Source organism: Dyella terrae (assembly GCF_022394535.1).
Taxonomy (GTDB): domain Bacteria; phylum Pseudomonadota; class Gammaproteobacteria; order Xanthomonadales; family Rhodanobacteraceae; genus Dyella.
The window spans coordinates 2416203-2530983 of record NZ_CP089414.1; the positions used below are offsets into that span (position 1 = coordinate 2416203).

Sequence of the window (114781 nt, forward strand, 5' to 3'; positions counted from 1 at the left end):
AGTACGGTGCTCCCGTTGGACTATCGCCTGCTGGTCGATCAGATAATGGCCACGCATGATGACTCTCGCGATCAGTAATCTCCTCAGGTACCAGCCCGTCCGTTATGTCATCAACGGACTGGTGGCAACCTGCGTCAGCTATGCCGTTCTCAACGCCTGCATCCATCTGGCCCATGTGCCATCGGCGGGCGTCGCCAACTTCATCGCTGCCGTCATTGGCATCACCGTATCGTTCCTGGGAAGCCGTCATTTCGTGTTTCCCGGCACTAGCGAATCGGTCTGGCACCAGCTGGCGCGGTTCTGGGTGTTGTACGCGGTACTGGCTCTTTTGCAGGCCGCGGTGCTATTCGTCTGGACGGACGTCGCCAGGCTCGACTACCGCGTGGGCTTCCTGATTGGCACGTTCCTGCAGATGGTCTGCAGTTATTTCGGAGGAAAGCATTGGGTATTCAAGCGATAAAAATCGGCCGCATCGTCGCGATCACGGTGCTTTTCGTGATCGTGCTTCTGGCGACCTATGTCGTCCACTCGCTGTACCTGCGGGTAAACGTGGTCTTCTACAGCGCCATTCTCGACGGCGTCATTGCCACTGCCCTGTGCAGCGTATTGTTGTGGGCCGCACCCTGGTTCAAGATCCTTGGACCGGTGGAGAAACTGCAGCTGATGGTCATCTGGCTGTTGCTTGGCTACGGCTACGCCATCTCGGTACCCACCGTGCTCGATCGCTCGCTGTCCTTCTACATCTTGGAGAAGCTGGAACAGCGCGGCGGCGGCATCCGCGAGAATGCGTTCGAGGAAGTGTTCACGAAAGAATACGTCAAGGAGCACCATCTGGTGGACGTGCGCCTTACCGAACAACTGCAGTCAGGCACCATCGTCATCCGCAACGGTTGCGTGCTGCTGACCGATAAGGGACGTCGCCTGGCTTACGTCAGTCGCTTCTTCCGCAACAACCTATTGCCGAAACATCGACTGCTGATGGGAACGTATTCCGATGCGTTGACCGATCCGTTCCGCAACAGCACGACCGACGTCGACTACCGCTGCCAGTAGTTGATCGAGGTATCGCGATGAAGCGCTCACTCGTCATCGCGTTCCTCGCACAGGCTCGCGTGACCAGAGTGTCCCGCGAGCACTGCGCGCGAGGGTTGTCGCGGCCCATGGAGCCCGGCGCCGCTTTTCGCGTGGCCCCGGCCTACAGCCGGATCGGCAACGCAATGCTTACCCCTATTCATCCCAACGAGGCCGGGAACACGGCCCGCAGGTAATCGAACGATGAAAATCACCGTTGTAGGAACCGGATACGTGGGCCTGGTGACAGGCGCCTGCCTTGCCGAAATGGGCAACGACGTCCTTTGTCTGGACGTCAATCCCGAAAAAATCCGCATCCTGCAGGAAGGCGGTGTCCCCATTCATGAGCCGGGCCTGGACAAGGTGATCGCGTCCAACGTGGCGGCGGGTCGCCTTCACTTCACCACGGACGTCGACAAGGCTGTCGCCTTCGGTACCGCGCAGTTCATTGCCGTGGGCACGCCGCCTGACGAAGACGGTTCTGCCGACCTGCAATACGTCATCGAAGCGGCTAGGAGCATCGGCCGACGCATGACCGAGTACAAGGTGGTCATCGACAAGAGTACGGTGCCGGTTGGCACGGCAGACAAAGTGCGCGCTGCCATCGCGGAAGAGCTGTCCATCCGCGGTGCGGCCATCGGCTATTCGGTCGTATCCAACCCAGAGTTCCTCAAGGAGGGCTCTGCGGTGGAAGATTTCATGAAGCCAGACCGCATCGTTGTCGGTGCCGACGACGAGCGCGGCATCAACTTGATGAAATCGCTCTATGCGCCATTTCAGCGCAATCACGACAAGCTGGTGCTGATGGACGTGCGCTCAGCGGAGCTCACCAAGTATGCGGCGAACGCCATGCTGGCGACGCGCATTTCCTTCATGAACGAACTTGCGCTGCTCGCGGAAAAACTAGGTGCAGACATTGAGCTCGTGCGCCACGGCATCGGCTCCGATCCTCGTATCGGCTATCACTTTCTCTATGCCGGCTGCGGCTACGGTGGCTCGTGCTTTCCCAAGGACGTGAAGGCGCTGATCCATTCCGGCGAAGAAGCCGGGCAGACGTTGCGCGTACTCAAAGCGGTGGAAGATGCCAACGATGCGCAGAAGCGCGTCCTTGCCGAAAAGATCTGCGAGCGCTTTGGCGAGGATCTGACGGGCAAACGCTTCGCCGTCTGGGGGCTGGCGTTCAAACCCAATACCGACGATATGCGCGAAGCGACGAGCCGCGTCCTCATCAACGATCTGCTCGCCAAGGGTGCCACCGTTGCCGCCTATGACCCGGTGGCCCGCGAGGAGGCGCAGCGCGTCTTCGGCGACATGCCAGGCCTGACGCTCAGCCGCTCGCAGACGGAGGTGCTGCGCGACGCGGACGCGCTTGTGGTAGTTACCGAATGGAAGGAATTCCGCTGCCCCGATTTTGACGAGGTGAAGCAGTTGCTGCAGACGCCTGTCGTCTTTGACGGCCGCAATCTGTACGAGCCCAGGGAACTCAAGGCCCTCGGTTTCGAACACTATCCGATCGGCCGCTGATACGTCGCGCCCGCCCGGGCGCAGGTTGACCTCCTTTCGCCATGTCACGACGGAAGACATCATGATCTCCGACTATCAACGCCCACACTCCACCGATGCCGCAGGCTGGCGCCAGCTTCTTTGGCCGATCGGCCTGTTCATTCTTGGATTCGGGCTAATCATCCTGCACCAGTCGGACTACTTCCGCGCCACGCCGGGTGATCTTCTCGATGGCAGGTTCAACAACCTGATCCTCGAGCACCTGTATCGCTGGGTGACGGGAGCAGATCCGAAATTGTGGAGCCCGGGTTTCTTCTATCCGTACGAAGGCACGCTGGCGTTCAGCGACAACCACTTCGGTACCGGCCTGGTCTATATCGCGATGCGGGTGCTTGGTCTGACGCCCGAGCAAGCCTTCATCGGCTGGTTCACTGTTGCCCCGCTGCTCAACTTCGCGGCGTGCTACTACGTGCTGCGCGCGACGGGTGCAACAGCGCGAGGCAGTGCCGTCGGCGCGTTCATCTTCACGTTCTCGTTCCTGGTGAGTGCACAGGTGGGGCACGCCCAGCTGTCCTATAGGTTCGCGGTTCCGCTTGCGATGCTCGCATGGCAGCGATTCATCGAGCAGGGTCAAGGCAGGCACTTTGCGCTGGCCGCCATCTGGCTGACCGTGGAGTTCTACTGCTCGATCTACATCGGCTACTTCCTGCTATTGCTGATGGTCGGCTATTTCCTTGCGCAGGCCATGTTGCACAAGGAACAGGGGCATTGGCGCCCGCTTGGCCGCCTGATTCGCGATACGCGCAGGCTGATAACGGCGCAAACCGTCGGCAGTGTGGCAATTACGGTGGCCTGTGGCATTGCCCTGCTCGTACTGTTCTACCCGTATCTGCACTACTCGCGCCTGTTCGCGTTCCATCGCGACTATGGCGAAGTGATCACCATGCTGCCGCGGGTGGCCAGCTATGCGCTGAGCGACCAGTCGCTGCTGTGGGGCAGGTTCACCACCCATATCCGCAGTGTCCCGATGCGATGGGAACACCAGATGTTTTTCGGTGGTGCGGCTATCGCGCTGGCCGTGATCGCGATGGCTTGCCAACGCGGTCGCCGCAATCTCGCGATGTTCGGAGCCATCGCCTTCATCGCTGCGCTCACGCTGTGCATCCATGGTCACAGCCTTTACGCCTTCATCTATCACCTGCCTTTGGCAAATGCCGTGCGCGCCGTGACGCGCGTTGGCATGGTCTTCTTGTTCCCTGTGGCCGTCCTGGCGGCAAGCGGCTTTGACTGGCTTGCCTCATCGCCTGGCAAGCGCACACTTAAATCGGCAGTGGCGGCACTGCTCGTCGTTCTGATGGTCGTGGAGTACGCGGCCTACGACACGCACAAGGTTCCGCTTGCCGAATCCAGTCAACGGCTCGCTTCGCTGCTGGCGCGCACGCCATCCCCGCTGCCGGCGGATGCCATCCTGTTCGTTCCCATACGCGCTGACGAGCGCCCCTTCCTCACCGAGGATGACGGCATGCGTCTGGCTCAGGCCACCAATCGGGTAACCCTGAACGGCTATTCGGGCAATTGGCCAACGGGCTATGTGCAGCGCGATTCCGACCCCTGCGAGATGATCAATGATCGATTGATGGGGTACGCCGGTTTCGCCGGACTGGACTACTCGGCCTATGCGGCACTGGTGAAGCGGGTGGTGGTGATCGGCAGCGACGTGCACTGCGCGCCACTGCCCGCCCTGCTGGGCCGCACGGCGTTCACGGGCAAGCTGCCGGAAAGCCTAGTCAAGCGGCTCGTGCCGTCTATCGACCAAGTTTCACTGGAGAAAGGCAGGCTGCGCCTTCATGTGACCTTGCGAAACAACTCTAGCGAGCTGCTTCCGTCCGTATCTCAGGATGACCATCCGGTGCGTTTCTCCTGGCGATTCTCGCCAGTCAGTGCACCACTCCCCCCGAATGACGGTTGGGATACACGCAAAGACCTTGCTGGAGACGTCAAGCCTGGTCAGAGCCAGGAATTCGACTTCCTCGTCGATCCGCCATCCGCCACCGGCCAATACCGGCTCGAGGTGAACCTGGTTCAAGAAACCGTTGCCTGGTTCCATCCGCTGGGAATGCCGATCGCAACGGGTAGCCAGACCATTACGGTAGAGGCAGACGGGAGCATGCAGGTTACGCCCTGACCGTGGGCCGGACCGGACAACCAGCGTCACTGGACCGTGAATAAGGTGTGAATTATATTCCGATTTCGGAGTTTTCTTACGCACCCCTGACAAGAACGGATTCACAAGATCATGCAAATTCCTAATTCCGTGGCGAACCAGACCGGTCCCTGGTTCATGGATGAGGTTCAGATACCCGGGCGCCTAGCCGCGCTGGACTCTGAAATCCGCAAACATGCGGAGAACCTCATCAATAATGGTTTCACCATCATCAAGCAGTCCATGCCTCGGGAACGGTGCAAGGCGCTGATCGAGCACTTCAAGGCATTCGCCAGTGCCAATGCCGACAAGTTCCAGCAGTTTCTTGACGCAGATGGGCACTACCCGCGCATCGTGAACCTGCATGCAGCTATGCCGGAGCTATTCGAGCTCTTCGCCAAGAACACCGTCGCCTACAAAGTGCAGGAGGCGATGTTCGGTGCCAAGCCAAGCCTGTACACCTCACTATTTTATGAGCGCGGCTCGGCTCAACCCACGCACCGTGACACGCCGCTCTTTTCGACCAAGCCGGAATATTTTTACTTCGGTGTATGGGTGGCCCTGGAAGATGCCAATGAAGTTAACGGCGCCCTCCAGGTCTATCCAGGTGGCCACAAGATGCCCGAGCTGGACCGGGAAAGCATCGCCATCAAGCGGCTGGGCTCGCTCGACGACCTACCGGCCATGTCAAACGACCTTTGGCTCGACTATCAGGGCGAAGTAGTGCGCCAGTGCAAGGACGCCGGACTGAACCTTGAGCTGCTTTGTGTGGAAGCTGGCGACACGGTCATCTGGCATCCCCAGCTTCCGCATGGCGGCGGTTCCATCCAGGATATGAGCAAGAGCCGTTTCAGCTTCGTCATGCACACCACGCCTATCGGCGTCCCGGTTTACCACCAGGACAAGTTCTTCAATCCGCAGGCACCGGCGCCAATCGATGCACATTGGCAGTACGAAGAGGTGGATGGCGCATATCGCGTCGTGCAAGGTGAAGTCGATTTCGCGCACAAGCAAGCCTATCCAGCAAATGCTTTCGCCCCGGTCGCCGCACCAAAGCCGGTCGAACAGATTTCGACACCTCCTGCTGTGCCAAAGGGAATCTTCGGTTCGCTGCGAAAAGCCCTTGGCATGGCGTAACGGAACGCCCATCGCCCGCCAAGTGGGCGCGCGGGGCCATCGTTGAGCAGAGCCCCGTCTAATGAGGGGCTCAGCGTCTATATTGCTAAGTTACGGATCGACCCGCAATTGAAGCGGGCCGATCCGTAGCTTTACGATGCTTCGCGCGGGGTGAGGTAGATGTAGCGCTGAAGGGGATCCTGAAGCGACCGGTCGGTTGCCTTGATCTCCCAGTCGGGCGCAGCCTGTTTGAGCCACTCCAAGGTGAACGAAGTGTCACCATAGGTAACGTCACCGTCGACGGCTGCCCTATTGTGAGGACGAAAGGCAAAGCCCTTGTCCCTATGCGTCTTGACGAGAGCATCCTTTTCAGGCCCTTGGGCATGCACGTCGTGAGCCCAGTATTCCTCAGGCCTAATGGTAATGACCAGCAAGCCGTCACGAGCGATGACTTTGCGCAAAGCGGCAAGCGCTGTAAGCGTGGCGCGCTCGGACAAGTGCGTAAACACAGAGAATGCGTAGATCAGATTGAACGTCCGATCGTCCACCGGGAGCGACATCGGCAGATAATCCGATTGGCGGAAATTCTCCCCAAAGCCGTCCTCATGACAAATCTCAATGGACCGCTCCCAGGGATCGACGCCATAGAGGCCTGCTTCGCCGACAAAGGCATACATAAGGCGAGCGATACGCCCATAGCCGCACCCGTAATCAAGAATCCTTGCGTCGTCCAGCGAACGGCCAGTAATGCGGGTGTAGCTGTAGCTCATCGAACGGACGAAATTGAGCGTCTGCTTTAGCAACGGAAGACCGGAGTTGCCCGTCCAATCAAGCTGCACTTGGTCCGATGCCATTCTTGGCAGGATACCCGACAGGCGAGGAAATTCAGGATTGGGCAGGGATAGGAGAAATTCGCCGAAATCATCCAGCCCAAGAGCTCCCAGTCGCTGAAAAATCCGATCTCGGGATCCGAGGTCCGTGTCTGCTTCCATCGCAGAAATATGGTTCTTTACGTATGCCAGCATATTGCCCTCATTCGGATTCAGAACGGATTTGACGAAATATGCGAACCCGCGCGGCTTGATCTCCCCAAATGCGTTCCACGCGGCAAAAATACGTTTCCTCACGCCCACCAGCATTTCACCCGCTCCTGTTAACACGATGAATTTGACGAAATACGCGGCACGCGTGCTCGGTGCGCGTAGGCGCGCGCCGAGCACTAGCAAGCTAGCGTCAAAATATTGCGAATAGGAACATACCGGGTTTGGGAACCTGGGCACATACCCTGCCAGCTGACAGGCTCGGCAAACCGCTACTTAGCGGCAGCGAAACAAAGATCTGCCCCGTATCCCCAAGCCCCCTCCCCGACTGGTAAAGTATTGGGTTAGCCCCTTTCGGGCCGCACCGTAAGTATCGGTAGCTACAGGAATATTCGTGAAGTCGACGCTCATAAAACCCGGTGGGAACCGAGAACCCGCCAGCCCCGTAGCGATGATCCTGCATGCCTGGAAGAACCGGGCCCTCATTCTCACCCTGACCCGACGAGATATTGCGAGCCGCTATCGCGGCTCCGCTCTGGGCATGCTGTGGTCGATCCTCAATCCGTTGCTGATGCTGGCCATTTACACATTCGTATTCAGCCAGGTCTTTCGGATGCGGTGGGGCTCGGAGGCCGCCACCAGCCCGATGGATTTCGCGCTGATGCTCTTCGCCGGCATGCTTGGCTTCACCTTCTTCGCCGATAGCGTGAACCGCGCTCCGGGGCTCATCGTGTCGACGCCAAACCTGGTGAAGAAGATCGTCTTTCCGCTGGAAATCCAGGCCTTCGTGGTCATTGGCTCAGGGTTGTTCCAGGCACTCATCAGCTTCTTCGTGCTGTTGGTCGCCTACGTGCTCGCCAAGGGAACCGCTCCGCACTGGACGATCGTCCTTCTCCCGTTCACCTTCTTGCCACTATGTCTGCTGGTCCTCGGCATGGTCTGGATCCTTTCGTCGCTCGGCGTTTATCTGCGCGACATCGGCCAACTCGTCGGGCACCTGGTGACCATGACCATGTTCCTTTCCCCACTGTTCTATCCGGTCACGGCCATTCCGGAGTCATTTCGTCGGCTGTTCTACCTCAACCCGCTGACCTTCGTGATGGGCGAGACTCGAAAGGTGCTTATCATCGGCCAGCAGCCGGCATGGGGCGCGCTGACGCTATTCACGCTGTGCATGTTCCTGTTCGCCAGCGCAGGCTTCTGGTGGTTCCAACGCACTCGCCGGGGTTTTGCCGATGTCCTCTAATGTGTCGATCCGCGTCGACGGCGTCAGCAAGTGCTACAACGTCTATAGCAGCCCCATGGACCGACTGCTGCAGTCGCTCTACCCACGCGCGGCCCTCATGGCAGGCGGCGTCGGCGCGCATCGCGTTGCCAGCGCGCTGCGTGACCGCAGGAACTTCAGCGAATTCTGGGCACTACGCAACGTCAGCTTTGAAGTCCGGCGTGGCGAAACCGTTGGAATCGTGGGGCGCAATGGCTCAGGCAAGTCCACTTTGCTGCAGATGATCGCAGGCACGCTTACGCCAACCGAGGGGTCCATTTCCGTGCATGGCCGCGTCGCTGCGCTGCTGGAGCTTGGCTCGGGTTTCAATCCAGAGTTCACAGGCATGGAGAACGTCCATCTCAATGCTTCCGTGCTTGGCCTCACGGATGAAGAGATCGACCAGAGGATGGATTCGATCCTTGCCTTCGCAGACATCGGTGACTTCGCCAAGCGCCCGATCAAAACCTATTCCAGCGGCATGGTGGTGCGACTTGCTTTCGCCGTCCAGGCGCAGGTAGAGCCAGACGTACTCATCGTCGATGAGGCCTTGTCCGTCGGTGACGCCAAGTTCCAGGCGAAGTGTTTTGCGCGCCTTGAGTCGCTGAAGGAAGCGGGTACTTCGATCCTGTTCGTGTCTCATGCCACCGAACAGGTCATCAGTCATTGTGATCGCGCCATCCTGCTGCACGACGGTCTCGTGCAGCAGCAGGGCAAGCCTAAGGACGTCGTACACACATATCTAGACCTGCTTTTCGGTGGTTCACGCAAGCTCACGAAAAAGGCTAGTGCGACAGAAGCAGGAATGCTGGCACCGTCCGCCAATGCGAATGAATTGTCCGAGGGGTCCATTGCACTGGACATCCGGCCCGGCGCGTTCGAAGAGAGGGCGAACTACAGTCCTTACGAATACCGTTGGGGCGACGGTGCAGCCCAGATCCAGGACTTCCGCCTACTCGGGCCGCGCGGCGCGGAGCCCTCCGTCGTCGCTTCCGGCGATCGGCTGCGTCTTCTTCTGGGCGTTGCATTTAACGAAACTGTGTTTCGCCCAATCTTTGGCCTGACCATCAAGACCAAGGATGGCATCACGGTCTACGGCTCGAACTCCGAAATGGTGGAGGCATCGTTGCCAGAAAGCATCGGCCAAGCCGGCACGCACGCCGTCATAACGTTCGACTTCGATTGCACCCTTGGACCTGGCGACTATTTTCTGTCCATAGGTGTCGCAAGCCGGGACGGCGATGATGCCGTTCCCCACGATCGCCGCTATGACGCAATCCACATCAACGTAAACGACACGGGCTATTTCGGCCTAGTGAAGATCAACATGACCATGGACGCCAAGGAGGCCACGCCGTGACCGGCCCTCGCTCCCCTTTTGAAGATTTTCTTCGCGCGTCCGCCTACCGCCAGGATGAGAGCCATCGCATCTGGCACAAGGAAGACGAAAAGCCGTTCGCCTACTCCGATGGCGATGAGGTCGAACAGCGTATTGCCCATGCAATAGCCGACTCGAGTGATGTCTCGCAGTTCTCGCGCGAATTGCACCAGCACATGACCGACTGGGCGAGTACGTATCATCTCAGCCCCACCCGCGCAAACCTCCTGCGACCACTGACGGGTGCCCTAAAGGGCTCGAAGGTGCTTGAGATCGGCGCAGGTTGCGGTGCCATCACGCGATTCCTTGGCGAACAGGGCGCAAACGTTCTTGCTCTGGAAGGCAGCCGCCGTCGCGCCTCCATCGCCGCGTCCCGATGCCGCGATCTCGCCAATGTAACCGTGCTCAACGAGCAGTTTGGTGAGCTGCGGTCAACACAGCGGTTCGACATCGTCACCCTGATCGGCGTGCTTGAGTACGCCAGGATGTATACGACCGGCAATGATCCGGTGCTGGAAACGCTGAAGCTAGCACGCGAATTGCTGACCGACGACGGCATCCTCGTCGTCGCGATCGAGAACCAGCTTGGGCTCAAGTATTTTGCTGGCGTTGCGGAAGATCACCTCGACCGCGCCATGGCCGGCATCCAGGACCAGTACGACGAAGGCACCGTCGTCACGTTCGGCAAGGGCGAGCTTGAGTCCTATCTTCGCAAGGCGGGCTTCGAGTCAAGCGAGTGTGCGATACCGCTTCCTGACTACAAGCTTCCCCATTGCGTTGTGCTTCCAGAAGGTACCGCTGCGCGCGGTGAATTCAATGCCGCGTCCCTTGCAGGCCAGGCGTCGCGCTCGGACCGACAATTGGTCACGATGCCGCTGTTCTCCCTTGGTCGCGCATTCGACGTCGTGGGTCGTAACGGACTGCTCGCCGACCTGGCCAATTCGTTCCTCATGGTTGCGCGCAAATCCGAGCGCTCGCCATCCTTCTCCAGCGTACTGCCCAACGTGTTGGCGGAGCAGTATTCGTCCGGCCGCGACCCTGCTTTTGCCAAGTCCTCGCGCTTCGTCCGCAAAAACGGCGCCATCGTGGTCGAGCATCTGAAGCTCAGCCCTCAGTCGACACCGAACAGCAAGCTACTCATCCAATCCCTGGAGGAAGAGCCGTACTTCCAGGGCGAGCATTGGGGCGATGCTTTGGAGAGCATCGTCACCAAGCCAGATTGGACCATCGAGCAGGTCGCCAACTGGTTCGGCGTATGGAAAGATGCATTGGCCGGCCGTCTGCCGGGTTCGCCCTCATCGGTTGACCTGATGCTCGACACGCCAGTACCGGCGTCGATGGTGGATGCCGTCCCACGTAACCTCATACGCGACGCGAACGGACAAACCACATTCTTCGATCTCGAGTGGGCCTACAAGGTTCCGCTTACATTCGGCTACTTGGCATTCCGCGCGATCAAGCTTTCCTTCGGCTCTCTGACGGGCGTGACTAGGTCGGCCGACCCTCGACTGTTGCACGTGCCCACTCTCGTTCAGGCGATCCTCCGCGAGCACGGGCTGGTGATGACGTCCAGTCACATCCAGACTTACCTCGACCTTGAAGCGTCGCTTCGTGACGAAGCAATCGGCGACTACGGCGTGCCGCTGGAATTTGATGCCTACAAGAAGGACTACCTGGGCGTCCTCCCCGATGTGTCACGTCTGCTACGCGAGGGCAACCTGGCGCCAAACAGCCAGCACGCAGAGCTGGAGCGTAAGCATGCCGAACTGGAGCCTAAGCATGCAGAACTGGAGCGTAAGCATGCAGAACTGGAGCAGCAGTACGGGGAAACCCAAGACGCCTACGCCGCACTCGAAACGGAAATGGTCGAACTGCACGAAAGTATGGAGCATCTCACCGAGGTGGCGGCGCACCTGACCCAGGAGCTCGACATCACCGAGAGTGACAAGCGCACCGCAGGGGACAAGCTGCGAAAGCGGATCCGGGATCTAGAGACCCGCATGCTCGACCTCATCCATTACGAGCAGCTCGCCAAATCGCAGGCCGAAGAACTCGAACTCATCACCCATTCGCTGAGCTGGTCTCTGACCAAACCACTCCGCCATGGCAGCGCGGCCAGTCGTCGGATCAAGTTCGCCGTGCGTCGCCGCACCGCCCTGGCTGCCAAGAGTGCCTACCGGATGGTTCCGCTGTCACCCGGCGCAAAGAACCGCCTCAAGAGTGTGCTCTTCAATCATACCGGCTTCCTGTTCCGCCGCACGGGTGCCTATCAGCGCTGGCAGGCCTACGAGCGCACGCATGCGCCAAGCGACGGGGCAGCAAACGGGGGCGCCACGCCGGACTACTATGTCCAGTCACCCGACATGCCCGCGAACGTGCTCTGGCGTGCCGACGGCAAGCGCGAATGGGCCGATTACAGTGTGGTGCGCCAGCGCATCGATGCCACGCTGCGTGAGCAACAGCTGGCTCAGAATCCGCAAAAGTTCACCACGCGTGATTTCAGCAATCTCGACGTCGATACGGCCGCCAAGCGCATTCGCTTGCCAGAGCTGCCCTCGTCCCCTGAGGTCACCATCCTTGTGCCGGTGTACAACCACCTGACGACGACGCTGGAATGCCTGGCATCCATCGCCGATCACGCAGGATCCATAGGGCCGAGCTTCGAGGTGCTAATCGCCAACGACGCCTCGACCGACGAGAGCCATCGAGTGCTGAGCACGATCCCGCACCTACGGGTCGTCTCTCAGCCGAACAACCTGGGCTTCCTGCGCAACTGCAACGCAGCTGCGACACACGCCAACGGCCGTCACTTGGTACTGCTGAACAACGATGTCCAGGTTACCAAAGGTTGGCTGGAGGCCTTGATCGCTTGCCTCGACCGTTCTGCCGACATCGGCGCCGTTGGTCCCCGTATCGCGTATCCCACCGGCTGGCTGCAGGAGGCAGGCACGACACTGCACGCCGATGGTACGTCTGAAATGGTGGGACTGAACGACCTGCCCGACCAGCCTCGCTATGCCTTCGAGCGCGACGTTGACTACTGCAGCGGCGCCTGCCTGGCCATCCGCACGGAGGACTTCCGTCGCCTTGGCGGCTTCGATGAAATGTACGCACCCGCGTATTGTGAGGACTCCGATCTCTGCATGCGCCTGCGCGCCGAGGGGCGTCGCATCGTCTACTGCCCCGACGCTACGGTACTGCATCACTTGAGCCGCACGTCCGACGGCTTGACCAACGACTACAAGCTGCGCTGCATTTCCACGAATCTCGCGAAGTTCACGACGCGCTGGGGCAATGAACTAGAACGCATGGACGATGTGCGCACCATCGCGTTCTACCTACCGCAGTTCCACCCCTTTCCGGAAAACGATCTATGGTGGGGCCCTGGCTTCACCGAATGGACCAACGTCACCAAGGCGCGCCCCAACTACGTGGGCCACTATCAGCCGCGCGTACCCGCAGACCTGGGTTACTACGATCTGCGGGTGACCGAAACCATGGAGAAGCAGGCCGCCCTTGCTCAGCGCTACGGCCTCAGCGGCTTCTGCTACTACTACTACTGGTTCGCGGGACATCGTCTGCTCGAGCGCCCCATCGAGAACATGCTGCTCACGGGGCGCCCCGACTTTCCGTTCTGTCTGTGCTGGGCCAATGAGAATTGGACTCGTCGCTGGGACGGCCAGGAGCACGACGTGCTCATGGCGCAGAAGCACTCCGATGACGATGACGTGGCGGTCATCCGTGATCTCATCCGGTACTTCCGCAGCCCGAACTACATCCGCGTCAACGGCAAGCCGCTAATCCTCATTTATCGGGTCACGCTGTTTCCGGATTTTGCCCGCACAACGTCCATCTGGCGCGAGGTGTGCCGCGACGAAGGCATCGGCGAGATCTACATCGCGCAGGTGGAGTCGTTCGAACTGGTCTCGGCAGGCATTCCTCCCGGCCAGCTCGGCTGCGACGCCGCTGTAGAGTTCACCCCGCAGGGCCTGGCAGAGCCACGCCCTGTGACGGCGCCGCTGCTCAATCCGGAGTTCCAGGGTGCCGTGGCCGACTATCGCGACATCGCCGTACGCTACGCCACGCGTGAACTCCCGCCGTACAAGCGATTCATGGGGGGCCATGCCCGGCTGGGACAACACCGCCCGTCGCCAAAACAATAGCTATTCGTTCGAGAACGCCTCGCCGGGCGCCTTCCAGGCGTGGCTTGAAACGACCATCGCGCGCACCAAGCAGCAATACACTGGCGATGAACGCCTGATCTTCATCAATGCATGGAACGAATGGGCGGAGGGTGCTTATCTTGAGCCGGATCGCCGCTTTGGACACACCTACCTCGAGGCGCTCCAGAACGCCCGGGAGAGTGACCACCTCATTCGCAAAGCGCGCTATTCACTTGGGTAAATCACGACTATGACCACCCCTACTCCATGCCTGGTAGGACATCCGTTTGCCCCTATCGGGCGAGGCGAGGACGTGCGCTGCACGTTCCGCGCCTTGCGATCAGTGGCGGTACGCCCCACGGTGCTGGACCTCTATCGTGTCTATCGCCCGGATCCCGACGTGCAGGACGAGTTCCAGCCCTTCCTGGAAAATCGGCCCGGCAAGATCAACGTATTCCACCTCAACGGTGACGAAATCGAACAAGCACTGGGCACCTTGGGCAGCGCGCTACCCAGGGATTCGATCAACATCGTCTATCCCGCCTGGGAGCTGAGCAAATACCCCAGCACTTGGGCCGAGCAGCTCAATCGCTTCGACGAGGTCTGGGCACCCACCGGCTTCATCCTCGACGCGCTACGTCCCTCCATCAGCAAGCCAATGATCCACATGCCGCTGGCGTGTGAGGTGATCTTGTCCTCGTTCCGCTCCAGGCGGTACTTCGGCATTCCCGAATCCAGCTACGCGTTCCTTTTCTTCTTCGACTTCCGCTCATTCTCGGCACGCAAGAATCCCAAAGCCGTGATCCAGGCATTCGAAGCGTTTCGCCGCGCAAGACCCACTGCCGACGCCTGCCTGGTTATCAAGACGCATGGCAGTCAAGCGGCACCGGATGCGCTTGCGGAGCTGAAGGAAGCCATCGCACCCTTGCGCGATCGCGTGGTGCTGATTGACCACAGGCGATGACAGACAACGACACCAAGAACCTGGTGCGCTGCTGCGATGCATTCGTCTCATTGCATCGCTCGGAGGGTTTCGGGCGCGGACTGGCCGAAGCGATGTACCTGGGCAAGCCCGTCGTCGCCACGGCGTACTCAGGCAACATGGACTTTATGGACAGCGATACGGCGCACCTCGTGGGCTACGACCTGGTTCCTCTCAAGGCCGGCGATTACCCACACGGGGAGGGCCAGAAATGGGCAGACGCCCATGTCGACGAGGCCGCCGCACACATGATCACCCTCGTCGATCATCCTGAGGATGGCCGATCCATGGGTAAGCGTGCCGCACGCAGAATCCGAAACTTTTGCGGATACCGCGCTGCAGGCATCCGCTACCGGGACCGCATCGATGCACTGGCTGCAACCTTGTAGGTTGCAGCCACGGTTCTTCAGGACAACGCGGCCTCAAGCTCCGCCTTGAGGTCGGCGACATCTTCCACGCCCACGCTGAGACGAATCAGCGAGTCGCTGATGCCCAGTCGCTTGCGGTTGGCAGGAGGTACGGAAGCATGCGTCATGATTGCAGGCAGCTCGATCAGGCTTTCCACGCCACCCAACGATTCGGCAAGCGCGAACAGGCGGCAACGCTCCAATACGCGGCGTGCCCTCTTCAAGCCGCCCTTCACGTCCACACTGATGATGCCGCCAAAGCCGTCCATCTGCCTTTTGGCCAGCGTGTGCTGAGGATGGCTCTTCAAACCCGGATAGATCACCTTGTCGATGGCCGGGTGCTTATCGAGCCATTGCGCGAGCTCCATAGCTCCGGCGCAATGCGCGCGCATGCGCAGGTGCAAGGTTTTGAGTCCGCGCATCGCAAGGAACGCGTCGAACGGGCCGGCAACCGCGCCCACTGAGTTCTGCAGAAACGCCATTTGCTCGGCGAGGTCTGTGTCGTTGCCCGCAACCACGATGCCGCCGACCATGTCGGAATGGCCGTTGAGGTACTTCGTTGCTGAATGCAAGACTAGGTGCGCCCCATACTCCAACGGACGCTGCAGCATCGGCGAACAGAACGTGTTGTCGACGACAAGGATCAGGCCGTGCTTGCGCGCGAACTCGCCAACCTTGGCCAAATCCACCAGCTTGAGCATGGGATTGGTCGGCGTCTCGGCCCAGATCATGCGTGTATTTGGCTTTAGTGCTGCCTTCAGGGCTTTGGTGTCGTTGAGGTCGACGAAGGTGAAATCCAAGCCTGCCGAACGCCGACGCACCCGCTCGAACAACCGATACGTGCCGCCGTAGAGGTCATCCATCGCTATCACATGGCTACCGCTGTCCAGCAGATCGAGCACAGTGCTGGCAGCCGCCAGGCCCGAACCAAAGGCGTAGCCGGCCGTACCGCCTTCCAAGTCAGCAACACAGCGCTCATATGCCATGCGAGTCGGGTTCTGGGTGCGCGAGTACTCATAACCCAAATGCACGCCCGGACTGCTCTGGACATACGTGGATGTCGCGTAGATCGGCGTCATGATGGCGCCGGTGGAAGGATCGGGGTGCTGTCCCGCATGAATGGCTCGGGTACCAAGCCCGAGAAGAGCGCTGTTCTTTTTAGTCGCCATGACACCACTTTGAGGCCGGACCGAAGCCCGACCGAGCTGTTTGTCCCAGGGGGAAATATTGACCCCGTTATCTTAACCGGGAATCCGCGATATATCCCGATGTATGAACAAAGTTCTAACTTGGCTATGTAACCAAATGATAAAAAAGGGCTTTGAAATAACCGCCCCTCGTTTGCTCGCCCCTCAAAGCATGACAAAATAGTGCGACTAACTTTGCCCAGCCAGGACTTATGACGACATTGCTAATTACTGGTGGCGCCGGCTTCATTGGTGCCAACTTCGTACTTCAGGCCGTTGCCCAGGGATATAGGGTCATTAATCTGGACAAACTGACGTACGCAGGCAACCTCGATACGCTCGTCTCCCTGGAGGGCGATGATCGTCATGTGTTCGTAAAGGGCGATATCGGCAACCGCGCGCTGGTCGCTGCCCTGCTCAAGGACCATGCCGTTGATGCCGTTGTCAATTTTGCGGCCGAATCACACGTCGATCGCTCCATCGACGGCCCAGCCGCTTTCGTGGAGACCAATGTCGTAGGTACGCTGGGTCTGCTGGAAAGCACCCGCGACTATTGGCGCAGCCTGGATGGCGCTGCGCAGAAAGCGTTCCGCTTTCTGCATGTGTCCACTGACGAAGTGTACGGATCGCTCGGCGACGAGGGACAGTTCAAAGAAACCACTCCGTATGCACCCAACTCGCCGTATTCAGCATCGAAGGCAGCGTCCGATCATCTGGTCCGCGCGTTTCACCACACCTACGGTTTGCCGACGCTGACCACGAATTGCTCGAATAATTACGGCCCCTATCAGTTTCCCGAGAAGCTCATCCCCCTGATCATCCAGAAGGCGCTCGTCGGCGAGGCCCTACCGGTCTATGGCGATGGCCTCAACGTGCGCGACTGGTTGTACGTGGGCGACCACTGCACGGCCATCGCGCGAGTGTTGGAAGCCGGTCGCGTGGGCGAGACCTACAACGTGGGCGGAAACGCCGAGCGCGAGAACATCACTGTCGTGAAGGCGATCTGCGCGCTGCTCGATGAGCGACGCCCGCTTGCCGATGGTCGCAAGCGCGAATCGCTGATCACCTTTGTGAAGGATCGCCCCGGTCATGATCGCCGCTATGCGATCGATTCCAGCAAGCTCCAGACAGAACTTGGCTGGCAGCCGTCGCAAACTTTCGAGACGGGTATTGCGCATACGGTGGACTGGTACCTCAACAACGCGCCGTGGGTGACTCGCGTCCTCGATGGCAGTTATCTCATGGAGCGGCTCGGCGCATGAGTACACAAAAGGGCATCATCCTTGCTGGCGGCTCGGGGACACGGCTCTATCCGATCACGCAGGCGGTTAGCAAACAACTGCTGCCCGTCTACGACAAACCCATGGTTTTCTACCCGCTGGCAACGCTGATGCTCGCTGGCATCAGGAACGTACTGATGATCAACACGCCGCACGAGCAGACGCTTTTTCAGCGTTTGCTCGGCGATGGCTCGCAATGGGGCATCAACATCCAGTACGCCGTGCAGCCGTCTCCGGATGGGCTTGCGCAGGCGTTCGTCATCGGTCGCGATTTCGTGGGCGGAGAGTCAAGCTGCCTCGTACTTGGCGACAACATTTTTTACGGTGTGGGCCTGACCGAACGCCTGAAGCGGGCTGCTTCGCGCCAGCACGGCGCCAGCGTCTTCGGGTACTGGGTCAGCGATCCTGAGCGCTATGGCGTGGCCGAGTTTGACGCCGCAGGCAAGGTCGTCGGGCTGGAAGAGAAGCCGGCGCAGCCTCGCTCGAACTATGCCGTCACCGGCCTGTATTTCTACGATGGCCGTGCATGCGATTTCGCCGCAGATCTGAAGCCATCCGCGCGCGGCGAATTGGAGATCACCGACCTCAATCGGTGCTACCTCGATGATGGTTCGCTGCACCTCGAGCAGCTCGGTCGAGGCTATGCGTGGCTCGACACGGGCACGCATGAGTCGCTGATGGAGGCGGGCAATTTTATCCAGACGATCGAACACCGCCAGGGTCTCAAGGTGTGCTGTCCCGAAGAGATCGCCTACCTCAATGGCTGGATCGATGCGGAGCAAGTCATGCGACTTGCCCAACCCTTGTCCAAGACCGGGTATGGCAAGTACCTGAGCAACCTGACCAAGCAGGGATACGTGCGCTGATGAAAGTCATTGAAACATCCCTCCCTGGCGTGGTCATCATCGAACCTCAGGTGTTTGGCGATTCCCGCGGCTATTTCTACGAAAGCTACAACCAGGCCAAGTACGAGGAAGGAGGCATCAGTCGCACGTTCGTCCAGTCGAATGTTTCACGCTCTGCCAAGGGCGTATTGCGCGGCCTGCATTACCAGTGGCCCAATCCGCAAGGCAAGTTGGTGAGCGTTCTCGAGGGCGAAGTCTTCGATGTTGCCGTGGACATCCGACATGGCTCGCCCACGTTCGGCCAGTGGGCAGGCGTCATGCTCAGCGCTGAGAATAAGCGGCATTTCTGGATTCCCGAAGGCTTCGCGCATGGTTTCTGCGTTGTTTCTGATGACGCCACCTTCAGCTATCAATGCACAGCGCTGTACGACCGCGAAGCCGACGCCGGCGTGCGCTGGAATGACGCCAGTATCGGTATCGACTGGCCGGTGAGCCACCCGTTGCTGTCGGAGAAGGACGAGAAAGCGCCGCTGCTTCAGGATGTGGCCATCGCCCGCTTACCGGAATATCCCCGTTGAAGATCGTCCTGCTCGGCGCAAACGGCCAACTCGGCCAGACGTTCCTGCAAGATGGAAACCTCGCGACACTGGGCAACGTCATTCCGGTGACGCGCGATGGCAACGTCCTGGGCATCGGCTACGGCGAACCCGGAGACCTCTCGGATCAGCAGGCCATCGTCAACCTGCTCGAGCGCATCCAGCCGGATATCATCGTGAATGCCGCGGCCTATACGGCCGTCGACCGTGCCGAGCAGGAGGAGGTACTGGCCACCCGCATCAATGGTGACGCTGTTGATGTTGTCGGCGCGTGGGCGGCCAAGCACGATGCTCTCGTCGTTCACTATTCGACGGATTACGTGTTTGACGGCGCAAGTGCAATGCCTTACGCAGTAGACGCCGGCACTGGCCCGGTCGGCGCGTATGGGCGCAGCAAGCTGGCTGGCGAAAATGCTCTTCGCGCCAGCGGTGCACAGCACATGATGTTCCGCACGGCGTGGGTCTATGCCCCGCACGGTCAGAACTTTTTGCGCACGATGCTTCGCCTGGGTGCTGAGCGGGACGAATTGCGCGTTGTGGCAGACCAGCACGGCGCCCCTACATCCACGCAGCTGATTGTCGATGGCACGCTCGCCGCCCTGCGAAAGTGGAAACAAACACTGCCAGGGGATCGTACCGAACTGCAGGGCACGCACCATTTGGTCGCCAGCGGCCACACCACCTGGCACGGCTTTGCCGATGCGATCTTTGATGCTGCGCTACGCAAAGAGCTCATCGCACGCAAACCCCGGGTAACGGCTATCTCGACAGCCGAATTCCCCACGCTCGCTCAAAGACCAGTCTATTCGGTGCTGGACAACTCACGCTTCCAACAGATTTTTGCATTTACACTGCCAGATTGGCGTCACGGTTTGGACGACGTGATTGACGAACTATCCTCCGGTACACGCTGACCATCATGCTCATCCCACTCATTCTCAGTGGCGGATCCGGCACCCGGCTTTGGCCCGTGTCACGCAAGAATCTGCCAAAGCAGTTCCTCTCCCTGACGGGCCAGGGCACTCTGTTCCAGCAGACAGTGGGCCGGACGCAGCTTCTCCCCGATGTGGATGCACCCATCGTGGTGGCCAGCGAGGATCACCGTTTTCTTGCCGCCGAGCAATTGCTCGAATCCGGCATCGAAGGGGCTTCCATTATCCTCGAGCCAATGGGCCGGAACACCGCTCCGGCCATCGCGCTTGGCGCCTTACGTGCGCTGGAGCGCGATCCCGAAGCGCTGCTACTCGTGCTTCCTGCCGACCATCTGATCGGCGACGCGCACAGCTTCACACGTGGCGTCGAGCAGGCACTTCCCGCGGCGCAGGACGGCTGGCTGGTCACCTTCGGCATCCAGCCAGATCGACCGGAGACGGGGTTTGGCTACATCCAGCGTGGTGAACCCATTGGCGATGGCGCGTTCCGAGTGGCGCAGTTCGTGGAGAAGCCGGCGCTGCCGATTGCCGAATCCTACGTAGCCAGCGGTGGCTACGACTGGAACTCGGGCATGTTCCTGTTCAAGGCCTCGCGTTACCTTGAAGAGCTTGGCCTGCACGCGCCCGAGATACTCGACGCCGTACGTGCGGCCCACGCTTCTGCGAAAGCCGACCTGGACTTCGTGCGCATCCATCCGGAAGCCTTCTCCAAGGTCCCGGACAACTCCATCGACTATGCCGTGATGGAGAAAACCCAGCGTGCGGCAGTGATTCCTGTGAAGTGCGACTGGAGCGATATCGGTTCGTGGTCCGCCCTGTGGTTGGCCGGTGTGCGCGACGCGCAGGGTAATTTGCGCGAAGGGGACACCATCACCATCAACACGAACAACTCGCTACTGCGCTCGCATGATCGACATCTACTCGCCACCGTGGGCATCGATGACCTTATTGTCGTGACCACACCGGACGCTACGCTCGTAGCCCATCGCGACGCGGCACAGGACGTCAAACGTGTAGTTGACGAACTCAAGGCGGCGGGCCGCACCGAACATTCACTACATCGCGTCGTGCGACGCCCCTGGGGCAGCTACGATTCGCTCGAATCTGCCGATCGCTTCCAAGTGAAACGCATCGTGGTAAAACCAGGCGCGTCGCTGAGCCTGCAAAAGCACCACCATCGTGCGGAACATTGGATCGTAGTCTCGGGCACGGCGGAGGTCACCTGCGACGATCGCATCTTCCTGCTGGGCGAGAATCAGAGCACTTACATTCCGCTGGGCAGCGTCCATCGCTTGCGAAATCCAGGCAAAGTGCCGCTGGAAGTCATCGAAGTCCAGTCCGGCAGCTATCTGGGTGAGGACGATATCGTGCGCCTGGAAGACGTATACGGTCGTTCCTGAGCCATTGCCGAACGAGCAATCCTAGTCTCGCCGGCTGCGTACCACCTCATCTGAGCCGACGGTGATTCGTCGGCGAGTTACCTGCCCACTAAATTCAGACGGGCCGCCATAGGAATGGCGGCCCGTTTTCATGCATCTCGTGGGACGCATACAAAGCCTTCATTCTGAAAGCTCCCATCACTCCACGGTTACCGATTTGGCCAGATTGCGAGGCTGATCCACATCGGTGCCGCGCAGCACGGCCACGTGATAGGCAAGCAATTGCATCGGCACGGTGAACACGGCGGGAGCGATGAAATCGCCGCCGCCATCCATGCGAAGAGTGACGCCACGCGATGCGTTGCCATCCATGCTCGCTTCGCCATCGGCGAAGACCAGCAGCTCGCCGCCGCGTGCGCGCACTTCTTGCAAGTTGGACTTGAGCTTGTCGAGCAGCGGGCCATTCGGCGCCACGGCAATCACCGGCATGTCTTCATCGACCAGCGCCAGGGGACCGTGCTTGAGTTCGCCGGCCGCGTAGGCCTCGGCGTGAATGTAGGAGATCTCCTTGAGCTTGAGCGCTCCTTCCATCGCCACCGGGTACTGCACGCCACGGCCGAGGAACAGCGCATGCTGGCGATGGATCAGGTGCTCGGCGAGCTCGATGATCCGAGGCTCCAACTCCAGGGCTTTCTCAATCATCACCGGCATGCGCTGCAGCTGCGCGGTCAGATCCGCATAACGCGCGGCATCAAGGCCACGATGGTGCGCTAGCTGAAGCGACAGCAGACCCAACGCCGCGAGCTGCGTGGTGAAAGCCTTGGTGGATGCGACGCCGATTTCCGGGCCAGCACGCGTCATCAGTTTGAGATCGGCCTCGCGAACCACTGACGATTCGGGCACATTGCAGATCGCCAGCGTGCCGAGGTAACCACGACGACGCGATTCACGCATGGCAGCCAGGGTATCCGCCGTTTCACCGGATTGCGAAATGGCAACGAACAGAGTGCCGTCAGGCACCACGGCCTCGCGGTAGCGGTATTCGCTGGCCACTTCCACATTCACCGGAAGCCGGGCGTATTCCTCGATCCAGTACTTGGCCACGAGGCCGGCATGGTAGCTGGTGCCACAAGCAATAATATGCAGGCCCTTCACCTGGCTCAGCAGCTCGTCGCCACCCACACCGAAGATATTGGGCAGCACGCCGTTCGGACCGATGCGCGCCTCCAGCGTATCGGCGACGGCACGCGGCTGCTCGAAGATTTCCTTCTGCATGTAGTGGCGATACTCGCCACGCTCGACGGCATCGCTGGAGAGCTCACTTTCGTGCACGGAGCGAACGACCGGTTGGCCATCCCGCCCATAAACCTGCACGTTGTCGCGGGTGATTTCGACAACGTCATGCTCTTCCAGATAGATGATCTTGTTGGTGACCTGGATGAGCGCCTGCGCATCCGACCCCAGGAAGTTTTCGCCAATGCCCACGCCTACCAACAACGGCGCACCGCGACGCGCACCGACTACACGGCCCGGCTCATTTTCGCTCACCACGGCGATGGCATAAGCGCCTTCCAGTTCGTGCACCACAGAAGACACGGCATCAAGCAGCGTCTTGCCCGAAGACACGCGCTCACTGATCAGTGCCGCCATGACCTCGGTGTCGGTTTCCGAGGTGAAGACATGGCCCCGTGCTTCGAGATCGCCACGCAGCGAGGCATAGTTTTCGATGATGCCGTTGTGCACCAGCGCCACACCGCCCTGAACATGTGGGTGGGCGTTGACCGTGTTGGGCACGCCATGCGTGGCCCAGCGTGTGTGGGCGATACCGGTACCGCCAGGGAACGGGTGGGCCAGATAGAGGCCTTCCATTTCACGCACCTTGCCCTTGGCACGGACGCGGTGGATCTGGCCACCGTCGAGAACGGCAAGACCCGCCGAATCGTAGCCTCGGTATTCCAGGGCCTTCAGGCCGGCGATGAGCAGGGGGGGCCACGTCACGCTGGGCGGCGGCGGCAACGATTCCACACATGAGTTGTTACTCCTTGAAACAGGCGCGGCACACGGACGGTCGCGAGATCGCGACTTTGTCGACAACCGATTTCAACAAACTTTCACGACCGTGGATCGGGAGGCCTGATGGTCCCCCGTCCATGCTGAACGCCCCATCGACCGGGCTTCAATGCACCTTGCGACGTAGATAGTTCAGCAGATCGATCCGGGTGATCAGACCCAGGAACTGGTCGCCATCCACCACAATGGCCACGTGCCCCCGGTCGAACACGGGCAACAGAGATTCAATAGGCGAACGCACATCCAGCATCTGCAGGTTGGTGATCATGGCCGTGGCGACCGAGTCCCGGAACCGGCTTTCGTCCGCATGCACGTGCATGAGCACATCGGATTCATCCAGGATACCGACCAAGCGGCTCCCGTCCATGACCGGCAACTGGGATACGTCGTACAGCTTCATACGCGTATAGGCGGTCATCAACAGCTCGTTTGGCCCGATGACTACGGTGTCGCGCTGAGCGAACGGGCGTAGCAGCAGGTCGCGCAGGTCACCGTGCTGTTCGCGCTCGATGAAGCCGTTGTCGAGCATCCAATAGTCGTTGTACATCTTCGACAGGTACTTGTTGCCCGTGTCGCAGACCAGCGTCACCACCCGCTTGGGAGTCGTCTGTTCGCGGCAATAGCGCAACGCAGCGGCCAATAGCGTGCCGGTCGAGGAGCCACCAAGAATGCCCTCCTTCGCCAGCAGCTCACGAGCGACCAGGAAGCTCTCCTTGTCGGGAATCGCATAAGCCTTCTTCACGCGAGTGAAGTCGCTGATGGTCGGCAGGAAATCCTCGCCAATGCCTTCCACCATCCAGCTCGCCGACTTGGTCGAGAGCGTGCCCTCGTTGATGTACTGGGTGAGGATGGAGCCGACTGGGTCGGCCAGCACGAACTCGGTATCGGGCGAGTGCTCGGCGAAGAATTTGGATAGGCCGCTGAGCGTGCCGGACGAACCGCAGCCGACCACGATTGCGTCGACTTTGCCGTCCAGCTGCTCGAGGATTTCCGGACCCGTGGTGGCAATGTGCGCCGCCGGATTATCCGGGTTGCCGAACTGGTTGATGAAGTAGGCACCCGGCGTTTCACGCGCGATGCGCTCGGCCATGTCCTGGTAGTACTCCGGATGGCCTTTGGCCACGTCCGAACGGGTCAGCACCACCTCAGCGCCCATGGCCTTGAGGTTGAAGATCTTCTCGCGGCTCATCTTGTCGGGCACGACCAGGATCAGGCGGTAGCCCTTCTGCTGAGCCACCAGCGCCAGCCCAAGGCCCGTATTGCCTGCGGTGCCTTCGACCAAGGTGTCGCCCGGGCGGATCTTGCCGGCCTTTTCAGCACCTTCGATCATCGACAGACCAATACGGTCCTTGACGGAGCCGCCCGGGTTGGCGCTCTCCAACTTCAGGAAGAGTTCGCACGGTCCAACGTCCAGGCGCTGCGCGCGTACCATCGGGGTACGTCCGATCAGTTCAAGGACACTCTGGTGGACCGACATGGGAACTCCTTAACTAGGCTCCGGCCGCGTATTGGCGACCGCTTGGGACGCTGATAATACCCGAGCCACGGGAGACCCTTTCGCAAACGTCAGAAACGACGCGGCCCCGGAAGCCGTAAGGCGCCGGAGCCGCGTTCATGCGAAAACGTCGCAGATTCAGTTGATGCGGTGCGCTCGGGTGTCCCACATGCGCTGGAGTCGCTCCTTCGCGTGGAGCTTTTCCTTCTTCATGCCTGACAACGTCATGTCGTCGATGGGAAGCACGCCGATCTCGGCGTCGTGCACCTTGCTGTCGAGTTCCTTATGGTGCTGGTAGAGCCGACGAAACTCGGCGTCCGCCTTCATCAAAGCTTCGACATCATCACGCTGCTGGTTTTCAAACATGATCGAACCTCCTCTGGAGAGAACGGCAGGTACCTGGGAGGGGCACCTGCTGACATTGAATCAGGCGCAAGCACCCCCCGATCCATGCCGTGTGACCGGGCCATGGAGAACAAATGGAGGAGAAGGATGAGCGCATGATTCAGGTCGGTAACCCAAGGTGCGAAAATGCCCCCTGGGGATTTGACCCTACTCCCCGTTTCGGGGTCATGCAAGCGTCATATTGACCGTGCAAGTTGACGGAACTTTCCGAAAAAAGATTGTCAAAACAGTCTTTTGCGCGATGCAAACACCAGCATCGCGAAATTTGAACAGAGCCGGCGCCCAGGTCAGCGATCTCACCCAACTTCCAGACAAACGAAAGGCCGACGCACATAGCGTCGGCCTTTTCTCAGTCCGAACCGGATGTGGGTTATTTACCCTGATCCTTGCTGGTCGACGAACTGTCTCCCTGCATCTGCTGTCGCATGGCTCGGGCGGCCTGCGCGGCTAGGTCGGCCTGCTTCTTGGCGGCATTGGCCACCTTGGCCTGCGCTGCCGCCAGCTTTTTGGCTTGATCGGCCTGGGCCTGGGCCTGGGCAGCAGCTTCGGCACCGGCAGCAATCTGGCGGGCGGAATCTTCCTGGGCAGCCTGGTACTGCAGGCGCTGGCGCTCGAGCTCACGGCGCGCCATCTCCGTCTCGCGGCGGCTGCCGTCGAGTTGGATCTGGTCGTGCTCGCGGTCGAGCTTGGCGATCTGCTGCTGCGCGTCCTGCCATTGGGCCGTAGCACGCGCAAGGTCGACCCGCCGCTCGGCGATGTACAACGCATGCGCGCGATCGCGTGAACGGGCCTGCGAAAGCTGATTCACGGCGTCGTGGGCACGAGCCTGCTCGGCCTGTGCATACATACCAAGCGACGGATCGCCGGAAAGCTGGCTGAGGCTGTTGTTCAGGCGGGCCACGTCCATGTCGTCCTTGGAGGAGGCATGGGCGGCACCTGCGGCAGCCACGGCCACCAGCAGCATCGAAAGACGGAAGGTCAGTTTCACAGGTGGCCTCCTTGGTCAGTGCTCGACGGAGGCGCCGGCTGGTCGGGGTTCGGGTTCTGCGGATAAGTCTGAAAGCCCTGCCCCTGCGGGATGGGCTCGCCCAGCGACGAGCTCGGCGGAGCCGGCATGTCCTGGGTCTGCTGCTGCGGCGGCAGGCTGCTCGACTGGCTTTGGTCCTGCTGTTGCTGGTCGGCCAGTGACTGGTCGATCTGGTCGCGCAGTTGCTGGTTGGCGGCCGTCTTGCTCTGGATCTGGGCGCGGGCCGCCCCCAAGCGGGCCTTGGCACGTGCCAACTCAGCGCTTGCCCGGGCTTCGTCAGCCAGCTGGGCGGCCACGTCGTAGTCACGCTTGGCCATGGCGTTCTGGGCCTGCATGAATTTGTCCTGGGCGTTCCCGAGGTCAATCGGGTCATACACCTGGGCGTCGGCGTCGCGCGCCGCCTGCAGTTGCATCTGCGCCTGGTTCATGATTCCGTCCGGCGGCGGCGCGGAGGCGCAGCCAGCCAGCGCCAGCACCATGGCTAACGTCAGGGTCGAAACCGCCAGCCGGGCGATCTGGGATCGCGCCTTCGGCGGGAAAAAGATGTGCACCATCACTCAGTCCTCTCGGAGTGTCGCAGCGTATTGTGGGCGGGCATAATCGCTTTTAGCAATGCGCACGAACAGGGGATTCGAGTGGACATCGGTTATTTCCTCAAGCTAATGGTAGACAAGGGCGCGTCGGATATGTTCCTGACGACGGGCGCCCCTGTGAACATTAAGGTCGAGGGCAAGCTTTACCCATTGGGCAATACTGGCCTGCCTAGTGGCATGGTCAAGAAAATCGCCTACTCGCTGATGGACGAGGGCCAGGTACCCCAGTTCGAGCGCGACCTGGAGTTGAACATGGCGCTCGCCGTGAAGGAAGCCGGACGCTTCCGCATCAACGTGTTCAAGCAGCGCGGCGAAGTGGGCATGGTCATCCGTGCCATCAAGAGTGAAATTCCCAGCATCGATCAGTTGCAGCTGCCGACCATTTTCCGCGAACTCATCATGGAACCGCGCGGCCTGATCCTGGTGGTGGGTGCCACCGGCTCGGGCAAGTCGACCACGCTGGCCGCCATGATCGATCACCGCAATCAGAACTCATCGGGCCACATCCTCACCATCGAGGACCCGATCGAATACCTGCACCGGCACAAGAAGTCGATCGTCAACCAGCGCGAAGTCGGCCTGGATACGCACAGCTATCACGAAGCCCTGCGCAACGCGATGCGCGAGGCGCCTGACGTGATCATGATTGGCGAGATCCGCGACACGGACACGATGGAAGCCGCCATTTCATTTTCCGAAACCGGCCATCTCTGCCTTGCCACGCTGCATTCGAACAACGCTGACCAGACGTTGGAGCGAATCCTCAACTTCTTCCCGGAATCGGCCCACAAGAACGTGTTGATGAACCTCGCGCTCAATCTGCGTGCGGTGATCAGCCAGCGTCTCGTGGTCGGCAAGGACGGCCGCCGCCTGCCAGCGACGGAAGTGCTGCTGAACACGCCACTGATCCGCGACATGATCCGCCGCGGCCAGGTGCACGACGTCAAGGAAGCGATGGACCGCAGCCTGCAGGAAGGCATGCAGACCTTCGACCAGTCGCTGTACCGCCTCTACAAGGAAGGCCGCATCGAGCTGGACGAGGCACTCAACAAGGCCGACTCCCGCGATGGGTTGGCGCTCAAGATTCGCCTGTCCGACAGCGGCAACACCGAAAGCACCGAACTGGTCGGCAACGACCCCTACGGCCTGGGCTTCTGAGCCCGGCCGTCAGGCCGCGGGGCGCGTGCCGCCCCGCGCGCCTCGCACCCAGCCGAAACTGAGCACCCAACGCGAGCCTTGCTCGATCAGGGTCACGCTGTGCTCTTCCAGATCGGGTCGAAACAGCTTGATGCGCCGGCTCGCGTGGATCGGCCGGGCACAGACGAATTCGCCACCTCGGCGAGCCGGCCAGACGATGATATTCAACCGATAGTGCCGACCCTGTGCGACGCGATCGGTGTGAGGCGGCACTGACGATCCCTGCGGAAACTTCAGCAGATAGCAGTCACAGGGAAGCGGCCATAACGTGCCGCCGAGCAACAGTTTGTCGTAGCCGCTGCCCTGCCGCCCTCGCTGCCAGCGCCACAGCTGCTTCCAGAACGATGCCACGCGCTTAGCCCTGCGCGGCAGGTGCGTCCGGCTGCGCCTCGGGCGCGGCATGCTGGAAGGCCTCCAGCGACTGACAGGCATCGTGGATGCGTTGAATGGTCGGATACTCATCCAGCGGCAGCTTCCAGCGCACCGCGTTATAGACCTGCGGCACCAGGCAGGCGTCCGCCATGCTGGGCGCGTCGCCATGGCAGAAACGACCCGTGGCCACATTGCCCGCCAACATCGCCTCTATCGCCTGCAAGCCCTGCCCGATCCAGTGTCGCGACCACGCGCCCTTGGCCGCGTCGTCCGCGCCGAACTGGGCTGCCAAACGCTGAAGCACACGCAGGTTGCCAAGCGGATGCACATCGCAGCCAATGATCTGAGCCAATGCGCGCACCCTCGCCCGCCCAACAGGGTCGGCAGGCAGCAGCGACGGCGACGGATGCGTTTCGTCCAGGTATTCCATGATCGCCATGGACTGGGTAAATACACGCCCGTTATCGACCAGACAGGGCACCAGTTCCTGCGGGTTCAGTGCCTGGAAGTCGGGCAGGTGCTGCTCGCCGCCCTGGTTCACCAGATGCACCGCCTTCGACTCGTACGACAGGCCCTTCAGGTTCAACGCGATGCGCACCCGATAGGCGGCGCTGGAGCGCCAGTAGCCGTACAACACCAGATCCTGGCTCATACCCATGTCCTCATAGGGAAATATCAGCTGCCCAGGATACCTGCCGCGTGGTTTGCATCGCCGGGGACCGGGCGGGACAATACGCGATTCGCGCCTACAGGCGTCCGCATCCATGAATCCAAGCCAGGAGTTCCGCCGTGTCCGTTACCCGCATGAGCGATCTTGATCTGCGCGGCAAGCGCGTGCTTATCCGCGAAGACCTGAACGTGCCGATCGAGAACGGCCACATCACCTCCACCCAGCGCCTCGACGCTGCCCTGCCGACGATCAAGGCTGCCCGCGACGCCGGCGCCAAAGTCATGGTGCTGTCGCATCTGGGCCGTCCGAAGGAAGGCCAGTTCGACGCCGAATCCTCACTGGCGCCGGTCGCCAAGTGGATGAGCGACAAGCTGGGCCAGCCGGTTCGCCTGGTGGCCGACTATCTCGACGGCGTCGACGTCTCCGACGGCGAGGTGGTGGTGCTGGAGAATTGCCGCATGAACGTGGGCGAAGGCAAGGACGACGAAGCGCTCTCGAAGAAGTACGCCGCGCTGTGCGACGTGTTCGTCATGGACGCCTTCGGCACGGCACATCGCGCGCAGGCCTCCACGCACGGCGTGATCAAGTACGCCCCGATCGCCGCGGCCGGCCCGTTGCTGTCCGGCGAACTGGATGCGTTGGGCAAGGCGCTGGAACACCCTGCCCGCCCGCTGCTGGCGATCGTGGCAGGCTCCAAGGTCTCCACCAAGCTCACCCTGCTCGAGAACCTGATCGGCAAAGTCGACCAGTTGATCGTGGGCGGCGGCATCGCCAACACCTTCATCGCTGCCATGGGTTACCAGGTCGGCAATTCGCTGTACGAGCCGGACCTCATCCCTGCCGCCAAGAAAGTCATTGCCGACGCCAAGCGCCGCAACGGCGATGTGCCGCTGCCGGTCGACGTGGTCGTGGCACCGGAGTTCTCCGCCCACGCGCCCGCCACGGTGAAGCCGGTGGACCAGGTGAAGGAAGGCGAGATGATCTTGGACATCGGCCCCGAGACGGCGAAGCGCTACGCTGAAATGATCGCCAAGGCCGGCACGGTCGTGTGGAACGGCCCGGTGGGCGTGTTCGAATTCGACGCCTTCGGTCACGGCACCGAGACTTTGGCCCGCGCTGTCGCGGCCTCCTCGGCCTTCTCCATCGCCGGTGGTGGCGACACCCTTGCTGCGGTCGACAAGTACGGTATCGAGAAGGAGGTCTCGTACATCTCGACCGGCGGCGGCGCCTTCCTCGAATTCCTGGAAGGTAAGGAACTGCCGGCCGTGACCGCCCTCAAGGCACGAGCAGCCAAGTAATGCTCTGCCTGTTCGACCTTGACGGCACGCTGATCGATTCGGAGATCGGCATCCTGGGCTGCGTCCGCCACGCGCTGACGCAGCTGGGCGTGGCTCATCCCACGGAGATGCGCCACTGGATCGGCCCACCGCTGCGGCATAGTTTTGCGCCGCTGCTGGATCATGATCATGACCGCATCGAACTGGCGGTGGAGTATTACCACCAGCGCTTCCATGCCATCGGCTGGCGCGAGCACACGGTGTATCCAGGTATCGACGCGATGATCGACCGACTACAGTCGGCCGGTCATACGTTGGCCGTGGTCACCAGCAAACCCGAGCGGCATGCACGCCCAATCATCGAGCACTTGCCTTTCGGTGGTGCGTTCAACCGCCTGTATGGACCGGACCCGTCCAGCCCACATAGCGAGAAGGCATCGATGATCGCCGCCGCGCTTGCTGATTTCAGCACGTCGCCAGAGCAGACGGTGATGATCGGTGATCGCCATTTCGACATTGATGGCGCCGTCGCCAATCGCGTGCAGGGCATCGGCGTGCTGTGGGGTTTTGGCAGCCAAGCGGAGTTGGAAAAGGCCGGAGCGCATGCGCTGGCCCGCGATCCGGAGCATCTCGCCGAGTTGCTCGCCGCATAAGTTCGACCGCTGCAGGGGCGTACAAGCGCGCCCCTGCAGAAGCGTACCTGTCGTAATGGGCTCAAACGCTGGCGATAAGCGCCGATAGGTCCGTCACTCCTACATCGACGCCGGCTTGCGCCAAAAGTGTCGTCACCTGTCCGCGATGATGCGTCTGGTGATTGAAGAAATGCATGACCACGAAGAAATACGGCTTGCGGAATGCTTCGCCGCGCGTGTTCACGTATTCCAGCGCGTGGTCCAGGTCGTCCTCGGTTACCGCCTCCGCCCACGCCTCAATCATATCGTCGAGAAAAAGACGACTTTCGGTAAGCGCAGCGAGATCGCCAAACGGCTGCGCAGCCAGATCACGCTGGATCGGCAGCCCTCGCACTTTATCGAGCGCCGCATAGCGTGCCGGGTGATCGGCAAAACGCTGCAGCCAGATCATGTCAGCCACGGCGATATGGCTCAATGTTCCATGAATCGAACCGAAGAATGCGCCACGCTCCGCCATGACTTCCGTCGGCGGAAGTGTCGACGCAGCCGTGTAGACCTTGTCGTTCATCCAACGGTTGTAGGCAGCCATTTGCCGTAGGTGGTCGCGTCGCAATAGAGCAGTGATCGTCATGGTTCGAACCTGATTGTCGCAAGCGCGCAGCGTAGCGCCGATGACCAACGGCGTCGCCTGCCAGATAGAACGGCAGGCAAAGAAAAAGCCGCGGCTGGCCGCGGCTTTTTCTTTATACAGACAGTGACGGCTTAGCCGATCACACGCTTCACCGTATCGACCACATGGGTCACGGTGAAACCGAACTGCTCAAACAGCTGCACCGCCGGTGCGGAGGCACCGAAGGTGGTCATGCCAACGACATCGCCGTCCAGGCCGACATACTTGCGCCAGAAGTCGGACGTGGCCGCTTCCACTGCGACGCGCGCACGGCACCAGCCCGGCAAGATCGCTTCGCGGTACTCGATCGGCTGTGCATCGAACAGTTCCGTGCACGGCATCGACACCACCCGCACCGGAACGTTCTGCTGTGCCAGTGTGCGGGCCGCTTCCATCGCCAATTCCACTTCCGAACCGGTGGCGATCAGGATGGCCTTGAACTTGGTGTCCTGCGGATCAGACAGCACGTAAGCGCCGCGCGTGATGTCAGCGACCTGCTGCGCGGTGCGCTGCTGGTGCTTGAGGTTCTGGCGCGAGAACACCAGACACGCCGGGTTGCCCTTGCGCTCGATGGCGGCCTTCCACGACACCGCCGTCTCTACCGCGTCGCACGGACGCCACAGCTGGTTGTTCGGGATGTAGCGCAGCGAGGCCATATGCTCCACCGGCTGATGGGTCGGGCCGTCTTCGCCCAGACCAATCGAGTCGTGCGTGTACACGTGGATGGCGTGCGCCGGGATCAACGCACTCATGCGCACCGCGTTGCGCGCATAGTCGGAGAACACCAGGAAGGTGGCATCGTACGGGATGAAACCGCCATGCAACGCCAGACCATTGGCAATGGCTGTCATGCCGAACTCGCGCACGCCGTAGTAAACGTAGTTGCCCTTCGGGTTGTGCCCATTGCCGGCATCGACGCTACCCGACCATTTGGTGAGGTTGGAGCCAGCCAGATCTGCGGAACCGCCAATCAGTTCCGGCAGCAGCGGCGCAAACGCTTCGATGGCCATCTGCGAAGCCTTGCGCGAAGCGACCGTGGGACCATCGGCCTGCATCTTCTCGACATAGGCCTGCGACTTCTGCGCCCAATCGGACGGCAGGTCGCCGGACACGCGACGGTTGAATTCAGCCGCCAACTCTGGGAACGCCGAGGTGTACTTGGCGACCGCATCGTGCCACTTCTCCTCGCGCTCAGCACCGGCCTTCTTGTGATCCCAACCAGCGTAGATCTCGGCGGGAATCTCAAACGGGGCGTAACGCCAGTCCAGCTCGTCACGCGCTGCGGCGACTTCGTCCTTGCCCAGCGCGGCGCCGTGACTTTCTTCCTTGCCCTGCTTGTGCGGCGCGCCGAAACCGATGATGGTGCGCGCGCAGATCAGCGTGGGCTTCTCCGATTGGCTGGTAGCCGCGGTGATGGCCTTCTTGATGGCCTCGGCGTCATGACCGTCCACGCCGCGGATCACATTCCAACCGTAGGCCTCGAAACGCTCCGGGGTGTTGTCGGTGAACCAGCCGTGCACTTCGCCGTCGATAGAGATGCCGTTGTCGTCATAGACGGCGACCAGCTTACCGAGCTTCCACGTACCCGCCAGCGAAGCGACTTCGTGCGAGATGCCTTCCATCAGGCAGCCGTCACCCAGGAACACATAGGTGTGGTGGTTGATGATCTCGTGGCCCGGTCGGTTGAAGTGATCCGCCAGCACCTTCTCCGCCAACGCGAAACCCACGGCATTGGCCAGACCCTGGCCCAGCGGGCCGGTGGTGGTTTCCACGCCTGGGGTTTCACTGGCTTCCGGATGGCCGGCCGTCTTGGAATGCAGCTGGCGGAAGCGCTTGAGCTGATCCATCGGCAGGTCGTAGCCGGTCAGGTGCAGCAGCGCGTACTGCAGCATCGATCCATGGCCATTGGAGAGCACGAAACGGTCGCGGTTGAACCACTTCGGATTGGTCGGGTTGTGCTGAAGGAAGTCGTTCCACAGCACCTCGGCGATATCCGCCATGCCCATGGGCATGCCCGGGTGGCCGGAATTGGCCTGCTCCACGGCGTCCATGGCGAGGGCGCGCACGGCGTTGGCGAGTTCGCGACGGGTTGTCATCTAAGGGGGTCTCCGGGGAAAGGCGGCCATAAAAGTCGCCATTGTCGCCGATCCCACGCCCGCCTGTCGCCATCAGTACTGCCCCAGAATTGCCCTAAGGATTAACACAACCTTAATAGTGGACTAACCGGTATTGAAACTAAGGGCCCTCTTACCCATCTAAGGAACAGCACCGTCGGCACGAGGTGCCCAGCCGCGCAACACCGAACCCCCGGAGACGCGGACTGGCCCAATAAGACAAAGAGGAGTACCCCCATGAAGAACACCATTCTTGCCCTCGCCCTGGCTACGGCCGGTCTCGCCACTGTCCCGGCGGCTTTCGCCCAGGACGCTGGTAACGCCCAGCAGGGCTGGTATGTCGGCGCCAACGCCGGTTACGGCCAGACCCAGAAGGGTCCCTACGACAACGGCAGCTTCGCCGGCGGCGTGAAGGGTGGTTACCGCTTTGCCATCAACCCCGATACCTCGGTGGGTGCTGAAGTGGGTTATGTCTACCTGGGCCGTTCTGACGCGCGTGGCGCGTACACCCAGAACTACGCCAACTACAACGGCAACAACGGCCAGTCCAAGCTGCAGGGCGCCACCGCCGGTCTGAACCTGCGCTACAGCTTCAGCCCGAACTGGTACGGCGAAGTCCGTGGCGGCGCTTTCTTCGCCAAGGGCTCGGGCCTGACCGATGACAAGTACAACCCGCAGACGGTTAACTTCAACAGCACCCGCTACTACGCTGGTCTGGGCGCTGGTTACAACATCAACAAGAACATCAGCGTTGGCCTGAACTGGGACTACTACGACGGCAGCCAGAGCGACAAGAACATCCACCTGCCGACCAACCTGTACAGCGTCAGCGCGGAATACCGCTTCTGATCCATCGGTTGGTATGAAACAAAAACGGGCGCCGCAAGGCGCCCGTTTTCTTTTGCCGCGGGAAAGCGGAAATCGCTTACTTGGCGTTCCACTGGCCCAGCGCGGCAAGACCGTTGTCCTTGGCGCGAGCCAGGACGGTCTTCTGCGCATCGGCGTAGTTGGCCTTCATGTCCTTGGACCACAGCTTCAGCGCAGCCTGCTGCATGGCGCGACCGTAGGAGAACGACAGCGGCCACGGATGCGGACCCATGCGGTTCATGGCGTTGAGGTGAGCGGTGGACTGCTCGTCCGTCTGGCCGCCCGAGAGGAACACGATGCCCGGCAGCGTGGCCGGCACGGTGGTCTTGAGCACACGCACGGTGGCTTCGGCGACTTCCTCGACCTCGGTCTGCTCGTCCGATTCCTTGCCCGGGATGACCATGCTGACCTTCAGAATGGTGCCTTCCAGCATCACGTTCTGCTCGTACAGCGCGTTGAACAGGCTACGCAGCACGGCTTCGTGCACTTCGTAGCTGACTTCGATGCTGTGGTCGCCGTCCATGATCACTTCCGGCTCAACCATCGGCACCAGACCAGCTTCCTGGCAAAGCGCGGCGTAACGGGCCAGCGCGTGGCAGTTCGCTTCGATGGCGGTGGAGGACGGATTGTCTTCGCTGATGTTGATGACCGCGCGCCACTTGGCGAACTGGGCACCCAGCTTCACGTATTCGGCGAGGCGCTCACGCAGGCCGTCGAGGCCTTCGGTCACCACGTCGCCCGGGAAACCGGCCAGCGGCACCGGGCCCTTGTCGACCTTGATACCCGGGATGATCCCGTTCTTCTTCATGATGGTGGTGAACGGCACACCGTCCTTGGTCGACTGACGGATGGTCTCATCGTACAGGATGGCACCCGAGATGTGCTCGCCGAGGGTCGGCGCGGTGAGCAGCAGCTCACGGTAGGCGCGACGGTTCTCTTCGGTGTTGTCGATGCCGACGGCCTCGAAACGCTTCTTGATGGTGTTGGTCGACTCATCGATGGCGATGATGCCCTTGCCGGGCGCGACCATAGCGAGGGCAACGCTTTCGAGATCTTCGATGCTCATGACAACTCCGGATACTTAGCGGTGTGGGCCGCACAAGGTGATGCCGCCCCGGTCAGGGCGGAGGCTGAAAGGCCGCGATTATAGGCCAAGCGGCCGCCCAGGGTCCGGAGAGGCCCTGAACGGCTCTGGGAAAGGGCCTGGAGCCTGCCTCAGGCCTGGTCGTATCCGGTCAACTTGCAAGCGTTGACGATGGACTGCCGCTGAGCGGGGTCAGCCGGCAAGTTGAACGGCACGATGAAATAGGTGTTGACCGGCTCGTGCGTGTTGTTCTTGAGGGCCGGGCCGTAGCGGAAATTCTTCACCACGCTCTTGGCCACGGCATCCAGGCCGCTCTGCGGCACCACCTTGCGCACTGTGACGTTCTGAGGAACGCCGTCCGAGCCGATCATGTAGCTCACCGCGACGCAACCGGGCTTGTCCATGTTGCTGCCGCTGTTGGGAATATCCGCGTCGACCTTGGTATTGAGCATGATCCAGTACGACTGGATCTGCTCGGGCCCGACCATGCGCTCATTCGACTGCGCAAGCAGGGGAGCCGCGCTCATTGCAGCCATTGCCAACACCAACGTCTGGGCCAGGCGACGTGACTTCGTGTTCATGGGAAACCTCCTGTTCGTGATCGGGGACGGTGCGGCGATTCTAGCGATACCGCGCCCCCGGCGATGACAGCGTGAAACGCGCCATCGTGCAGGAGAATGCCGTACAACGGAGCGCCATCGTCCGCCAACCCGGCCCACACCAGGTCAACGGACGATGGCGACTCAACGTAACTTGCTCAGAGGTCCCGCAAGCACTCCACCACACCCTCGGCGCCTACCGAGAGCAGCTTGAGTGTGTTGGTGCCACCGCCCTGGCCGATATGGTCGCCGTGAGTCAGCACGACACGATCGCCTTCGGCCAGCTTCCCTTCGATAAACAGCTGACGTACGGCGTCACGGGCCGAGCCGGCCGTGGTCTGCGATACGTGGGTGAACTTCACTGCTGTCACGTCGCGGAAGATGGACATACGACGACGCGCATCGGCGAACGGCGACAGCGCATAGATAGGCACCGCGCTGCGATAGCGTGAGAGCCACTGCGCAGTGGCGCCTGACTCGGTCAGCGCCACGATGGCACGCAGACCCAACTGGCTGGCCAACAACATAGCGGCCAGCGCGATGGCCTGATCGGTGCGATCCAGGTGGTGGCCCTGTGCGCCAGGATCTTCCTTCGGCTCGAACTGGCGCTCGGCTCCCAGGCAGATACGACGCAGTGCAGCCACGGCCTTGTCCGGGTGCGCGCCGGCAGCGGATTCCTCCGACAGCATCACCGCATCCGTACCGTCGATGACAGCATTAGCCACGTCCATCACTTCTGCGCGGGTCGGGATGGGTGAGCGCACCATCGACTGCAGCATCTGTGTGGCCGTGATGACGGCGCGATTGCGCTGCACCGACTCGCGGATGATTTTCTTCTGCAGGCCGGGCAGTTCGGCATCACCGATTTCCACGCCCAGGTCGCCGCGCGCCACCATCACTACGTCGGACGCGTCGATGATCTCGCCGAGCACCGGGATGGCATCGGCACGTTCGATCTTGGCCACCAGCGATGCCTTGCCACCGGCTTCTTCGAGCAGGCGACGGGCCAGATTCATGTCGGCGGCGGAACGCACGAAAGAGACTGCGAGGAAATCGCAGCCGATCTCCGCGGCCAACTTGATGTCTGCCTTGTCCTTGTCGGACAGCGCGTCCACCGAAAGGCCACCGCCCTGGCGGTTGAGGCCCTTGCGATCGGAGAGCTTGCCAGCGACCAGTACCGTGCAATGGATTTCCGCCCCGACCACCGAATCCACGGTGAGTGCGACGAGGCCGTCATCGAGCAGCAGTACGTCGCCAGCAGACACGTCCTTGGGCAGGTCGTGATAGCTGACGCCCACGCGCGTGGCGTCACCGAGCGGGGCATTCGGGCTGCAATCGAGCACAAAGCTGTCACCAACGCGAAGCTCCACCGGACCATTGGCGAATTTCTCGACGCGAATCTTGGGACCCTGCAGGTCGGCGAGCACGCCTACCTCACGGCCGAGCTTCAACGCGATATCGCGCACGGCAGTGGCGCGGGCGCGGTGATCGTCCGGCAGACCGTGGGAGAGGTTCAGACGAACCACATCCACGCCTTCGGCGATGATTTTTTCGAGCATGCCAGGCGCATCGGTAGCGGGACCGAGGGTGGCAACAATTTTTGTGCGGCGCAATGGATTTTCGGTAGTCATACTTCGAGACTAGCAAAACCACGCGCGCGGTCCAGAGGGTTTTTGCCGCCTTTTTCACCCCCGTTCGCATCACTAAAGTGGACTGCATGTGGCATGCGGACCAGCTGGACCGACTGGTATTACTAGTTCGGCGTGAATATTGAGTCTGCGCGAATCACTGGTCTGGTTATCGAGCCAACGGACGTCCAAACACTGGTGTCATGACCAGCCATCTTCAAATCCACTCGCGGCGTCTGCTCAAGCCGTAGACGCATGAGTCGAAATGGCCCGGACGAATGGGCCGATCGCAGCGAAACTTCATCGCTGCATTGCAACAAACACAGAGCAAAAGAATGGGCCAACCCAGGCAAGGCCGGCCCACGATGATGTGCGTTTCCACCCTCCCCGCACACAGGTGCGAGCAGGCTTGCGTCAGTGCGAGAGCGTCAGATTGAGCACTTCGGCCAACCGGCGACCCGCTTCGCGCAGGCGCAACTCAGCCACCGGCAGTTCCTTATCCACATAGGCCTGATCGATCTTGTGACCGTTGGGATAGATGTCGCGCGAGATCGCGCACGACTCTTCGGCCCACTGTGCATAGGCGTTGTCGTAGGGCGGGATCGGCTGCGGCAAGGTCACCGTGCCTTCGCTCTCCAGCTTGTCCGCGTACGCCTTGTAGTCGAGGCCGCTGGTCTTGAGCATGCCCGAGTCCCACACGCTATGCAGGTTGGTGCCCTTGTCGTTGAACTGCACCTGGTACTCGTTGCCGCCCTTGTCGTCACGCGAGCCCGCGTGCAGTGGCTGGTGTTCGTCGCCGATGAAGTGAACGACGAACTTCAACGCCTCCAGACGCGCCGCGTCCGGTTGGCTCTTGTCGCCCAGGATCTGCACGTAAAGATCGATCCCGGCAACCACGCAACGATCGCCTTTGCAGTCACGCGGCGGCGTGTAGTTGCAGTCACCCGAAATGAAATTGATGTAGTGCAGGCCGTTGGTCTGCTTCCACAGCGCGTCCTTGGTGGGATCGTTGCGGATCTCGTCCGGCCAGCTGGCGATATCGGCCAGGGACTTGGTGTGATCCGGCGCGAGCAGGCGCTCCACTTCCGCTTCCGCCGCCGGGCTCAAGTGGCGCTGCGCCAAGTCGGCCACGACGCTGTGGCCAAGCTGGCCCCATGCGTGCGCGGCGGGCGCCAAGGCGAAACAGATGAGAGCGGCGGCAACGGTTCGGCGCGGGAATGGCATGGTGCAGTGGTTCTTTGTAAGGAAACGATCGAGTTTGCCACAGCCTCATGACAGGTCCGCGCCGACAACCCTCAGCCTTCGCCTGGGATCGAAAGCTGCTTGCCGTCCCCATCGTGCACGCTCACATCCACCTTGATGCCCTGCCGCACGCTCTGCGTGACGATGCAGAAGTCTTCGAACTGGGCTAGCACGCGATCGAGATGCTCGTACACCTCTGCCTTGTCGGCCAGTTGCAGGTCCACACCGATATGGGTGATGCGCAAACGGCCCTGCTCATTACGCGTCAGGGTGAGCTTGGCCTTTGCGCCCATGGTGCCGGGCGCGTTCTTGTACTTGCGCAGCGCGAACAACAGGCTAGCGGCCAGGCAGTTGGCCACGGCCGTGGCCATCATCCGCGAGGGGTTGGGCCCCGCGTTGCCACCCAGTGGCGCGGTTTCGTCCGTGATGAGGTCGGGAATCGGGGTGTCGTCGAAGCGCACGCGGAACTCGTAATCCGACACCTGCTCGAGGGTGATGCCAAAGCTCTGTTCTGTCTCGCTCATGCCAAACTCCTGGTGGGCCGGGGCGCCCGAAAGAAAAGCCGATTCAAGCGCTTCCGGCGTCCGCTGAACAGCCCCATCCGGGTTAACTGGCCCTAGATGGGAGCCGCGGGCCGGTTCAGGCTAAAATGACGGTTTTACGGCGGTCCCACAGCCGCCATTTTCGTCATCTCACCGGAGGACGCTGTCCCATGGCAATTAAGGTCGCCATCAACGGTTACGGTCGCATTGGCCGCAACATTCTGCGCGCGCTGTACGAAGCCGGTCGCACCAACGAGATCCAAATCGTTGCGATCAATGACCTCGGCAATGCCGAGACCAATGCGCACCTGACCCAGTACGACACCGCGCACGGCAAGTTCCCGGGCACTGTGTCCGTGGAAGGCGGCGACCTGATCGTCAACGGCGACCGCATCAAGGTCTGCGCCGAGCGTGACCCCTCCAAGCTGCCGTGGGACGCCCTGGGCGTCGACGTGGTGCTGGAGTGCACCGGTCTGTTCACCTCCAAGGCTAAGGCCAGCGCGCATATCGCTGCCGGCGCCAAGAAGGTGATCATCTCCGCCCCTGGCGATAAGGACGTGGACGGCACCTTCGTCATCGGCGTGAACGACGACAAGCTCACCTCCAAGCTGGAAGTGATCTCCAACGCGTCGTGCACCACCAACTGCCTTGCTCCGCTGGCCAAGGTGCTGCACGAGAAGATCGGCATCCAGCGCGGCCTGATGACGACCATCCACGCCTATACCAACGACCAGGTGCTGACGGACGTCTATCACTCCGACCTGCGCCGCGCCCGTTCGGCCACGCACTCGCAGATCCCGACCAAGACCGGCGCTGCCGCTGCGGTCGGCCTGGTGCTGCCGGAACTCAACGGCAAGCTGGACGGTTTCGCCATGCGCGTGCCGACCATCAACGTGTCGGTCGTGGACCTTGTGTTCGACGCCGCCCGTCCGACCACCAAGGAAGAGGTTGACCAAGTCATCAGCGAAGCCGCCAACGGTCCGCTGAAGGGCATCCTGGCCGTCAACACTCAGCCGCTGGTGTCGATCGACTTCAACCACAACCCGGCTTCGTCCACCTATGACGCCACGCAGACGCGCGTCATGGAAGGCACCCTTGTGAAGGTGCTGTCGTGGTACGACAACGAGTGGGGCTTCTCCAACCGCATGCTCGATATGACCATCGCGCTGATGGCTGCCAAGTAAGCTACTCGCCAACGTAGTACACACAAAAGCCGGGCCATGCCCGGCTTTTGTTTTTCCTGTACTCCGTACGCGGCATGCGGTCGCACAACTCCACTACGCATCATCGACTTGATCCAGATCAGCGCAGCAGGCATGCGCTGGCGCAATCGTTCAGGCTTTTCCAACCACGCCCTTTCGGAGATACCCGATGATTCGCCAAGTCCTGGCCCTCGCCCTACTCGGCCTTTCCGCCACACCCCTGTGGGCCGCCGATTGCACTGCCACCATCGACGGCAACGATGCCATGCAGTACGACCTGAAGAGCATCACCGTGCCCAAGACCTGCAAGCAGTTCACCGTGACGCTCAAGCACACGGGCAAGCTGCCCAAGGCGTCGATGGGCCACAACTGGGTGCTGGGCACAGCGGCCGATGAGCCGGGCATCATTGCCGACGGCATGAAGGCCGGCGCAGACCAGAACTACATCAAGCCCGGCGACACACGCGTTATCGCCCACACCAAGCTGATCGGCGGCGGCGAGTCCGACAGCGCCACCTTCCTGGTATCCGAGCTCAAAGCGGGCGAAAGCTATGCTTACTTCTGCACCTTCCCGGGCCATGCCGCCCTGATGAAGGGCACGTTGACGCTTGCCCCGTAAAGCGGCCATCGCACAAAAAAGAAAAAGGCCGGTTTATCCGGCCTTTTCTTGTCAACGCGGTAAGCGATGCCGTGCGACGCTTAACCGAGCGCCGTCAGCGCCGCATCGTAGTTCGGCTCGTGAGCAATCTCGCCGACCATTTCGCTGTGCACGACATTGTTCTGGCCATCCAGCACGACTACGGCACGCGCCGCGAGGCCAGCCAGCGGACCGGATGCGATCGCCACACCGTAGTTCTTGAGGAAGTCATGGCCACGCAGTGTCGAGAGCGTGACGACGTTGCTCAATCCTTCCGCACCGCAGAAGCGTGCCTGCGCGAACGGCAGGTCAGCGGAGATGCACAGCACCACAGCGTTGTCGAGCTCACTCGCCTTCTCGTTGAAGCGGCGCACGGACGTGGCGCACGTCGGCGTGTCGACGCTGGGGAAAATGTTCAGCACCTTGCGCTTGCCATCAAAGCTGGCGAGCGTCACGTCGGCCAGATCCTTGCCGACCAGCGAGAACGCAGGCGCTGCATCACCCTTGGCGGGGAAATGACCGTCGACCTGGACCGGATTGCCTTTCAGCGTGACTTGGGACATGGGACACCTCGTTGGATGGGGTGCATAAGTAAACCATGGCTTTCGTCGAAAAGATGCGTGGAGCGGTCGCTCCATAGACTACCCAGCATTGGCAGCATCAACCGACAGGATTCAGGCGCGTACCGCCGCATCTTAAGGCAGACCTTGACGCGCATGAATGGCAAGAGTGCGACTGTCACTCTTGCACCGACTAGATCAGCATCTGCCCCTTCGTCGCGACGTGTCCAAATGTCGCGATGTGGCCTTACGCAATCAAAGTGGCTGCTTGCCAGTCCACTCCAATTGCAACCACAGTTTGGTGTCATCGCGCCCCCACTGGTCCGCACGATAGTCCGCCGCTTTCAGCAAAGCATTGAGCCCCGGCATCAGCACATAGGACAACGAGGCGTCCCATTCGCTGCCGTAACGCGCACTGCCCCGAACCGAGCGGAACTCGTGGTACGTGACCGTCCAGGCAAATCGACGTGCCACACCCGTGCGACCCAGTGGTCCGTTGAGTGTCACGTAGTAATCCTGCAAACCCGTCGCCGGAGTCACCGTGAACTGGTCGTCCCAACCGTTGAAGGCATGCATGCTGGCCAGTGGCGTTTGCAGTGCGGTGCAGCTATCGCCGCCAAGAAACTCCCAACCCAGCTTGCCCGTGATGCCCCATTGCGTCCATGACGGTTCTACCAGCCAGTACTTGTGCTCAAAACCCAAGGGATTATTGGCGTAGTCGTACTGACGCGCACCTTCTGCACTCCATCCAAAACCACCGTCTGCAGCCGGCTTGCCCGTCCAGCGGACGCCATAAGTGGCCGTGGACGCTGTGGCGACGTCCTTATCCTTGTGCAGATAGGCGTAGCCGACTACCTGTTGTCGCCCATGACCCCAGGCGACATGCAGCAAATGCGTGTTGAGATCGCGCTGACGAGCGAGCGGATTGATCGCATCCGGACCGGCCACACGATTCACGCGATCGATCCAGTCATAGCTGAAGGATCCAGTTCGCGGCGGGCTTCCATTGCAGGGCCACCGCATCGAAGGTCTGCTCGAACTGACGCCATGGTGCGGTACCGATCCAGCGCTGGTTGTCCAGCGTCATTTCCTGTCGCCCGACCTTGGCGCTCGCCGTGTCTACCTGCCAGGCAAGCCATGCCTGATTGAGAGCAGCCCCCTTGGGATCGGTGATGGAGGGGTACTGCGTTTGCCCGTTCGCCCCACTGTTGTAGTGATTGCCGGCACTCGCCGTGCCGACACCTTCAACGAAATAGCTCCAGCCGTAACCTATCTGGCTGCGTATGCCCAGCCGAAGACGCAGCGTATCGGCATAGGCGTGCGGCGAGTACGCGGCACTGTCCACCTGCTCATGGCGCAATCGCGCATTCCATTCCAACTGCACGCCGGTATCCGATGATTCCGACGACTGCGCAAGGGCCGCATCGGACAACCCAAGCAAGGCAAACGCAACGAAATACGTTTGAAAAGACGATGCACACTTCACGAACAACTCCTGTCGATGAACTACCGGGACGTGCCAGCAGTGTCGAAAAGAGCGGCTGTGAAAGCCCTGATCACCGTCAATCGTGCGACGTACCCACGTTCATTGTGACAGCGAGATTCGCAAGAACATACGACAACATGCCCACCAGATGAACGCGCCATTCACTATCTGCCACGCGCAGTGGCCCGCGAGCGTCTTGTTGACCGCTTGGACAGATTCGGAATCCACGCGACCGATCACGCTTGTTCGGGCCACGATATCGCCAACGTCAGGCAAGCATGCCGATGGCGCATCCAACCATGCCACCGACGCGTCACGACCGTCGATCATGCGGGGTAACCGTCATATCGTGCGAGAGTAACGCGGTGCATCCAACGCTCTGCTGAGGTAGGCGTCGAAGCACATCGCAACGTTGCGCAGCAGTAGCCGGCCACGCGGTGTGACGCGAATGACATTCGCATCCAGCTCGACGAGCCCATCGTCGACACACTGGTCCAGTCGCTCGAGTTCAGAGGCGAAAGCGTCGCCGAACCGAAAGCCCTTCCCTTCCATGAAACGCTGCATGTCGATCTGGCCGTGACACATCAGCTCCCCGATGACGGCCCGACGCAACTGATCGTCGTCGCTTAAGCGAATGCCGCGACTGACCGGTAGGCGCCCCGAAGCGAGCGCTGCTTCATAGCCCAGGAGATCACGTGCGTTCTGACTGTAGGTGTCGCCAACACGGCTGATCGCGCTCACGCCAAGACCCACGATGTCGCAGTCGCCATGGGTGGAGTAGCCCTGGAAGTTGCGCTGCAACGTGCCGGCCCGCTGTGCACGAACCAGTTCGTCATCGGCACGGGCGAAGTGATCCATGCCGACGTAGACGTAGCCGGCCTCGCACAGCATCCGGAAAGCGACGCCGAACAAAGCCAGGCGCGTCGATGAATCGGGTAGATCCTCGTCGTCGATCTGGTGCTGCGCTTTGAACAGATGCGGCAGATGGGCGTAGCCGTAGACCGCCACACGGTCTGGCGCCAACGCGATGACCTGCTCCAGCGTGCGCTGGAAACCATCGAGCGTCTGGCGCGGCAACCCATAGATCAGGTCCACGCTGACCGAGCCGTAGCCGGCGTCACGTGCCGCATCGATCACCTCGCGCGTCTGCTCTACGCTCTGGATGCGATTGACCGCCGCCTGCACGTCGGGATCGAAATCCTGGATACCTACCGACAGACGATTGAATCCAAGCGCGGCCAGATCACGCACATAGCGGCCATCCGCATAGCGCGGGTCGATCTCGATACCGTATTCCCGAATACCATCCCGGCGATAAGAGAAGTGTCCTTCGAGAGCAGCCACCAGCCGCGCCATGCGAGGCGCATCGAGGAAGTTCGGCGTACCACCGCCGAGATGAAGCTGCAGCAAGGGGCGTCCACGATCGAACAGCGAACCCGTGAGGGCGATCTCACGCCGCAGTACGTCGAGATAATGGTCAGCGCGGGTGACGTCGCGCGTGATAATGCGGGTGCAGCCACAGTAGAAGCACGGGCTGAAACAGAACGGCACATGCACGTAAAGCGACAACGGCTGCGGCGACGGTGTTTCGTTGGATGCGATGGCTGCCGCACGAAATGCGGCCTCATCAAAGCCCGTGTGGAACTGCGGCGCCGTCGGATAGCTTGTGTAACGAGGGCCGGGCACATCGTAACGGGCAACGAGTGCGGGATCGAATTCCGGAACGATGATGTTCGTGCGCATGCGCGGCAGTATCGCGGCGGCGGCGAACTACGGACCTGACGCCCATCAGGGCTCTGCGACAATTCGCACGCCACCGTGGGCACAGCCCACGGTGGCGCAGCGACGTCGTTTACTTCTTGAGCGGCGCGATGGTCTGCTCGATGGCGCCGAAGATGGACACGCCCGACGTATCGGTCACGTCGATGCGCAAGCTATTGCCAAACGACAGGAACGGCGTGGACGGCTTGCCGTCACGCAGGGTTTCTACCGTGCGCTGTTCGGCCAGGCACGAGGCGCCCTTGCTGGTGTCTTCGTTGGCGATGGTGCCCGAGCCAACAATGGTGCCGGCCGTCAACGGACGCGACTTGGCGGCATGCGCCACCAGTTGCGCGAAGTTGAACTGCATGTCCACGCCGCACTCGGCTTCACCGAACCACTGGCCGTTGAGCCAGGTGCGCATGGGCAAATGCAGCTTTTCATCCTGCCACGCATCGCCCAGTTCGTCCGGCGTCACAAACACCGGCGACAGTGCGGAGCGCGGCTTGGACTGCAGGAAGCCGAAACCCTTGGCGAGTTCGCCCGGAATCAGGTTACGCAGCGAGACGTCGTTGACCAGGCCAACCAGCTGGATGTGCGCAGCCGCCTGCGCCGGCGTCACCGCCATCGGCACGTCGTCGGTGATCACTACCACCTCGGCTTCCAGATCGATGCCGTAGTCCTCGCTCGGCACCACCACCGGATCACGGGGACCAAGGAAGCCGGCGCTGGTCGCCTGATACATCAGCGGATCGACATAAAAAGACTCCGGCACTTCCGCACCGCGCGCACGACGCACGCGCTCCACGTGCGGCAGGTAGGCGCTACCGTCGACGAATTCATAGGCGCGCGGCAGCGGCGCGGCCAGTGCGGTCATGTCGAGGGCGAACGCGCCATTCGCGGTGCCTGCGTTCAGTTCCTCGTACAGCGCGTTGAGACGCGGCGCCGCGCTCGACCAGTCGTCCAGCGCTGATTGCAGCGTCGGCGCAATGCCGGTGGCCTTGACCGCCTGCGTCAGCGCGCGATTGACGACAACCAAGGTGCCGTCGCGGCCGCCTTCCTTCAGTGAACCCAGTTTCATGCTTTGCTCCGTCGACCGTGCAGGGCACAGTCTGCCATCTTGTGTTGATCGTTAGTCCGATGCCGGACTTACTTGCCCGTGAAATGCTTGTGGATGCCCTGCCAGCACTCGTAGTAGTTACCCTGCAGCTCCGGCGAGGCCAGTGCCTGCTTGGTCGGCTGGATCACGCGGCGGGTTTCGAACATGAAGGCCATCGTGCCGGTAATGACGTCCGGCTGCGAAAGGTCGCGCGTGGACGCTTTCTCGTAAGTCGCCGCATCCGGGCCGTGGCCGCTCATGCAGTTGTGCAGCGAGGCGCCGCCCGGCGAGAAGCCCTCGGCCTTGGCGTCATACGCGCCGGTGATCAGCCCCATGAACTCGCTCGCGATATTGCGGTGGAACCACGGCGGGCGGAACGTATGCTGTGCCACCAGCCAGCGCGGCGGGAAGATCACGAAATCCATGTTGCTCACGCCGTCCGTATCACTCGGCGAATGCAGCACAAGGAAGATGCTCGGATCCGGGTGATCGAAGCTGATCGAGCCGATGGTGTTGAAGCGGCGCAGGTCGTACTTGTACGGCGCATAGTTGCCATGCCAGCCCACTACATCCAGCGGCGAGTGGTCGATGCCTGCGCGCCACAGGTTGCCACCAAACTTGGCGATCAACTCGAACTTACCTTCGACATCCTCGTAGGCGGCCACCGGCGTGAGGAAGTCACGCGGGTTCGCCAGACCGTTGCTGCCAATGGGGCCAAGGTCAGGCAGACGCAGCAGCGCACCGAAGTTCTCCGCGACATAGCCGCGCGCGGTGTCGTCGAGCAGCTCCACGCGGAAGCGCACGCCACGCGGGATCACGGCGATTTCCAGCGGCTCCAGCTCGATGACGCCCATCTCGGTGACCAGCTTCAGGCGCCCGTGCTGGGGCACGATCAGCAGCTCGCCGTCGGCGTTGTAGAAGAAGCGGCCCTTCATCGAGCGGTTGGCGGTGTAAACGTGGATGCCTACGCCGGTCTGGTCCGCCGCGCTGCCATTGCCGGCCACGGTGAACATACCGTCGATGAAGTCGGTGGGTTCGGCGGGCAGCGGGAACGGGCTCCAGCGCAACTGGTTCGGGTTGGCCGGAACCTCGTTGAAGCGGTTGTGGAAGCGGCCGTCCGGCATCGCCTCGAATGGGTGGTGCATGGCCGCCGGGCGGATGCGGTACAGCCAGCTGCGCCGGTTGCTGTGGCGCGGCGCGGTGAAGGCCGAGCCGGAGATCTGCTCGGCGTAGAGCCCATGGGCCGCCTGCTGCGGCGAGTTCTGCCCTTCGGGCAGCACCCCGGGCAGGGCCTCGGTGGCGAATTCGTTGGCGAAACCTGACTGATACTGCTGTTTGCTGGCTGACATGGAAGCTCCGCGATCTGCCCGAGTGCGGGGGCACCACACGCCCCTCGCGATCCTATTAATCTTGCCCTACAACCGTTGGCCGCCTCACCCCAAGGACGAGGCGTTGTTCGTCTATTGCAACAACATCACAAGGAACCCGCATGTCCGACTCGTATTCCTCGCTGGGCAATGCCCCTTCCAATCACTCTATCCAGGATCTGATCCAGCCCCTCGCTTCCGGCAAAGGTTGGATGAAGTTCCTGGGCATCGTGTTCATCATCGGCGGTGCCCTCTACGCCATCACCATCGTCGGCATCATCATCGCGTGGCTGCCGATCTGGATCGGCGTGCTGCTTCTGCAGTCCGCCGGCGCCCTTGAACGCGCCCAGGTCAGCGGTGACGTCGCCGCCATGAAGGAAGCCTTGACCAAGCTGCGCAGCTTCTTCGTGATCCAGGGCGTGATGATGATCGTCGGCATCGCCTTGTGGGTCCTGGCGTTGATCTTCTATGGCGCCGTGTTCGCCGCCATGCTGCACAACGGCGGGTCCTGGCGCTAAAACCCTCCGCTCAAAAAGGCCGCCCTTCCCGGGCGGCCTTTTTCTTTGCGGTTTACAGCACGCCGCGCTTCATCTGATCGCGTTCGATCGATTCGAACAGCGCCTGGAAGTTGCCTTCGCCGAAACCCTCGTTGCCCTTGCGCTGGATGATCTCGAAGAAGATCGGGCCGATGTTGTTCTGCGTGAAAATCTGCAGCAGCTTGCGCTGCTTGGTCTCCGGATCGGCATCGATCAGGATCTTGTTCTTCGCCAAGCGCGGCACGTCTTCGCCGTTGTTCGGAATGCGCATGTCGATCACGTCGAAATACGAGTCCGGCGTGTCGAGGAACTCCACACCCTTCTCGCGCATCGCTTCCACCGTGTCGTAGATGTTGTCGGTGAACAGGGCGATGTGCTGGATACCTTCGCCGTGGTACGCGTCGAGATACTCGTTGATCTGCGACTTCGGATCACTCGACTCGTTAAGCGGAATGCGCACGATGCCGTCCGGTGCGGTCATCGCCTTCGACACCAGACCCGTCTTGGCACCCTTGATGTCGAAGTAGCGGATCTCGCGGAAGTTGAACAAGCGCTCGTAGTAGTCGGACCACTTCTGCATGTTGCCGAAGTAGAGGTTGTGAGTGAGGTGATCGATGAAGGTGAGGCCAAAACCCTTCGGATTCTGGTCGGCGCCTGCGATCGGCTCGTAGTCGCCTTCGTAGATGCTGCCGTTGTCACCATAACGGTCGATCAGGTACAGCATGCAATCGCCGATGCCCTTCACCGCCGGCGCGTTCACTGCACGGCTGGCAAGCGCCTTTTCGCTCACGGCTTCACCGCCATTGCCGAGCACGACGCCATAGACGTCCTTCGCCGGCTTCTCGAAACGGATCGCGAAACCCGCTGCGCACGGGCCATGGGCCTCGGCGAATTCAGCCGCAAAGGAGTCGGGATCTTCGTTGACCAGCAGGTTCACACCGCCCTGGCGGTAGACCGTGATCGCGCGCGACTTGTGCTTGAGCACCGCGCTGAAGCCCATGCTCTTGAACAGGGTATGCAGCTCGTGGCTGCGACCGGCCGGGGCAGCGAATTCGACGAATTCGAATCCGTTGATGCCCATGGGGTTTTCGAAGGTGGTGACCTGCATGCCAAGATTGGGGTGCGCGCTCATGGGGCTCTCCTGATGGACCGGACTCGATGGCCTACGCCTGGGCATCCCAAGCGTGCGACCATCCTCATAATCCTCGCGTTATAGTTACATATGAAACCATTTGCAAGGAGCGTCGCAGCAGTGGCTGAAGAACACCATCCTGACCATGCCCCGCTGGAGCTGGAAAATTTCCTGCCTTACCGGCTGTCCATCCTCTCCAACGCGGTCAGCCAGGCGATTGCCGACGATTATCAACGCCGGTTTGACCTCAGCATGACGGAATGGCGCGTGATGGCCGTGCTGGCCCGCTTCGACGGTCTTTCCGCCCGTGAAGTGGCCGAGCGCACCCTGATGGACAAGGTGGCCGTGAGCCGCGCCCTGTCCAAGCTGGTGGAAACCGGCTGGGTGACCCGCGCCACGCACGACGGCGACAAGCGCCGCTCCGTGCTGGGCCTGAGCGAGGCCGGCTGGGCCATCCACGAGGTGGTGGCGCCCATGGCACGCGAGCACGAGCGCAACCTGATGTCCAAGCTGGACGAAGAGGAGCGCACCTGGCTGCTGCGCATCCTGGACAAGCTGCAGGCGATCGAGCCGAAGTAATCGCTGACACTGCCGCGCCCTCTAGCCCGTCATTCCCGCGAAAGCGCGAATGACGGGTAGATGGGGTCTCCTTACTTCACGCCATGCATCAGGCGGTTGATCAGCGGTGCGATCAGGAACAGCAAGGTGCCGGCGCCAGCCAGCAGCCAGAAGCTGAAAGTGAAGCCGCTGAGGGCCGAGGCCACCGTCATGCCGGTCTCGCCACTTACATGTCCGGCGAAGATGCCCGACAAGTTGTTGCCGATGCCGGTGGACAGAAACCAGCCACCCATCGCAAAGCCCACCAGCCGCACCGGCGCCAGCTTGGTCACCATCGACAAGCCGATCGGTGACAGGCACAGCTCGCCCAGGGTCTGCAGCACATAGACCAACACCAGCGGCCAGAACGGAATCAGGTGACGGCTGTCCACGAGGCTGGACAGCGCGTACATCAGCACAATGAAGGCCACCGCATTGCCCAGCAGGCCCAGGCCGAACTTGCGCGGGATCGACGGCTCGATGTTGCGCTTGTCGAGCCAGCCCCACGCCAGCGATACGAACGGCGCCAGCAGTACCAGCGCCAGCGGCGCGACAGACTGGAACCAGCCCACCGGGAATTCCCAGCCGCCGAACATCTCGCGGTCCACGATGTTCTGCGCCAGGAAGTTGAACGAGCTGCCGGCCTGTTCGTAGAACATCCAGAACAGTACGTTGAACACGAAGATGATCAGCATGGCGAACACACGGTCGCGCTGCACTTTGCCCTCGCGGAAGCCTTCCACCAGCAGCAGCAGCGACAAGCCCACGAACAGCGCGCTCAGCATCCACTGCAGCACGATGGCGCCGGCCTTGGCCATCACCAGATACACCAGCGGAATCGCCAGTACGCAGCCGATCAACACGTAGAGCACGCGCATGCGGTTCGCCTGGTCCGCGGTCGGGCGACCCACGCCCTTCAACTGACGGCGCCCGATCCAGAACCACACCAGGCTGATCAGCATGCCGATGCCCGAGGCCAGGAACACCAGCTTGTAGTTCTGCTCCATGGGCGTGTCGGTGAAGTGGCTGGCCAACCAGCCGGTCAACAGAGGCGAGAACAGCGCGCCCGCGTTGATGCCCATGTAGAACAGGGTGAGGCCGCGATCGCGACGCGCGTCGCTCACGCCGTAAAGCTGCCCCACCATGGACGAGATATTCGGTTTGAACAGGCCGTTACCCACGATCACGGTGGACAGGCCGAGTAGGAATATCTGCTCGTTCGGCAGCATGATCATGAACAGGCCAGCCGACATCACCACCGCGCCAACCAGGATCGAGCGCTGGTATCCAAGGACGCGATCCGCCACGTAGCCGCCAAACACCGCCGCCGCGTAGACCAGCGCCAGATAAGCGCCGTAGGTGCGACTGGCGAAGCCTTGGCCCGCGGCGTCGCCCTTGAAGAACTCCGCCACGATGTACAGCGTCAGCGCCCAGCGCATGCCGTAGAACGCAAAGCGCTCCCAGAACTCCGTCATGAAGAGCATCCACAACGGACGCGGATGCCCCATGGTCTGCGGGTAATCGGGCACCGACGGCGCGGTGGCAGTGTTGGTCTCGCTCATGCAAACCCCATGAAGACAGGAAGGGCACTCGCGTGCCGGTCGAAAGTTTTTGCGAACCGGGACATGTAACCGGCCACGCCCAGGCCCGTCAAATGCACCGCACCATTCCCTGGTCCCGCATCGGGCCGCTTCTTAGCGCACGCCATGCATCAAACGGTTGATCAGCGGTGAAATCAACAGCAGCAGTACACCTGCGCCCGCCAGCAACCAGAAGCTGAAGGTGAAGCCCGCCAGCGCGGACGCCGCCGTCATGCCGCTCTCTCCACTGATCTTTCCCGCCAGCAGGCCGGACAGATTGCCACCGACCGCCATCGACAGAAACCAGCCGCCCATGGCCACACCCACCACACGCGGCGGCGCCAGCTTGGTCACCATCGACAGGCCGATGGGCGACAGACACAGCTCGCCGACAGTCTGCAGCACGTAGCAAGCGGTCAGCGGCCAGAACGGGATCAGCCCATGGCTGTTGACCGAGTACGTCAGGGCATACATCAGCGCGGTAAAGCCGAGGCCGTTGAACACCAGCCCCAGGCCGAACTTACGTGGGATCGAGGGCTCCTGGTGGCGCTTGGCCAGCAGCGCCCACACCTGGGTCACCAAGGGCGCCAGCAGGATGATCGCCACGGGGCTCACCGACTGGAACCAGCCCACCGGGAACATCCAGCCACCGAACATCTCGCGGTCGACCATGTTCGCGGCAAGGAAGTTGAATGATGTACCCAGCTGGAAATACATCATCCAGAACAGGATGTTGAAGGCGAAGATGATCAGCATCGCGATCACTCGATCGAGCTGCACGCGATCGTGCCGCACCGCCTCCACCACCAGCATCGCGGCCACGCCAACAAACAACAGGCTCAACAGCCACTGCAGGCCGCTGGCGCCGATAAAGGCGAGCAGCAGATAGACCAGCGGCACCGCGACCACCACACCCAGCAGCACCCACACCACGCGCATGCGGCTCGCGGCCTCCGGCGCAGGCCGACCCACGTTCTTCAGGCCGCGGCGACCAAACCAGAACCAGAGCAGGCTCAACGCCATGCCGACACCGGCCGCTGCGAACACCACGCGATAGTTTTCCTGCGTCGGTGTATCTGTGAAATAACCCGCCAACCAGCCGGTCAGCAGCGGCGCGAGCAGCGCACCGCCATTGATGCCCATATAAAACAAGGTGAAACCGCGGTCGCGACGCTCATCCTTGGGGCCATACAACTGGCCGACCATCGTCGAAATGTTCGGCTTGAACAGGCCATTGCCCACCACGACCATCGCCAAGCCCAGCAGGAACAAATCCTTGCTCGGCAACATCACGACGAATAAGCCCAACGCCATCACCAGCGCGCCGATCAGGATCGAACGCTGGTAGCCAATGACCTTGTCCGCGACGAAACCACCAAAGATGCTGGTGGCATAGATCAGCGCGGTATAGGCGCCATAGATCTTGCTGGCCCAGGCTTCGCCTGCCGGATCGCCATGGAAGAAGTGCGCCACGATGTACAACGCCAGCGCCCAGCTCACGCTGTAGAACGCAAAGCGCTCCCAGAACTCGGTCATGAACAACATCCACAGCGGCCGTGGATGCCCCAGCATCTGCGGGAAATCAGGCGCGGACGCGGGTGCGGTCTCGGCGGTGTTGCTCATGCATGCCCCTTTGCAAGCAGAACGGCGCGCCAGGCGCCGTCACATCGTTGGGTTGGCGAAAGAAAGCGGGAGCCCGGCTCAGGCGCCCAGTTCGGTGCGCACGTCCAGCAGCTCCGGGAAAAACTCCAGGTCCAGCGCCTTCTTGAGGAACGACACGCCCGAGGAACCACCTGTGCCGCGCCGATGTCCGATGATCCGTTCCACGGTTTTCATATGGCGGAAACGCCACATCTGGAAACTCCCCTCCACATCCACCAGTTGCTCGCACATGTGGTACTCAGGCCAGAATGTCGTTCGGTTTTCGTAAATGCGCTTGAGCACGGGCAGCAGACCCTCATGCCGCTTATAAGGCTGCGACCAATCGCGCTGCGTCAACTCGCCAGGCACCGCATGCCCGCGGCGCGCGAGATAGCTCAGGAATTCGTCATACAGGCTCGGTGCGTCCAGCACCTCACGCAGCGCGGCCTGCGCCGCAGGATCGTACGCAAACACCTGCAACATCTGGGCATTCTTGTTGCCCAGCAAGAATTCGATCTGCCGATACTGCAACGATTGAAAGCCCGAGGACGTGCCCAGCACGCCACGGAATTCCAGGTATTCGGAGGGCGTCAGCGTTTCAAGCACCGCCCACTGCTCGAACAATTGGCGCTGCACATGCTTCACGCGAGCCAGGATCTTCAGGCATGGATCGATCTCATCGCGGCGCAGATGCGCCACGGCCGATTTCAGCTCGTGGATGACCAGTTTCATCCACAGTTCCGCCACCTGATGCTGCACGATAAAAAGCATTTCATCGTGATGCGGCGGATCGCTCAGCGGCTGCTGGGCCCCCAGCAACTGGTCCAGGCGCAGGTAGCCGCCATAGGTCAGTCGTCCGTTCAGGTCGAGTTCGATGCCGGCCTCAAGGTCGCGCTGGTTCTCGGTCATATCGATCCGGGGTGCGGAAAAGTTCGCATGTTACCCGGTGTGAAGACCAACGCCGTACCAGTGCGCATGCTGCACCGTGCCTTGCGGCGCAACATGCCCGCCTGTAACAATTTTGCTCTTGCTCAGGGCTTTACGTCCGCTGCTGGCCCCACTGGATGGGCCGCCGACGCCCCGGCACCCCAATCCCTACCATTACTCACTCCAGGAGCGAGTCGTGTCCATCGCCGCCAAGTTTGAAATCGAATACCTCCAGTATCTCGATGCTGAAGGTAAGCAGGTCCGTGACGATCTGCCTGAATTTGCCAAAGATCTCAACCACATGGTTGAGCTGTACAAGCTGATGCTATCGACCCGCGTGTTCGACGCGAAGTCGGTCGCCCTGCAGCGCACCGGCAAGCTCGGCACCTACGCCAGCTGCCTGGGCCACGAAGCCGCTCACGTCGGCATCGGCAGTGCCATGAAGCCCGAGGACGTGTTCGCACCGAGCTACCGCGAATACGGTGCACAGCTCTATCGCGGCGTGCAGCCGCGCGAGGTGTACATGTACTGGGGCGGCGACGAGCGCGGCAACGACTACCAGAAGGAACCGGCTCGCCACGACTTCGCGTGGTCGGTGCCGATCGCTACGCAGTGCCTGCATGCCGCCGGTTCCGCGTTGGCGTTCAAGATCCGCAACGAAAAGCGCGTGGCCGTGTGCACCATCGGTGACGGTGGTTCGTCCAAGGGCGACTTCTACGGCGCCATCAACATCACCGGCGCACAGAACCTGCCGATGGTCGCGGTGATCGTCAACAACCAGTGGGCCATCTCGGTGCCGCGCAAGATCCAGACGGGTGCGCCGACGCTGGCGCAGAAGGGTATTGCGGCGGGCCTGTTCTCCATCCAGGTGGACGGCAACGACATCATCGCCGTGCGCAAGGCGATGGAAGACGCGCTGGACCGTGCACGCAACGGCCAGGGTGGCAGCGTGCTGGAGCTGGTCACTTACCGCCTCTCCGACCACACCACTGCCGACGATGCACGCCGTTACCGCGGCGAGCAGGAAGTGAAGGACGCCTGGGCGAAGGAGCCAATGAAGCGCCTGCGCAACTGGCTGGTAGCCAAGGGTGTGTGGGACGACGCGAAGGAAGAAGCCTGGAAGGCCGAGTGCGACGACTGGATGGACAACGAGGTGAACGCCTACCTCGAGACCAAGACGCAGCCCGTCACGGCGATGTTCGACTACATCTTCGCCGAAGTCCCCGCCGATCTCGCCAAGCAGCGCGATCTCGCCATCCAGCTCGACAAGAAGGCCCATTAAGTCATGGCACAGATCACCCTTATCGAAGCCGTCACCCAGGCTCTCGCGTATGAAATGGCGCACGACGAAAGCGTCGTGGTGCTGGGCGAAGACGTTGGCGTCAACGGCGGCGTGTTCCGCGCCACCCAGGGCCTGCAAGAAAAGTTCGGCGAGCTGCGCGTGCTCGACACGCCGCTGGATGAAACCACCATTGCTGGCGTCACCGTGGGCCTCGCCGCCCAGGGTATGAAGCCGGTGGCTGAAGCGCAGTTCGAAGGCTTCATCTACCCGATGATGGAGCAGATCGCCTGCCACGCCGCGCGTATGCGCAACCGCACGCGCGGCCGCATCACCGTGCCGGCCGTGTGGCGCGCACCGTGGGGCGGCGGCATTCGCGCGCCGGAGCATCACTCGGAAGCGAACGAACATCTGTTCACCAACATCCCGGGCCTGCGCGTAGTGATGCCGTCGTCGCCGGCGCGTGCTTACGGCCTGCTGCTCGCCGCCATCCGTGATCCGGATCCGGTGATGTTCTTCGAGCCCAAGCGCATCTACCGTCAGTACAAGGAAGAAGTGCCCGATGATGGCGAGGCCTTGCCGCTCGACGTGTGCTTCGTGCTGCGCGACGGCACCGACGTCACCCTCGTCTCGTGGGGCGCGCAGGTGAAGGAAGCGCTGGAAGCGGCCGACGCACTCGCCGAAGAAGGCATCAGCGCGGAAGTCATCGACGTTGCCACGCTCACCCCGCTGGACTTCGACACGATTGCCGAATCGGTGCAGAAGACCGGTCGCTGCGTGATCGTGCACGAAGCCCCGAAAACCGCGGGTTTCGGCGCGGAAATCGCCGCACGCCTGGCCGAAGAATGCATGTACGACCTGCTCGCGCCAGTCGAACGCGTCAGTGGCTACGACACGCACATCCCGCTGTTCCGCCTGGAAATGAAGTACATGCCGAGCGCCGAACGCGTGGTGGATGCCGCCAAGCGCGCGCTGGCAGCCAGCTAAGAACCGCCTACGAAGCGTCATTCCGGCGAAAGCCGGAATCCAGTCAAAATACGTTGTGCGAAGCACACAAAACCTTCCGCGACGACCACGCATCTTCGCTACTGGATCCCGGCCTGCGCCGGGATGACGTTCAAAACCGAAACATCCAAGCCTGATTACCGGAACCAACTCATGGCCGACATCAAGACTTTCTACCTACCCGACCTCGGCGAAGGCCTGCCCGACGCCACTATCGTCGAGTGGCACGTGAAGGAAGGCGACACCATCAAGCTCGACGCACCGTTGTGCTCGATGGAAACCGCCAAGGCCGTCGTCGACGTGCCCTCCCCGTACACCGGCAAGGTGACCAAGCTGCACGGCGCCGCCGGCGACATTATCGAAACCGGTGCCGCGCTGGCCGAGTTCGAACCCGACCCGAACGCCAAGCAGCGTGCGGAAGCCGAATCGACTGGCCATCACCACGGCCCGAAGAAGGGCGCCGGCAGTGCCGCTGCCGAGCCGAAGAAGGTTGTTGCCTCCGATGAAGGCGGCGAGATCGACAACGGCACTAGCGATCGCGAAGACGAAGGCACCGTCGTCGGCGCCATGGTCTCCGGCAGCCACGTGCATGTGGAACAGGCAAGCAGCGTCGGCGGTGTGAAGGCCGTACCGGCCGTGCGTGCGCTCGCCAAGAAGCTCAAGGTCGACCTGACTCGCGTCAAGCCGACTGGCGCTGACGGCGTGGTCACCATGGCCGACGTCAAGAACGCCGCCGCCAACGGCAGCGCAGCGCTCGGTGCCGCACCGGCCCGCAGCGTGCCGGCATCCGCCGGTCGTCACCTTGCCCCGCAGTTGCCCGAGCCGGAGCCGTCCCGCACAGCCACCTCGCTCGCCGGCAAGCCGGTGCGCACGGCCCCGCCGAGCGTGCAGGCCAGCGGCCAGCCGGAACAGCTCAAGGGCGTTCGCCGCAACATGGCGCGCGTCATGGCCGACGCCCACGCCCAGGTGGTCCCGACCACGCTGGTGGACGACGCCGACCTGCACGCCTGGATCGGCAAGCAGGACATCACCGCCCGCCTGATCCGCTCCATCGTGGTTGCGTGCAAGACCGTGCCTGCGCTCAACGCATGGTTCGACGGCAAGAACCTCACCCGCACGCTGCATCCGCATGTGGACATCGGCATTGCCGTGGACACCGAGGAAGGCCTGTTCGTGCCGGCCCTGCGCAACGCCGACGTGCTCGACGGCGCTGGCATCCGCGCAGCCATCAAGCGCCTGCGCACGTCGGTGGAAGATCGCACCATTCCGGCGTCGGAGCTTTCGGGCTACACCATCAGCCTGTCGAACTTCGGCATGTTTGCTGGCCGCTACGCCACGCCGGTCGTCGTGCCGCCGTGCGTCGCCATCATCGGCGCCGGCAAGCTGAGCCATGACGTGGTAGCCGTGATGGGTGGCATCGAAGTGCATCGCCGCATGCCGATCTCGATCACCTTCGATCACCGCGCTGCCACCGGTGGCGAAGCTGCCCGCTTCCTCAAGGCGTTGCTGGACGATCTGTCCGCGCCGAACTGAGCGTTGGCACGTTGAACAAAAAAAGCCCCGGTCATACCGGGGTTTTTTTTGCGTCCGTCAACGTCGGACCTCCGAAATTCTCGAACATCGTCCACTTTCCTCACCGTCATTCCGGCGAAAGGGATAAACGGTGAGGGCTCTCAATACCGCTGCACGAAATAATTCATCGTGTGATCCAGCGCCTTGCGCCAGCGCTGTTCCAGTGCGAGGTCATACGCCGGATCGTGCTCGCGAATGGCCATGAGCAACGCCTCTGTCCAATACGGATACAACGCCGGCGGCACCGGCGCATGGCCACTTCGGCTATGCGCGCAGGTCATCTGTTCCATCGTGCGCTTGGTCAACGTGCTGCCACCCGCGTGCGCAATGGCTGCACTAATGCCCCGACGCAGCGCGATGTACTGCTTACTGAAGTCGGTGTCCTTGAACAGCTCCGGCACATCCGGATGGCTGGACATGAATATCTCGTAGAAACGAGCAATGAATTTCCCATGCTGCAAGCAACGGCCATAGCTCGTCTGCAGATCGTCGAACGTGTCGCTCATGCTTTTTCCGTGCGATACCTCAGCGCGGAAAACTAGCATCTGTCGCCATAGGTAACCTTGAGGCACATAGTCGCGACGATGTGGCCAGGAACGTCGCACCTGTGGCGCGCCGGCACTTCTACGTTCTGGTCATGCCGACTCGCTTGCGTTCGCGTTAACGCAATTTATTAGGCAGATACATCGTTCGGCAGATATACGCTCACCCCGCTCGTCTTCACACTGCTCTGACAAAACGATAAGTGGCGAAGGAAGGTTGCCCCTCTCCCTCCACCTTTGACGGACGTGTTCATGGATGAGCAACGATCGGTTGAGCACGCTCCTTTTCGGCCGTCCGATGCGACACCGGAAAATGCGACAGCCACAGGCAAGGTTGTCCACCTACTCGCTCAGGGTGAAGCCTTTCTTCTTCAGCGACGGTGGCAGGACGCCGAGCGATTGTTTCGACATGCACTCACCCAAGGGCATGCCGATGTATCCATCATCGCGCTGCTCGCCCGAACCCTTCTGGCGCAGGGCAAGCTGCGCGAAGCGCGCGAACTGATCAACAGTCAGTCCACTGCTACGGCGTTCACTTCACCCGCCATGCTGCTCCTGCGCGCGCAGATCCTTCTTGAGATGGGTGAGCGACAGGACGCCATCGTCGCTTTTCAGTACGCCATCGCCGCCGCACCCGACAATGGCAACGCGCATATCGGGCTTGCCGTCGCCTTGGGGCAGGATGGCCAGAGCCGGGCTGCCCATGCCTCGGCCACGATGGCCATCACCCACGGGGTGGACCATGCAGGGAGCCGATCCGTACTGGCGCGCTCGCTGTACGAAATGCATCGCTACGGCGACGCCGAAGCGGAGTACCGCCGCGCCCTGAAGCACTCCCCATGGAACATCGGCACGCACATATCGTTGGCGGAACTGATCTGGCTACGCACGCGTGATGTATCGGCAGCGCTGGTGGAAGTCGATCGCGCATTGCTGCAACTCCGCGATAGCCGCGCGATGGACCTTCGCTTGCTGCGAGCCCGCATGCTGTTCGCGGCAGGCGATCGTGAGAAAGCGCTGGAACAAATCGAGCAATGGATACCGTCGAACCCTAACCATCTGCCGCTGCGCATCCTTGCCATCAAGTTATGGATCACCATCGACCCCGCGCGAGCAGCGCAGCACGCAACGCATGCCATGCAACTGGCTCCCGGCCACACCGGCGTTATCGGGCTCTATGGGAATGCGATGCTCGCTGCCGGCCATCCGGAAACCGCCGCCCAGGTCGCGCAACGCCTGCTAGAAGGAAACCCGCATGACAATCACGCGATCGCCTTGCAGGCTGCGGCGTGGCGATTGCTCGGCGATCCACGTCATCTACCGTTCCATGACTACGCCTCGCTCGTACGAAGCTGCATGCTCGACATCCCGGACGGCTGGTCCAGCCTCCCGCACTATCTGGACACGTTGGCCGACGAACTGCGCCACGAGCACGAGTTGCTGGCCGAACCGCTGGAGCTAAGCGTTCGCGGCGAGACGCAGGTCGAACATCGCACCACGGAAACTGAGATGCCGGCCGTACGTGCGTTTCCCAAGGCGGTGAACGGCGCTCTGCGGCGCTACATAAGCGCGCTGGGAATCGGCGATACCGCTTGGCACCGTCGCTCAACGGGTCATTACCGTCTCGCGGGTCTCTGGTCCGTGCGCCTGAAGTCCCAAGGTCATCACGTCAGTCACTATCACGGCCAAGGCTGGCTCTCGTCGGCGTGCTACGTGCAGATGCCCAAGGCAGTGAACCAAGGCGGTGGACAAGGATGGCTGAAATTCGGCGAGCCTGGCCTTGCGACACGGCCTGCGCTGGGTGCCGATTACTACGTGCAACCCGTCCCCGGCATGATCGTGTTGTTTCCATCGTGGATGTGGCATGGCACCGTGCCATTCACCGGTGCCACCGACGAACATCGACTCACTATGGCGTTCGACGCCGTGCCGGCAACAATACCTTGAGCCCGTGGAAAGCCTCGGGCTGATCGCCGCGCCCTCCGGCGATCCATGCAGATTGACGGGGTATCGACCCTGCAGCCGCTATACGACAGTCTCGTGTCGCCATCGGAGTCGTTCATGCATCACAGCCGGCTATGCACCCTCGTGCTCGACTGCAAGACCGATGACCTCAGCAAGGCGGCCACGTTCTGGAGTCACGCTCTGGGTAAATCCATCGTCACCCTCGATCAGGATGGTGACGGCAAGTACGCCGAGCTCGCCACCGAGGACGACGAACCGATCATCCTGCTGCAGCGCGTGGATCATGAGAGCCGCGTGCATCTGGATATCGAAACGGACAACCTGGAAGCCGAAGTCGAGCGGTTGGAGAAACTCGGCGCCACGCGCGTCGCTTTCGTGCGCGATCGTTGGTGGGTGATGGAGGCGCCGAGCGGGCACCGCATTTGCGTGGTGCGTCCGCAGCGCGAACGCTTCGGACCACACCTCAATCGCTGGGAATGATGTGCGCCTTTCCGCGAAGCAGCATCAGTAGTCGCGGATATCCAGCGCGACAAACCCACGCACGCTGTAGCCCTGCTCACTCGCTTGCCACGGCAGCGATGCGAGCAACCGGTCGCCCGCAGGCCACGGGGCGTTGTCCAGCAGCGCCTCGGCACTAACCGTGCCGTCATCGCCACGACGATAGAACAGGCGCACCCAGTGCAGCTCAGGATTCAACGCTGCGTCCTGCAACGCGGCACGTAGCGCAGGCATGAGTTCCGAAGGCGGTTCAACGCCGTCCTTGCTCGACAACCAAGGCCCCACGAACACGTCCCAAGTGCGTATGCCGAAATCCCAGCCGTACAAGGTCATGCGACGGTCGTCGGTGACGTACCAGCATGCCGCCAGCAGCACGTGGAAGATGCCTTCCTCGAACGCGCGCAGCGCATCGAGGCAGCCTGCCTCGCCACCGCCGACGCCCGCAAAGCTCTCTTCGATATGGCGGTCTTCACTCAGCACCACATCGACGTCCAGACGCCCCGGCTCGCCGGCTGCGCCTTCAAACCAGCTTGCGCGCACGGCGGGGAAATCGCCGTCCGTCATCAGCCATTCTTCGTCCGGCTCCAGTTCGACGTCGTGACGCTCGAACAGACGCAGGAGGTATCGCTGGAGATCCGAATCTTGCATGACTGCTTCCGCCTTTAATGCGCCTGAGGGCGCCACACCAACTGACGCACGATCAGCGCCAGCACCAACACCACCACGCATGCCCCATAGCCATACAGCGCCGGCAGCACCTGCTGCCAGATGGCGCCGCTGGACGGGCCGTACTGGCCCACCGCAGGCACCGCTGCAGTATCGAACGCACTGCCTGCACACTCCACCGCCGCAAAGGCAGCGAGCAGCAGTGCAGCGACGTCAAACCAACGACGCAGGCGCGTGCGCGGCAAGCTCTTAGGATAGGCCCAGAAAGCCCACCCGAGAATCAGCAGCCAGGGCGCCAGCAACAGAATGGCCAGGTAACGCATGCGTCAGTTCACTCCCTGAAGGCCGTAGGCCCCTTATTCCTGCGCGGCAAGTTGGTCGAGCGCGCCGCGCAGGCGAACCAGTGCTTCGTCGCGCGCTTGCTCGCCGTCATAAGCGGGCGTAGCTCCAACTTCCTCGCCATCGATCTCCAGCACCAACGCCTGCGGTAGCACCTGCACTACAGCCGCTGTACTGCCCAGATCCTTGATGCGCTTCTGCATGGCACCGGCTGCCTTGGGATCGGCAAACGAGCGCGACAACAGCAGCTCCTCGCCTTCCGAGGAGAACAGGCGGAAACGGAAGCTACCATCCGCATCGCGGAAACTTGCAAGGCGCGGCGCTTTGCCGCCCTTCGCGGTGGCTGTCTTGGACGCAGTCGCCTGCGGCGCCACCGAGGAGCCCGAACGCAGGCCGATGGCATCACGCAGCTCGGCAACCTTCGGCCCCGCGATGGCGCGCGCCTTCTTGGCGCCTTCGTGCAGGATCTCCTCGATCACTGCCGGGCGCGCAATCAACGCGTCGTAGCTCTCGCGCATCGGCGCAATTTCCACTTCCAGACGCTCGAACAGCACCTGCTTCGCCTCGCCCCAGCCCAGCCCGTTGACGAGTGCCTCGCGGAACGCGGTGGACTCAGCCTCGCTGGCGAACGCGCGGAAGATGGTGAACAGCGAGGAGCTGTCCGGATCTTTCGCCTCGCCCGGCAGGCGCGAGTCGGTGACGATGCGCATGATCGCGTCGCGCAAATGCTTCTGACCACCCGCAAACAGCGGGATGGTGTTGTCGTAGCTCTTGGACATCTTGCGGCCATCCAGGCCCGGCAGCGTCGCTACCTGCTCCTCGATCACCACTTCCGGCAGCGCGAAGAACTCGCGGCCGTAGATGTGATTGAAGCGCTGTGCGATATCACGCGCCATTTCGATGTGCTGGATCTGATCGCGCCCCACCGGCACCTTATTCGCGTTGAACGCGAGGATGTCCGCCGCCATCAGCACCGGGTACATGTACAGGCCCGCGGTGACGCCGGCATCCGGGTCTTCGCCCGCTTCCGTGTTCTTGTCCACGGAAGCCTTGTACGCATGCGCGCGGTTAAGCAGACCCTTGGCGGTGACGCAGGTGAGGAACCAGGTCAGCTCCGGGATCTCCGGAATGTCCGACTGGCGATAGAAGGTGACCTTCTGCGGATCGAGCCCGGCGGCCAGCCACGTGGCGGCAATCTCAAGGCGCGAACGCTCGATGCGCTCCGGATTGTCGCTCTTGATCAGCGCGTGGTAGTCGGCCATGAAGTAAAACGCATCGACGTCGTCGCGCTTACTCGCGGCCACGGCCGGGCGGACGGCGCCGACGTAATTGCCAAGGTGCGGCGTGCCGGTGGTGGTGATGCCGGTAAGTACGCGGGTCTTCATGTTCTCTTCTTCGTATCGTTATTGTTTGTTGTTATCAGCGGATCAGCGTGGACTTGCCGAACAGCGATTCGACCAGATCCACTGCGAGGCGCGCGGTCTGGTTCTTCTTGTCGAAAGCGGGGTTGAGTTCGACGATGTCGAGCGAACCCACACGCCCCGTATCCGCAATCATCTCCATGCAGAGCTGCGCCTCGCGATAATTCGGGCCGCCACGCACCGTGGTGCCCACACCCGGCGCAATGCTCGGGTCGAGAAAATCCACGTCGAAGCTGATGTGCAGGTGCGTGTTCTCGTCGATGCCGGCCAGCGCTTCTTCCATCGTGCGCTTCATGCCCACTTCGTCGATATGGCGCATGTCGAAAATGCTCACCTGCGACTCGCGCACCAGGCGCTTCTCACCCTCGTCCACCGAGCGGATGCCGATCTGGCGGAACACCGCTGCCGAAGTAGCCGGCACATGGCCGCCCATTTCGATCAATTCCTTCGGCCCGTTGCCACACAGGCAGGCCACCGGCATGCCGTGGATATTGCCCGAGGGCGTGGCTTCCGCCGTGTTGAAGTCAGCATGCGCATCCAGCCACAGCACGCGCAGCGTCTTGCCTGTGTCGCGGCAATGGCGCGCCACGGCGCTGATGGAACCGATGGCAAGGCAATGGTCACCGCCCAGCATGATTGGCAGGCGGCCATCGGCCAGCTCCGCGTAGATCGCCTCATGCACGGCTTGGTTCCAGGCGACCACTTCCGGCAGATGGCGATAGCCATTTACCGGCGGCTGCCACGGGTTGAGCGGCCCCTGCAGATTGCCGCGGTCAACCACGTCCAGCCCACGCCGCGTGAGCCTCGCGGCCAGATTGGCCACCCGCAATGCTTCCGGACCCATGGAAGCGCCGCGATGCCCCGCACCGATGTCGGTGGGAACGCCGATCAGGGAAAGTGCCTTGTTGACCATGAAAACCTGCAGTGTGGATACGGGAAGTACGAGACGTCTTAGTGTGCCAGAGGCAGATGGCGTTGCCGCCACCCATTCAGGCTGCCGTCCAGCACCCGCACGTGGGAATAACCGAGGTCGGTGAGCGTCTGCTGTGCCTTCGCGGCGCGCTTCCCGGAGACGCAATACACCACGATCTCACTGTCGCGCGGCACGCCGAGCACGCCCGCGCGGCTGGCCAGCTGTTCCACCGGGATATTGAGCGCACCGGCGATATGGCCGTCGGCGTATTCGTCGGTATGGCGCACGTCCAGCAACACCGGCGCCTGTCCTGCCTGCTGGCGTTGCAGCAGTTGCGCGGCGTCCATCGGCGCATCCGCCGCCATGGCAGAGCCCATGCCCACCAACAACCACCCTGCAAGCAGGGCAGCCTTGAGCCTGCGGGACCGTGGCCCCCGGCCTGGCGAAACGCACTGAAACACCGCCAACACCTTGAATGTCATGAAGTAATGGACAAGCCGGAAGCCCGGCCACCGCCCATAGTAACGTCAAAGGCACCCAATATTCCCCGCCGGGTGCTGGAGATCGCCCGTTATTCCAGCGAGAGCTGGAAGCACTCGGCAACAGGAAACTGCTTTGTCAGTGCTTCGCCAAGCGGAAGTGCCTGGCGCAACCTACGCGAAGTTGACGCCCGTGATGTCGGCCCCGCTACACCATGCCGCGAATCTTCCCTTCCGCGTGGATCGCAGCGATCAGTTCAACCGATGCATCCGACCACCGCTCGACAGCAGCGCCATCCCGAACAATGGTGTCGTGCACAAACCCGAAGCGATCACCGTCTCGCCAGACTTGGGCGATATAAGCCAAGTCAGCCGGTGTCTTGGTAATGGTGAGCTCGTAGTGAAATGTCGATCCAGCATGGTTGAACCGATGCGTCGATCTCGCCACGGCATAGCCCCACAATCCTTGGTGGCGCACATATATGCCAGCGCAAAAGCACTTCGAACACTCTGCCGAACGGTCTACGCCGAGATCAAGGAAACGTGTACTTGGAACGTAGATCGATCAAAGCGAATGAGTGGCAGTGCTTTCAGAGAGCCAGCTCATTGCCAATGTCTACGCACTCTCGCCGCCAAGTAGTGAGTATCGCCAACATAGCTGGGCTCACAACCGCGAGTATCTCGAAATAAATACACGCCACGCATACCAAGTCAGCAAGAATGATTAGTGAACCTGACCCCGTTCTTGCTCGACAGCGCTACCTTCGCCCTGGTGGCGATATTCAAGATTTGTCCAATTGTCTTTGCGGGTGCACGGCTGTATTAGAAGACCTTTCAAAGGAGCGCAGCGCAATGGCCTCAATGGAAGATCACTATGCTGTCTGTATGCCATGCCGGCTCAGAAATGAGGCCCGCAAAGCTGAGGCGCGCGCAAATCCTCCGACGCCGCACCCTGAGCCCGCGCCGCCGCCGTCATCGATATATGACCCAAATCTCTACTACGCACAATTGCAGCTTGTGCGAGAGGGCGACGGCGGCCCCGTGCCGAATCTGCCCTATGAGGCAATACTAAGCGACGGAACGCGCGAGTGTGGCGCGACAGATGCCAATGGTTTCACTGCGATAATTTGCACTGCGCGACCGCTAGCCGTTCAGCGCGTCACGCTGACGTCGCCAGCCCAGGCTAGGACATTACCGTGCTGCGATGCCCCTTTAGACAGCACAGATGGCGAGCGAATTTATTTAGACGCTGGCAGCAATGTGTTTGCTTACACTGCCAAAACAACGACCGAACCCGCCGTTACCCGTCTACCCGTGCCTAAAGGCCGAGCCCGCGCCTTGACGGCCGGCGAAAGAAGCCATCGCGCGAACAGTGTTCGGCGATGGTGTCGACTACTCAGAAGTAAAGATTCACAATCGTGGAACGTTGCTTTTTTTGGGGTTTCAAGACAGCGATACAGCAGTAACGCCAAACGGCGAAATGTTCATGCCTTCCAAAATCTATCGGGACGATTACTCACAGGGCACAGACGCAGATAGGCGTCTATTCATGCACGAAATGGTTCACGTCTGGCAATTCCAAATGGATTACCCGGTGAAGCGCAAGGCGTTGACGGTGACAATTCACAGGGCATCCGCCTATCGCTACACACTGACACCAAATAGTCGTCTAAGTGATTTCAACATGGAGCAGCAAGGCAATTTGATGTCTGACTACTACATGATTTGTATCTATCGGCGCGCTCAATCTGCCTACAATCCTCACACGCACCCGGCATATCTCTATCAGGTGATGCAGCCGTTCGTTAACCCGACCGATCCCCGTCACTTACCGAACGTGAATCTATGAAGCGCTTCTGCCTGATTTCCATTGCGCTGTGGGTCGTTATCGCGCGCAACGCCGCAGGACAGGATGCGCCCAAAGGCTTGCCGTCGTTGACTATCAAGCAAGCCGACAACGTCCCAGCCGCCTGCTTGCCTATCCACAATGAAGCGTTGCCACTTCTCGGTGCTGCAGTTGGGCCGCTTGATGGCGAGTGGCCGCCGGAAGAATGGGCGATAGTCAGGCAACCTAGCGGTAAGGCATTCATACTAAAGCCGGGAGAGTGCATTACCTACGGAGCGACGTTAAACGGATATAGACAAGAAGGCGGGGGGCATCCGTTAGTTGCGGGCGCGACATATGAATTCATCGTGCGTAGCGGCGACAAACCCTCACGATGGGATGAAGGGCTCTTTTTAAGCGTGTTCTGCATCGAGCAGCAGGCTGACGGTTCGCGCCGAATTCTCCCCTATGTTCTTCACGACGATGGCACGGCGACCTATCCGCGCTGCGGAAGATATATAGGCTGGAAAGCAGCGCCGAATAGCTTTATTCCATCTGACTATCCGGCTAGCCGAGAGTAAACGGGCTACAACCAAAAACGGGGTCAGGCTCACTTTCCACAAAGCAGGCCAGCAAATTTCGTAGCCGTTGGGATGGCCGCACTCGCCCCAACAAAAAAGGCCTGCGCAGACCAAGTCCGCACAAGCCTTTCTGTTTATCTGGTGCCGGCAGCAGGAGTCGAACCCGCGACCTACTGATTACAAATCAGTTGCTCTACCAACTGAGCTATACCGGCGAAGGGTGGCAAGTCTAGCAGGCCTGTGTGGCCGAGCGCCAAAGATGGATCAGAAGCAGCCGGTGCTGTGGGAGCCGACGCCCTTGACGCGGTTGCGCCAGTCGGCATGGCCATTGTCGGCGATGACCACGTCCAGCCAGTACTCGGGCACGGTTTCGGTGCGTTCGGTCATCTGTGCAGGGAAGCCGGCGGCGACGACTTGTTCGCGGCGGCGGCGGGCGTTGGCGGGGTCTTTGAACAGACCTAGGGACACGGTGTTGGATTGGTCACCCTGGCCGACGACGAAATAGTCGCCCACGTTGGCGGCGGCGAGGCGGCGGCCGAGTTCCAGCGCCTTGTCGCGGCTACCACCGCCCGGCAGATAAACCCACCAGCCGGCGGTCTGGGTGGTCTGTTCCTGGCGCGAGCGCATGCGCGCGGCCTGGTTGGTTAGCGCGACACGGGCGTTGCGCATATCCGTCTGCGTGGCGAAGGGACCCAGCGCCATACAGGTATAGGTGTTGGGTCGCGGCGGTTGCGGCGGCGCGGGTGCCGGCTCCGGCGCGCGAGCCTGCGGTGTCGGACTGGAGGCCGGGGCAGAAGGCGCGGCGGCCGTCGACGGCGTGGCGGCAGACGATACGGGTGACGCGGGCGTCGGAGCGGAGGATGGCGCGGCCGGGCGCTCGCTCAGCAGGTGCAGTTCTGGCACACCGCTATCGGTGGCGGCACGACCATGCACGTCGTCCTGGCCAAGCAACAACCACGCGCCCACTGCGATATTGAGTGCGATCAGCAGGACAAAGAGCAGGCGCAGGAACATCGGCGATCCGATCAGGCGAGCGGCGAAGGAGCAGCCATTTTAGAGAGACTGCTCGACAGGTGTATGTGCGTCCGACCACACGGACAATCCACGCAGCACGCTGTCCTGGCTGAGCCGGGACGGTAGGGCGATCAGCGGTGCCAGCGATTCCGCGTCGCCGCCACCCAGGATCAATTGCGGCGCACCGCCCAGCGACGCAGACATGTGCGCTACGAAGCGCTCGACCAGCGCGGCAGCCGCCTGCCAACAGCCGGAGGCGACGGCATCGGGCGTGTTGTCGGCGGCCTCGAGCACCCTGCCCGGCCGGTCGACCAGTACACGCGCGGTGGCGCCCAACAGGGATTGCTGCATCAACTGCGGTCCGGGCGCGATCAGTCCGCCCAGGTGTTTTCCGTCTGCATCGAGCGCGTCTAGCGTCAGCGCAGTGCCGACGCCAGCCAGCACGCATGGCGCCAGCCCTTCGGCGCGGGCGGCCACCATGCCAAGGAAACGATCCACGCCCAGGCGACCGGGTTCGGGATACGCGTTGCGCACGCCGCAAGCTTCGGCAGGCGTGCGTAGCCAGGTCGTCGTCCGTTCGAAGCGGGTAGACACCACGGCGGCGATTTGCGCTTCGCGCGCACCGTCCACGACGGAGGCACCAAACACGTGATGCGGCGCGGGCAGGTGGCGCCATGCGTCGTGCAGCGCGAGCACCACGTCATCGTTCCACGCCACCGCACCCTGCGCGTGCCACTGCGCGCCATCACGCAGGGCCCACTTCAGACGCGTGTTGCCAAGATCGAGCAGCAGCCTCATGCGCGACGCACCGTGACGTCGGCGCTATCGATGCGATGCAGGCCATCACTGGCTTGCAGTAGCAGCGCACCGCGCTCGTCCACACCTGCGCCGACGCCTTCCAGCACGCCGGCTGCACCCTGTACGCGCAGCGCTTTGCCATGCAGCAGGTCGTAGCGAGCGTATTCCGCGACGAAGGCGGCGAAGCCTTCGCGCTCGAACTGTTCCAATCCTTCAGCCAAGGCTGTGACCAATGCGGCGGCGACGCGGTTGCGATCCGGCGCTGCGCCGGCCAGTGTCGTCAGGTCGTTCACCGGCTGACCCGCCTGTTCGTGCAGAGCCGAGGTAAGCCGCACGTTGAGGCCCACGCCAATGATGGCTGCGCACGGCCCCTGATATTCCCCGCCCAGCTCGACCAGGATGCCAGCAAGCTTGCCGGCGTCGCTCAGCACGTCGTTGGGCCACTTGAGGCCCGCGCCCTCGATGCCCAGCGAGGTCAGCGTGCGCATCACGATCACGCCCACTGCCAGCGACAGCCCTGACAAGGCAGCGAAACCCGCGTCGAAGCGCTTGAGACAAGACAGGTAGACGTTGAGCCCTGGTGGCGACAGCCAGCGGCGACCACGGCGGCCACGACCTGCGGTTTGGGTTTCTGCAAGCACCATGCTGAGGTCGGGTAGATCCGCCTGTCGGCGCTGGATCTCACTCGAGGTCGAGTCGATCTCCCAATGCAGTTCCAGCGTGCCAAGACGCTTGCGCACGGCGGCAGGCAGCGCGGCTTTCAGGGCAGGCAAGTCGAGCAGTTGGACCGGCCACAGCAAGCAGTAACCCGCCGTACCGCGTGATTCCACCGGCACGCCGCGCGCCCGCAAAGCCTCGATCTGCTTCCAGATGGCGGCGCGGGTTACACCCGCACGCTCGGCAAGCTGGGCGCCGGACACCATGCCGCCATCCGCCAACGCGACCAGCAGCTCCTGCGCCTGCATTACGCGGCGTCCCGGGCCGACACGCCACGACGGCAGCGCCCGCAGGAAAAGGGAAACAGGGAGATAGGACGTGACATTCAATAATTCTAGCTTGCCGGCGCGACGCCTCGCAGCGTCAGCGCACTGTAAGTCGCATGACTTCTGGGACTCGCGGGCTCCGTAAGGTCGAAATAGGTGGCACTGGTATCGCCCCCTTTTTTCTGCCAGCATCGGGATCTTGGATTGCGGATCAAGGGGTTGAACCGCCATGGGTTTCGGGAAGATCTTGTTTGGTTGTGTTCTGTGTGTCGGCAGCCTGAGTGCTGCATCGGCCATGGACGCGGACAGCCAGGATCTGGGCTCGATGCAGCGCACGGTGGACAGCAACTCCAACCATGAAGGCGCAGGCAGCAGCAGTGGCGGCGACGCCCTGGGCCTGCCGCGAGAAACCACAACCGCACCCAGTTCATCCTCGTCGTCGTCCGGCGACAATTGCCCGCAGAACACCCCGGCCCGTGGGGCGCGCGGTCGCCAGAACCGCGTCGGCTGGCAGTCGTTGTTGCCGGGCTCCATCCAGTAACTCCAGTACCCGTGCCCGCTGCCTGGTGGCGGCGCCTCCGCGCCTACCTGACGCCTCCTCCGCTTGCCGATGAACCTTGGCGCCAAGCGCTGTGCGCTTGTCCGCTTGCGCAACGGTTGGATAGCGAACGTCAGCAGGAGCTACGCCGACTGGTAGGTGTGTTTCTCGCACGCAAGCGCTTTCACGCACTCGCCGATGCCGAACTGAGCGACGACATGTGCACCCTGATCGCCATGCAGGCCTGCATGCCCGTGCTGCGACAAGGGCCGAAGTCGCTGCGAGGCTGGCGCGACATCCTGGTGTATCCCGGCGAGTTCAAGGTGAAACGCAGCCACCATGACGACCGCAGCGGCGTAGTGACCGAAAGCGACGACGTACTGATCGGCGAAGCGTGGGAACGCGGCCCGCTGGTGCTCTCGCTGGCCGACGTGCAGTTGGACCTGGCCCAACCATGGGACGGCTACAACGTGGTCGTGCACGAGATAGCCCACAAACTCGACATGCTCGACGGCCCGCCCGACGGCGTGCCAGTGCTCCCACCGCATATTCCTCGGCGCCAGTGGATCGTCGCGTTCCAACGCGCCTTCGACCGGCTATCCAACGATGTGGCGCGCGAGCGCGAGACCTTGATCGACCCCTACGGCGCAGAAAGCCCGGACGAGTTCTTCGCTGTAGTGAGCGAGCTGCACTGGTCACAGCCGGCGACGTTGCGCCGCGCAGATGCAGTGGTGGCGGATTTGCTGCAGGCGTACTACGGGCCTTCGTCGGCACCGGGGTGAGATGGGTTTGGCCGTCTAAATGGGGTGTGAGGCTAGATTGCCCCCTCACCCCAACCATCAACCCGGCGGAAACTTCACACTAAACCGCGCCCCATTGAACTCCGGCGACCGATCAACCACTAGCTCGCCACCGTAAGCACGAATGATGTCCTGCACGATCGACAAGCCGATCCCGTGCCCTTGTACGCGCTCATCACCACGCACGCCACGCTGCAGCACGCTCTCAATCTTGTCGTCGTCGATACCCGGACCATCGTCCTCCACGCTCAGCCACAGGCCGGGTCGCTGGCGTCCCGCCACCGGGCGCATCTTCACCACTAGCAGCACGCGGTGACTCGCCCACTTGAAGGCGTTTTCCAACAGATTGCCCATCAGCTCGAGCAAGTCACCCTGCTCGCCGTAGAACGAGGCGTTGTCGTCGATATCGAATTCGCACAGCACGTTCTTGGCGGCGTAGACCTTCTCCAGGCTTTGCACCAGGTCTTCCGCGTGCCCTGCAATGGGAATGGCGGTGGTGGCGAAGGTCTGGCGGCCTGAGGTTGCCGCGCGCGCGAGCTGATATGCCACCAGCTCGTCCATCTTGCGCACCTGCTCCAGCACCTGGTTACGAAGATCAGGCGAATCGCTTTCCAGGCCCGAACGGATCACCGCCAGCGGCGTTTTCAAGCTATGCGCGAGATCGGCCAGCGTGTTGCGTGTGCGCACGCGCTGTTCGCGCTCGCTATCGATGAAGGCGTTGATGCGCTCGGTAAGACCGGTGAGCTCCTGCGGATACTGGTCGCCCAGATGCTCGCGGTCGCCGCGCTCCACGCGCGACATTTCGTTGGCCACTTTGCGCAAGGGCGTCAGGCTCCAGCGCAGTAACAAAAGCTGCAGCAGGATAAGCATCACGCCCAGCGAGGCCAGCCAGAACACAAGGCTACGTCGGAATACCGCGTTGCGGCCTTCGAGCTGGTCTTCGGTCTGCGCCACCATAAAGGTGAGGTGCACCGATTTCTTCTCCGACGTATCGAGCGCTACGCCGTAGATGTAGTAATACAAGCGCCCCATGCGCGTATCGACGGGGCCGACAAACTCGCCCTCGCCCGGCGCAAGCGGACGCAGGAAAGCGAAGTCGCGCCCGATAGCCGACGGCGATTCCCATTTGAAACCGCCGTCGCCGATGGTCACGGCGTAAAGACCCGAACCCGGTCGCGAGAAACTCGGATCGGGTGGCGTATCGGGCAGCAGCACTTTGCCGGAGCGACCGACTTCGGTGCCCGCCAGATAGGCTACGACGAAATTCTGAAGACGATCCTGCAGTCCCTTGCGCGAACTATCGGCAGCTGTACGCATAAGCGTAAGGCCGACCACGCCGAGGAATGCAGCCAGCACGAAGCCAGTCGCCAACGCCGCACGCGCCGCCAGTGAGAACGGGCGGCGCGGCGGGGGCGAATCATTCGTCTTCGGCTTCGCTGCGAGGGATGGCAAAGCGGTATCCGCGTCCACGTACCGTCTCGATGGGCTTGAGGTTGCCTTCCGGGTCCAGCTTCCTGCGCAGGCGGCCGATGAAGACCTCCAGCACATTGGAATCGCGATCGAAATCCTGCTGGTAGATGTGCTCAGTCAAGTCGGCCTTGGAGACCAGCTCGCCCGCGTGCAGCATCAGGTATTCGAGCACCTTGTACTCGTAGCTGGTCAGGTCGACCACCTTGCCTTCCACGGTCACCGTCTGCGCGGTGGTGTCCAGCTTGATCGGGCCGCAGGCCAGCACCGGCTTGGACCAACCGCTGGCGCGGCGCACCAGCGCGTTGATGCGCGCCAGCAGTTCTTCGACGTGGAACGGCTTGACGAGGTAATCGTCGGCGCCGTGCTTGAGGCCTTCCACCTTGTCCTGCCAGCCGCCGCGGGCGGTGAGGATCAGGATGGGGTAACGCTGGCCGGCCTCGCGCAGCGCCTTGATCAGGTCCATGCCCGACATCTTCGGCAGGCCCAGGTCGATGATGGCCAGATCGAAGGGCACTTCGCGCCCCATGTACAAGCCTTCTTCGCCGTCCTGGGCTGCATCGACGGCAAAACCATCGCGCTTCAGGCGTGCGGCGAGGGTCTCGCGCAACGGCGCCTCGTCCTCAACCAAAAGAATGCGCATCAGTGTTTCTCCTTGTTGCTTCCACCGTCAGTGGACGGGTTCTTGGTCGGATCACCGGAAGCCGGCCCCTTGCTGGCATCCGTGGTTACGGTCACTACGCGTACGTGCCCCGTCGGCGTGAGCACTTTGACGCGGTGTTCGAACGAACTGCGGCCCCGACGCACGGTGCTGGCGGACAATACCTTGCCGCCGGTCTCGTGCTGTACCTGGGTCACGGCCTGCTCCAACGACATGGCTGGCTCGTTGGATTGCGCCGCCCAGGCGCTTGCGCCCGTCGAGCACGCCAGCAGCCAGACCAAAGGGCGCAGGATTGTTTTCATTTTGTTAAACAAGCCCGTAACACCTGCGGGGACGGTTTCCATCGTCGTTCAGACTATGGACTCGGGCCTGAATATTGACCGGATAAACCTGAACGGTCACGCGGCAACCTGGGTTGGCGCCATGGCCTCCTCGATCAGACCCCAGCCAGCACCCGGCAAGTGCGCCCCCTCGCTCAGCCGGCGGCGGAAACCGCGGGCACCCGGCTCGCCCTGGTACAGGCCCAGCAGGTGCCGGCTGATGTGCTTGAGCGCAGCGCCACGGGCCAGTTCGGCCTCGATATAGGGTCGCATGTGCAGGAGCACGTCCTCTCGGGTCGGCATGGGTTCCCCATACAGCGCGGCCTCGACCTGAGCCAGGATGTAGGGGTCGTGGTAGGCCGCCCGGCCAAGCATCACCCCATCCACCTGTTCCAGATGGGCCTGCACCTGTTCCACCGTGGTGATGCCGCCGTTGATGACGATGACCAGCCCGGGGAATTCACGCTTGAGGCGATAGACCCGCTCGTAATCCAGCGGCGGGATCTCGCGGTTTTCCTTCGGGCTCAGGCCTTGCAGCCACGCCTTGCGGGCATGCACCACCAGTACCTCGACGCCCGCGGCAATCATCGTCTCCGTGAAGTGCTGCAGGTCCGCGTAGTCGTCCTGATCGTCCACGCCGATACGGCATTTGACCGTCACCGGCACGTCCACCGCGTCGCGCATGGCCTTGACGCAGTCACCCACCAGCGCGGGCTCACGCATCAGGCAGGCGCCGAAGCGGCCGGATTGCACGCGGTCCGAGGGGCAGCCCACGTTGAGGTTGATCTCGTCGTAGCCAGCCTCGGCGCCATAGCGCGCGGCGATGGCCAATTCCCCCGGCTCGCTGCCGCCTAGTTGCAACGCTACCGGGTGCTCCTGCTGGCTGTGTTCGAGCAAGCGCAGCTGCTTGCCACGTACCAGCGCGGCACTGGTCACCATCTCGGTGTACAGGCGGGCATGCGGGGATAGCAGACGGTGGAAGTACCGGCAGTGCCGGTCCGTCCAGTCCATCATGGGGGCCACACATACACGAAATGAGTTAGCATCTGGGGCTAACCCTTGCGTTTCCTTGCTTTCGTGACTGAGTGAAACCATCGCATTACTACTCGTTTTGTGTGTTTTCCGGCCATTTTTCGGCCACCGGTGTAACATTCAGTGCAACACAAGGAGAAATGTTGCACCGTGGGCACCATCCTGACTCGCCGTCGCAAGGACGGCCAATCGAGCTACACGGCGGTGATCCGCCTCAAGAAAGCGGGCAAGGTCATCCATAGCGAAACGGAGACCTTTGGCCGCAAGTCGCTGGCACTGGAGTGGATGCGCCGGCGTGAGGTGGAACTTGACCAGCATCGTGCCCGTGGAACACTCCACGGCGCCAAGACAACGCTGGCCAACCTTATCAAATGGTACCGCGAGACCGTTGGCCCCACAGCCAAGTGGGGGCGAACAAAGGCATTCGACCTGATCCGCCTCGAAGGGTGCGACATTGCGCGCCGGGTGGCCACCGAGCTGGCCACCGCCGACTACATCAGCCACGTGATGGCCCGGCGCAATGACGGCGCTGGCCCCGCCACCGTTGGAAACGACCTAGTCTGGATCGGCCAGGTGCTGCGCTCTGCCCGTGCCGAGTTCAATCTCCCGCTCCGCCTCGACCTGCTGGCCGATGCTCGCCACGAACTGCGACAACGCAAGGTGATCCGCAAGTCGCGCTGGCGAGATCGACGCGTGACGCCGGCAGAGGATGCCGCACTGCGCGACTATTTCGCCCGCCGGGATAGGCGTGCTGTGATTCCCATGTCAGATATCTACGCCTTCGCGGTGACCACGACACGCCGGCAAGAAGAAATAACCGAGATCCGGCGCTCGAACTTTGAGCGTCCATGCGCCTGGCTCGATGACGTAAAGCACCCAACCATGAAGGAAGGCAACCGGAAGAAGTTCCGCATGCTTCCAGAGGCCTGGGACATCATCGACAGGCAACCTGAGGTCGACGGCGAAGACCGTGTATTCCCGTACAACCCCAAGTCGATAGGCGAAGCATTTGCTCGAGCTTGCAAGGCACTCGGCATCGAGAAGCTGACCTTTCATGACCTCCGCCACGAAGCCACCTCTCGCCTGTTCGAGCGCGGCTACGCCATTCAAGAAGTAGCGCAGTTTTCGTTGCACGAGTCGTGGCAAACGCTCAAGCGATACACGCATCTGCGACCCGAGCAGCTGGTCGACCGCTGAGCCGCGCTGCAGCTGCCGGCGGCCACCACGCACCACGCGACACAGGCGGGCACAGTCGATGCATACCGCTGCGCCCCCACGCCGATATGGAAGCCGTGGGGGAATCGTCAGTGGCAAGGAGTACCACCATGAAAAACAGCAGCACCATCTTCACCACGCTTGATCGCGCGATCGAGCACGTGGATGCCATCGAGACGCTCGGCGCGAGCCTGGCAGCAGGCATGCACGCCGGCGTCGTGATCCCCGACCACGTGCAAACGCTCATGGCCATGATGGCCAAGCAGCTGCGCGAGCAACTGGCAGAGCTGGGCGAGATGCTGCAAGGGGCGAGCGAGTAAGAAACAAGTGGCTGCCCGTTAGGCATCCCTACTTATATAGCCCCAATGGGTGGCTTCGTCGGAAACGGGTAATTTTGGTAATCACACCATCGACCAACCATGATTTCCACGGAAAAACAGCGTGTTACGAGACTAGGGCAAAGGTAACCAAAAGGTAATTAATGAGTAATCTGATTACCTTTATAGACGGTAATTTTCCCCACACATCAAATCGTTTACTTTCAGGCACTTAAATTGAATGGGTAATTTTAATTACCCTCAAATTACCTTTCCGGGTGCCCCTGCTTCTCGTTACTTATCAATTCGTTAGGGCGGGCAAAGGTGCGGCGGTTACCTTCATCACCTTTTGCCGCGCCCAGCCCAACCGCGCTCAGATTGAGCGGCGCCCACCTGTTCCAACCGCTGAGATAGCGCCCGCGTATCGTCGCCCTGCACGGCATTCGCCAGGCAATGACCGCAGAGCAAAAAACGTGTCCATCTACTACGAGCGCCGGCTATGGGAGGACGCAGAGGCCTACCTGTTCTGCTCGACTTTCGATTACCGGCCCATCTGTGTCGTAGCCAAAATCGGCGACGGCTGGGAGCTTCGCTTCTTGCGCGGCAGCTCCAACCCCGGCCCCTTCCCCTACGCCTCGTTCGAGAAGGCCAAACGGCACGTGTTCCGCTACGTCGAACCGCGCGAGCGCCGGATAACGGGAGGCCCGCCGCGCCCAAATTCAAATGCCTCGACGCCACCCGCAAGCGAAGCACTGCTTACGCCACGCGAACCGCTCCACTCCATTCACCCGAGCCGACTGCCTCGGCGCAAGGGATGGTGGAAAGTAAAGTAGGGGTCTCGCCGCGTCTTCGCTCAATGCTTCCGAGTCAGTTTGCGGAGGTACGCCGGAATGATTGCAAAGGACCAATTGGTCCTCGGATTTTCGAACGTGGCAGTTGGCGCTTGTATGTCGTGCTTCTCTGCGGCGTACATAACATCCAGCGCTCCCGTACCGTGCGAGGCCAGGGCTTCCGACAGCTGTCCAAATGAAGCTTTCATCATTGTTTCCAACTTCTTGCGCTCGTCTACCTGAGCTTGAGTTGGCGCGGCCAACCCAAGTTCGGATCGCAAGCAGTCGAGCGTTCCACGCATCTGATCATTTAGAGGGGAAAGAACCGTCATCAGCAAAATTTGAAATTTGCCGACCTCCACAGCGTGCTCGTTGTGCATTGCGCTGCGCGCATCAACAAGGGCCGTGTGTCGTTCCAAGGCTCCCTTATTCATCATGGACAACATGCCCCAGTACTTAGGATCGTCGCGGCCAGACAAGTTGTACTGGCGCATCAATTCGACAATGTTTTTTTGTTCCAGCTGCACATCGCTTATTAGGCCCGTATGCGTCCTAGCTTTAGCCTCCAGCTTACGGGCTTTACTGGCCTCCACCGTGAGTCCTTGTAAGGCCATCGCGAACGTGGTCCCCAATGTCTGAGCACGAAGCGCGGTCATTGGCGTGCACACTAGTTGTACCTTGCCCACCGAAATCGCCACGCCATTGAGCTTCCTTTGTCGTTCCGCCTCATCGCCTTCGTGAACAAGCTGGGACAGTTCAGTGACAGCCGCCGTGCACAGTTGTACGGCCTCCAGATAAACCTCGCGCCTTAACATGGATAGACGGTCAAGCCCTTTCTGACCAGCGTCGTGCTGTCGCTGCCGCCATTGAATGAAAAGATTGAAACAATTAGTAATTAATGCACTCAACAACGCTGAGGCTGCGCCTACTATTGCTGCAAGCAGAGCAATGCCAGTGGACGACGTCCAGTTCATAGATCCGTTCCCCAGGTAACTCGTTCCAAAGCGTAGCGGAACCCGCACCGGCTGCATCAAATCTCATCATCGGCGATACCCCGCCCCACCCCAAAGGGCACGCTCCCAGGGGCTAGGTTCGAAGAACCCTGGCCTGTAGCACTCCGTGACGAATTTCACATCTTCCTCACGAGTCCGTGGGAGACCATCTAGGCTCAGGGAGACAAGGGGAAGGGATATGGACTTTGCGGCCAAGGTTTTCGTGGCCTCCATCGTTGCACTCGCGCTGTTTCAAGTGCCTCCAGTGATGGCTCAGACCCAACCGGCGAGCAACATCACCTACACGTACAACGCTAAAGGCGAGCGGATCAGTAAGAATGTAGATGGCGTTGTCACTCGATTTGTCTACGACGAACGAGGCCATCTCACCACTGAAATAAGTCCGACCAACACCCGTGATTACATCTATCTCGGCGACATGTTGGTTTCGACTGTTGATACGCCAAAATCCCCAAGCGCCTCGCCATCTACTGTAGCGTACGTCACTACCGACCATACCGGGAATCCGCGCGCTGCAAGCGATGCATCTGGCAATTTAATCTGGCAGAACCCATACAAGAGCAATGCATGGGGCGACCAACCAACGCTGTCCAACGGATACGCTCTCAACGTGCGCTCTGTGGGTTCATACTTCGACCCGGAAACTGGATTGGTTTACAACATAAATCGTTACTACGACCCGAATACAGGGCGCTTCATGGAGCCTGACCCGCTTGGTATGGCGGGAGGATTCAATCCTTATGCAGCGGTCAGCAACAATCCACTGAATCGAATCGATCCTGACGGCTTACGCGATATCTTCGTGGGCGGCGCGGCTGATGGCACATACCATATCGTTGAAAGCTACTACGACCGCTATCACTCGACGCATCCAGACTCAGCGTATTACTCCTGGGAAGATCTCGCCGCCATCATCGACGACATCAACAACACGACCAAGAACGCACCTGGCGATCCTATCAATCTCATTGGTCACAGTTACGGTGGCGATACAGCGGCAGCGGCAGCACTAAAAGCATGCGGAAAGGTCAATCTACTCATTACGATCGATCCCGTAAGCCGCTTTCACTTTCGCGACATGCAAGCCATCAAAAGCAGTGTCGGAACGTGGGTAGATGTGGATGCAGAGGGCGGAAGCCCTTTTCGGTTGGACAATTTCATTGCGGGCATGGGAGGTGCGTGGAATGGAGACCCGAATGGAATCGCAGACTCCTACATTCAAGATAATTCTTCCTCGCACGGAGATTTCAGGCACATGATGAATGCTGCAGGCCCGGGGATAAACAGCCCTGCACAAGTTCTTGGCGGCGCACCGCTGGTGAACCCACCATTTCTCCAATAGGTAGCAGTTTCGATGCTCACGCACCGCAAGCTTGTTGCAGTAGCAGCCATAATCTCAGGCGCCATGTCCTTGGCCGCGTGTACCCAGGGACCGAGGGACATTCGCGTTGTTTCCGTGACAGATGTGGACTTTAAGAACGAGTCGCAGCTTGAGTGGAATGACTACTTGAAGCCGCGCCCCTCCATCGCGATTTCGCGCATTGATTTCTCGACCAGCACCGACCTACTGGCTCTTGCCAGAAAACACGAATACAACATCGATTTCGTAGTTGGCCCGTGCAGTAAGGATGGGGTGAAAAAAAGTGTTGGGCCTTACGGTGGAGTCTATTGGGGCAAAGGGCAAATCTACTTCGGGACGAGAGATGCCGAGGTGCCTGGCTATGCAGAAGCTGTAGCCAAGGGACCAACCGTGACTTACCAGGTCTACGTGGAAAAGTTGCCATCACGGCCCCAAGAACCGCTCTGCTTCACTCTAGAAGGGGGCAACATGCTGGGCGGCAAACTGCGCTCCAATGTCGCGGTAATACCGAGCCACCCTTGAAGTCCTAGTGTCCGAGTGCGTCGTCACCAGGTCGGTGGCCACGTATCGATAATGCGATCCGATGCATCAATCCGCATCAAAATCGCGGGGCCATATACCCCGGACGGCGCCCATAGTGGCGCCATTTGCCGTTCTGCATCAGTTGCATCAAAAGAGAGGGGAGAAGCGCGCAGGCGAGGAGGGGGGACGACCGCGCGCGCTGGGTGCAGAGGGGCCTAACTGGTCACTTCTTGACCAGCCCCGAGGCCTCGCCAGCGGGGCGCCACAGAGCTCAGCCTGCGCCCCTGCCCGCGTCGCGCATACAGCGGGCGCGCCCTGCCAGCGCAACCTGAGCGCCTTGCGCGTTCGTATTGCATACATTGCACGGACAAGCTAACGTCGCGCCGTGGCCGCCAATTCGGCCACCGGGCTTGGACTCCCGCATACAAGGCGCGTAGCGCCCATCACCGATGCCGGCGCTTTTTTGTTGCCCTCGGTACGGCGCTAAGGGGGTAGCGAAACGCGACCCCCCCTTATCCAGTTTTATGGCGGGCGACGCGCGGGAGCCTTCGGGCTCGCCGGTTCCTTGTACCGGTAGTCCAACCGCGCGTCGTCCGTCACCCCGCTTGGACTCGGGGCGGCGGATTCCATGGATTGAATACAAGGAATCACGCACATGACTGCATCCGCTCGCGCTTTCGGAACTGATCCGCGCGCCCTCTCCCGTGCCGTCGAAGATCTCCGCGCCCCGTATCACGCCCTCCATATGGCCGCTGCCGGCATCGCGGCAGGGATGCACACGGGCACCGCCGACGAAAGTGGCGTCTACCATCTCCTGCAGGCAGTGGCCGGCCAACTCGACCAGGCCATCGCCCAGCTCGAATCCCTCACCGGAACCCGCCAATGACCATGGACGTCATCCCCTCTCACTTCGGCACCCGTGAGCGCATCACTCCGCATCGAGCGCAGACGCCACCATGCCGCCCAAGGCCGAGCCTGACGGGCGGTATCGGTGCATCAAAATGTGGCGGGGTAAGAGAGCATCGCAGGAGGGGGGACGACCGCGCGCGCCGGGGACAGGCGGCCCCCGAAGTGCTCAAACCCTGACCACCAGTCAGGTACGCGTACGACGCCACACGGCGTCCACTGATTTGGGATGCCCAGATCCTCGCTCGAGCTATCGGCGGCCGACAGCAGCTCAACGACGCCCCCCCCTAATGTCGCCACAAAAAGAAAGCCCCGCATTTGCGGGGCTTCATTCTTAGTTCGACAGTCATCAGGCCGGGTAGCTGGCGACAGGGTCAGGCGGCATCAACCGGAAGTCCGGGTGTCCCTCAGTACGCTCGCCACGCACTGCCACCCAGAAGAACTTCGCGTTGTGAGCGTGTCGACCAGCTTCGTCTTCAAGGAGATCAAACGCCGTGCCACTTACTAAGTGCAAGAGTTCAGACACTATAGTCAAAGTGTCTCGATACAGCTGAACTACCTCTTCATTGGTCGGGTCCACGAGCCCAGGAGGTAGCTCAAGATCATGATGTGCAAGTCGTTTATTGCGCACAGTCCGAACCCGCTCTAAGGACGCATGTTTTTCGCCTTCTATGAGGTAGCTCTCGATTGCCATCCTAATGTTCTTCCGTTTTGAACCGAGCGAGCTTCTCAGCATGTCCCACACTAATTCCGGCACGCTCGAGATCTTCTGCGCGCGATCCTTCAGGAGCTCTTCGTACTTCGAATCGTCAGTGAGCCACCGCCAAATGCTCTCCATATTCGGTGTGTCGTGGCGCGTATCCCATATCCTCATGAGCGCCAAGATTAGTTCCCGCCGAAGCGCCCAGGCCACTATATGAAACGAGTTCGTGGCAAATGAAGTGCCCATCCGGTCCAGAAGTTCTGCGTCATTCGCCGTGGGAGACCAGGTCTCGTGGAACATCGCAGCCATCGTCGCGTTTTCTTCGCAAATGCTGACCATCCCCTTGAAGTGCTCAACTTCATTGGCTATTGGCTTGTTCTTTCTAGGTGTATTCAAAGTGATCTCGTCCCTGATGAAAGTCCTGGCACATTTATGCAGCGTGACGAACACCAACCGGCTCGACGGACACGTTGACGCGATAGCCGAGGTGCGCCAGTGCACCCTCCACCTGCTCGAGCTTCGACTTGTGCGCCAGATCCAGCAGGCGATCCACCTGGGGAGCGTGCATGCCCAACATGCGGCCGAGATCCGCCTTGCGTACGCCCTTGGTCTGCATGGCCTGATAGAGACCCACCTTGGCGACATCGAGCGCCGGAAGCGCAACCCAGTGCTCGCCGCGCTTCTTGTCCGTAGCGGTCGGGATCGGTTCCCGTTCGTCCATATAGGACTGCAACACCAGCGCGATGGCATCCACCGACTCACGCAGGGCTTCCTCGACGGTGTCGCCGACACTGTTGAACGCCGGTAGGTCGCGGCACGTAGCCACGAACGCGCCGTCTGCTTCGGCTAGCTTGATCGCATATTGCATGTCATCACTCCATTGGATGCCCCGGCCCTTACAGGCCGAGGTCTTTGAGGATCTTCTTTCTCAGTGGCTCCGGTATTTCCTTGGATCCGTGATTCGGGACCACCGAGGTGTTGCCGTCGAACTTCACGAACTGGTGGCTTCCGCGCTGACGTTCAAATATCACTCCTTGCGCCCTAAGCCACCTGATGAACTCGCTGTACTTCATCGCCTCCCTGCCTGTCCATTTCCCTTGCATCCATTGTACTAACATTTATGTTGCATGCAACACTTTTGTTAGTAACTGCGCAAGAAGAAGCCACGTGAAGGCATGGCGCGGACAGTACCGGAAGTGACCCTTGGCAGAAGGCATCATCCACTTGCCCCAAGGTCATATGCATCCTGCCCGCCGTCGTTGGGTCCGCTTTCGATGCCGATTCCCGCCGGGTTCGCGCTGAGGATTTGGATCGCAGTGCCGCTCTGAGCTTATGGCACATGATCCACTGCAGCGATGAGATCGAACGTCTCAAGGCCGTAGTCCCGCTCCCATTTCGGATTCAGTTGCCATAGCCCTTCTTTGACGGAAGGATTGATGGCGCTAAGGCTGCGCGCATAGCTGGCGTGATAGTGCTTATGCCATCGATAGATGTAGTAGACGCGATCGACCGGGAGAAGAGTGGTTTCCCAGCATTCACCTGCGGTCTCATGCGCAATTATTCTTTGCTCGAAGTCGAAATCCTCACCCGCATTCATGCACTTGTAGCCACCGACGGCCTCGAAGACGGATCGATGGAATGCCGCGGCACAGTGAAAACCGTAGTCGCTTCGACTCAAGGTTTTTTCAACCCCCGCATCTCTCTCATGCCATAGCCATACCGTTGGGCATTTGTAGAAACCCCTGCCCGGAAGCCCTTTCATGGTCTCGGCAATTCGCCACGGAAGATGAATGTCGTCGTCATCCCAGATCAAAAGATTGTCGTATTTGGCGAGGGCGACGGACAGATTTCGCTTCTCGCCAAGGGTTCGAAGTCGCCTGTTCAGATTGACGATCAAAACCTCGTCGTGCTCATAACGAAGCTCCTGCGACGGGTGATCGTTGACGACGATCAGTTCCTTTGGTCCGCTCCACTCCTGCCGCAGGAAACTCTCAATGGCCTCCTCCAGGAAAAAGGGCCGGCCGTAAGTAAGGCATAGGCAAGATACGCCCTCATCCATGTTTCATCAGCCTCCATCGGTAATGGACATCGACGTCAAGCCTGCAAGACGAACTTCTCGAACAATTCGTCATTGATTGACCGGATCTTGCAACTCAAGCGTGCGCCGGATGCGCTTTGGTGGGCCACTTCATATCGCACTGGCTTCTCCTTGGGGGACGCCGCGAAATTGATCCGATAGCTCACGGGCTTATCGTCACGCAGTGCCATCATCTCTTCGGACGAGAGCTTAAAGCGGTATACCTCTGTACCATCGCGGGAAAACACGCCTACCGTCACCCGGTCTCCTGTAGACACCGCCTGCTCCATATCGTCCGGCGCGATGCGAATATGAGCGTCGACACAGCAAATCAGTTCGTTCAGCCAGTTCTCGCCCGACGAAGGCGTTTGCAACAGCTCCGGCTCCGCGCCGTCCATCGTAGCCTGCGTCACCCCTTCAAATCGGAAGCTCAAGCCGGCATATCGCTCGTAGTCCTCGATCGTCCGCACGCTGCCCAGGCCGAACCTTCCGAAAGACTCGTACTCAGTGCCAGACGCTTCCATGCGCAAAAGCTCGCGGCTCCGCAAATAGGATGAAACAGCGCGCTCCTTGGCTGTCTTGTCTACCGCACCGATCGACTTCCGCTGTGAGGTGTGATCGTCCCAGACCTTCGCCTCCCCGACCCGACGGTATTGGTGCCACAGGATCGGCCGATGGGGGTGAAACAGGTCGTACCCGTGCGTATAGGCTCGAACAGCCAGGGTGATCTCCTCGCTGGCAAAGAAATGATCGCCATCGTTCGGTACGTCAAAGACAAAACTGCCATCGGCGAACACAAAGCCACCGCTCAGGAATCGAGCCCGCATCGGGGCCTGCCGCTGCTTCCAATCGGCCATCGGCGACGACTTGAAGTGAACAATACCCGGCGGACTGAAGCGATCAAAGTTCATTTGAATCGCATCCATCTGCCGTGACTCAGGATCCCTGTCAGGATCAAACGCCGGCGGATAGCCGGTCAGCAGTGGCTTGCTGCTCACGCACCGAAGCTCGTTAATCATACCGATCAGCGCCGCATCCCACCCTGTCGTGAACCTGTGATGGGAATCGATCTGCAGCGAGAAGTTCTCGCTCTCGCTATACCGTTGAATCTTGTGACGAGCCCATCCGCAGCCGCGGCTCTTGAGATAGTCGACGTCGATCAACCTGACTCGACACCCTTCGATCCACAGGCCATGGATGCGATCCACATCGTCATGCGACTCTCCAGCGTAGGAAAAACCCGCTGATTCGAAATCGCCAATGCTCTCGTCGGCGGCATGCTGCCAGCACACGACGATGTTCAGTTTCCCAGGCGATTCCGCCGCGCGAATTAAGTCCACCAACGTGGGGATAAGTTGCGTGTCCCGATAGCTGGGTATCTGCACAAAGATCGAACCATCTTCTCGCACGAGCACGCCTCCTAGAACTCGCGTTCGCTCTCGATTTGCCAATCAAACGTTGGCATCGGGTGTACTTCTATCGTGAAACTGAAGGAAGATCGATGCGGACGACGCGATCGGCCATCCGTATGGTTTCCGGTCGGTGCGCTATCACAATCTTCGTCATGCGGAGATCCTTCACCATGGCATTGACCATGGTTTCCTTCTCGACATCTAGGTGACTGGTCGCTTCATCCAAGAGAAGGATCCGCGGCCGACGATAAATGGCACGAGCAAGGATGAGCCGCTGCTTCTGCCCGCCCGACAGGCTCGATCCCATGTCGCCCACCAGCGACTCGTAGCGCATGGGCATGGCCTCGATATCAGCGTGGATTGCGGCGGATTTGGCCGCGCTGATGATGTCCTGAAGATCAGCGTGCGTGTCGAAGAACGATATGTTGTCCGCGACCGAGCCGGCGAACAGGTTGTCATCCTGCATGACCGCGCTGACCATGTTCCGATAGTTCTCGAGCCCCAGGTTACGTATATCCAGCCCACCCACCCTGATTACTCCCTCGGAAGGCTCCAGCAAGCCGAGAATCAGTTTGGCTAGCGTGGACTTACCGCACCCACTGGGGCCGACAATGGCGACAGTCTCGCCCGCCCCGATCGTCAGATTGAAATCCTTGAGCACCCATGGCTCGCCATCGGCATAGCGAAAGCCCAGTCCGCTGACTTCGATACTTGGCTCGGGTTCCGCTCCGATGTTCGAGCCAGCGACATTTGCTTCCGGCGCATGCAGTGCCATGTCCGCGATGCGCTCCGCGTGGAGCCGAAGCATGCGCAGATCCACTATCTTGTCTATCAACCCGCCAACCTTGGTGGCGAACTGGTCGGCATAGGCCACGAACGCGATCAACATGCCGGCGGAGAACCGGTTCTTCATCACCAGATAGGCACCAAGGGATATCAGCAGTATCCGCTGAATACCGAACAGGCTCTGGTTCAGCGCACCAAAGGTCAACGTGATCCGCTGGCTGTACATGCCGCGCTTCGCAGCCTCGACCGTGGCGTTGGAAAGGCGGGCCTTTCGCTCGTTCTGTTTGTTCGCCAGCTTGATGGAGCGCACCCCGCGCACCGATTCCATCAACTCCGATTGTTGCTTGGCGGTGTAGACCAATTGTTCCTCGTTGATGCGCCACAATGTCCGATACAGCAGCCATCGCAATGCAGAATAGGCCAACGACGCAACGAGCACGCAGGCGGTCAACGGCATGCTGTACTGGCACAGGATGACCAATGCCAGAAACCCCATGACGCCATCCAGCACCGCCTCGACAAAGCCGCCGGTAAGCGTGTTCTGTATTGCCTGAAGCGATGAAAATCGCGAGACGATGTCACCCATGTGGCGCTTCTCAAAGTAGTCCATCGGAAGCTTGAGAAGGTGACTGAACAGGTTGGTGGTCCATTGCGCGTTCAAGCTGGCACCCAGCCAACTGAGAATCCATCCCCGTGCAACGACCAGTGCCGCCTGAAAGGTCATCACGATCAGGAAGCCGACCGTCAGCACAAACAGAAGGCTAGTGTCGGACGACAGAAGCACCTGATCAACCACCCATTGCATCTGGAAGGGAAAGACCAGGGACATGGCCTCGATGGCGAGCGCGAGACCAACCACCTGGATAACGGCTCGACGCAAGCCGACGATCTTCCCCGTCAACATGCGAAGGGAGACGCGCTCGCGCTCCTTCATGGGCTTGAAGTTCGCACCCGGTATCAGTTCAAGCACGATTCCGGTGAAGTGCTTGCTCACCTCAGCCAGTGGGATCCAATAGCGACCGCGAGCCGGGTCGTAGATTTCCGCGCCGCGACGGGAGATGCGATGCAACACCACGAAATGCGCCATGTCCCAATGCAGGATGCAGGGAAACTGAGCCTCGGGCAGATAGTTCAGTTCGGCTCGGAGCGGGCGCGCTTCGAATCCCAGCGCATTGGCTATCCCCATCAATCGTGTGACATCCGTTCCCTTGAGCGACGTATGGAAGCGACGTCGCAAGGCGGCCAGGTCGGTGTCGTGCCCGTGATAGGACGCGATCATCGCGATGCAGGCCAGGCCGCACTCGGCCGCCTCGGCCTGCATCACAAGAGGCAGCTCGCGGCCACGCCCCCAAACAGGTAGATCGCTACCGTCCGCCATTAGAGCGCTCCCTGCGTTGTCACCACGGAATCGTGCCCGCCCCGCAGGGGTTCGGTGATCCACTCTATCAGCCGTCGACGGTCGACCTGCACGTCTGCATCCAGGGTCATCCCGGGCTTGAGTATCTCTGCGTGCCCATACGCCATGACGGCCTGGCTGTCCAAGGCCACAAGCACGCGATAGCGCGATTCCTTGACCTCTCGCCCCAGCAGTCTTGTCGCCTCGGTTGCCGACAAAGCGCTACGGGATACCCCCGTGATGTGGCCGGCGTATTGACCGAACTTCTGATAGGGATAGGCCTGATAGCGAATCACGACGCGACCGCCCTCACGAACAAAGCCGATGGCCCTGGTCGGGACCCACAGTTCGGCGAGAAGCTTCGAATTGGCCGGCAGCACTATCATCAGAGACTGCTGCGCCGCCACTGCCTGCCCCGGGTGGACAATGACATTAGCGACCGTGCCGCTAAACGGTGCGCGCAGAACCAACGCGCGCTGCACTTCGTTCTGTGAGGCTAGCTGGGCCACGTCCGCGAGTTGGCGCGCAATGTCATTGGCCTTGCCGGACATGGCGGCCGGCAATTGTTCGAGCTGCCCCCGCAGTTGCTGGTCCTGCTGCTTGAGCTGAAAGATCTTCTCCGTCAGTTGCTTCAGTGCCACCTGGTTCTGCAGCGCGACGTCTTTCTGCTGAAGCACCTGCCACTTGCTGACCACTCCCGAGCCCTCTGCCTTGGACCACTGCTCGTACAGCGAAGAAGCACTATCCGCCCGCTGACTTTGCAGAGCGATCTGCTGATCAATCTGCGTAATCTGATCACGCAGGAGCGCCTGGCGCTCGCGCAGGTCCTTTGCCTGCAACTCAGCCAGATTCTTTTGCTCGCGCAAGTCAGCCGACAGGCGTTCGCGCTTGATGTCGAGATCCGCCGTGATCGCTGCATGCGTATCCCCCAGTGACGCGCTCACCTGCTCACCAGATATCTCCAACAGGGGCTGCCCAGCGGAAACGGCATCGCCCTCGCGCACCAGTACGCGTGTCACGATGCCTGGCGCCGTGGGCGCTAGGGTGAGCAATCCTTCCGCAGGGACAAGAGAGCCTTCGACCTGTTGATGTCGAGTGTAATGGGCTTCGGTCATGATGATCAGGATCATCAGAACCGTCAGCATCCCCAAGGCAAGGAAAAACCATCCAAGTCGTGGCGGCTGGATGCGTACGGAGCCAAGCCAGCCATGCTGCCGAGCTGCCATAACCTCTTTTCTAAACAGGCTTTCGGACATATCGATCCATAGGTATTTTCATCGCCGCAGCAAACACTGAACCCACCCAGTCGGCGTGCACTGTTCAACTTCTGTCGTAGGCTCTAATGATCCGTGCTCACGTCGGCGGCTCCGTCATGGCATTCAAAATAAAAGACGTATGCCAGGCTGAAGGGACGCGCATCACCGAGCATAGCCTTGCGTTCGCCGGCGTCCGGAGCCGCGTGGTGTATTTCCAGTGGCCGGAAGGTCCACTGCAATGAGGCGGCGCGGACCGCATCGATGAACATCCGGAGGCGTTGGCCTGCATCTCCTTCATCGGCCACCCTCACTTCGCTCACGCGCCCCGCCTCATCGATGATCAGCGTCGCGTGGACTTCCACCACGGGTGCACATGCAGCAAGAAGGCTTTCCGGGTATATCGGCGAGACACGCTGGATGACATTGCCTCCGCTGGCTTGGTCGCCTTTTGACAATTCGTATCGATGCAGGCCGGCACTGTCATCCAGCTTCCAGGTGGAATCCCCTTGCGGAGGCGGCGGCGGAATCGAACCGGTTTGCGCACAGCCGGCAACAAACAGCGTCTGAAGGGCTATCGAAAGGGCTGGGCTGCTGCTGAGCCAGCGGCGAAATGTCGAGGACACCATCAGCGCTTGCATCCGGCAGCGCCAGGCGTCTTCCGGAGCGGTAGGCCAGCCATCCTCATGACACGGCCGCCGCGGCGTCGATCCGATAGCGCCGGTTATAGAACGCGTCATGCTCCAGACACTCCTTGGACTGGAAGTAGTCGTTCAAAGTGACCTCAATAGACGACGTGATGCCCGCGCATTCACACAGATAGCGCACGAACAGTTCGAGCAACCGCATATCCGGGGCGCGCTCCTCGATCCACAGGAACTGCCCCTGCTCATTGACCTCGAAGAACACGTAATCCCCTGTCGGGGTCACAGCCATGTCCAGGCATCCGAACGAAAGGTCCATGCGACGCATGAATTCGAGTATCTTCGCAGACACGGCTTCGGGAAGATCCTCGTATCGGGTTATGTCGACGCGCTGCATGTAATCGTTACGCCAATCTACCCGCGCAACATCTACGGATTGCGAGTCGATCTTTGCGCAGTGGATCTTCGAGCCCATCACGACGACGCGTAGCTCATACGCCTTCTCGACATACGACTGATAAATGCCGGGGCAAAGGGAGATCGCTTCCGGCCTCAGGAGGATCGACCGATCCACCAGAGCGGCATGCTGTACCGCCGACGAATTGTCCCCAACCGACCAGATGTTCTGGTTGTACGGCTTGAAGATGGCTCGCTGATGGCGATCGAGAAATATGGCCACCTCTTTGGGGTTGTTTGAAATCAGCGTGTCCGGGGTGATCAACCCTACGTCGTTGGCAATCTTGATCTGGTTGGTCTTCAGGCTTCCCGAAAACCGTGAAGCCAGTGAATTGATCGAGGCTTTTGCACGTAGCGCGACAAGACCGTGGATCGAATCCGAGAAAGCGGCGAGCTCTCTTTTCACGGCCTCGAGATCATCCGCATGGACACGACTGAAGTCGAAATATTCTCGGTTGTGCCGACGCATCCAGGCACACGCGACCTTCTCCAGCTCGACCTCGATCAGCTCACCCTTTCTCTCGCATCGCCATGAAATGACGCCCATGTCATCGCGAACCGTGGCCGATCCACCGGCAACGACGTCGTAGATGTCAAAGATTTCACATGGCACACCTTGCCGCTGAAGCGCCCAGCACACCGCGTTGGCGTGCGCGTCTTCCAGTCGCGTCATGAGTAGAATCATAGGAACCCCTTCCCTGCTCTTGGATTCGACATACCTAGCGCACATCGATGGCCGGCGCGGAAATAACGTTCCGCGTCTCGCGATCATCAAGACCATCGTCAGCAGCACTGCTGCGTCAGCGCCAGGCTTCCTTACGGCCCCTCATGGCCGTTTTTCCCGACGTCATGAATCGATTGAACGGTGGTGATCGCTGGAGGCGATGCATGAAAAGCCGGCAGCACCAGCAAGCTGTCTGCACCCAGCCGTTCTCCACTCTTCCTGGCGACACCCCCTGTTTCCGCGCAGGTCATGTGCTCCATCGACATGACACCGCACGTGCCTTCCTTTCCACAGGCCCAAATGCTGCCGCATCGCGAGCTGATATCGACGATCAGCGGGTTGCTCGATCGCAGAAGCGTGCCAAGCGATGCTTGATCGTCGGGCGCATCAAATGCAGCAGCATGCGCATTGCCGACGTAAACCAGTGCCCTGTCGAATTGTCCCGCGCCCCTTGCCTGGGTCAGCCGTGCATACATCGCGGCATCAATCGCCTGGGATCCTTCCGATCCGCCAATGCATACGACGTCTATATGCTTTCCCGCGCGCCGCATCCCCTGGATGGTAGACAGAAGCTCAAGCATTCCCTGGGATGACCTTCCATCCTGGCGATTCAGAGGACGCGCCCAGAAAGCTGATGCAAGGAGCGCCTTTCTCGCATCGACCTTATTGTCTATGTAGTTATTGACCAGCTCCTGCTCGTCATGCGGCAACTCGAGCGCCACCAGCACGCGCCCAGTACTGCTCTCCAACGTCGATGCGACTATGGCCGGTATCTCGCGACTGCCGTGCATGTCGCCCACAACCAGCAACGGGTGCTTATTCCAGGATTCCTGCAACTCACGGGTGGCGTCGGAGATGTTGAGATTCTGAGCGAAGGCCATAGATGCGCAGCACAGCATGGCAGTACCGACCATGGCGAGAAGAATAGGTTTCGCACTCATCCTGGTGTCCGGCCGCGTATAGGGTTTCAAGACGAGGGCGCCGGATGGCACCCCCGTCCATGATCTAGAAGTTCCTATCAGGCGCGCCAGTCGTCCCAAATGGACGGACCGCTGCCCTGCCAGCAGTAGGTGTTGAAAGGAGGCTTGGTCGGGCCTGCACCGGCAATCAACTGCAACTCTTCCTCGGTCATTTCACGAGCCAGCGAGTGGCCGAGAATGCGTTCCTTGACTTCCACTTTCATAACTAACTCCTCTCTGAGTAACGCAGGTAGGTACTAGATTTACGCGGATCGTGCCGCGCTCACTTCGGCTTCGCCGAATCGATCCCATAGGTCGGTCCCCTGCGGCCTGGCGACTGTCGTCAGGCGCATGAAAGCCGCGCGACCAAGAACTGACGCGCCGTATCTGTTCGCTCTGATGATGCGAGGGCGGCTTTCCGTCCCTGTCGCCAAGGACCTGGCGAGCCTTTGCAGCTCGTCGTCACGGGAGGGCTCGCCATTCACGGCGCTTCGTGCTGCCCTTGCAAACGAAAACAATCGACAGCCATCATTGGCAGCGCTAGTTATCAAAGCCATTTCGTCCTTGATACAGCCAAAAATAGTTAATAAACGAACATAAACAAAAGACGTTTTGACTAGATCACGGACAATGTGAATCTCTCGTGACGATATATGAAAGAAAAAACAACCTTTCCAAGCATGCCTTGCCGTCTTGATCGCGGACTTCCAGCCACATCACTTTCGAAGCGCCGACGCTCGCCCTCAAGTGCGGAGCGGATCAGGCGGGATGGCCATGCCCCACGACAACCAGCGATGACGATCACTCGACCTCCGCATGCGCCACGGCATGGGGTAGTGCTGAAGACGACGCGCGATCACTTCGCATGCCGCCCTGCGAATCAAACCGCCCGATCATTGATCCCGCTCGAGCCTCGGGGCTCATCGACGCAGGCGAGTTGGCTTCATTGGCTCTCTTCCGCGGCGCAACACCAACAGGTAGGACGTCCGTTGCGGTGACGTTCGATCAGGCAGTACCGCGGGCATCTATCAGGACAACGCGATGGAATCTTCCTGCGGAAGCAAACGCTCGAGCAAACCATGCCGGACACGTGTCGTGAGTAACCATCACCAATGTGATATCGACATCAAGAATCATCATCATGAAGCCTGACTTATTGCATGCTGATGAGCACGCCATGCATCCCTGCAGATGCGTGATAGGTCGTTTTGTGCCACCCACTTGAGGATCAATGCCGCGCGAGTGGCGTCAGCGCAGCTCTGTGGGATATCGCCCGTGCGTCGAGCCTCGAATCTAACGTGGATATCCCTGCCACATGCGACTTCAAAGGCTTTAACGACATCCAGCACGCTATAACCGGCTCCATTGCCAAGGTTGAAGGTCGAGCACGATGGCGACACGGGAGATGCAAGGTAGTCAACGGAAACTCGATGCGCGAGCGCGACATCGTCCACATGGATGTAATCGCGCACGGCCGTTCCATCATGCGTCGGATAGTCTGTACCGTAGACGTCAAGACTTGATCGCCAACCTCGCGCCACATCACAAAGTGACGAAAATAGATCGCTTTGGCAAAGTGAATTCGGCGCACCAAGCGTCCCACCGGGATGCGAGCCGGCCACATTGAAGTACCGAAGGACGATTGCCTTGAATGCCGAATTTTCAACGCAGGCCGAGCGAACGACCTCTTCACCGATCAACTTAGTCCTTCCGTAAGGACTCGTTGCACCGACCGGTGCCTCTTCCGTCAAGAGGCAAGCCTTCGATTGATAGATAGCTGCGGATGAGCTGAATATGAGCCTATGGCACCCGGATGCCAGCATGGCACCGACAACGTTCACGGTTCCATGAACATTATTGTGAAAGTAGGAGAATGGTTTTTGTGCGGACTCTTCAACCGACTTCAGTGCGGCCAGATGGATGACTACATCGAAGTCGTGGCGCCTGAACGCGGTGCGGACACGACTGTCGCATATGTCCATGTTTATGCAGATTGGCGCCCGCCCAGAAGCGTGTTGAATTTGATCGATGGCAGACAAGTGGCTACGGGAGAAGTTGTCGAGCACGAAAACATCGTGTCCGCCGTTTAGTAGCTCCACACAGGTATGTCGACCGATGTATCCCGCGCCGCCGGTTATTAAGACGTTCAGATGATTGCCTCGCGCATACTGCGTGAAATGATTTGATCCTTCGAGCGATCGAAGGGAATGCCTGCACGTCGCATCTACGTCTGAACCTGCCGGATTGGCGCGATCCCGAAATACACCATGTACGGCAGAGCTGGCGCTGCCCCGGCACCTCCTTTCAAACCAGCTTCTTCGTCAAGCGAAGATCGTGCTAGCCACTGCTCGTACCACCCTGATTTGAGTTCGCCTTGCAGCAGGATCCCGGACGTACACATTGGTAACCCCAGAGGGAACCAAGCAACGTGCGATGCTCCTGTTCTCGCGGACATAGGGGGCTCTCCATGTCTTTGGCTCGGCGTTGACTGGTGCGTGCGGGGACCGGCTGGGAAAAGTGATTCATCGGCAAGCCCGGACTTGCTGCGGCGCTGCACACAACCCTTTTGGCCGAGCCAAACAATACGACATTATTCAACGTATTTCGAAAGAATAAAGCACGGAAAATGTCTATAAATCGTCAACACTAGAAAGTGGACTGCCCCGGGATTTACGACACCGACCAGCCCCACAATGAGGCCTTCTCAAAGGCCTCGGGGCTGACGCCACCGAGATGGCTGTGACGACGGGTTCGACTGTAGAAGACCTCGATGTAGTCGAAGACATCGGCGCGGGCCAGATCACGGGTTTTGTACACGCGTTTGCGAATGCACCCCTTCTTCAGACTGCTGAAGAACGATTCGGTGACCCAGGCTTGGTCGGACTGATCGACAGTGAACTGCCGCCGCAGGCGATTAGGGCGATGATTGATGGACGCCCGACGATACGGCGAGGCACCCAGCAGCCGCGAATTGCCTTGATCTTCTGAGCATGCATGATCGTCTCCACGCAATGCTTGCCACACACTTCGCCAGCCTCGCGCAAATCGCCAAGCACGCGCCGCGCGCCGTAGACACCACCACCTATCCGCTCTGGGTTGCGACTTCAGGCGGTCCTTGCAACACATTGTTGGAATCGCTCGGCTGGTGTTTCGAAATTCAGTGTTTGTCGCGGACGTCCATTCAATCGCCTGGCTACCGCATCGAGTTTAGCCTGAGAGTACACCGATAGATCGGTACCCTTCGGGAAGTACTGCCGTAATAGCCCATTGGTGTTTTCGTTCGATCCACGCTGCCAAGGGTTGTACGGATCACAAAAGTAGACCTTGATGTCCGTTGCCAGCGTAAAGCGCTGGTGTTGAGCCAGCTCCGATCCTCGATCCCAGGTCAGTGATAGATATAGCTCACGTGGAAGCTTGGCGGCGTGCTTAATCAACGCGTCAACCACGGTCTCGCTGTCCTTGCCCTCCAGCCTGATCAGCACGACATAGCGTGACCACCGCTCGACCAACGTGGCGATCTGGCTATGCCTGCCACCCAACAAGAGATCACCCTCCCAGTGCCCAGGCACGGCTCGATCTTCGACTTCGGCGGGACGCTCACGGATCGAGATGGCACCGGTGATCTGTGCATGATCATCGGTTTTTTGCGAGTGATGGCGCGAGCGGCGCATGGCTCGGGTGCGACGAAGATGCGACAAGAGCTCCTTTTTAAGGGCTCCACGCGCCTGAATGAAGAGGCTTCGATAAATCGTCTCGTGCGACACCTGAAGCGCCTCATTCGCCGGGTAGGTGCGTTTGAGCCAGCCGGCAATTTGCTCCGGTGCCCATTGCTGCTGAAGCTTAGCGGCTACGACGCGCGCCAGGGTTCGATGCCGGGCCAACTTGCGGGGCTTGGGGCGACAGGCGTCATCCCACGCGCGTTGGTCCGCGTCCATGGCCCGATAGCGATCCGCGCCACCATGGCGTCGGATCTCCCGACTGATCGTCGAGGGCGCCCGGCCCAACCCCGCCGCCATACTGCGAATGGATCGGCCGGCCACTAGCGACCGTGAAATCTCTTCGCGCTCGGCAAGCGTCAACACCCGGTCAGACCGGTGACGCGTGGGCGGCCGGATGCCACCCGTTTCGGCCAGGATCGCATCTGGATCTCCTGCAGAGCCATCGCGGTAGCGTCCGGAAAAGCTCACGATCAAAGACCGACTGCTTCTATAGGGCTCACCGTCCGTCAGGTGAATTTCGTAGTCGATAGTCGGACATGCGTCCGCCAAACTTAGCTTTTGCATTAGGTCCTTCTAGCTTCCTCTGATCGCCCATGCTGTCCGCTTCGGGTCGGAAGCGGACATCCCGAGCGCCCCGATCTGGGGCCCAGCGTGACTTGAATTGACACAATACTGGCCTGATGAAGGCGCCGGTGGCGCAGCGGCATCAGGGGCCTGCGTTGGTCCTCATAACTGCACCGGCCCAGTCCTCGCATTGCTTCTCCGTCGTCCTGATATCCGATTCCGACGTCACTGCTGACGTGCACTTGAGCACTATGCCCCTGTCGCGAACACGAAATGCCACGACGGCGTGGATAGCCGGCCTGGAGAAAGCGCCCACACGTTCGTCGACAAGATGGGCCCTCCCAATGGCATTACCATCGTCAAGAAAAACTCCGAGAAACCGGCCATCACTGAGGACCACGGGGGCATCCCCCGTTCGCTGGGACTGCTGCTCGTCTCTTTGGTTCTGCGCCATCACGCCTTTCGCCACATACGAACCTCCGCCGGCGAGCATCTCGGCCTTGAGGCTCGCAAAGTCACCAGCAGTAAAGTCACGACCTTCCTTGATGTAGGTGACGGAACGTGATTTCTTCAGAAACACCGGATCCTCATGTGACTTCAGTGATCGAGCGTCTTCGTTGTCGACGTAGAACTCAACCATGCGTCCGGTCGATGGCAATGTTCGGCTAACGATGTTTTTGAAAACAGATGGCATGTCTTGCTTGGTCGGCTTGAATCCACTGGGGACAGGGACGCCAATCTGCCTGCCATCCATGTCAAATGCCTGGGTGCCATCGCACCCTGAAAGAAGAAGGGCAGCGATAAGCGCGAACACCAAAGTCCCTGCTCTCATCTACCAAAGCTCCTGTTTGTCAGCCCGCGATCAAACTCGGTTGCAGGTGAAATGCGACACCCCGTCTATCCGTCAGGTGGCGCAGCTTTACCAAGAACGATGTACCTGGCGACTTAGTTTGGCATGTCTGCTTTGGGTCGGAAGCAGACATTAAGGCACAGACGACAACCCTGCCTATGCGCGTGGACCTCCCGCGCCCCTAGCGAGCTCTCGCATGCGCTTGCTGACCGGCGAATCAGGCCATGACGACAGTTGGGAATGGGAAAAGGAAATCTTCTTGCCGAAGGCGCAGGGGACCGTCAGACCCACAACGACGTGACTCGCCCTGCCGCTGATTTCCTTAACTGACCCGATTTGATCTCAGGGGGACCTCAGCGCGTCGGTCTCCACGGATCACGATCAGTGAACGACCGTTGTCGAGTACGACATCCATGAATCTCGCCTTCGGTGCCCACATCAAGATGGCGCCGACACTGCCGATGATCATTGGCCAAATGGCAATGGATAGTGCCTCACCGCGTACAAACAACGCTAGCGAAATGAGGGCAAATGCGACGGTGAAAAAGCTTGGCAAGGCCCGCTTGGCCCAAAAAGCGTTTTCCGAAAGAGCAACGCCATCAGATTGATTCATGCCCCCAAGCCCCCCCGATACGTTTTGGCCGAAAACCTAGCAGTCATCGCCTCGCTCCGGATATCCGCGACGTCCGCGATGGGTCGGGAGCGGACCTCAATCCCCCGCGGCAGCGCGCATGTAAGTCTTGTAGTTCGCCACAAGAACGAAGGGTAGCCAATAGATCAAGGCGGTCAACACGACTGCGAACCAAGAGATGAAAGGCAATGTCACTCGGCTGGAAACTAGAGCAGCCACTCCAAAGTGACTCGAGTCCTTCGCGATCAACCCGCCGTTAAACATCGTCGGAAAATTGATGATCGATAGATCTCCAAGAATGGTCGCGACGATAAATGCTGCGGCTGCTACCAGCTTCAAGAATGCGAAGTTGTCGCTAGGCCTCTTCCGACCGCTCCGGTCCATCCCCACCCTGAAGGTCCTTGAGAATGGGAAATAGCCAACGAATAGTAGGCCGAGATATAGAGGTAACAGGCACCATTGGGTCGTCATGACGAAAACGCATCTTCCGGGTGTCGGACAAACATTAGCGGCCCGCGCAACTGCTGGAATGTGAGCCAAACCGAAATCGTTGATGCCCCCAGCTATCGCAAGGTCGCTCACCTTGTCGAAAACAGCCCCAGCAAGGTAACTAAGAATCAGGGCCACTGCGAAGGTTGCCTGCATTGGCACTAGGTTGATTTTTCCCGCTAGCGCCGCCTTTCGACGTGCCTCGTAAGATCCGAACATTCGCCCCCCCTAGTGACGCGCAACGGAGTGACCCAGGATCGGTGATGTCCGCTGTGGGTCGAAAGCGGACTTTTTTTACGCCGCTTTTAGGAGAGAGCCGATCTGTGCGAATGGCTCTTTAGCGAAAGCCCCGTCAACGCCCCTATGACGGCGCAAGAACAACCCAAAAAACAGCCCATGTAACCCCAAAAGTAGCCCAACTCAAGTCCACTGTAAGGTTCGGAGGAGAAGCCTTTCCACGCGAAGTAGACTCCTAAAAACATGCCCAACGCGGCAAAGGTCAAACCGAGGGTGTAGCCGACTATGTATTTCATAATTCCTCCGTGAACTACGACAAGCCAACACTACTTGAAGGGAATGTCCGCTCCGGGTTGCGATTTCAACCGGTCAACGCAACACCCCGACACTGTGTCAGCAGAAGGTGCGTTGCCACGGCATCCAGGCTCAGATTCATCGCTCGCTGGCCAGCAGGCTGGAAGTACCTTAAATCCGGGGGTAATCCGACCTATTGGCAAAGCAGAATCGTTAGAGAGGCTGCCAAGAATGAGTAGAGTATTGATATTCCACGAAAAACGATTTCATCAAAGTGTTGCGTTGACCGGTTGAATCCGCAGTCGCAAGCGGACGGTTCGTCTAGCGTGCCATGAAGCACCCGACAGCATCACCCCGGACATTAAAGGTTACCGGCGGATTGCCCGAGTATGCCAACACGAAGTTCCCTTGGGCGGGATCGAAATAGAGCTCGTAACCCTCTTGGTCATCGGCAACCAGGACGCACGACCGAATCTCGCACTCTGCCGTGCCCATCACCTGCTCATACGAGTCCCGGATTCTTATGTCGCGCCAGGCGGGCTGAACTAGCGAAGCTCGCATCGCGGCCAATTGGGCGCCCACCCACTCTTGGGACAGCGGTTGCCCGATCGCTTCGGGATGAATCTCGTAGACGTAGTTCTCAATCTCGTCTTCGACGGCAGTTCGCAGCGCAATCAGATCCATTCACCCCTCCGTTCTAATGTCTGCTCTGGGTCGGAAGCGGACGCATCATTGCTCGCTCAACGCTCTCAGAAGAGCGGCCTTCAGTGATCCGTGAGCTTCCCTTTGAATATCTGAAATTCGCCAGCCAAGTGCCGCCGGTTGCAATCGATAGGTCAGACGAACACGTCGATCAGCCTCAGGCGTGCACGTCTTTCCCGGTACACACGGCCCACTCATTTCGACCTTCACGACATGCGGGTCGATTGTGGCGTCGACGGTGACGTTATAGAAACCTGACGGATCCATGCTGTCCCAGAGCGGGTCATAGCCGATCCAGTCGACGGCACAGTTTCCTCTCCCCAGAGTTTGGTTACCCGGAAACTAACTGAGAAACGAAGGGCTCAATCTTTGGATCAACGGGCGTAATCCATTCAGGATGCGCGTTACCCTGTTCGTCGGAGTTAACCAGCACGCCGTACAGATCCTTACCGTTGTACAAAACAATGATCTGCTGGCTCGTGCATTCGTGCGGCTTACAGGCCGAAAACATCACGAACCGTTCACCGCCAACGGATATGGACTTAGATGGCGATTGCACTCCATCTCCACAAGCAGAAATCCATTCTGGGCGCTGTTTTGAGGAAAGAATGGCCTCAAATTTCGTTTTGAAGAGCGGATCGCTTTTGCAAAGATCGAACATGTAGGCGCCGCTTGCATTAGTCATCCTTGATAGGGCCGCACTGCTTCTTGAGGTTTGGTCATCTTGAGTGACCTGTCCTGTCTGAACGATCTGTGAGAGCTCTGCCTTTTGGTCCGCATACCACTGCACAAGGCATTCTCGGTCATGGCAGATTTTCTCACGGTAGTTCCACCGTGCCCTGGTGCGGTCCTTGAAGGCTGACTGGTCAGACGCTGCTGCCTTAGCCTGGGCATAAATGGCTGCCAGTTGCACATCCTCGGCAGCCAGCTCTGCGTCACTGCAGATCAGATGCTCGGCGTCGGACTTAGCCTTGGTGCAGTCGAAACTTGCAGGGAAGGTCTGCCCAACTGCCCCCTCTGTCGTTGTCGACGCAGTTCCGGTGGCCACAGGCGGAGCAGGAGTCGCAGGCGGAGCAGGCGCCGTAGGCGGCGCCGGTGCATCGCTGCGCGAGCAATCGAGGATCGGAGAACTAATAACCATCCCCTTGCCGCGGCACATGATTGAGACTTGCTCCCCTTTTCTCAGGGTAGCAAGTTGAGAAATGGCGGCCTTACTAAAGTTGGCGTGGACAGTTTGGTACTCATCAGTACCAAGTAGCTCAACATAAGGATCATCACTGAAATCCTTTGAAATACGCACCACGACACCATGGACGTAGATCCACTTATCCTTGTATTTCGTGTCTGCGAGCACTTCATTGGCCTGATACTCCCCGAAGAGCTGTGGCGCAGATATATCGATGATCTCAGGAGCTGGGGGAGCCAAACCATTTGGAGGCTCGGCACCACGAGCACCATCTTCGTGAGAACCAGCCCTCTGGCTGGCTGGGACGGAAGAGCTAGTGGTGTCCGAACGTGACGAAGGGGACGACCCGTCCCGAGAATAGAAAAGCACCGCCAAGACGGCCAATACCAAAGTGATCAGCACCGGTGCCATTGCCAAGCGTTTCTTGGGTGGCTCCACAAATTTGGTCGGGCTTGGTGTCCCCGCAGGCTTGAGCGGTAACGCCCCGTTTGGCCTTCCACACTTCGGGCAAGCCGGTGCTGCATCGCTGATCTGCGAATGACAGTCAGGACATTCAATAAGTGCCATGAGACCTCTCCCCTTCCCCTGGTGCAACAACCTGACGAATATCCCTCGGCTGCCGATTATTGCCGCAGAGCAGGCAGCATTCGGTTGAAGAATAAGCAAAGGTCTAGCACTTTCATAGCGTGGAGCAATGTGGTGCCGTAAGGTCCGTATATGGACTCCTCCCCTTTGCCAAGCATCCCCTAGCTCTGGCGTCCGTGTCGACTGCCTACGTATATCCGGCCTCTAAACGCTGCACCGTCAGGCGGTGCCGGGCCACGATGAGCTAGTCGCGCGTCGGCGCCCAATCGCTATGGCGTGCTCTGAGCACACGGACCTTTCAGGGTTTTGCCGACGCCGGTCCGACCGGTACGTCATCACTCGGGGGCTTCGCAATCGTTGAAGAGATGCTTTCGGACGTTCCTCTCAGGCGGCCGCCAGCGCCGGTTGGTAGTTGGTGCCATGGCGTAGCATGGCCCAGGCCATGCGCGCCGTTTTGTTGGCCATCGCCACACAGGCCACATTCGGATGGGCGCGGGCGGAGAGGCGGGTGACCCAGCGGCTCAACGAGTCGTCGTGGCACGGCGCCGTCCGCAGCATCGCGCGGGCGCCATGCACCAGTAACGATCTGACGTAGGTATCACCGCGCTTACTGATGCCCAACAGACGATCCTTACCGCCGGAGCTGTGCTGCCGTGGCGTCAGCCCCAATGACGCGGCCATCTGCCTGCCGTTGGCAAACTGTTTGGCATCGCCCACGCACGCGATCAGTGCGGTGGCGACCACGGGGCCAACACCACGCAACTGTTGCAGCCGACGCGCATCGAGGTTGGCCTTGGCCGCTTCGTTGATTTGGCCGTCCAGTTCTACGATGCGAACGTCCAGCATGCGGAGGTCTCGCCATAGCCCTTCGAGCAGTTGCCGGAAGCGCATGCTAAGGCCGTTGTCAGCGTCCTCGAGCCACGCAGGGATCGCATGCCGCAGCGACGACATGTCCTTGGATGCCACCAACCCGTATTCCGCGACCAGGCCGCGGATCTGATTGCCCTTCGCGGTGCGTTGCTCCACCAAGCTCGATCGCACCCGGTGCATCGCCTGCAGATCCTGTTGGTCGATGCTCTTCACGCTCACAAAGCGCATGCTCGGCCGACTCATCGCCTCGCAGATCGCTTCGGCGTCATTGGCATCGTTCTTGTTGCTCTTTACATACGGCTTCACGAACTGCGGCGCTATCAGCTTCACGCGAAAACCACGCGCCTGCAGTTCGCGCGCCCAGTGGTGCGCACCACCGCAGGCTTCCATGCCGACCACACATCCCGGCTCGGCCACCTCCGAGACGGCCTTCAACCAACGATCTCGCGACAAGCGGCGACGCCATACCGGTTGCTCGTGTCGATCGACCCCGTGGACCTGGAAGACCTGCTTGGCCACGTCGACTCCAATGCGCGTAAGCTTCATGGGTGGACTCCTCTTCGCCAACGACTGGTTCAATCGCTTCCAGTCTGGCACTTGATGCCGAAGACGGAGAGGAGGCCATCTCATTGCTTCGGGTCGGAAGCGGACGTCCGCCCAGACAGCCCATCTCATCCAAGGATGGCCCCTTCTATGAGAGCACGATCCCAGCCTTCGCTGTTCATGCATTGCATGATCTTTCCCTCTGCCTCGTCCGATGGACTGAACCAGTGGGAAGTCTGCTCAAGCTTGTCCAAGCACTTTTTCAAGCTAGCGGACGCTTGATCGTTTTCACAATTCTCCGTATGCCCAAAAATGGGCGAGCCCTTCTTCACCCAGCAGAATTTCGCATGTGGAGGGTCGAGCATATGCGCGCCCGCCACTGCATACGGATTCAACGACGCGCACCCCGCGTTGACACTAACTAGCGCTGTCATGCCTGCCGCACAGACCGTTTTCAGGAAGCCGCTTGAAAAGGTCACGTCGCCCTGCTCCTTTGGGTAGTGCCTGGCAATATGGGGGTGTCCGCTTCGGGTCGGAAGCGGACAGTTTCACTATTTGCCGGCTTCCGATTTTTCTGTACCGTTCTCTTTGGATTCACAGAATTTCAAACCATCCATCAGAAACGGCGCCGAGCTAAAAAGTTTCGGATCAGGATGAGATGCCACATAAGAAGCCGCGCCAGATAGCGCGCTCTTTTCCTTCCCGGTGCACTGAACATACGTTTTTGCTACCGACAAGGCACCCAATTGAACGAGAGCCGATCGCAGTTGAATAGCCAGCTGATGCTGCGCGAGGTCTGGATCATTATTTTCCAGCGCAACCATGGAAGATCTGACTTCGGATAGCGCTTCGTGAGCGTTATTACCTTCCGCTATCGCTCCGATGGTTCTCGCACCAACTCCGATCCCTGCGTAAAAGCCGGCGGCGGCACTTCCTGCGAGTGCCAACATCGCAGCCACGGACCATAGTGCAATCTTTGCGCCCTTTCGCATGATGCTCCTTATGTATCTTCACTCGGGGATACCCTGAGTTTAGAACTCGTCCTGTTGGTCATGTCCGCTACGGGTCGAAAGCAGGCACTTGATCCAAACTAGATCGGGTCGAATTCGGTGCGATTCGCCGCGACAAACGAACACAAACATTCCCAAACCGAAGCATCACGGCAGATCGCATCACTTAAGAATTTGAGCTGTTGCAAACCTTTGCCTGTCTCGTCCATCAGAAACAACTCTCGCTTCGCCTCGTGCATATGAGGGTCGCTGATGCCAAAGAGGCGAGAGGAGCGGTCTATGCAATTGGCTGCAGAGCTTGCACCAATCCTTGCGTAGGCCTCGACGAACTCATCGTAAGCGGGTTGTCCATCAAAGTCCTTGAGGTAGAAATACTCAAGGCCACCATTGTCAATGATGCCCTGGGCACTGTAGACCATTACAAAGGTCCGCAATGCTACCGAGAGAGAGCTTAGATCCCCGCCGGCATCTTTGAGCCGGGCAAAGGCCGCATCACTGGCAAAATTCAATACATCCGTATCCATGGATATTCCTTCGTGACACACGTCCGCTTCGGGTCGGAAGCTGACTCTCAAGCTATTGGTCAACTCGCCTTGACCACGATTAGGTCTACATCATCACCTAACCCCGAAAGCCTGTCGGCTAGGTGCACATGGTCAAAGCTGTGGCTTTCCATCTCATCCGCCAATTCAGCGAGCACCCTGGCAATCGCCCTGAGCTCGGTCGGGTTCGTCAGGATGCTGGCTTCCACGAGCCGCATGGGCCGCTCCTGCTCTTTGTTCCCTTCCTCGTATCCAAACAGCTTCATGCCGCCCTCGATTCGCAATTTTCCGAACTGTCCACTCTGGGTGGCGGCCTCAACCGGTCGATGCAACAGCTTGTTGAAATCGTTCGGCCGGTGTTTCGAAGCCTAACGTTTCTCGCGGTCGTTCGTTCAACTCTCTCGCAACTGCATTGAGCTTGGCCTGCGTGATACCCGACGGATCCATGCCCTTGGGAAAATACTGCCTGAGCAGTCCGTTGGTGTTCTCGTTGGAGCCACGTTGCCACGGATGGTACGGGTCACAAAAGTAGACCTGGATATCGGTGGCCAAGGTAAAACGACGATGGTCCGCCATCTCCGAGCCGCGGTCCCACGTCAGCGATTTGTACAGCTCCCGAGGCAGCTTGTGTGCGTGCTTGATCAACGCATTGATCACTGTCTCGGTGTCACGCCGATCCACCTTGACCAGCATGACGTAACGCGTGTGCCGTTCGACCAGCGTGGCGATCTGACTGGTCTTGTTGCCAAAGAGCAAGTCACCTTCCCAGTGACCGGGCACGGCGCGATCCTCGACACACGCCGGTCGCTCACTGATGGAGACGGTGCCAGTGATCCTGCCGTGGTCGTCGGTCTTTTGCGTGTGATGGCGCGAACGGCGCATTGCGCGCGATCGCCGAAGATGCGCGAGAAGCTCCTTTTTCAGGGCTCCGCGGGATTGGATGTAAAGCGTGCGATAGATCGTCTCGTGTGACACCTGACAGCTCGACTCGTCGGGATAAGAGAGCTTCAACCATCCAGCAATCTGCTGCGGCGCCCAATGGTGCTGGAGCTTGGCCGCCACGCATCGCGCCAAGAGCCGATGCGTGGACAGCTTACAGCGCTTAGGGCGTCGCGCTCTGGCCCAGGCCGCCTCGTCCGCCTGGCTGGCACGGTACGCCGCCGCGCCGCCGTTGCGGGCAATCTCACGACTAATGGTCGAGGGCGCGCGCCGCAGTGACATGGCAATGGTGCGGACGGAATGAGCGGTGACCAGCCCGCGTGAAATGACCTCACGCTCGGCTAAGGTCAAAGCCCGTGCCGACCGATGACGCAACGGTGGACGGATGCCGCCGGACGCGGCGAGAATCTCGCGAACCGACGAGTGGTGCCGATCAAACAGCCGTGCGATCTGATGCAGCGACTCACCGCGCTGCCAACGATCCCACATCTGCGACTTCTGGTTTTCCGTGTAATAGATTCGAGTGCGGTGCTTCATGGGCAACACTCCTGCTGCTTGCACAGTCGTCAGTGTGTTGCATCGACCGGTTGAGGCCGCCGTCGGAAGCGGACGTTTCATCGTTTCTGTGGCGCGCATCCCCATCCGTCATAGCCCACGCCAAATAGTTGGGCTACGCACCCCATGAACCCAGACACGGACAGAATCAGATTCTGTTGAACGGACATATACAGGGCAGCGTTAACACTGTGTTCTCCGTTGCTCAACTGCACGACGGCGACAGCAAAGTTATGATCGTTCAAGAAGCCGGCGACGATCTCTGCCTTTTCCTTCGTATCGGCGCGGAATTTGAAGTCGACGTCGCGAGGGATGCTGAAGTCATCCCCATGACGATCCAACGTCCTCAGTACGTCCGTGTCGGCAGCAGCACCATCCATCAAGATTTTGACCACAGACATCCTATCGCTCCCTTTTCCATTGTCGAATCGACATTTTTGCCCGTTGTTCACTCAAATACGTAAGGTGTGCTTTGGGTCGGAAGCGGACACTCGTCTCTGATGACTACTGTGAGAAATTCAGCGCAAGTCGTACGAAAAATGGCACGGCAAGCGCTATGCAGAAAGCAACCCACAACCGTGTTCGGCTTGGAACAATCGCCAGGATCAAAAACATCGCCCCGCAGTCGTAAGCGGAAGACATGATTGACTGGTGGTGCCTACTCCAAAACCAAGCAACCAACAAGTAAGCAACTGCGAGGCACGCGATGCCCAGGCGTTGTCGCCAACGTAGGTTCCATTCCCGCGCCATCCCCATGCCGCCCCTCGCCCAAACCCAATCAAATATCGCAATGTCCGCTTCACGCCCTGAGCCGTTCCGTCAACTATGTGACGAAGCCAGTCCAGCGAGCAAGGGCGAGCCGCGGCGCTGCAGGGCCTTAAGGTAGCGCGACTCGTCGTAGGGTGTGTGGGACTGCCAGCAGCGATGCAGGATGCGGATCCACTTGAAGGCCAAGGCGCGGACGGCCACCTGGTGCGGGCTACCCTTGGCGCGCTGCTGGCGATAGAAGGCGCCGGCCCAGAAGGACTTGTTGATGGTCTGTGCCGCCCATTCCACGAAGGTCTGGCGGATGAAGGTGGGGCACTGCCAGCGCCAGTGCACCCAACTTTTCTTGCCGCTGCGCTGCGTGACCGGCGCGACGCCCGAGTAGCGCTGCAGTCGCTCGGCGCGAGCGAAGCGTTCGCGTTGTTCGCCGAAGGCGGCCAGCAAGCGCGGCGTGAGGATCGGGCCACTGCCGGGCAAGGCATCGAAGAGCGCGTAATCGAGAAGCGTGGGGGCCAAGGCCGCGATCGCCTGATCGAAGCGATCGATGGCGCGCAGCGCGACCTGCAGCTGCTCGATCAGGGCGATAGCCAGCAACTGATGCGTGGTGATCACCGCCGGATCGTCGGTCAACGGCGTCGCCGTATGGATGGCTCGCACACGCCCGGCCATGACCTTGGCGGATCGCACGTTGTGCGCACGGAAGAACGCTTCGAGCGTGGACTTACGTGCACGCTGCGCCTGCTTCAGCGTGGGCCAGCGCAGCACGAAGTCACTGAAGACAATCGTGTCATGCTGATCAAACCAATCTAAAACCTGAGGATAATACTGCTTGAGCGTGTGGCCCAGCCGATTGACCAGACGCTTCTTGTCATCCACCAGCAACCGTCGCTGCTCGACCAGGAACCCCAAGGTGCGCATCGCCACGCTCTGCGGTTGGAGTGGCGTAAAGCGGTGCGGATAGCGCTGCATCAACTCCAGCGCCAGTTGTGCATCCGTCGGATCATCTTTGGCCCGACTGGGCTTGAACGCTTCGCGATACTTCGCCAGCAAGCTGGGATTGATCGGAAATAGCACGATGAAATCGTACTTCTGCAAGGCGTACACCACCGGCCCCTTGGTCAGCTCCAAGGCGATGGCGATGCGCCCGCCAAAGCGCTGATGCAGCGCGCGCGCCCACACCTCGATCGCCTCGGGCTGATGCGCGACCGTGCCGAACTAGCGCACGTCACTGCCCGCGGGTTGCAAACAGACATCATGTTTGGCATCCGCCCAGTCCAGTCCAATGAAGGCCGTAAAACCGGCATCGCTTGGCATACCCATGGTCCACCTCGCCGCGTGCGTCAGCTGTCGAGACGTGCATGCCCGAGCTCGGCGAAGTCGATACAGAGAGCCGACCAGGCGGCGTTCCCTGAGGATTCGTTGAAGAGCTCAAGCGCACCGGCCAGCTCGAATCCGAAGCGGCGAACATCGCATGTTTGGGTCGAAATGTTCGTAGCTTGCCGGTGCAAGTCCCGCCCTCGCGGCCAGCTACCTGGCCGCCGTGACATGGTCACTGAGAACGGGGCGGAATACCTATACCGGGTCGAAAGCGGACATCCCGAGCTTGCCGAGTCGCCATGAGCACGGCAAGGCCCAGCCGCTCGGCGGCAAGGCCTTTGGGGCAACAAGAGTGCAACACGAGGAAATCCGGCAACCCTAAGCTGTTGCCGTAAAAGGCTTATATACCTTGGTTGGTCCCATCCATCATCGGAGCAACGGTGAGGCGCCAGTCGTCCTTCTGGATCGGCTGCCGCGGGGCTTGGGTGGGGGCTGACATGCGCCCCATTGTACCGGCTGGCTTGCCGGGCTGTTTTCCGACCACCGAAACCGGCTTTCGATGACAGGTTGACGCAACGGCCTGAGGTGCCGGGCTCCCCTGCATGAATGACCCGCCTGCCGATGGCATAATGGCCACTTCGCTGCACTTGCGGCAGCACTCGTCAGGCGCAGCGGTTTCCGCCTTCCCCACACGAGTCCGGTACCGGCATGGTCGGTACCCTGCCCGCAGCTCCCCTGATTCTTTTAGGACGGTAACCGGCAATGGTGGCATTGGCGACGGAGCACGTGATTGACGTGCACCACTGGAACGACAGTCTTTTCAGCTTCCGCACGACGCGTGACCCTGGCTTCCGCTTCGACAGCGGGCAATTCGTGATGATCGGCCTGGAAGTGGATGGCCGCCCCTTGATGCGCGCGTATTCGATCGCCAGCGCCAACTACGAAGAGCACTTGGAGTTCTTCAGCATCAAGGTGCCCAATGGCCCGCTGACCTCCCGCCTGCAGCACCTCAAGCCCGGCGACCCGCTGATTGTGAGCCGCAAGCCGACCGGCACGTTGGTGCTCAACGACCTCAAGCCGGGCAAGCACCTGTACCTGCTCGGCACAGGCACGGGCCTGGCGCCGTTCATGAGTCTGGTGCGCGACCCGGAAACCTACGAGCGCTACGAGAAAATCGTGATCGCGCACGGCGTGCGCAACGTCAACGACCTCGCCTACATGGATTACCTCGAGAACGAGCTGCCGCAGCACGAGTACCTCGGCGAGCTGGTGCGCGAGAAGCTGGTCTATTACCCCACGGTGACGCGCGAGGGGTTCCGTCACCAGGGTCGCATCACCGACAACATCGTCAATGGCTCGATGAGCGAAGCCATCGGCTTGCCGCCGCTCGACCCGGCGACCGATCGCGTGATGCTGTGCGGCAGCCCTTCGATGCTGGACGACACCTGCGCGCTGCTCGATGAGCGCGGCTTTCAGGTATCACCGCGTACGCGTGAGCCGGGCGATTACGTGATCGAGCGCGCGTTCGTCGAGAAGTAAGCCACGCGATCGCTTGTTTCAGCGGGAGTGCACGGTGTGCGCTCCCGCTTTCGTTTCGGCTGCCGCGATTACTGCCAGATCGTGTACACCCGCCCGGTGACCACACCCTCCACGCTGCGTCGGTAAACCTGCCCCACACGCTCGCCGGGCACGGCTTCGAAACCGGGAAAGTACGGGCCGTAAGCCTCTAGTGCCTCGGTGAGAAGCGTCGCACTTACCGCATTGATACGCAGGCCGCGCGGCAGTTCCGTCGCGGCGGAGCGCACGAAACCTTCGATAGCCGCGTTCACCGTGGTGGCATTCGTGCCCAGCTTGATCGGTTCGACTGCGGTGATGCCGCTGGTCAACGTGAACGAGCCACCATCGCGCAGATGCGGGATGCCCGCAATAACCGCATTCACCTGCCCCATCAGCTTGTCCTGCAGGCCGGACAGAAACTGCGCGGGCGTGGTCTGCGCCAGCTCGCCGAAATGCACGTTGCCCGCAGTGGTGACCACCGCATCGAGCTGGCCCACCTCGCGATACATGCGCTCCACGCTAGCCATGTCGGTAAGGTCGACGCGCACGTCGCCGGAATGACGGCCGGCGCGGATGAGTTCATGGTGCGGGGCCAGTGCCCCCGCGACGGCCGTGCCGACCGTACCGCTAGCGCCGATAAGCAGAATTCGCATGGATGGAACCTCGATAGCTGCGGCCCCCATGGGTCGCCATGCCCCAGTCTCCGCTTCTCCCGTACTCCAATAAACGTGCCATTATTCCACCCATTCCAAACTGCAGGTTTGCAATCATGGATACGCTGGCGAGCATGGCGATGTTCGTGCGGGTGGTGGATACCGGCAGCTTTGCCGCCGCTGCCGAAGCGAGCGGCGTATCCCCCACCATGGCCGGCAAGCACATCCGCGCCATCGAGGAACGGCTGGGTGCCCGCCTGCTCCATCGCACCACGCGCCGCCAACAGCTCACCGAGGTCGGCAAGCTCTACTACGAGCGCTGCAAGCTGGTGCTGGCCGATGTGGAGCTGGCCGAGCGCAGCGCCCATGAACTGCAGGCCACGCCCCGAGGACGACTGCGCCTCACCGCCCCCATGAGTTTCGGCAGCCGGCGACTTACCCCGGCGCTCACCGAGTACCTGCAACGCTACCCCGACGTCAGCGTGGAGTTGTCACTCGACAATCGTGTCTACGACTTGGTGGGTGAAGGCTACGAGCTGGGTATCCGCATCGGTGCAGTGGATGACCCCCTGTTGGTCGCCCGCCAACTACAGCCCTATCGCATGCTGCTGGCCGCGTCGCCGCAATACCTGGCACGACATGGCACGCCAGCGCGTCCGGAGGAGTTGTCAAAACACGTCTGCCTTGGCCTGACCAATTGGCGTCGTCGCGATCAGTGGCGATTGCTGGGCCCCGGTGGCGAGGAATGCGACGTGCCCGTGCAGGGCCGGCTTTCGGTGGACCACGGTGATGCCTTACGTGTCGCGGCGCTGCATGGTGCGGGCATCGTGCTGCAGCCGGAAGTGTTACTCGCGGACGATCTTGCCGAAGGACGCTTGATGGCGGTGTTGCCCGAATGGGCGCCGCCGGCAACGCCCATGCACCTGCTGTATGCGCAGGATCGCCGGCCGACAGCCAAGCTGCGCAGCATGATCGAGTTTTTGCTGGAACGCTTTGGCGCGGATACTGCTCGGTAGAAGCGCTAAAAGCTTATTCACGATCTCCGCGCAGCTCATTTCCCTCACCGTCATTCCGGCGCAGGCCGGAATCCAGTAGCGATTACGTTGAATGGTCGCGAGGGTTGACCATATTTCAGGACCTGCTTCGCGAAAACCTAATGTAGCGGCCACTGGATTCCGGCCTGCGCCGGAATGACGGTGAGGAAAAATTTCGCTCAAGCGAGATCGTAATCAGGCCCCAAGGAGCGCGACATGCACAAGATGCGCTCCTCGAAGGAGGGCCGCTACCTCAATCGCGTATGCGCCCCTGCCCTTCATTGTCCCAATAACCGAACACACGTCGCGCGATGAGTTTGTAGACACGCTTGCCCGTGGCGCGCCACACCCGCGAGTGCATTGCAGGGGTATCGAGAATGACGCGCTGGCGCGCCGTCAATGCGTCCGGGCAATAGGTGCGCTTGTGCTTGAGCAGGTGTCGCAGGTCTTCACGTGCCAGCAGGCGGAACAAGGCACCACGCTTGCCGCGCGTCCATGCGATCTGAAAATCGACCACTGCGGGACGACCATCGGCGCGAACAAGCCAGTTCGGCTCCTTGGCAAGATCGTTGTGCACAACGCCACGACGATGCAGTCGCGCCAACAATCGCAACGCCTCCCGGTAATAGGCGCGATCGTGCGGCTGAGCCTGCTGCATGGGCGCACCGGCGATGTAGCCGCGCAATAGTTCGTGCCCATCCCAACCCAGCAACGCGGGCACGCCGTCAATGCCATCGAGCTTCGCCAGCGCACGGGCTTCGCGCGCGGCGGCACGGCGCGCAACGGCGCGGGCCCACCAACGCGCCGCCATGACGTCGCGACGGATCACGCGCACGCCACCGCGCGCGGTCATTTCGATGCGACCGAGTTCGTCGGCTTTCAAAAGTATGTCGCGCGAGGTATCCACAAGAACGTCACTATCCGCCTGACATCGGCTGCCCCATTGTCGCCGAACCTACGTATGCACGGTGCATCGCCATGCCGATATGCTGCGCCGTCAGAGACGGAGGATGCCATGCTGGAGATCGCGCTTTACGTGTTGGCCGCGCTGCTGATGATCGGTGGCGTCGCTGGCAACATCCTGCCGGCACTGCCGGGCATCCCCATGATCTTCGGCGGCATCTGGCTGGTGGCGGCGGTGGACCATTACCGGCACCTGGGCACGTGGTGGCTGGTGATCATCGGCGCACTGGGCGCGTTTGGCGTACTGATGGACTTCGTCTCGGCCTCCCTGGGCGCCAAACGGGTCGGCGCCAGCCGGCTGGCTCTCTGGGGCGCGGGCCTGGGCACGGTGGTGGGTATGTTCTTCGGCCTGGTCGGCCTGATCGTCGGCCCGTTCCTGGGCGCCCTGGTAGGCGAGCTGGCCTCAGGCACCAGCGTGCTGCGCTCGGCCCATGTAGGTGTGGCCACCTGGCTGGGGTTGCTCTTCGGCACCTTCGTCAAACTGGTGATCTCTTTCGTGATGATCGGCCTGTTCGGCTTTGCCATGCTGTTTGGCTGAGTCCCGGCCACTCCCCGCTGACCCTGGGCCCCGCACCCGACGGCGCGACCTTCGGCACATGGCCGGCCCGCGTGCGCCCCTATAGGCTCGGGAAACTTCACTACGGGGAAACCTCATGTCCAAACGTCTTGCCCTGGCGCTGGCGGTATCGCTGGTCGCCGTCGGCTCCGCCCAGGCGGAAACCAAGTCACCCACCTGGATCGACCGCAGCAACACCGATGCGAAGGTGCTGCTCGACGTGATGGCGAAATTCAACCCCGAGTTCGCTTCGCAGATCGGCGTACCGGGCTTCGACGACAAGGTGGTTGATCTGAAGCCCGACGTCGACGCACGTTCGCGCGCGGCATTCACCGACGCCAAGGCGAAGCTGGAGAAGATGCTCGCCGACGAGAAGGACGCCAACGTCCGCCAGGATCTGCAGATCATGATCAAGGCGACCGACCAGCAGATCGAAGGCATCGATCTGAATCACAAATACATGCTGCCTTACCAGGACGTCGGCCAGCTGATTTTCCAGGGCGAGTTCGCGCTGCTTAAGGACGACGTGGACGCCAAGCGTCGCCCGTCCGCCGTGAAGCGCCTGGAATGCTACGTCGGCAAGACGCCGGGCTGCACACCGCTCATCGATCTGGCCAAGGCGCAGACCCAGGCGCGCATCGGCGAGAAGGACCTGATCGGCCCGTACAAGAACGAAGTGGAGCAGAAGCTCAGCAACTCGCAGCGCTATGCGCAGGGCATCCGCCAGCTGTTCGCCAAGTACAAGCTGGACGACGCCGACGGCAAGGCCGCACTCGATGCGCTCGACAGCCAGCTCAAGGATTACGACGGCTGGGTGAAGACGACCGTCGTGCCACGCGCACGCGCGGACTTCCGCCTGCCGGAACCGCTGTATGCGTACAACCTCAGGCAGGTCGGCATCGATATTCCGCCGGAACAGCTGATCAAGGAAGCAGAGTTCGAATTCGCCGAGCTGCGTTCCATGATGCAAGTGCTGGCGCCGGTGGTGGCGAAGGCCGAAAACATCCAGGCCACCGACTACCGCGACGTGCTGAAAGCACTGAAGAAGGAACAGCTTGGCAAGGATGACGTGGTGCCGTGGTACCACGAGATCATCGGCCACATCGAAGACACCATCCGCCGCGAGCACATCATCACCCTGCCCCAGCGCAAGATGCAGATGCGCCTCGCGTCGGAGGCGGAGACCGCCGCCGTGCCGGCCCCGCACATGGACCCGCCGCCGTTCATCAACAATCACGGTGAACAGGGCACGTTCGTGCTGACCATGGGCAACCCCAGCGGCAACAAATCCGACTCGTACGACGACTTCACCTATAAGGCCGCTGCGTGGACGCTGACCTCGCACGAAGGCCGCCCTGGCCACGAGCTACAGTTTGCGGCCATGGTGGAACGCGGCGTGTCGCTGGCACGCAGCCTGTTCGCCTTCAACAGCGTGAACGTGGAAGGCTGGGCGCTGTATGCCGAGTCGGAAATGCTGCCGTATGAGCCGCCGGCCGGCCAGTTCGTGGCCCTGCAGGCCCGCCTGCACCGCGCTGCTCGTGCCTTCCTTGATCCGATGCTCAACCTCGGCCTGATCACCAAGGAACGAGCGCATGACGTGCTGCGTTACGACGTGGGCTTGTCCGAAGCCATGACGCAGCAGGAACTGGACCGCTACACCTTCAATAGCCCCGGCCAGGCCACGGCGTACTTCTATGGCTACATGCGCTTGCAGCAGACGCGCATGAACACCGAGCTGGCGCTGGGCAAAGACTTCAACCGCCAGGCATTCAACGACTTCGTGATCGGTCAGGGTCTGCTGCCGCCGGAACAGCTCGCTGAAGCGGTGCGCACGCAGTTCATTCCGTCGCAAAAGAAGAAGTAATTCTCGCGAGCCGAACGGTTCGCACTAGCGAGGCCGCGTCTTCGGACGCGGCCTCTTCTTTTGTGGAGCCGGTGCGTTGCTGCTCCGTTCAAGCCATTGGGAGAACCGAGCGGTATCGCGACGAAGCGCGGACGGAACGAGGATGTAGTCGCGACTCGGCGGCTCATCCGGGCGATGGCGGAATCGCGCGGCGCCCTTCTCCGCCAACAGTTCAGCCTGATCCGCCTCCGCCAGCCGCAACGCCAACCCTTGCGCGGACAACCACGCGCACGGCTTCTCGTCGAACCAGGCCATCAGCCCGCCGAACATCGGCTTGAAACGAAGATCGTGTGGACGCCCCAGGTGCGTGGCGGCGTCTTCCAGTTCCTTGCGCAGGAGCTGGATGTCGGCGTTCACGCCCGTGCGTCGGGCAGCACGTAAAGCAGCACCGCGAGATAGTGCAGCACGCTGCCGGCCAGCACAAAGAAGTGCCACACCGAATGGTGATACGGCAGCTTGCGCCACAGGTAGAACGGCACGCCCAGCGTGTAAGCCACGCCACCAGCAAGCAGCAGCACCATGCCACCGGTCTGCAAGTGCGCGAGCAAAGGCTTGAACGCGATCACGCCCACCCAGCCCATGCCCACGTACATCAGCACAGCCAACTTGCGGTACTTCTTGAGCATGCCCAGCTCCAGCGCGCTGCCCATCAAGGCCAGCCCCCCACACGGTACCGAACAGGCTCCAGCCCCAG

General features: G+C 60.7%; 112 protein-coding genes, 1 tRNA gene and 4 pseudogenes (2 of these 117 only partly in view). 45 read left to right on the forward strand and 72 right to left on the reverse strand.

Annotated elements, in window-relative coordinates; all coding sequences use genetic code 11:
• From DYST_RS10355 to DYST_RS10380, 6 genes are all read left to right on the forward strand, one after another.
• Positions 1 to 78: the 3' portion of a glycosyltransferase gene (locus DYST_RS10355; protein ID WP_239951699.1), read on the forward strand. Its footprint begins 879 nt before the window's first position; 78 of the gene's 957 nt are visible here — the last part of the coding sequence; the start codon falls outside the window, past its left edge; it ends in the stop codon at positions 76 to 78.
• The gene (locus DYST_RS10360) at positions 56 to 460 is read left to right on the forward strand and encodes a GtrA family protein (RefSeq protein WP_239951700.1); all 405 of its coding nucleotides are present in this window, start codon (positions 56 to 58) and stop codon (positions 458 to 460) included. The genes DYST_RS10355 and DYST_RS10360 overlap by 23 nt, the downstream gene beginning before the upstream one ends.
• A gap of 35 nt (positions 461 to 495) precedes the next feature.
• The gene (locus tag DYST_RS10365; protein WP_239951701.1) at positions 496 to 1053 is read left to right on the forward strand and encodes a hypothetical protein; all 558 of its coding nucleotides are present in this window, start codon (positions 496 to 498) and stop codon (positions 1051 to 1053) included.
• Between the two features lie 222 nt (positions 1054 to 1275).
• On the forward strand, positions 1276 to 2595 hold the full coding sequence (locus tag DYST_RS10370; protein ID WP_239951702.1) for a UDP-glucose dehydrogenase family protein: 1320 nt from the start codon (positions 1276 to 1278) through the stop codon (positions 2593 to 2595).
• Between the two features lie 61 nt (positions 2596 to 2656).
• Positions 2657 to 4759, forward strand: a complete 2103-nt coding sequence (locus DYST_RS10375; RefSeq protein WP_239951704.1) for a hypothetical protein — start codon at positions 2657 to 2659, stop codon at positions 4757 to 4759.
• A gap of 111 nt (positions 4760 to 4870) precedes the next feature.
• The gene (locus DYST_RS10380; RefSeq protein ID WP_239951706.1) at positions 4871 to 5914 is read left to right on the forward strand and encodes a phytanoyl-CoA dioxygenase family protein; all 1044 of its coding nucleotides are present in this window, start codon (positions 4871 to 4873) and stop codon (positions 5912 to 5914) included.
• 131 nt (positions 5915 to 6045) lie between these two features.
• Here the strand turns inward: DYST_RS10380 and DYST_RS10385 are convergent, their stop codons facing one another.
• On the reverse strand, positions 6046 to 7032 hold the full coding sequence (locus DYST_RS10385) for a class I SAM-dependent methyltransferase (RefSeq protein WP_239951708.1): 987 nt from the start codon (positions 7030 to 7032) through the stop codon (positions 6046 to 6048).
• 295 nt (positions 7033 to 7327) lie between these two features.
• Between DYST_RS10385 and DYST_RS10390 the strand changes: the two genes are divergently transcribed.
• From DYST_RS10390 to DYST_RS10415, 6 genes are all read left to right on the forward strand, one after another.
• On the forward strand, positions 7328 to 8179 hold the full coding sequence (locus DYST_RS10390; RefSeq protein WP_239951710.1) for an ABC transporter permease: 852 nt from the start codon (positions 7328 to 7330) through the stop codon (positions 8177 to 8179).
• On the forward strand, positions 8169 to 9557 hold the full coding sequence (locus DYST_RS10395; RefSeq protein WP_239951712.1) for an ABC transporter ATP-binding protein: 1389 nt from the start codon (positions 8169 to 8171) through the stop codon (positions 9555 to 9557). Before DYST_RS10390 ends, DYST_RS10395 begins: the two co-directional genes overlap by 11 nt.
• Positions 9554 to 13738: a glycoside hydrolase family 99-like domain-containing protein gene (locus DYST_RS10400; protein WP_239951714.1), complete on the forward strand. Its 4185-nt coding sequence runs from the start codon at positions 9554 to 9556 to the stop codon at positions 13736 to 13738. Before DYST_RS10395 ends, DYST_RS10400 begins: the two co-directional genes overlap by 4 nt.
• Positions 13698 to 13979, forward strand: coding sequence for a glycoside hydrolase family 99-like domain-containing protein (locus DYST_RS10405; protein ID WP_239951716.1), 282 nt, complete (start codon positions 13698 to 13700; stop codon positions 13977 to 13979). Before DYST_RS10400 ends, DYST_RS10405 begins: the two co-directional genes overlap by 41 nt.
• Before the next feature lie 72 nt (positions 13980 to 14051).
• A complete protein-coding gene (locus DYST_RS10410; protein WP_239951718.1) occupies positions 14052 to 14702 on the forward strand; it encodes a hypothetical protein in 651 nt (216 codons plus the stop codon).
• Entirely contained in the window at positions 14699 to 15109 is a 411-nt protein-coding gene (locus tag DYST_RS10415) for a glycosyltransferase (RefSeq protein WP_239951720.1), read from the forward strand. The genes DYST_RS10410 and DYST_RS10415 overlap by 4 nt, the downstream gene beginning before the upstream one ends.
• Before the next feature lie 17 nt (positions 15110 to 15126).
• On the opposite strand, the gene DYST_RS10420 is transcribed toward DYST_RS10415, so the two are convergent.
• Positions 15127 to 16296, reverse strand: a complete 1170-nt coding sequence (locus DYST_RS10420; protein ID WP_275666960.1) for a trans-sulfuration enzyme family protein — start codon at positions 16294 to 16296, stop codon at positions 15127 to 15129.
• 230 nt (positions 16297 to 16526) lie between these two features.
• Between DYST_RS10420 and rfbB the strand changes: the two genes are divergently transcribed.
• Genes rfbB through DYST_RS10445 form a run of 5 tightly spaced genes read left to right on the forward strand, consistent with a single transcriptional unit; the run spans position 16527 to position 21367 of the window.
• Positions 16527 to 17576, forward strand: a complete 1050-nt coding sequence (gene rfbB, locus DYST_RS10425; RefSeq protein WP_239951724.1) for a dTDP-glucose 4,6-dehydratase — start codon at positions 16527 to 16529, stop codon at positions 17574 to 17576.
• Positions 17573 to 18460: a glucose-1-phosphate thymidylyltransferase RfbA gene (rfbA, locus tag DYST_RS10430; protein WP_239951726.1), complete on the forward strand. Its 888-nt coding sequence runs from the start codon at positions 17573 to 17575 to the stop codon at positions 18458 to 18460. The genes rfbB and rfbA overlap by 4 nt, the downstream gene beginning before the upstream one ends.
• The gene (rfbC, locus tag DYST_RS10435) at positions 18460 to 19017 is read left to right on the forward strand and encodes a dTDP-4-dehydrorhamnose 3,5-epimerase (RefSeq protein WP_239951728.1); all 558 of its coding nucleotides are present in this window, start codon (positions 18460 to 18462) and stop codon (positions 19015 to 19017) included. The genes rfbA and rfbC overlap by 1 nt, the downstream gene beginning before the upstream one ends.
• A complete protein-coding gene (gene rfbD, locus DYST_RS10440; protein WP_239951730.1) occupies positions 19014 to 19949 on the forward strand; it encodes a dTDP-4-dehydrorhamnose reductase in 936 nt (311 codons plus the stop codon). Before rfbC ends, rfbD begins: the two co-directional genes overlap by 4 nt.
• Positions 19950 to 19954: 5 nt before the next feature.
• Positions 19955 to 21367: a mannose-1-phosphate guanylyltransferase/mannose-6-phosphate isomerase gene (locus DYST_RS10445; RefSeq protein ID WP_239951732.1), complete on the forward strand. Its 1413-nt coding sequence runs from the start codon at positions 19955 to 19957 to the stop codon at positions 21365 to 21367.
• 177 nt (positions 21368 to 21544) lie between these two features.
• Here DYST_RS10445 and glmS read toward each other — a convergent pair.
• The 5 genes and pseudogenes from glmS to DYST_RS10470 form a co-directional block, all read right to left on the reverse strand.
• A pseudogene (gene glmS / locus DYST_RS10450) lies at positions 21545 to 23375 on the reverse strand (glutamine--fructose-6-phosphate transaminase (isomerizing)).
• A gap of 147 nt (positions 23376 to 23522) precedes the next feature.
• Positions 23523 to 24893 carry a pyridoxal-phosphate dependent enzyme gene (locus DYST_RS10455; RefSeq protein WP_102302016.1) on the reverse strand — a complete coding sequence of 457 codons (1371 nt, stop codon included), beginning with the start codon at positions 24891 to 24893 and terminating at the stop codon, positions 23523 to 23525.
• Positions 24894 to 25049: 156 nt separating this feature from the next.
• The gene (locus DYST_RS10460; RefSeq protein WP_102302015.1) at positions 25050 to 25277 is read right to left on the reverse strand and encodes a YdcH family protein; all 228 of its coding nucleotides are present in this window, start codon (positions 25275 to 25277) and stop codon (positions 25050 to 25052) included.
• Positions 25278 to 25686: 409 nt separating this feature from the next.
• A complete protein-coding gene (locus tag DYST_RS10465; RefSeq protein ID WP_102302165.1) occupies positions 25687 to 26280 on the reverse strand; it encodes a hypothetical protein in 594 nt (197 codons plus the stop codon).
• Positions 26281 to 26300: 20 nt separating this feature from the next.
• Complete coding sequence (locus DYST_RS10470; protein ID WP_102302014.1) at positions 26301 to 26897, reverse strand: DUF4398 domain-containing protein; 597 nt, start codon at positions 26895 to 26897, stop codon at positions 26301 to 26303.
• Between the two features lie 81 nt (positions 26898 to 26978).
• Here DYST_RS10470 and DYST_RS10475 point away from each other — a divergent pair, with 81 nt between their 5' ends.
• Positions 26979 to 28094 carry a PilT/PilU family type 4a pilus ATPase gene (locus DYST_RS10475; RefSeq protein ID WP_199178908.1) on the forward strand — a complete coding sequence of 372 codons (1116 nt, stop codon included), beginning with the start codon at positions 26979 to 26981 and terminating at the stop codon, positions 28092 to 28094.
• A gap of 9 nt (positions 28095 to 28103) precedes the next feature.
• Here DYST_RS10475 and DYST_RS10480 read toward each other — a convergent pair whose 3' ends face one another.
• Together DYST_RS10480 and maiA are read right to left on the reverse strand one after the other, a co-directional pair.
• Positions 28104 to 28484 carry a hypothetical protein gene (locus DYST_RS10480; RefSeq protein WP_239951733.1) on the reverse strand — a complete coding sequence of 127 codons (381 nt, stop codon included), beginning with the start codon at positions 28482 to 28484 and terminating at the stop codon, positions 28104 to 28106.
• Positions 28485 to 28488: 4 nt separating this feature from the next.
• Positions 28489 to 29157, reverse strand: coding sequence for a maleylacetoacetate isomerase (gene maiA, locus DYST_RS10485; RefSeq protein WP_239951734.1), 669 nt, complete (start codon positions 29155 to 29157; stop codon positions 28489 to 28491).
• A gap of 137 nt (positions 29158 to 29294) precedes the next feature.
• On the opposite strand from maiA, the gene DYST_RS10490 reads away from it, so the two are divergent.
• Together DYST_RS10490 and DYST_RS10495 are read left to right on the forward strand one after the other, a co-directional pair.
• A complete protein-coding gene (locus DYST_RS10490; RefSeq protein ID WP_239951737.1) occupies positions 29295 to 30473 on the forward strand; it encodes a phosphoglycerate kinase in 1179 nt (392 codons plus the stop codon).
• Positions 30473 to 31105, forward strand: coding sequence for an HAD hydrolase-like protein (locus DYST_RS10495; RefSeq protein ID WP_239951738.1), 633 nt, complete (start codon positions 30473 to 30475; stop codon positions 31103 to 31105). The genes DYST_RS10490 and DYST_RS10495 overlap by 1 nt, the downstream gene beginning before the upstream one ends.
• Before the next feature lie 61 nt (positions 31106 to 31166).
• Here the strand turns inward: DYST_RS10495 and DYST_RS10500 are convergent, their stop codons facing one another.
• The gene (locus tag DYST_RS10500; RefSeq protein WP_239951740.1) at positions 31167 to 31715 is read right to left on the reverse strand and encodes a DinB family protein; all 549 of its coding nucleotides are present in this window, start codon (positions 31713 to 31715) and stop codon (positions 31167 to 31169) included.
• A 131-nt stretch (positions 31716 to 31846) separates the two neighbouring features.
• Positions 31847 to 33850 (reverse strand): transketolase, encoded by a 2004-nt coding sequence (gene tkt, locus DYST_RS10505; RefSeq protein ID WP_239951742.1) that lies wholly within the window; start codon positions 33848 to 33850, stop codon positions 31847 to 31849.
• Positions 33851 to 34105: 255 nt separating this feature from the next.
• Between tkt and DYST_RS10510 the strand changes: the two genes are divergently transcribed.
• Positions 34106 to 34717, forward strand: a complete 612-nt coding sequence (locus tag DYST_RS10510; RefSeq protein ID WP_239951745.1) for an outer membrane protein — start codon at positions 34106 to 34108, stop codon at positions 34715 to 34717.
• A gap of 76 nt (positions 34718 to 34793) precedes the next feature.
• Here DYST_RS10510 and DYST_RS10515 read toward each other — a convergent pair whose 3' ends face one another.
• From DYST_RS10515 to DYST_RS10535, 5 genes are all read right to left on the reverse strand, one after another.
• The gene (locus DYST_RS10515; protein WP_239951747.1) at positions 34794 to 35801 is read right to left on the reverse strand and encodes a class I fructose-bisphosphate aldolase; all 1008 of its coding nucleotides are present in this window, start codon (positions 35799 to 35801) and stop codon (positions 34794 to 34796) included.
• Positions 35802 to 35950: 149 nt separating this feature from the next.
• On the reverse strand, positions 35951 to 36400 hold the full coding sequence (locus DYST_RS10520; RefSeq protein ID WP_102302006.1) for an energy transducer TonB: 450 nt from the start codon (positions 36398 to 36400) through the stop codon (positions 35951 to 35953).
• 176 nt (positions 36401 to 36576) lie between these two features.
• Positions 36577 to 38049, reverse strand: coding sequence for a pyruvate kinase (gene pyk, locus DYST_RS10525; RefSeq protein WP_102302005.1), 1473 nt, complete (start codon positions 38047 to 38049; stop codon positions 36577 to 36579).
• 411 nt (positions 38050 to 38460) lie between these two features.
• A complete protein-coding gene (locus DYST_RS10530) occupies positions 38461 to 39270 on the reverse strand; it encodes a S1/P1 nuclease (protein ID WP_239951749.1) in 810 nt (269 codons plus the stop codon).
• 71 nt (positions 39271 to 39341) lie between these two features.
• A complete protein-coding gene (locus DYST_RS10535; RefSeq protein ID WP_239951751.1) occupies positions 39342 to 39812 on the reverse strand; it encodes an OsmC family protein in 471 nt (156 codons plus the stop codon).
• A gap of 188 nt (positions 39813 to 40000) precedes the next feature.
• Between DYST_RS10535 and gap the strand changes: the two genes are divergently transcribed.
• Both gap and azu read left to right on the forward strand, forming a co-directional pair.
• The gene (gene gap, locus DYST_RS10540) at positions 40001 to 41014 is read left to right on the forward strand and encodes a type I glyceraldehyde-3-phosphate dehydrogenase (RefSeq protein ID WP_239951753.1); all 1014 of its coding nucleotides are present in this window, start codon (positions 40001 to 40003) and stop codon (positions 41012 to 41014) included.
• 187 nt (positions 41015 to 41201) lie between these two features.
• A complete protein-coding gene (gene azu / locus DYST_RS10545; protein WP_239951755.1) occupies positions 41202 to 41651 on the forward strand; it encodes an azurin in 450 nt (149 codons plus the stop codon).
• An 80-nt stretch (positions 41652 to 41731) separates the two neighbouring features.
• On the opposite strand, the gene tpx is transcribed toward azu, so the two are convergent.
• From tpx to hmgA, 6 genes are all read right to left on the reverse strand, one after another.
• Positions 41732 to 42232 carry a thiol peroxidase gene (gene tpx, locus DYST_RS10550; RefSeq protein ID WP_239951756.1) on the reverse strand — a complete coding sequence of 167 codons (501 nt, stop codon included), beginning with the start codon at positions 42230 to 42232 and terminating at the stop codon, positions 41732 to 41734.
• Positions 42233 to 42484: 252 nt separating this feature from the next.
• Entirely contained in the window at positions 42485 to 43186 is a 702-nt protein-coding gene (locus tag DYST_RS10555; RefSeq protein WP_239951758.1) for a hypothetical protein, read from the reverse strand.
• Between the two features lie 13 nt (positions 43187 to 43199).
• Positions 43200 to 43715: an alginate export family protein gene (locus DYST_RS10560; protein ID WP_239951760.1), complete on the reverse strand. Its 516-nt coding sequence runs from the start codon at positions 43713 to 43715 to the stop codon at positions 43200 to 43202.
• Between the two features lie 342 nt (positions 43716 to 44057).
• On the reverse strand, positions 44058 to 45458 hold the full coding sequence (hemN, locus tag DYST_RS10565; RefSeq protein WP_239951762.1) for an oxygen-independent coproporphyrinogen III oxidase: 1401 nt from the start codon (positions 45456 to 45458) through the stop codon (positions 44058 to 44060).
• A gap of 109 nt (positions 45459 to 45567) precedes the next feature.
• Complete coding sequence (locus DYST_RS10570) at positions 45568 to 46554, reverse strand: fumarylacetoacetate hydrolase family protein (RefSeq protein ID WP_239951764.1); 987 nt, start codon at positions 46552 to 46554, stop codon at positions 45568 to 45570.
• A 68-nt stretch (positions 46555 to 46622) separates the two neighbouring features.
• Positions 46623 to 47921: a homogentisate 1,2-dioxygenase gene (hmgA, locus tag DYST_RS10575; protein WP_239951766.1), complete on the reverse strand. Its 1299-nt coding sequence runs from the start codon at positions 47919 to 47921 to the stop codon at positions 46623 to 46625.
• A gap of 140 nt (positions 47922 to 48061) precedes the next feature.
• Between hmgA and DYST_RS10580 the strand changes: the two genes are divergently transcribed.
• Positions 48062 to 48457 carry a DUF5362 domain-containing protein gene (locus DYST_RS10580; protein ID WP_102301994.1) on the forward strand — a complete coding sequence of 132 codons (396 nt, stop codon included), beginning with the start codon at positions 48062 to 48064 and terminating at the stop codon, positions 48455 to 48457.
• A gap of 52 nt (positions 48458 to 48509) precedes the next feature.
• On the opposite strand, the gene hppD is transcribed toward DYST_RS10580, so the two are convergent.
• Positions 48510 to 49607: a 4-hydroxyphenylpyruvate dioxygenase gene (gene hppD, locus DYST_RS10585; RefSeq protein ID WP_239951768.1), complete on the reverse strand. Its 1098-nt coding sequence runs from the start codon at positions 49605 to 49607 to the stop codon at positions 48510 to 48512.
• A 90-nt stretch (positions 49608 to 49697) separates the two neighbouring features.
• Here hppD and DYST_RS10590 point away from each other — a divergent pair, with 90 nt between their 5' ends.
• The gene (locus tag DYST_RS10590; protein ID WP_102301992.1) at positions 49698 to 50186 is read left to right on the forward strand and encodes a MarR family winged helix-turn-helix transcriptional regulator; all 489 of its coding nucleotides are present in this window, start codon (positions 49698 to 49700) and stop codon (positions 50184 to 50186) included.
• Positions 50187 to 50257: 71 nt separating this feature from the next.
• Here DYST_RS10590 and DYST_RS10595 read toward each other — a convergent pair whose 3' ends face one another.
• The 3 genes from DYST_RS10595 to DYST_RS10605 form a co-directional block, all read right to left on the reverse strand.
• Positions 50258 to 51766: a peptide MFS transporter gene (locus DYST_RS10595; RefSeq protein WP_239951770.1), complete on the reverse strand. Its 1509-nt coding sequence runs from the start codon at positions 51764 to 51766 to the stop codon at positions 50258 to 50260.
• A gap of 132 nt (positions 51767 to 51898) precedes the next feature.
• Positions 51899 to 53407: a peptide MFS transporter gene (locus DYST_RS10600; protein WP_239951772.1), complete on the reverse strand. Its 1509-nt coding sequence runs from the start codon at positions 53405 to 53407 to the stop codon at positions 51899 to 51901.
• A gap of 78 nt (positions 53408 to 53485) precedes the next feature.
• On the reverse strand, positions 53486 to 54340 hold the full coding sequence (locus tag DYST_RS10605) for a tryptophan 2,3-dioxygenase (RefSeq protein ID WP_239952099.1): 855 nt from the start codon (positions 54338 to 54340) through the stop codon (positions 53486 to 53488).
• 208 nt (positions 54341 to 54548) lie between these two features.
• Between DYST_RS10605 and pdhA the strand changes: the two genes are divergently transcribed.
• From pdhA to DYST_RS10620, 3 genes are all read left to right on the forward strand, one after another.
• Positions 54549 to 55634, forward strand: coding sequence for a pyruvate dehydrogenase (acetyl-transferring) E1 component subunit alpha (gene pdhA, locus DYST_RS10610; RefSeq protein WP_102301988.1), 1086 nt, complete (start codon positions 54549 to 54551; stop codon positions 55632 to 55634).
• Positions 55635 to 55637: 3 nt separating this feature from the next.
• Positions 55638 to 56618: an alpha-ketoacid dehydrogenase subunit beta gene (locus DYST_RS10615; RefSeq protein ID WP_239951774.1), complete on the forward strand. Its 981-nt coding sequence runs from the start codon at positions 55638 to 55640 to the stop codon at positions 56616 to 56618.
• A 171-nt stretch (positions 56619 to 56789) separates the two neighbouring features.
• Positions 56790 to 58169, forward strand: coding sequence for a dihydrolipoamide acetyltransferase family protein (locus tag DYST_RS10620; RefSeq protein WP_239951775.1), 1380 nt, complete (start codon positions 56790 to 56792; stop codon positions 58167 to 58169).
• Between the two features lie 140 nt (positions 58170 to 58309).
• Here DYST_RS10620 and DYST_RS10625 read toward each other — a convergent pair whose 3' ends face one another.
• Positions 58310 to 58714, reverse strand: coding sequence for a globin (locus DYST_RS10625; protein ID WP_239951777.1), 405 nt, complete (start codon positions 58712 to 58714; stop codon positions 58310 to 58312).
• Between the two features lie 288 nt (positions 58715 to 59002).
• On the opposite strand from DYST_RS10625, the gene DYST_RS10630 reads away from it, so the two are divergent.
• Together DYST_RS10630 and DYST_RS10635 are read left to right on the forward strand one after the other, a co-directional pair.
• A complete protein-coding gene (locus tag DYST_RS10630) occupies positions 59003 to 60697 on the forward strand; it encodes a tetratricopeptide repeat protein (RefSeq protein ID WP_239951779.1) in 1695 nt (564 codons plus the stop codon).
• Between the two features lie 114 nt (positions 60698 to 60811).
• On the forward strand, positions 60812 to 61195 hold the full coding sequence (locus DYST_RS10635; protein ID WP_239952100.1) for a VOC family protein: 384 nt from the start codon (positions 60812 to 60814) through the stop codon (positions 61193 to 61195).
• A 24-nt stretch (positions 61196 to 61219) separates the two neighbouring features.
• Here the strand turns inward: DYST_RS10635 and DYST_RS10640 are convergent, their stop codons facing one another.
• From DYST_RS10640 to DYST_RS10665, 6 genes are all read right to left on the reverse strand, one after another.
• On the reverse strand, positions 61220 to 61861 hold the full coding sequence (locus tag DYST_RS10640) for a DUF6348 family protein (RefSeq protein ID WP_239951780.1): 642 nt from the start codon (positions 61859 to 61861) through the stop codon (positions 61220 to 61222).
• Between the two features lie 14 nt (positions 61862 to 61875).
• Positions 61876 to 62202 (reverse strand): hypothetical protein, encoded by a 327-nt coding sequence (locus tag DYST_RS10645; protein WP_102301982.1) that lies wholly within the window; start codon positions 62200 to 62202, stop codon positions 61876 to 61878.
• A gap of 33 nt (positions 62203 to 62235) precedes the next feature.
• Positions 62236 to 63603: a tryptophan--tRNA ligase gene (locus DYST_RS10650; protein WP_239951781.1), complete on the reverse strand. Its 1368-nt coding sequence runs from the start codon at positions 63601 to 63603 to the stop codon at positions 62236 to 62238.
• 34 nt (positions 63604 to 63637) lie between these two features.
• Complete coding sequence (rocF, locus tag DYST_RS10655; protein ID WP_239951782.1) at positions 63638 to 64552, reverse strand: arginase; 915 nt, start codon at positions 64550 to 64552, stop codon at positions 63638 to 63640.
• A gap of 38 nt (positions 64553 to 64590) precedes the next feature.
• Positions 64591 to 64929, reverse strand: a complete 339-nt coding sequence (locus tag DYST_RS10660) for a rhodanese-like domain-containing protein (RefSeq protein ID WP_239951783.1) — start codon at positions 64927 to 64929, stop codon at positions 64591 to 64593.
• 310 nt (positions 64930 to 65239) lie between these two features.
• Entirely contained in the window at positions 65240 to 65509 is a 270-nt protein-coding gene (locus tag DYST_RS10665; protein ID WP_146010453.1) for a hypothetical protein, read from the reverse strand.
• An 894-nt stretch (positions 65510 to 66403) separates the two neighbouring features.
• On the opposite strand from DYST_RS10665, the gene DYST_RS10670 reads away from it, so the two are divergent.
• On the forward strand, positions 66404 to 66880 hold the full coding sequence (locus DYST_RS10670; protein WP_239951784.1) for a hypothetical protein: 477 nt from the start codon (positions 66404 to 66406) through the stop codon (positions 66878 to 66880).
• Positions 66877 to 67437 (forward strand): hypothetical protein, encoded by a 561-nt coding sequence (locus DYST_RS10675; protein ID WP_239951785.1) that lies wholly within the window; start codon positions 66877 to 66879, stop codon positions 67435 to 67437. The genes DYST_RS10670 and DYST_RS10675 overlap by 4 nt, the downstream gene beginning before the upstream one ends.
• Positions 67438 to 67576: 139 nt before the next feature.
• On the opposite strand, the gene DYST_RS10680 is transcribed toward DYST_RS10675, so the two are convergent.
• The 4 genes from DYST_RS10680 to DYST_RS10695 form a co-directional block, all read right to left on the reverse strand.
• A tRNA-Thr gene (locus DYST_RS10680) sits at positions 67577 to 67652 on the reverse strand.
• Between the two features lie 49 nt (positions 67653 to 67701).
• Positions 67702 to 68451: an SPOR domain-containing protein gene (locus DYST_RS10685; RefSeq protein ID WP_239951786.1), complete on the reverse strand. Its 750-nt coding sequence runs from the start codon at positions 68449 to 68451 to the stop codon at positions 67702 to 67704.
• 39 nt (positions 68452 to 68490) lie between these two features.
• A complete protein-coding gene (locus DYST_RS10690) occupies positions 68491 to 69249 on the reverse strand; it encodes a type III pantothenate kinase (RefSeq protein ID WP_239951787.1) in 759 nt (252 codons plus the stop codon).
• Positions 69246 to 70214 carry a biotin--[acetyl-CoA-carboxylase] ligase gene (locus tag DYST_RS10695; RefSeq protein ID WP_239951788.1) on the reverse strand — a complete coding sequence of 323 codons (969 nt, stop codon included), beginning with the start codon at positions 70212 to 70214 and terminating at the stop codon, positions 69246 to 69248. Before DYST_RS10695 ends, DYST_RS10690 begins: the two co-directional genes overlap by 4 nt.
• A gap of 247 nt (positions 70215 to 70461) precedes the next feature.
• Here DYST_RS10695 and DYST_RS10700 point away from each other — a divergent pair, with 247 nt between their 5' ends.
• Both DYST_RS10700 and DYST_RS10705 read left to right on the forward strand, forming a co-directional pair.
• Positions 70462 to 70773, forward strand: coding sequence for a hypothetical protein (locus DYST_RS10700; protein WP_239951789.1), 312 nt, complete (start codon positions 70462 to 70464; stop codon positions 70771 to 70773).
• Positions 70774 to 70784: 11 nt separating this feature from the next.
• A complete protein-coding gene (locus DYST_RS10705) occupies positions 70785 to 71552 on the forward strand; it encodes a zinc-dependent peptidase (protein WP_239951790.1) in 768 nt (255 codons plus the stop codon).
• Positions 71553 to 71609: 57 nt separating this feature from the next.
• Here the strand turns inward: DYST_RS10705 and DYST_RS10710 are convergent, their stop codons facing one another.
• The 4 genes from DYST_RS10710 to dusA all read right to left on the reverse strand — a co-directional run bounded on the left by DYST_RS10710 (position 71610) and on the right by dusA (position 75113).
• Positions 71610 to 73022 (reverse strand): ATP-binding protein, encoded by a 1413-nt coding sequence (locus tag DYST_RS10710; RefSeq protein WP_102302161.1) that lies wholly within the window; start codon positions 73020 to 73022, stop codon positions 71610 to 71612.
• Positions 72988 to 73680 carry a response regulator transcription factor gene (locus tag DYST_RS10715; protein WP_102301970.1) on the reverse strand — a complete coding sequence of 231 codons (693 nt, stop codon included), beginning with the start codon at positions 73678 to 73680 and terminating at the stop codon, positions 72988 to 72990. Before DYST_RS10715 ends, DYST_RS10710 begins: the two co-directional genes overlap by 35 nt.
• Entirely contained in the window at positions 73680 to 73913 is a 234-nt protein-coding gene (locus DYST_RS10720; RefSeq protein ID WP_233202313.1) for a PepSY domain-containing protein, read from the reverse strand. The genes DYST_RS10715 and DYST_RS10720 overlap by 1 nt, the downstream gene beginning before the upstream one ends.
• Positions 73914 to 74096: 183 nt before the next feature.
• Positions 74097 to 75113: a tRNA dihydrouridine(20/20a) synthase DusA gene (gene dusA / locus DYST_RS10725; RefSeq protein ID WP_239951791.1), complete on the reverse strand. Its 1017-nt coding sequence runs from the start codon at positions 75111 to 75113 to the stop codon at positions 74097 to 74099.
• A 141-nt stretch (positions 75114 to 75254) separates the two neighbouring features.
• Between dusA and DYST_RS10730 the strand changes: the two genes are divergently transcribed.
• The 3 genes from DYST_RS10730 (at position 75255) to DYST_RS10740 (ending at position 77415) form a co-directional block, all read left to right on the forward strand.
• Entirely contained in the window at positions 75255 to 76247 is a 993-nt protein-coding gene (locus DYST_RS10730; RefSeq protein WP_239951792.1) for a site-specific integrase, read from the forward strand.
• 128 nt (positions 76248 to 76375) lie between these two features.
• Positions 76376 to 76585: a hypothetical protein gene (locus tag DYST_RS10735; protein ID WP_239951793.1), complete on the forward strand. Its 210-nt coding sequence runs from the start codon at positions 76376 to 76378 to the stop codon at positions 76583 to 76585.
• Between the two features lie 470 nt (positions 76586 to 77055).
• A complete protein-coding gene (locus DYST_RS10740; RefSeq protein ID WP_239951794.1) occupies positions 77056 to 77415 on the forward strand; it encodes a hypothetical protein in 360 nt (119 codons plus the stop codon).
• 20 nt (positions 77416 to 77435) lie between these two features.
• On the opposite strand, the gene DYST_RS10745 is transcribed toward DYST_RS10740, so the two are convergent.
• Positions 77436 to 78386, reverse strand: a complete 951-nt coding sequence (locus tag DYST_RS10745; protein ID WP_239951796.1) for a hypothetical protein — start codon at positions 78384 to 78386, stop codon at positions 77436 to 77438.
• A 217-nt stretch (positions 78387 to 78603) separates the two neighbouring features.
• Here DYST_RS10745 and DYST_RS10750 point away from each other — a divergent pair, with 217 nt between their 5' ends.
• The 3 genes from DYST_RS10750 to DYST_RS10760 all read left to right on the forward strand — a co-directional run bounded on the left by DYST_RS10750 (position 78604) and on the right by DYST_RS10760 (position 81193).
• Positions 78604 to 79767, forward strand: coding sequence for an RHS repeat-associated core domain-containing protein (locus DYST_RS10750; protein WP_239951797.1), 1164 nt, complete (start codon positions 78604 to 78606; stop codon positions 79765 to 79767).
• A gap of 12 nt (positions 79768 to 79779) precedes the next feature.
• Positions 79780 to 80307 (forward strand): hypothetical protein, encoded by a 528-nt coding sequence (locus DYST_RS10755; RefSeq protein WP_239951798.1) that lies wholly within the window; start codon positions 79780 to 79782, stop codon positions 80305 to 80307.
• A gap of 655 nt (positions 80308 to 80962) precedes the next feature.
• On the forward strand, positions 80963 to 81193 hold the full coding sequence (locus DYST_RS10760; protein WP_239951799.1) for a hypothetical protein: 231 nt from the start codon (positions 80963 to 80965) through the stop codon (positions 81191 to 81193).
• Positions 81194 to 81562: 369 nt separating this feature from the next.
• Here the strand turns inward: DYST_RS10760 and DYST_RS10765 are convergent, their stop codons facing one another.
• The 15 genes and pseudogenes from DYST_RS10765 to DYST_RS10835 all read right to left on the reverse strand — a co-directional run bounded on the left by DYST_RS10765 (position 81563) and on the right by DYST_RS10835 (position 96738).
• Entirely contained in the window at positions 81563 to 82366 is an 804-nt protein-coding gene (locus DYST_RS10765; protein WP_239951800.1) for a hypothetical protein, read from the reverse strand.
• On the reverse strand, positions 82347 to 82784 hold the full coding sequence (locus DYST_RS10770; RefSeq protein ID WP_239951801.1) for a type II toxin-antitoxin system HicB family antitoxin: 438 nt from the start codon (positions 82782 to 82784) through the stop codon (positions 82347 to 82349). Before DYST_RS10770 ends, DYST_RS10765 begins: the two co-directional genes overlap by 20 nt.
• Before the next feature lie 28 nt (positions 82785 to 82812).
• Positions 82813 to 83034: a type II toxin-antitoxin system HicA family toxin gene (locus DYST_RS10775; RefSeq protein ID WP_343214869.1), complete on the reverse strand. Its 222-nt coding sequence runs from the start codon at positions 83032 to 83034 to the stop codon at positions 82813 to 82815.
• Between the two features lie 212 nt (positions 83035 to 83246).
• Entirely contained in the window at positions 83247 to 83975 is a 729-nt protein-coding gene (locus DYST_RS10780) for a glycosyltransferase (RefSeq protein ID WP_239951803.1), read from the reverse strand.
• A gap of 35 nt (positions 83976 to 84010) precedes the next feature.
• Positions 84011 to 85402, reverse strand: a complete 1392-nt coding sequence (locus DYST_RS10785) for a UDP-N-acetylglucosamine-transferase (RefSeq protein ID WP_239951804.1) — start codon at positions 85400 to 85402, stop codon at positions 84011 to 84013.
• Positions 85403 to 85469: 67 nt separating this feature from the next.
• Entirely contained in the window at positions 85470 to 87569 is a 2100-nt protein-coding gene (locus tag DYST_RS10790) for a peptidase domain-containing ABC transporter (protein ID WP_239951806.1), read from the reverse strand.
• On the reverse strand, positions 87569 to 88843 hold the full coding sequence (locus DYST_RS10795) for an HlyD family secretion protein (RefSeq protein WP_239951808.1): 1275 nt from the start codon (positions 88841 to 88843) through the stop codon (positions 87569 to 87571). The genes DYST_RS10790 and DYST_RS10795 overlap by 1 nt, the downstream gene beginning before the upstream one ends.
• Positions 88844 to 88926: 83 nt before the next feature.
• Positions 88927 to 89481, reverse strand: coding sequence for a hypothetical protein (locus DYST_RS10800; protein ID WP_239951810.1), 555 nt, complete (start codon positions 89479 to 89481; stop codon positions 88927 to 88929).
• A 43-nt stretch (positions 89482 to 89524) separates the two neighbouring features.
• Positions 89525 to 90613 carry an ATP-grasp domain-containing protein gene (locus DYST_RS10805; protein ID WP_239951812.1) on the reverse strand — a complete coding sequence of 363 codons (1089 nt, stop codon included), beginning with the start codon at positions 90611 to 90613 and terminating at the stop codon, positions 89525 to 89527.
• A 143-nt stretch (positions 90614 to 90756) separates the two neighbouring features.
• Positions 90757 to 91605: a hypothetical protein gene (locus tag DYST_RS10810; RefSeq protein WP_239951814.1), complete on the reverse strand. Its 849-nt coding sequence runs from the start codon at positions 91603 to 91605 to the stop codon at positions 90757 to 90759.
• A gap of 77 nt (positions 91606 to 91682) precedes the next feature.
• Positions 91683 to 91847 (reverse strand): hypothetical protein, encoded by a 165-nt coding sequence (locus DYST_RS10815; RefSeq protein ID WP_239951816.1) that lies wholly within the window; start codon positions 91845 to 91847, stop codon positions 91683 to 91685.
• A 915-nt stretch (positions 91848 to 92762) separates the two neighbouring features.
• Positions 92763 to 93773 (reverse strand): UDP-glucose 4-epimerase GalE, encoded by a 1011-nt coding sequence (gene galE / locus DYST_RS10820; protein ID WP_343214874.1) that lies wholly within the window; start codon positions 93771 to 93773, stop codon positions 92763 to 92765.
• A gap of 520 nt (positions 93774 to 94293) precedes the next feature.
• A pseudogene (locus DYST_RS10825) lies at positions 94294 to 94724 on the reverse strand (IS3 family transposase); the annotation flags it as partial.
• Between the two features lie 3 nt (positions 94725 to 94727).
• The gene (locus DYST_RS10830; protein ID WP_428993974.1) at positions 94728 to 95906 is read right to left on the reverse strand and encodes an IS30 family transposase; all 1179 of its coding nucleotides are present in this window, start codon (positions 95904 to 95906) and stop codon (positions 94728 to 94730) included.
• Between the two features lie 142 nt (positions 95907 to 96048).
• Positions 96049 to 96738 (reverse strand): hypothetical protein, encoded by a 690-nt coding sequence (locus DYST_RS10835; protein ID WP_239951820.1) that lies wholly within the window; start codon positions 96736 to 96738, stop codon positions 96049 to 96051.
• Between the two features lie 431 nt (positions 96739 to 97169).
• Here DYST_RS10835 and DYST_RS10840 point away from each other — a divergent pair, with 431 nt between their 5' ends.
• Positions 97170 to 97364 carry a hypothetical protein gene (locus DYST_RS10840; RefSeq protein WP_239951822.1) on the forward strand — a complete coding sequence of 65 codons (195 nt, stop codon included), beginning with the start codon at positions 97170 to 97172 and terminating at the stop codon, positions 97362 to 97364.
• Positions 97365 to 97465: 101 nt separating this feature from the next.
• On the opposite strand, the gene DYST_RS10845 is transcribed toward DYST_RS10840, so the two are convergent.
• From DYST_RS10845 to DYST_RS10895, 11 genes and pseudogenes are all read right to left on the reverse strand, one after another.
• Positions 97466 to 98095, reverse strand: coding sequence for a hypothetical protein (locus DYST_RS10845; protein WP_239951824.1), 630 nt, complete (start codon positions 98093 to 98095; stop codon positions 97466 to 97468).
• A 633-nt stretch (positions 98096 to 98728) separates the two neighbouring features.
• A complete protein-coding gene (locus tag DYST_RS10850; RefSeq protein WP_239951826.1) occupies positions 98729 to 99091 on the reverse strand; it encodes a hypothetical protein in 363 nt (120 codons plus the stop codon).
• Positions 99092 to 99440: 349 nt separating this feature from the next.
• The gene (locus DYST_RS10855) at positions 99441 to 100862 is read right to left on the reverse strand and encodes an Ivy family c-type lysozyme inhibitor (RefSeq protein ID WP_239951828.1); all 1422 of its coding nucleotides are present in this window, start codon (positions 100860 to 100862) and stop codon (positions 99441 to 99443) included.
• Positions 100863 to 101264: 402 nt separating this feature from the next.
• Positions 101265 to 102296 (reverse strand): IS110 family transposase, encoded by a 1032-nt coding sequence (locus tag DYST_RS10860; protein WP_239947282.1) that lies wholly within the window; start codon positions 102294 to 102296, stop codon positions 101265 to 101267.
• 125 nt (positions 102297 to 102421) lie between these two features.
• Positions 102422 to 102772 (reverse strand): hypothetical protein, encoded by a 351-nt coding sequence (locus DYST_RS10865; RefSeq protein WP_239947289.1) that lies wholly within the window; start codon positions 102770 to 102772, stop codon positions 102422 to 102424.
• A 72-nt stretch (positions 102773 to 102844) separates the two neighbouring features.
• Positions 102845 to 103285: a hypothetical protein gene (locus DYST_RS10870; protein WP_239951830.1), complete on the reverse strand. Its 441-nt coding sequence runs from the start codon at positions 103283 to 103285 to the stop codon at positions 102845 to 102847.
• Between the two features lie 98 nt (positions 103286 to 103383).
• A complete protein-coding gene (locus DYST_RS10875; protein WP_239951831.1) occupies positions 103384 to 103827 on the reverse strand; it encodes a DMP19 family protein in 444 nt (147 codons plus the stop codon).
• 59 nt (positions 103828 to 103886) lie between these two features.
• On the reverse strand, positions 103887 to 104111 hold the full coding sequence (locus DYST_RS10880; RefSeq protein WP_239951832.1) for an Imm32 family immunity protein: 225 nt from the start codon (positions 104109 to 104111) through the stop codon (positions 103887 to 103889).
• 49 nt (positions 104112 to 104160) lie between these two features.
• On the reverse strand, positions 104161 to 105321 hold the full coding sequence (locus tag DYST_RS10885; protein WP_239952101.1) for an IS30 family transposase: 1161 nt from the start codon (positions 105319 to 105321) through the stop codon (positions 104161 to 104163).
• 77 nt (positions 105322 to 105398) lie between these two features.
• Positions 105399 to 105740: a ribonuclease E inhibitor RraB gene (locus tag DYST_RS10890; RefSeq protein WP_239951833.1), complete on the reverse strand. Its 342-nt coding sequence runs from the start codon at positions 105738 to 105740 to the stop codon at positions 105399 to 105401.
• Positions 105741 to 106158: 418 nt separating this feature from the next.
• Positions 106159 to 107418 (reverse strand): annotated as a pseudogene (locus DYST_RS10895) (IS110 family transposase).
• A 765-nt stretch (positions 107419 to 108183) separates the two neighbouring features.
• On the opposite strand from DYST_RS10895, the gene DYST_RS10900 reads away from it, so the two are divergent.
• Complete coding sequence (locus tag DYST_RS10900) at positions 108184 to 108960, forward strand: ferredoxin--NADP reductase (protein WP_239951834.1); 777 nt, start codon at positions 108184 to 108186, stop codon at positions 108958 to 108960.
• 68 nt (positions 108961 to 109028) lie between these two features.
• On the opposite strand, the gene DYST_RS10905 is transcribed toward DYST_RS10900, so the two are convergent.
• Entirely contained in the window at positions 109029 to 109631 is a 603-nt protein-coding gene (locus DYST_RS10905; RefSeq protein WP_239951835.1) for a short chain dehydrogenase, read from the reverse strand.
• A 116-nt stretch (positions 109632 to 109747) separates the two neighbouring features.
• On the opposite strand from DYST_RS10905, the gene DYST_RS10910 reads away from it, so the two are divergent.
• A complete protein-coding gene (locus tag DYST_RS10910; RefSeq protein WP_239951836.1) occupies positions 109748 to 110647 on the forward strand; it encodes a LysR family transcriptional regulator in 900 nt (299 codons plus the stop codon).
• 271 nt (positions 110648 to 110918) lie between these two features.
• On the opposite strand, the gene DYST_RS10915 is transcribed toward DYST_RS10910, so the two are convergent.
• A complete protein-coding gene (locus tag DYST_RS10915; RefSeq protein WP_239952102.1) occupies positions 110919 to 111554 on the reverse strand; it encodes an RIO1 family regulatory kinase/ATPase in 636 nt (211 codons plus the stop codon).
• Between the two features lie 129 nt (positions 111555 to 111683).
• Here DYST_RS10915 and DYST_RS10920 point away from each other — a divergent pair, with 129 nt between their 5' ends.
• Both DYST_RS10920 and DYST_RS10925 read left to right on the forward strand, forming a co-directional pair.
• Positions 111684 to 112166, forward strand: a complete 483-nt coding sequence (locus DYST_RS10920) for a DUF456 domain-containing protein (RefSeq protein WP_102302158.1) — start codon at positions 111684 to 111686, stop codon at positions 112164 to 112166.
• 115 nt (positions 112167 to 112281) lie between these two features.
• Positions 112282 to 114048, forward strand: coding sequence for a DUF885 domain-containing protein (locus DYST_RS10925; RefSeq protein WP_239951837.1), 1767 nt, complete (start codon positions 112282 to 112284; stop codon positions 114046 to 114048).
• A gap of 24 nt (positions 114049 to 114072) precedes the next feature.
• On the opposite strand, the gene DYST_RS10930 is transcribed toward DYST_RS10925, so the two are convergent.
• Positions 114073 to 114444, reverse strand: a complete 372-nt coding sequence (locus tag DYST_RS10930) for a TfoX/Sxy family protein (protein ID WP_239951838.1) — start codon at positions 114442 to 114444, stop codon at positions 114073 to 114075.
• A pseudogene (gene trhA, locus DYST_RS10935) lies at positions 114441 to 114781 on the reverse strand (PAQR family membrane homeostasis protein TrhA); it runs 330 nt beyond the window's last position. Before trhA ends, DYST_RS10930 begins: the two are co-directional and overlap by 4 nt.

Excerpts from the sequence above, each read along its gene's own strand:
- DYST_RS10570 (WP_239951764.1), bottom strand. The coding sequence starts at position 46,554 with ATGAAACTGGGTTCACTGAAGGAAGGCGGCCGCGACGGCACCTTGGTT.
- DYST_RS10580 (WP_102301994.1), top strand. The coding sequence starts at position 48,062 with ATGTCCGACTCGTATTCCTCGCTGGGCAATGCCCCTTCCAATCACTCT.
- DYST_RS10770 (WP_239951801.1), bottom strand. The coding sequence starts at position 82,784 with ATGCAATATGCGATCAAGCTAGCCGAAGCAGACGGCGCGTTCGTGGCT.
- DYST_RS10405 (WP_239951716.1), top strand. The coding sequence starts at position 13,698 with ATGCCCGGCTGGGACAACACCGCCCGTCGCCAAAACAATAGCTATTCG.
- azu (WP_239951755.1), top strand. The coding sequence starts at position 41,202 with ATGATTCGCCAAGTCCTGGCCCTCGCCCTACTCGGCCTTTCCGCCACA.
- DYST_RS10415 (WP_239951720.1), top strand. The coding sequence starts at position 14,699 with ATGACAGACAACGACACCAAGAACCTGGTGCGCTGCTGCGATGCATTC.
- DYST_RS10900 (WP_239951834.1), top strand. The coding sequence starts at position 108,184 with ATGGTGGCATTGGCGACGGAGCACGTGATTGACGTGCACCACTGGAAC.
- DYST_RS10535 (WP_239951751.1), bottom strand. The coding sequence starts at position 39,812 with ATGAGCGAGACAGAACAGAGCTTTGGCATCACCCTCGAGCAGGTGTCG.
- DYST_RS10645 (WP_102301982.1), bottom strand. The coding sequence starts at position 62,202 with ATGCGTTACCTGGCCATTCTGTTGCTGGCGCCCTGGCTGCTGATTCTC.
- rfbC (WP_239951728.1), top strand. The coding sequence starts at position 18,460 with ATGAAAGTCATTGAAACATCCCTCCCTGGCGTGGTCATCATCGAACCT.
- DYST_RS10660 (WP_239951783.1), bottom strand. The coding sequence starts at position 64,929 with ATGGGCTCTGCCATGGCGGCGGATGCGCCGATGGACGCCGCGCAACTG.
- DYST_RS10690 (WP_239951787.1), bottom strand. The coding sequence starts at position 69,249 with ATGAGGCTGCTGCTCGATCTTGGCAACACGCGTCTGAAGTGGGCCCTG.
- DYST_RS10845 (WP_239951824.1), bottom strand. The coding sequence starts at position 98,095 with ATGTTCGGATCTTACGAGGCACGTCGAAAGGCGGCGCTAGCGGGAAAA.
- DYST_RS10790 (WP_239951806.1), bottom strand. The coding sequence starts at position 87,569 with ATGGCGGACGGTAGCGATCTACCTGTTTGGGGGCGTGGCCGCGAGCTG.
- DYST_RS10495 (WP_239951738.1), top strand. The coding sequence starts at position 30,473 with ATGCTCTGCCTGTTCGACCTTGACGGCACGCTGATCGATTCGGAGATC.
- DYST_RS10870 (WP_239951830.1), bottom strand. The coding sequence starts at position 103,285 with ATGCGAAAGGGCGCAAAGATTGCACTATGGTCCGTGGCTGCGATGTTG.
- hppD (WP_239951768.1), bottom strand. The coding sequence starts at position 49,607 with ATGAGCGCGCACCCCAATCTTGGCATGCAGGTCACCACCTTCGAAAAC.
- DYST_RS10795 (WP_239951808.1), bottom strand. The coding sequence starts at position 88,843 with ATGTCCGAAAGCCTGTTTAGAAAAGAGGTTATGGCAGCTCGGCAGCAT.
- DYST_RS10910 (WP_239951836.1), top strand. The coding sequence starts at position 109,748 with ATGGATACGCTGGCGAGCATGGCGATGTTCGTGCGGGTGGTGGATACC.
- DYST_RS10890 (WP_239951833.1), bottom strand. The coding sequence starts at position 105,740 with ATGTCTGTGGTCAAAATCTTGATGGATGGTGCTGCTGCCGACACGGAC.
- DYST_RS10715 (WP_102301970.1), bottom strand. The coding sequence starts at position 73,680 with ATGCGCATTCTTTTGGTTGAGGACGAGGCGCCGTTGCGCGAGACCCTC.
- hemN (WP_239951762.1), bottom strand. The coding sequence starts at position 45,458 with ATGCGCACGAACATCATCGTTCCGGAATTCGATCCCGCACTCGTTGCC.
- DYST_RS10370 (WP_239951702.1), top strand. The coding sequence starts at position 1,276 with ATGAAAATCACCGTTGTAGGAACCGGATACGTGGGCCTGGTGACAGGC.
- DYST_RS10590 (WP_102301992.1), top strand. The coding sequence starts at position 49,698 with ATGAAACCATTTGCAAGGAGCGTCGCAGCAGTGGCTGAAGAACACCAT.
- DYST_RS10640 (WP_239951780.1), bottom strand. The coding sequence starts at position 61,861 with ATGCAAGATTCGGATCTCCAGCGATACCTCCTGCGTCTGTTCGAGCGT.
- tpx (WP_239951756.1), bottom strand. The coding sequence starts at position 42,232 with ATGTCCCAAGTCACGCTGAAAGGCAATCCGGTCCAGGTCGACGGTCAT.
- DYST_RS10650 (WP_239951781.1), bottom strand. The coding sequence starts at position 63,603 with ATGAAGACCCGCGTACTTACCGGCATCACCACCACCGGCACGCCGCAC.
- DYST_RS10840 (WP_239951822.1), top strand. The coding sequence starts at position 97,170 with ATGAATCTCGCCTTCGGTGCCCACATCAAGATGGCGCCGACACTGCCG.
- pyk (WP_102302005.1), bottom strand. The coding sequence starts at position 38,049 with ATGACTACCGAAAATCCATTGCGCCGCACAAAAATTGTTGCCACCCTC.
- DYST_RS10720 (WP_233202313.1), bottom strand. The coding sequence starts at position 73,913 with ATGTCGTTGGAGCAGGCCGTGACCCAGGTACAGCACGAGACCGGCGGC.
- DYST_RS10755 (WP_239951798.1), top strand. The coding sequence starts at position 79,780 with ATGCTCACGCACCGCAAGCTTGTTGCAGTAGCAGCCATAATCTCAGGC.
- dusA (WP_239951791.1), bottom strand. The coding sequence starts at position 75,113 with ATGGTTTCACTCAGTCACGAAAGCAAGGAAACGCAAGGGTTAGCCCCA.
- DYST_RS10860 (WP_239947282.1), bottom strand. The coding sequence starts at position 102,296 with ATGAAGCTTACGCGCATTGGAGTCGACGTGGCCAAGCAGGTCTTCCAG.
- DYST_RS10805 (WP_239951812.1), bottom strand. The coding sequence starts at position 90,613 with ATGACGCGACTGGAAGACGCGCACGCCAACGCGGTGTGCTGGGCGCTT.
- DYST_RS10385 (WP_239951708.1), bottom strand. The coding sequence starts at position 7,032 with ATGCTGGTGGGCGTGAGGAAACGTATTTTTGCCGCGTGGAACGCATTT.
- DYST_RS10465 (WP_102302165.1), bottom strand. The coding sequence starts at position 26,280 with ATGCTGCTGGTGGCCGTGGCTGCCGCAGGTGCCGCCCATGCCTCCTCC.
- DYST_RS10595 (WP_239951770.1), bottom strand. The coding sequence starts at position 51,766 with ATGAGCGAGACCAACACTGCCACCGCGCCGTCGGTGCCCGATTACCCG.
- DYST_RS10625 (WP_239951777.1), bottom strand. The coding sequence starts at position 58,714 with ATGAGCGACACGTTCGACGATCTGCAGACGAGCTATGGCCGTTGCTTG.
- DYST_RS10700 (WP_239951789.1), top strand. The coding sequence starts at position 70,462 with ATGGGTTTCGGGAAGATCTTGTTTGGTTGTGTTCTGTGTGTCGGCAGC.
- DYST_RS10685 (WP_239951786.1), bottom strand. The coding sequence starts at position 68,451 with ATGTTCCTGCGCCTGCTCTTTGTCCTGCTGATCGCACTCAATATCGCA.
- rfbA (WP_239951726.1), top strand. The coding sequence starts at position 17,573 with ATGAGTACACAAAAGGGCATCATCCTTGCTGGCGGCTCGGGGACACGG.
- rocF (WP_239951782.1), bottom strand. The coding sequence starts at position 64,552 with ATGGTCAACAAGGCACTTTCCCTGATCGGCGTTCCCACCGACATCGGT.
- DYST_RS10470 (WP_102302014.1), bottom strand. The coding sequence starts at position 26,897 with ATGGTGCACATCTTTTTCCCGCCGAAGGCGCGATCCCAGATCGCCCGG.
- DYST_RS10750 (WP_239951797.1), top strand. The coding sequence starts at position 78,604 with ATGGACTTTGCGGCCAAGGTTTTCGTGGCCTCCATCGTTGCACTCGCG.
- DYST_RS10530 (WP_239951749.1), bottom strand. The coding sequence starts at position 39,270 with ATGCCATTCCCGCGCCGAACCGTTGCCGCCGCTCTCATCTGTTTCGCC.
- DYST_RS10455 (WP_102302016.1), bottom strand. The coding sequence starts at position 24,893 with ATGTCGGTCCACCAGAGTGTCCTTGAACTGATCGGACGTACCCCGATG.
- DYST_RS10620 (WP_239951775.1), top strand. The coding sequence starts at position 56,790 with ATGGCCGACATCAAGACTTTCTACCTACCCGACCTCGGCGAAGGCCTG.
- DYST_RS10600 (WP_239951772.1), bottom strand. The coding sequence starts at position 53,407 with ATGAGCAACACCGCCGAGACCGCACCCGCGTCCGCGCCTGATTTCCCG.
- DYST_RS10775 (WP_343214869.1), bottom strand. The coding sequence starts at position 83,034 with ATGTTAGTACAATGGATGCAAGGGAAATGGACAGGCAGGGAGGCGATG.
- DYST_RS10375 (WP_239951704.1), top strand. The coding sequence starts at position 2,657 with ATGATCTCCGACTATCAACGCCCACACTCCACCGATGCCGCAGGCTGG.
- DYST_RS10445 (WP_239951732.1), top strand. The coding sequence starts at position 19,955 with ATGCTCATCCCACTCATTCTCAGTGGCGGATCCGGCACCCGGCTTTGG.
- maiA (WP_239951734.1), bottom strand. The coding sequence starts at position 29,157 with ATGAGCCAGGATCTGGTGTTGTACGGCTACTGGCGCTCCAGCGCCGCC.
- DYST_RS10800 (WP_239951810.1), bottom strand. The coding sequence starts at position 89,481 with ATGCAAGCGCTGATGGTGTCCTCGACATTTCGCCGCTGGCTCAGCAGC.
- DYST_RS10520 (WP_102302006.1), bottom strand. The coding sequence starts at position 36,400 with ATGAACACGAAGTCACGTCGCCTGGCCCAGACGTTGGTGTTGGCAATG.
- DYST_RS10835 (WP_239951820.1), bottom strand. The coding sequence starts at position 96,738 with ATGAGAGCAGGGACTTTGGTGTTCGCGCTTATCGCTGCCCTTCTTCTT.
- DYST_RS10745 (WP_239951796.1), bottom strand. The coding sequence starts at position 78,386 with ATGAACTGGACGTCGTCCACTGGCATTGCTCTGCTTGCAGCAATAGTA.
- DYST_RS10760 (WP_239951799.1), top strand. The coding sequence starts at position 80,963 with ATGACTGCATCCGCTCGCGCTTTCGGAACTGATCCGCGCGCCCTCTCC.
- DYST_RS10810 (WP_239951814.1), bottom strand. The coding sequence starts at position 91,605 with ATGAGTGCGAAACCTATTCTTCTCGCCATGGTCGGTACTGCCATGCTG.
- DYST_RS10815 (WP_239951816.1), bottom strand. The coding sequence starts at position 91,847 with ATGAAAGTGGAAGTCAAGGAACGCATTCTCGGCCACTCGCTGGCTCGT.
- DYST_RS10360 (WP_239951700.1), top strand. The coding sequence starts at position 56 with ATGATGACTCTCGCGATCAGTAATCTCCTCAGGTACCAGCCCGTCCGT.
- DYST_RS10695 (WP_239951788.1), bottom strand. The coding sequence starts at position 70,214 with ATGCAGGCGCAGGAGCTGCTGGTCGCGTTGGCGGATGGCGGCATGGTG.
- DYST_RS10460 (WP_102302015.1), bottom strand. The coding sequence starts at position 25,277 with ATGTTTGAAAACCAGCAGCGTGATGATGTCGAAGCTTTGATGAAGGCG.
- DYST_RS10875 (WP_239951831.1), bottom strand. The coding sequence starts at position 103,827 with ATGGATACGGATGTATTGAATTTTGCCAGTGATGCGGCCTTTGCCCGG.
- DYST_RS10780 (WP_239951803.1), bottom strand. The coding sequence starts at position 83,975 with ATGGATGAGGGCGTATCTTGCCTATGCCTTACTTACGGCCGGCCCTTT.
- DYST_RS10675 (WP_239951785.1), top strand. The coding sequence starts at position 66,877 with ATGAAGCGCTTCTGCCTGATTTCCATTGCGCTGTGGGTCGTTATCGCG.
- gap (WP_239951753.1), top strand. The coding sequence starts at position 40,001 with ATGGCAATTAAGGTCGCCATCAACGGTTACGGTCGCATTGGCCGCAAC.
- DYST_RS10515 (WP_239951747.1), bottom strand. The coding sequence starts at position 35,801 with ATGAGCATCGAAGATCTCGAAAGCGTTGCCCTCGCTATGGTCGCGCCC.
- DYST_RS10615 (WP_239951774.1), top strand. The coding sequence starts at position 55,638 with ATGGCACAGATCACCCTTATCGAAGCCGTCACCCAGGCTCTCGCGTAT.
- DYST_RS10880 (WP_239951832.1), bottom strand. The coding sequence starts at position 104,111 with ATGAAGCTGTTTGGATACGAGGAAGGGAACAAAGAGCAGGAGCGGCCC.
- hmgA (WP_239951766.1), bottom strand. The coding sequence starts at position 47,921 with ATGTCAGCCAGCAAACAGCAGTATCAGTCAGGTTTCGCCAACGAATTC.
- DYST_RS10905 (WP_239951835.1), bottom strand. The coding sequence starts at position 109,631 with ATGCGAATTCTGCTTATCGGCGCTAGCGGTACGGTCGGCACGGCCGTC.
- DYST_RS10500 (WP_239951740.1), bottom strand. The coding sequence starts at position 31,715 with ATGACGATCACTGCTCTATTGCGACGCGACCACCTACGGCAAATGGCT.
- rfbB (WP_239951724.1), top strand. The coding sequence starts at position 16,527 with ATGACGACATTGCTAATTACTGGTGGCGCCGGCTTCATTGGTGCCAAC.
- DYST_RS10380 (WP_239951706.1), top strand. The coding sequence starts at position 4,871 with ATGCAAATTCCTAATTCCGTGGCGAACCAGACCGGTCCCTGGTTCATG.
- DYST_RS10630 (WP_239951779.1), top strand. The coding sequence starts at position 59,003 with ATGGATGAGCAACGATCGGTTGAGCACGCTCCTTTTCGGCCGTCCGAT.
- DYST_RS10885 (WP_239952101.1), bottom strand. The coding sequence starts at position 105,321 with ATGAAGCACCGCACTCGAATCTATTACACGGAAAACCAGAAGTCGCAG.
- DYST_RS10850 (WP_239951826.1), bottom strand. The coding sequence starts at position 99,091 with ATGGATCTGATTGCGCTGCGAACTGCCGTCGAAGACGAGATTGAGAAC.
- DYST_RS10855 (WP_239951828.1), bottom strand. The coding sequence starts at position 100,862 with ATGGCACTTATTGAATGTCCTGACTGTCATTCGCAGATCAGCGATGCA.
- DYST_RS10510 (WP_239951745.1), top strand. The coding sequence starts at position 34,106 with ATGAAGAACACCATTCTTGCCCTCGCCCTGGCTACGGCCGGTCTCGCC.
- DYST_RS10420 (WP_275666960.1), bottom strand. The coding sequence starts at position 16,296 with ATGGCGACTAAAAAGAACAGCGCTCTTCTCGGGCTTGGTACCCGAGCC.
- tkt (WP_239951742.1), bottom strand. The coding sequence starts at position 33,850 with ATGACAACCCGTCGCGAACTCGCCAACGCCGTGCGCGCCCTCGCCATG.
- DYST_RS10830 (WP_428993974.1), bottom strand. The coding sequence starts at position 95,906 with ATGCAAAAGCTAAGTTTGGCGGACGCATGTCCGACTATCGACTACGAA.
- DYST_RS10925 (WP_239951837.1), top strand. The coding sequence starts at position 112,282 with ATGTCCAAACGTCTTGCCCTGGCGCTGGCGGTATCGCTGGTCGCCGTC.
- DYST_RS10395 (WP_239951712.1), top strand. The coding sequence starts at position 8,169 with ATGTCCTCTAATGTGTCGATCCGCGTCGACGGCGTCAGCAAGTGCTAC.
- DYST_RS10635 (WP_239952100.1), top strand. The coding sequence starts at position 60,812 with ATGCATCACAGCCGGCTATGCACCCTCGTGCTCGACTGCAAGACCGAT.
- DYST_RS10735 (WP_239951793.1), top strand. The coding sequence starts at position 76,376 with ATGAAAAACAGCAGCACCATCTTCACCACGCTTGATCGCGCGATCGAG.